Source organism: Pseudomonas sp. SJZ079 (assembly GCF_007993865.1).
Classification (GTDB): Bacteria; Pseudomonadota; Gammaproteobacteria; order Pseudomonadales; family Pseudomonadaceae; genus Aquipseudomonas.
Window position 1 is genome coordinate 1 of record NZ_VIUH01000002.1, and the last position, 115343, is coordinate 115343.

88 protein-coding genes, 1 tRNA gene and 1 pseudogene (1 of these 90 running past the window's edge) are annotated in these 115343 nt (G+C 63.5%); 45 read left to right on the forward strand and 45 right to left on the reverse strand.

Annotated elements, in window-relative coordinates:
* Positions 1 to 327: 327 nt before the first annotated feature.
* From FBY03_RS02250 to pbpC, 4 genes are all read right to left on the reverse strand, one after another.
* The gene (locus FBY03_RS02250; protein ID WP_147170577.1) at positions 328 to 618 is read right to left on the reverse strand and encodes a hypothetical protein; all 291 of its coding nucleotides are present in this window, start codon (positions 616 to 618) and stop codon (positions 328 to 330) included.
* On the reverse strand, positions 611 to 12883 hold the full coding sequence (locus FBY03_RS02255) for a hemagglutinin repeat-containing protein (RefSeq protein WP_147170578.1): 12273 nt from the start codon (positions 12881 to 12883) through the stop codon (positions 611 to 613). Before FBY03_RS02255 ends, FBY03_RS02250 begins: the two co-directional genes overlap by 8 nt.
* Before the next feature lie 51 nt (positions 12884 to 12934).
* Positions 12935 to 14626: a ShlB/FhaC/HecB family hemolysin secretion/activation protein gene (locus tag FBY03_RS02260; RefSeq protein WP_147170579.1), complete on the reverse strand. Its 1692-nt coding sequence runs from the start codon at positions 14624 to 14626 to the stop codon at positions 12935 to 12937.
* Between the two features lie 93 nt (positions 14627 to 14719).
* The gene (gene pbpC / locus FBY03_RS02265; protein ID WP_256677834.1) at positions 14720 to 17020 is read right to left on the reverse strand and encodes a peptidoglycan glycosyltransferase PbpC; all 2301 of its coding nucleotides are present in this window, start codon (positions 17018 to 17020) and stop codon (positions 14720 to 14722) included.
* Between the two features lie 249 nt (positions 17021 to 17269).
* Here pbpC and FBY03_RS02270 point away from each other — a divergent pair, with 249 nt between their 5' ends.
* A complete protein-coding gene (locus tag FBY03_RS02270) occupies positions 17270 to 17563 on the forward strand; it encodes a hypothetical protein (protein ID WP_147170580.1) in 294 nt (97 codons plus the stop codon).
* A 216-nt stretch (positions 17564 to 17779) separates the two neighbouring features.
* On the opposite strand, the gene FBY03_RS02275 is transcribed toward FBY03_RS02270, so the two are convergent.
* The gene (locus FBY03_RS02275) at positions 17780 to 22684 is read right to left on the reverse strand and encodes an alpha-2-macroglobulin (protein ID WP_147170581.1); all 4905 of its coding nucleotides are present in this window, start codon (positions 22682 to 22684) and stop codon (positions 17780 to 17782) included.
* 148 nt (positions 22685 to 22832) lie between these two features.
* A complete protein-coding gene (locus FBY03_RS02280) occupies positions 22833 to 23297 on the reverse strand; it encodes an aminoacyl-tRNA deacylase (RefSeq protein WP_147170582.1) in 465 nt (154 codons plus the stop codon).
* Between the two features lie 183 nt (positions 23298 to 23480).
* Here FBY03_RS02280 and FBY03_RS02285 point away from each other — a divergent pair, with 183 nt between their 5' ends.
* Both FBY03_RS02285 and FBY03_RS02290 read left to right on the forward strand, forming a co-directional pair.
* Positions 23481 to 24854, forward strand: coding sequence for an MATE family efflux transporter (locus tag FBY03_RS02285; RefSeq protein WP_147170583.1), 1374 nt, complete (start codon positions 23481 to 23483; stop codon positions 24852 to 24854).
* A gap of 74 nt (positions 24855 to 24928) precedes the next feature.
* Complete coding sequence (locus tag FBY03_RS02290) at positions 24929 to 25384, forward strand: DUF2214 family protein (protein WP_147170584.1); 456 nt, start codon at positions 24929 to 24931, stop codon at positions 25382 to 25384.
* A gap of 272 nt (positions 25385 to 25656) precedes the next feature.
* Here the strand turns inward: FBY03_RS02290 and speA are convergent, their stop codons facing one another.
* From speA to FBY03_RS02310, 4 genes are all read right to left on the reverse strand, one after another.
* Positions 25657 to 27567, reverse strand: coding sequence for an arginine decarboxylase (gene speA, locus FBY03_RS02295; protein ID WP_147170585.1), 1911 nt, complete (start codon positions 27565 to 27567; stop codon positions 25657 to 25659).
* Positions 27568 to 27755: 188 nt separating this feature from the next.
* On the reverse strand, positions 27756 to 28127 hold the full coding sequence (locus FBY03_RS02300; RefSeq protein WP_147170586.1) for a translation initiation factor Sui1: 372 nt from the start codon (positions 28125 to 28127) through the stop codon (positions 27756 to 27758).
* Positions 28128 to 28429: 302 nt separating this feature from the next.
* Complete coding sequence (locus tag FBY03_RS02305; protein ID WP_147170587.1) at positions 28430 to 28957, reverse strand: NUDIX hydrolase; 528 nt, start codon at positions 28955 to 28957, stop codon at positions 28430 to 28432.
* Positions 28958 to 28960: 3 nt separating this feature from the next.
* Positions 28961 to 30028 carry a DUF2333 family protein gene (locus FBY03_RS02310; protein WP_147170923.1) on the reverse strand — a complete coding sequence of 356 codons (1068 nt, stop codon included), beginning with the start codon at positions 30026 to 30028 and terminating at the stop codon, positions 28961 to 28963.
* A 271-nt stretch (positions 30029 to 30299) separates the two neighbouring features.
* Between FBY03_RS02310 and FBY03_RS02315 the strand changes: the two genes are divergently transcribed.
* The 13 genes from FBY03_RS02315 to FBY03_RS02375 all read left to right on the forward strand — a co-directional run bounded on the left by FBY03_RS02315 (position 30300) and on the right by FBY03_RS02375 (position 48524).
* The gene (locus FBY03_RS02315) at positions 30300 to 31916 is read left to right on the forward strand and encodes a PleD family two-component system response regulator (RefSeq protein ID WP_147170588.1); all 1617 of its coding nucleotides are present in this window, start codon (positions 30300 to 30302) and stop codon (positions 31914 to 31916) included.
* Positions 31917 to 32973: 1057 nt separating this feature from the next.
* The gene (locus tag FBY03_RS23450) at positions 32974 to 34017 is read left to right on the forward strand and encodes a methyl-accepting chemotaxis protein (RefSeq protein ID WP_371920747.1); all 1044 of its coding nucleotides are present in this window, start codon (positions 32974 to 32976) and stop codon (positions 34015 to 34017) included.
* A 134-nt stretch (positions 34018 to 34151) separates the two neighbouring features.
* Positions 34152 to 35930, forward strand: coding sequence for a protein-disulfide reductase DsbD (locus tag FBY03_RS02325; RefSeq protein WP_147170590.1), 1779 nt, complete (start codon positions 34152 to 34154; stop codon positions 35928 to 35930).
* 174 nt (positions 35931 to 36104) lie between these two features.
* Positions 36105 to 36554, forward strand: a complete 450-nt coding sequence (aroQ, locus tag FBY03_RS02330; protein WP_147170591.1) for a type II 3-dehydroquinate dehydratase — start codon at positions 36105 to 36107, stop codon at positions 36552 to 36554.
* A gap of 22 nt (positions 36555 to 36576) precedes the next feature.
* Positions 36577 to 37035 (forward strand): acetyl-CoA carboxylase biotin carboxyl carrier protein, encoded by a 459-nt coding sequence (accB, locus tag FBY03_RS02335; protein WP_147170592.1) that lies wholly within the window; start codon positions 36577 to 36579, stop codon positions 37033 to 37035.
* Positions 37036 to 37052: 17 nt separating this feature from the next.
* Complete coding sequence (gene accC / locus FBY03_RS02340; protein ID WP_147170593.1) at positions 37053 to 38402, forward strand: acetyl-CoA carboxylase biotin carboxylase subunit; 1350 nt, start codon at positions 37053 to 37055, stop codon at positions 38400 to 38402.
* A 261-nt stretch (positions 38403 to 38663) separates the two neighbouring features.
* A complete protein-coding gene (gene prmA / locus FBY03_RS02345) occupies positions 38664 to 39542 on the forward strand; it encodes a 50S ribosomal protein L11 methyltransferase (protein ID WP_147170594.1) in 879 nt (292 codons plus the stop codon).
* 68 nt (positions 39543 to 39610) lie between these two features.
* The gene (locus FBY03_RS02350) at positions 39611 to 40972 is read left to right on the forward strand and encodes a DUF3426 domain-containing protein (protein ID WP_147170595.1); all 1362 of its coding nucleotides are present in this window, start codon (positions 39611 to 39613) and stop codon (positions 40970 to 40972) included.
* 180 nt (positions 40973 to 41152) lie between these two features.
* Complete coding sequence (gene dusB, locus FBY03_RS02355; protein ID WP_147170596.1) at positions 41153 to 42151, forward strand: tRNA dihydrouridine synthase DusB; 999 nt, start codon at positions 41153 to 41155, stop codon at positions 42149 to 42151.
* Positions 42148 to 42468 carry a DNA-binding transcriptional regulator Fis gene (gene fis, locus FBY03_RS02360; RefSeq protein ID WP_025164355.1) on the forward strand — a complete coding sequence of 107 codons (321 nt, stop codon included), beginning with the start codon at positions 42148 to 42150 and terminating at the stop codon, positions 42466 to 42468. The genes dusB and fis overlap by 4 nt, the downstream gene beginning before the upstream one ends.
* A 77-nt stretch (positions 42469 to 42545) precedes the next feature.
* Positions 42546 to 44153, forward strand: coding sequence for a bifunctional phosphoribosylaminoimidazolecarboxamide formyltransferase/IMP cyclohydrolase (gene purH / locus FBY03_RS02365; RefSeq protein ID WP_147170597.1), 1608 nt, complete (start codon positions 42546 to 42548; stop codon positions 44151 to 44153).
* Positions 44154 to 44352: 199 nt separating this feature from the next.
* Positions 44353 to 45642, forward strand: a complete 1290-nt coding sequence (gene purD, locus FBY03_RS02370) for a phosphoribosylamine--glycine ligase (RefSeq protein WP_147170598.1) — start codon at positions 44353 to 44355, stop codon at positions 45640 to 45642.
* A gap of 101 nt (positions 45643 to 45743) precedes the next feature.
* The gene (locus FBY03_RS02375) at positions 45744 to 48524 is read left to right on the forward strand and encodes a hybrid sensor histidine kinase/response regulator (protein WP_147170599.1); all 2781 of its coding nucleotides are present in this window, start codon (positions 45744 to 45746) and stop codon (positions 48522 to 48524) included.
* A 48-nt stretch (positions 48525 to 48572) separates the two neighbouring features.
* On the opposite strand, the gene FBY03_RS02380 is transcribed toward FBY03_RS02375, so the two are convergent.
* On the reverse strand, positions 48573 to 49649 hold the full coding sequence (locus tag FBY03_RS02380) for an exo-alpha-sialidase (RefSeq protein ID WP_147170600.1): 1077 nt from the start codon (positions 49647 to 49649) through the stop codon (positions 48573 to 48575).
* A 17-nt stretch (positions 49650 to 49666) separates the two neighbouring features.
* Positions 49667 to 49936: a MoaD/ThiS family protein gene (locus FBY03_RS02385; RefSeq protein ID WP_147170601.1), complete on the reverse strand. Its 270-nt coding sequence runs from the start codon at positions 49934 to 49936 to the stop codon at positions 49667 to 49669.
* A gap of 242 nt (positions 49937 to 50178) precedes the next feature.
* Here FBY03_RS02385 and FBY03_RS02390 point away from each other — a divergent pair, with 242 nt between their 5' ends.
* The 13 genes from FBY03_RS02390 (at position 50179) to FBY03_RS02450 (ending at position 62316) form a co-directional block, all read left to right on the forward strand.
* Positions 50179 to 50775 (forward strand): MarC family protein, encoded by a 597-nt coding sequence (locus FBY03_RS02390; protein ID WP_147170602.1) that lies wholly within the window; start codon positions 50179 to 50181, stop codon positions 50773 to 50775.
* A gap of 358 nt (positions 50776 to 51133) precedes the next feature.
* Positions 51134 to 52402, forward strand: a complete 1269-nt coding sequence (gene urtA / locus FBY03_RS02395; RefSeq protein WP_147170603.1) for an urea ABC transporter substrate-binding protein — start codon at positions 51134 to 51136, stop codon at positions 52400 to 52402.
* 146 nt (positions 52403 to 52548) lie between these two features.
* Complete coding sequence (gene urtB, locus FBY03_RS02400) at positions 52549 to 54120, forward strand: urea ABC transporter permease subunit UrtB (protein WP_147170604.1); 1572 nt, start codon at positions 52549 to 52551, stop codon at positions 54118 to 54120.
* On the forward strand, positions 54120 to 55223 hold the full coding sequence (gene urtC, locus FBY03_RS02405; RefSeq protein WP_178090536.1) for an urea ABC transporter permease subunit UrtC: 1104 nt from the start codon (positions 54120 to 54122) through the stop codon (positions 55221 to 55223). The genes urtB and urtC overlap by 1 nt, the downstream gene beginning before the upstream one ends.
* Entirely contained in the window at positions 55220 to 56071 is an 852-nt protein-coding gene (gene urtD / locus FBY03_RS02410) for an urea ABC transporter ATP-binding protein UrtD (RefSeq protein ID WP_147170605.1), read from the forward strand. Before urtC ends, urtD begins: the two co-directional genes overlap by 4 nt.
* 137 nt (positions 56072 to 56208) lie before the next feature.
* Positions 56209 to 56907, forward strand: coding sequence for an urea ABC transporter ATP-binding subunit UrtE (urtE, locus tag FBY03_RS02415; protein ID WP_147170606.1), 699 nt, complete (start codon positions 56209 to 56211; stop codon positions 56905 to 56907).
* Between the two features lie 206 nt (positions 56908 to 57113).
* On the forward strand, positions 57114 to 57959 hold the full coding sequence (locus tag FBY03_RS02420) for an urease accessory protein UreD (protein ID WP_147170607.1): 846 nt from the start codon (positions 57114 to 57116) through the stop codon (positions 57957 to 57959).
* Positions 57959 to 58261 carry an urease subunit gamma gene (gene ureA / locus FBY03_RS02425; protein WP_147170608.1) on the forward strand — a complete coding sequence of 101 codons (303 nt, stop codon included), beginning with the start codon at positions 57959 to 57961 and terminating at the stop codon, positions 58259 to 58261. Before FBY03_RS02420 ends, ureA begins: the two co-directional genes overlap by 1 nt.
* Positions 58262 to 58263: 2 nt before the next feature.
* Positions 58264 to 58779, forward strand: coding sequence for an N-acetyltransferase family protein (locus FBY03_RS02430; RefSeq protein WP_371920737.1), 516 nt, complete (start codon positions 58264 to 58266; stop codon positions 58777 to 58779).
* Positions 58780 to 58795: 16 nt separating this feature from the next.
* Positions 58796 to 59332, forward strand: a complete 537-nt coding sequence (locus FBY03_RS02435) for a GNAT family N-acetyltransferase (protein WP_147170610.1) — start codon at positions 58796 to 58798, stop codon at positions 59330 to 59332.
* Positions 59329 to 59634 (forward strand): urease subunit beta, encoded by a 306-nt coding sequence (locus FBY03_RS02440; protein WP_147170611.1) that lies wholly within the window; start codon positions 59329 to 59331, stop codon positions 59632 to 59634. Before FBY03_RS02435 ends, FBY03_RS02440 begins: the two co-directional genes overlap by 4 nt.
* A gap of 124 nt (positions 59635 to 59758) precedes the next feature.
* Entirely contained in the window at positions 59759 to 61459 is a 1701-nt protein-coding gene (ureC, locus tag FBY03_RS02445; protein WP_147170612.1) for an urease subunit alpha, read from the forward strand.
* A gap of 230 nt (positions 61460 to 61689) precedes the next feature.
* Complete coding sequence (locus FBY03_RS02450; RefSeq protein WP_147170613.1) at positions 61690 to 62316, forward strand: hypothetical protein; 627 nt, start codon at positions 61690 to 61692, stop codon at positions 62314 to 62316.
* Between the two features lie 14 nt (positions 62317 to 62330).
* Here the strand turns inward: FBY03_RS02450 and FBY03_RS02455 are convergent, their stop codons facing one another.
* From FBY03_RS02455 to FBY03_RS02465, 3 genes are all read right to left on the reverse strand, one after another.
* Positions 62331 to 62597 (reverse strand): DksA/TraR family C4-type zinc finger protein, encoded by a 267-nt coding sequence (locus tag FBY03_RS02455; RefSeq protein ID WP_147170925.1) that lies wholly within the window; start codon positions 62595 to 62597, stop codon positions 62331 to 62333.
* 139 nt (positions 62598 to 62736) lie between these two features.
* Positions 62737 to 63600, reverse strand: a complete 864-nt coding sequence (locus FBY03_RS02460) for an oxaloacetate decarboxylase (RefSeq protein ID WP_147170614.1) — start codon at positions 63598 to 63600, stop codon at positions 62737 to 62739.
* 200 nt (positions 63601 to 63800) lie between these two features.
* Positions 63801 to 64748: a substrate-binding domain-containing protein gene (locus FBY03_RS02465; RefSeq protein WP_147170615.1), complete on the reverse strand. Its 948-nt coding sequence runs from the start codon at positions 64746 to 64748 to the stop codon at positions 63801 to 63803.
* A gap of 250 nt (positions 64749 to 64998) precedes the next feature.
* On the opposite strand from FBY03_RS02465, the gene FBY03_RS02470 reads away from it, so the two are divergent.
* The 3 genes from FBY03_RS02470 (at position 64999) to FBY03_RS02480 (ending at position 67550) form a co-directional block, all read left to right on the forward strand.
* Positions 64999 to 65715: a VC0807 family protein gene (locus FBY03_RS02470; protein ID WP_178090537.1), complete on the forward strand. Its 717-nt coding sequence runs from the start codon at positions 64999 to 65001 to the stop codon at positions 65713 to 65715.
* A 33-nt stretch (positions 65716 to 65748) separates the two neighbouring features.
* Positions 65749 to 66186: a YqaA family protein gene (locus FBY03_RS02475; RefSeq protein WP_147170617.1), complete on the forward strand. Its 438-nt coding sequence runs from the start codon at positions 65749 to 65751 to the stop codon at positions 66184 to 66186.
* Between the two features lie 98 nt (positions 66187 to 66284).
* Complete coding sequence (locus tag FBY03_RS02480; protein ID WP_147170618.1) at positions 66285 to 67550, forward strand: Hsp70 family protein; 1266 nt, start codon at positions 66285 to 66287, stop codon at positions 67548 to 67550.
* Between the two features lie 112 nt (positions 67551 to 67662).
* Here the strand turns inward: FBY03_RS02480 and FBY03_RS02485 are convergent, their stop codons facing one another.
* A complete protein-coding gene (locus FBY03_RS02485) occupies positions 67663 to 69966 on the reverse strand; it encodes a YgiQ family radical SAM protein (RefSeq protein ID WP_147170619.1) in 2304 nt (767 codons plus the stop codon).
* A 263-nt stretch (positions 69967 to 70229) separates the two neighbouring features.
* On the opposite strand from FBY03_RS02485, the gene FBY03_RS02490 reads away from it, so the two are divergent.
* Positions 70230 to 72113, forward strand: a complete 1884-nt coding sequence (locus FBY03_RS02490) for a diguanylate cyclase (RefSeq protein ID WP_256677838.1) — start codon at positions 70230 to 70232, stop codon at positions 72111 to 72113.
* Here FBY03_RS02490 and alr read toward each other — a convergent pair.
* Positions 72098 to 73177: an alanine racemase gene (gene alr / locus FBY03_RS02495; RefSeq protein ID WP_147170621.1), complete on the reverse strand. Its 1080-nt coding sequence runs from the start codon at positions 73175 to 73177 to the stop codon at positions 72098 to 72100. The genes FBY03_RS02490 and alr overlap by 16 nt on opposite strands.
* 278 nt (positions 73178 to 73455) lie before the next feature.
* On the opposite strand from alr, the gene FBY03_RS02500 reads away from it, so the two are divergent.
* On the forward strand, positions 73456 to 73821 hold the full coding sequence (locus FBY03_RS02500; RefSeq protein WP_147170622.1) for a VOC family protein: 366 nt from the start codon (positions 73456 to 73458) through the stop codon (positions 73819 to 73821).
* A gap of 58 nt (positions 73822 to 73879) precedes the next feature.
* Positions 73880 to 74581 carry a YafY family protein gene (locus FBY03_RS02505; RefSeq protein WP_147170623.1) on the forward strand — a complete coding sequence of 234 codons (702 nt, stop codon included), beginning with the start codon at positions 73880 to 73882 and terminating at the stop codon, positions 74579 to 74581.
* 39 nt (positions 74582 to 74620) lie between these two features.
* Here the strand turns inward: FBY03_RS02505 and dnaB are convergent, their stop codons facing one another.
* From dnaB to rnr, 7 genes are all read right to left on the reverse strand, one after another.
* Complete coding sequence (dnaB, locus tag FBY03_RS02510) at positions 74621 to 76015, reverse strand: replicative DNA helicase (RefSeq protein ID WP_147170624.1); 1395 nt, start codon at positions 76013 to 76015, stop codon at positions 74621 to 74623.
* Between the two features lie 114 nt (positions 76016 to 76129).
* Complete coding sequence (gene rplI / locus FBY03_RS02515; protein WP_147170625.1) at positions 76130 to 76576, reverse strand: 50S ribosomal protein L9; 447 nt, start codon at positions 76574 to 76576, stop codon at positions 76130 to 76132.
* A gap of 21 nt (positions 76577 to 76597) precedes the next feature.
* Positions 76598 to 77491 carry a hypothetical protein gene (locus FBY03_RS02520; protein WP_147170626.1) on the reverse strand — a complete coding sequence of 298 codons (894 nt, stop codon included), beginning with the start codon at positions 77489 to 77491 and terminating at the stop codon, positions 76598 to 76600.
* A 36-nt stretch (positions 77492 to 77527) separates the two neighbouring features.
* Positions 77528 to 77758, reverse strand: a complete 231-nt coding sequence (gene rpsR, locus FBY03_RS02525) for a 30S ribosomal protein S18 (RefSeq protein ID WP_025164323.1) — start codon at positions 77756 to 77758, stop codon at positions 77528 to 77530.
* Positions 77759 to 77786: 28 nt separating this feature from the next.
* The gene (gene rpsF / locus FBY03_RS02530) at positions 77787 to 78212 is read right to left on the reverse strand and encodes a 30S ribosomal protein S6 (RefSeq protein ID WP_147170627.1); all 426 of its coding nucleotides are present in this window, start codon (positions 78210 to 78212) and stop codon (positions 77787 to 77789) included.
* Between the two features lie 251 nt (positions 78213 to 78463).
* Positions 78464 to 79216 (reverse strand): 23S rRNA (guanosine(2251)-2'-O)-methyltransferase RlmB, encoded by a 753-nt coding sequence (rlmB, locus tag FBY03_RS02535; protein WP_147170628.1) that lies wholly within the window; start codon positions 79214 to 79216, stop codon positions 78464 to 78466.
* Positions 79213 to 81783, reverse strand: coding sequence for a ribonuclease R (rnr, locus tag FBY03_RS02540; protein ID WP_147170629.1), 2571 nt, complete (start codon positions 81781 to 81783; stop codon positions 79213 to 79215). The genes rlmB and rnr overlap by 4 nt, the downstream gene beginning before the upstream one ends.
* Before the next feature lie 206 nt (positions 81784 to 81989).
* Between rnr and FBY03_RS02545 the strand changes: the two genes are divergently transcribed.
* Positions 81990 to 82076: transfer RNA gene (locus tag FBY03_RS02545), tRNA-Leu, on the forward strand.
* 138 nt (positions 82077 to 82214) lie between these two features.
* Here the strand turns inward: FBY03_RS02545 and FBY03_RS23455 are convergent.
* From FBY03_RS23455 to FBY03_RS02610, 14 genes and pseudogenes are all read right to left on the reverse strand, one after another.
* On the reverse strand, positions 82215 to 83099 hold the full coding sequence (locus FBY03_RS23455; RefSeq protein ID WP_371920748.1) for a methyl-accepting chemotaxis protein: 885 nt from the start codon (positions 83097 to 83099) through the stop codon (positions 82215 to 82217).
* Positions 83073 to 83534: pseudogene (locus tag FBY03_RS23460) on the reverse strand (HAMP domain-containing protein); the annotation flags it as partial. The pseudogene FBY03_RS23460 and the gene FBY03_RS23455, both read right to left, overlap by 27 nt.
* A 759-nt stretch (positions 83535 to 84293) precedes the next feature.
* Complete coding sequence (locus FBY03_RS02555) at positions 84294 to 85589, reverse strand: adenylosuccinate synthase (protein ID WP_147170631.1); 1296 nt, start codon at positions 85587 to 85589, stop codon at positions 84294 to 84296.
* A gap of 54 nt (positions 85590 to 85643) precedes the next feature.
* Positions 85644 to 86831 (reverse strand): ATP phosphoribosyltransferase regulatory subunit, encoded by a 1188-nt coding sequence (locus tag FBY03_RS02560; protein WP_147170632.1) that lies wholly within the window; start codon positions 86829 to 86831, stop codon positions 85644 to 85646.
* Between the two features lie 37 nt (positions 86832 to 86868).
* Complete coding sequence (locus FBY03_RS02565; RefSeq protein WP_147170633.1) at positions 86869 to 87054, reverse strand: DUF2065 family protein; 186 nt, start codon at positions 87052 to 87054, stop codon at positions 86869 to 86871.
* A 106-nt stretch (positions 87055 to 87160) separates the two neighbouring features.
* Positions 87161 to 88030 (reverse strand): protease modulator HflC, encoded by an 870-nt coding sequence (gene hflC, locus FBY03_RS02570; protein ID WP_147170634.1) that lies wholly within the window; start codon positions 88028 to 88030, stop codon positions 87161 to 87163.
* Positions 88030 to 89184 (reverse strand): FtsH protease activity modulator HflK, encoded by a 1155-nt coding sequence (gene hflK / locus FBY03_RS02575; protein ID WP_147170635.1) that lies wholly within the window; start codon positions 89182 to 89184, stop codon positions 88030 to 88032. Before hflK ends, hflC begins: the two co-directional genes overlap by 1 nt.
* A 97-nt stretch (positions 89185 to 89281) precedes the next feature.
* Entirely contained in the window at positions 89282 to 90583 is a 1302-nt protein-coding gene (gene hflX, locus FBY03_RS02580) for a ribosome rescue GTPase HflX (RefSeq protein WP_147170636.1), read from the reverse strand.
* A 14-nt stretch (positions 90584 to 90597) separates the two neighbouring features.
* Positions 90598 to 90855, reverse strand: coding sequence for an RNA chaperone Hfq (gene hfq / locus FBY03_RS02585; RefSeq protein ID WP_025164312.1), 258 nt, complete (start codon positions 90853 to 90855; stop codon positions 90598 to 90600).
* Positions 90856 to 90956: 101 nt separating this feature from the next.
* Complete coding sequence (gene miaA / locus FBY03_RS02590) at positions 90957 to 91931, reverse strand: tRNA (adenosine(37)-N6)-dimethylallyltransferase MiaA (RefSeq protein ID WP_147170637.1); 975 nt, start codon at positions 91929 to 91931, stop codon at positions 90957 to 90959.
* Positions 91932 to 91978: 47 nt separating this feature from the next.
* Positions 91979 to 93862, reverse strand: a complete 1884-nt coding sequence (mutL, locus tag FBY03_RS02595) for a DNA mismatch repair endonuclease MutL (RefSeq protein WP_147170638.1) — start codon at positions 93860 to 93862, stop codon at positions 91979 to 91981.
* Positions 93859 to 95289 (reverse strand): N-acetylmuramoyl-L-alanine amidase, encoded by a 1431-nt coding sequence (locus tag FBY03_RS02600; protein WP_371920738.1) that lies wholly within the window; start codon positions 95287 to 95289, stop codon positions 93859 to 93861. The genes mutL and FBY03_RS02600 overlap by 4 nt, the downstream gene beginning before the upstream one ends.
* Before the next feature lie 8 nt (positions 95290 to 95297).
* Positions 95298 to 95765: a tRNA (adenosine(37)-N6)-threonylcarbamoyltransferase complex ATPase subunit type 1 TsaE gene (gene tsaE / locus FBY03_RS02605; protein WP_147170640.1), complete on the reverse strand. Its 468-nt coding sequence runs from the start codon at positions 95763 to 95765 to the stop codon at positions 95298 to 95300.
* On the reverse strand, positions 95753 to 97252 hold the full coding sequence (locus tag FBY03_RS02610) for an NAD(P)H-hydrate dehydratase (RefSeq protein WP_147170641.1): 1500 nt from the start codon (positions 97250 to 97252) through the stop codon (positions 95753 to 95755). Before FBY03_RS02610 ends, tsaE begins: the two co-directional genes overlap by 13 nt.
* A gap of 59 nt (positions 97253 to 97311) precedes the next feature.
* Here FBY03_RS02610 and queG point away from each other — a divergent pair, with 59 nt between their 5' ends.
* Positions 97312 to 98394, forward strand: coding sequence for a tRNA epoxyqueuosine(34) reductase QueG (queG, locus tag FBY03_RS02615; RefSeq protein WP_178090538.1), 1083 nt, complete (start codon positions 97312 to 97314; stop codon positions 98392 to 98394).
* Positions 98395 to 98406: 12 nt separating this feature from the next.
* Here the strand turns inward: queG and orn are convergent, their stop codons facing one another.
* Positions 98407 to 98949 carry an oligoribonuclease gene (gene orn, locus FBY03_RS02620; RefSeq protein WP_147170643.1) on the reverse strand — a complete coding sequence of 181 codons (543 nt, stop codon included), beginning with the start codon at positions 98947 to 98949 and terminating at the stop codon, positions 98407 to 98409.
* A gap of 62 nt (positions 98950 to 99011) precedes the next feature.
* On the reverse strand, positions 99012 to 99788 hold the full coding sequence (locus tag FBY03_RS02625; RefSeq protein WP_178090539.1) for a class I SAM-dependent methyltransferase: 777 nt from the start codon (positions 99786 to 99788) through the stop codon (positions 99012 to 99014).
* Between the two features lie 159 nt (positions 99789 to 99947).
* Between FBY03_RS02625 and rsgA the strand changes: the two genes are divergently transcribed.
* A complete protein-coding gene (gene rsgA / locus FBY03_RS02630; protein WP_025164304.1) occupies positions 99948 to 100979 on the forward strand; it encodes a small ribosomal subunit biogenesis GTPase RsgA in 1032 nt (343 codons plus the stop codon).
* 69 nt (positions 100980 to 101048) lie between these two features.
* On the opposite strand, the gene motB is transcribed toward rsgA, so the two are convergent.
* A complete protein-coding gene (gene motB, locus FBY03_RS02635; RefSeq protein WP_147170645.1) occupies positions 101049 to 102074 on the reverse strand; it encodes a flagellar motor protein MotB in 1026 nt (341 codons plus the stop codon).
* A 5-nt stretch (positions 102075 to 102079) separates the two neighbouring features.
* Positions 102080 to 102931: a flagellar motor stator protein MotA gene (gene motA, locus FBY03_RS02640; RefSeq protein ID WP_147170646.1), complete on the reverse strand. Its 852-nt coding sequence runs from the start codon at positions 102929 to 102931 to the stop codon at positions 102080 to 102082.
* Between the two features lie 118 nt (positions 102932 to 103049).
* On the opposite strand from motA, the gene FBY03_RS02645 reads away from it, so the two are divergent.
* The 5 genes from FBY03_RS02645 (at position 103050) to FBY03_RS02665 (ending at position 110538) form a co-directional block, all read left to right on the forward strand.
* Positions 103050 to 104567, forward strand: coding sequence for an HDOD domain-containing protein (locus tag FBY03_RS02645; protein WP_147170647.1), 1518 nt, complete (start codon positions 103050 to 103052; stop codon positions 104565 to 104567).
* A 46-nt stretch (positions 104568 to 104613) separates the two neighbouring features.
* Positions 104614 to 105429 (forward strand): rhodanese-like domain-containing protein, encoded by an 816-nt coding sequence (locus FBY03_RS02650; RefSeq protein WP_147170648.1) that lies wholly within the window; start codon positions 104614 to 104616, stop codon positions 105427 to 105429.
* A 51-nt stretch (positions 105430 to 105480) separates the two neighbouring features.
* The gene (asd, locus tag FBY03_RS02655) at positions 105481 to 106344 is read left to right on the forward strand and encodes an archaetidylserine decarboxylase (protein WP_147170649.1); all 864 of its coding nucleotides are present in this window, start codon (positions 105481 to 105483) and stop codon (positions 106342 to 106344) included.
* 254 nt (positions 106345 to 106598) lie between these two features.
* Positions 106599 to 108404 (forward strand): molecular chaperone, encoded by a 1806-nt coding sequence (locus FBY03_RS02660; RefSeq protein ID WP_147170650.1) that lies wholly within the window; start codon positions 106599 to 106601, stop codon positions 108402 to 108404.
* Between the two features lie 64 nt (positions 108405 to 108468).
* Positions 108469 to 110538: an EAL domain-containing protein gene (locus FBY03_RS02665; protein WP_147170651.1), complete on the forward strand. Its 2070-nt coding sequence runs from the start codon at positions 108469 to 108471 to the stop codon at positions 110536 to 110538.
* Between the two features lie 129 nt (positions 110539 to 110667).
* Here FBY03_RS02665 and serB read toward each other — a convergent pair whose 3' ends face one another.
* Positions 110668 to 111882, reverse strand: coding sequence for a phosphoserine phosphatase SerB (gene serB, locus FBY03_RS02670; protein ID WP_147170652.1), 1215 nt, complete (start codon positions 111880 to 111882; stop codon positions 110668 to 110670).
* A 275-nt stretch (positions 111883 to 112157) separates the two neighbouring features.
* On the opposite strand from serB, the gene FBY03_RS02675 reads away from it, so the two are divergent.
* Both FBY03_RS02675 and FBY03_RS02680 read left to right on the forward strand, forming a co-directional pair.
* Positions 112158 to 113717 carry an AhpA/YtjB family protein gene (locus FBY03_RS02675; RefSeq protein WP_147170653.1) on the forward strand — a complete coding sequence of 520 codons (1560 nt, stop codon included), beginning with the start codon at positions 112158 to 112160 and terminating at the stop codon, positions 113715 to 113717.
* The gene (locus tag FBY03_RS02680) at positions 113714 to 114274 is read left to right on the forward strand and encodes a metal-dependent hydrolase (RefSeq protein ID WP_147170654.1); all 561 of its coding nucleotides are present in this window, start codon (positions 113714 to 113716) and stop codon (positions 114272 to 114274) included. Before FBY03_RS02675 ends, FBY03_RS02680 begins: the two co-directional genes overlap by 4 nt.
* A gap of 64 nt (positions 114275 to 114338) precedes the next feature.
* Here FBY03_RS02680 and FBY03_RS02685 read toward each other — a convergent pair whose 3' ends face one another.
* Positions 114339 to 115043: a membrane integrity-associated transporter subunit PqiC gene (locus tag FBY03_RS02685; RefSeq protein ID WP_147170655.1), complete on the reverse strand. Its 705-nt coding sequence runs from the start codon at positions 115041 to 115043 to the stop codon at positions 114339 to 114341.
* A gap of 147 nt (positions 115044 to 115190) precedes the next feature.
* On the reverse strand, positions 115191 to 115343 hold the final stretch of the coding sequence (gene parC, locus FBY03_RS02690) for a DNA topoisomerase IV subunit A (RefSeq protein ID WP_147170656.1). It continues 2106 nt past the right edge of the window; only the last 153 of its 2259 coding nucleotides appear in the window; the start codon falls outside the window, past its right edge — the gene reads right to left on this strand; it ends in the stop codon at positions 115191 to 115193.

Here is a 115343-nt window from a genome sequence, read left to right on the forward strand (position 1 = left end):
TTTCTCTGGGGCGGGTTACCGCCAGGGCGGTACTGGAAGCATTACCACCGCTTGATCCATATGGGTGACTGGCGCGACTCGGTCGTAGCCACAAATGAGAAAACGGGTTCGATCGGTTCAACTGATCAGGTTTAGCAACGGGAACACCCTGCTGTTAAAAAAGCAGGGCGGGTAGGCTTTGGATCTTGACGTAGGACCGGCTAATGGGTGTCCCCTTTTTCCTTCCATCCTGGGCATAAATAATCCTCCATCCTTAGAACCTACAAGCCTAGCTCAGCTTGGAAAAATAAATCTGTCCCCTTTTTTCTCTGCCCCCTTTTTTCTCTTTTAACTTTCATAAGCTGGCTTTCCATATTTGGCCAAACTATAAAACTCAAAATACTCTTCCTCCACATCAGGAAGATAGTCCCTAGTCATTTTCTCGAAATGCGGAATATCATCAACTGGTGAAATTGAGTCACTAGCTAGAACTTGCTCAATAATTTCTCCTAGCTCACCACTCAAAAACTCAGCGGCCATCGGATCTTTTGAATTACAAAGAGCTAATTTCAGTTTTTCAGCACTATTTTTTAACAGCCTAACTTGCTCTTGCGTGAACATTTTCTCAGACTTATTCATTTCCGTACACCCTAAGAACATCTACCTTTTCAGGGACGCTCCAGTTTTTTAGATTGGGAACAATAGTTTGGCTTGCGCCACCTTTAGCGGTGTAACCGCCCTCTTGAATCTCAGCAACTTTACTTTCAAATACAACAGGCCTTGTGCCTGGCCTTGGCTTAATGGCGTACACATCGTAGCTGCCTACAAAATTCTTATAGGGCAACCCTGCCTCTTGTGCCAACTTTTCCGGGTTATTTTTGAAATACTCAACTTCCGACTTCGTAAAGTAGTACGAAGAACGGCCTGGCACATTATTTGCCGACACAAACTTATAGAGGGCTTCACCTTGATCAATATCACGCTTTATAGGAACAGTTGAGCCCGACTTAATATTTCCGTCAGCTAAATTTTTTGCTAAATCATCAGATAAGTCTGCAGCTTTATATTCACTGTATAAATCAGCTCTAACCGATTGAACTGAAGGCAAATCTGGATTAACTCCTTTGGTATTAAAGGGTGAACTTGATGAAATTAATGGTGTATTTAAACCTGCCTCAGCATCGGCAGCGCCCGCATGCGTCCCAGAGTTTGCCGTACTGGTTGTGCTGGCATTATTCACTGGACCAGTTGCTTTTGCACCATCTCCTGCAGCCGCCTTACCAACACCTCCAACCCGATTCAGCGCTACAAAATTCAACGCAAACTCAGTTGCCCACTGCGCATCAACCTTAGCAGCCGCCTCCGGATTACCCTGCAGTTGATACAGAAACGCCTGGGCATCCGCTTCGGTCTTCGCTTGGTTAAAGGCTTTAAGCAATTCATCCGGTTTGGAAATACTTTGCAGCGTGCCGTTAACCAGTAGCGAACTAGTGCCCGTAAAGTCACCCACTAAGCTCTTGCCAACACCGTAAAGATTGCTTGCCGTTTTGTCTACCGCTGCACCTGTACCTTGGGCCGCACCCCACAGCCCTGGCAACACACCGCTACCTGAGTAGTAATTCAGATACTTCCGGTAAAAGTCATTCTGCGCCCATCCTTCAGGGGTATAGCTCACTAAAGAATCTGCATTCACCAGCGGGTCATAGAAATCCGTATGGTTGAGCTGGTAGTTCTGCAAAAGTCGTAGAGTTTCAGCAGCCGTATAAGGCCTACTCAAATCAATAAGCATTGGCACGTCGCCTTCTGCGGCGGCGACGTCATAGCGGTTTCCAAGCGGAGCCAGGGCGATCCCTAAATGGACCAAGGTCGACGAATCGAATATTTCGCGCCCGGCAATGGTTTGCTGCCAGTCAGCATCCGTGTAATAGGCAAAGACGGCCGCTAAACGACGAGTCGCTTCCTCCTCACTGATGCCTTTCTCTTTAGCCAGCACCTTGGCTTGTTTCTCGATGAGCATCCGCTCATCCGGATGCAACTGCCGGTTATACAACTCCACCCCGGCAGCACTGTTGCCTGCCGCAACTTGCCCGGTCAGACCACCACCAGACCCCGCCGCAACGCCCATTCCGGTCGCGATCAAGGTGGCGACGGCCTTGCTGTCCGCCTCGTTTAGCCCGCTATCTTTCAGCGCGTCACCAATCGCTGGCATCAAAGCGGCGGATGCACCAGCACCCAGTGCACTGCTCGCTACACTGCCACCGGCCAAGCCCTGAATGGCGCCGGCGGTGGCGTGCAACAAGACGCGTGCAATCCCGCCCTCATCCCAGGCGGCCTTGCTCGTTTCATCCGTTGCTTCGCTATGCTTCTTGTCCGCGTAGTCGCCGATTTGGTTGAAGGTATCGGCGGCCGTGGTGTTGGCCACAATACCCTCCGAGGTGCCACCGCCCGTGCCCCCCAGGCCGGCGGCCAGTAGACCGGTGGCGATATCGGCGAACAAGCGCTTGTCGCCGCCAACGTCCCACTTCTTGGCGTCCTCGATGGCAGCGTTTGCCGCGGCGACATCCTCTAGCGACCCCGTTTTGTCCGCCTGGGTGAACTTCTCCTGCGCGGCCTTCTGCTTGGCCTGTGAGATGGTCGAAACCACGCTCTGGCCCAGCGCCACCGTGCTCTGGATCAGGTCCATGCGCTCTTGCATGGCTTTTTCGTCCGGGCGGTCGAGTAGCTGGTTGGCACCGGTGGTATTGCGGCTCAGACCATCCAGGTCCTGTGCGCCGGCGGCGCTGCGCACCTCGATAGAGCCTGGGCTGATGGCACTGCGTGTAGTGCTGCGGTCCGAGTCTTCCAGCGCCAGCGGCAAACCGCCACCCAGCGAGGAAAGCGCTTTAATATCTCCATCTTCGCCGCCCTTGGTGGTACCGCCGGAGCTATAAGACACGCTCAGGCTAGCGGACTGGCTCTCGATCTCGCTGCGATTGCGGATATCGCTGTGTTCCAGGCGCTCGGTGCTCAGGCGATTCTTATCCGCCGCTGCCTCGCTGGCGATCACCGCCCCGTGCAGGCGGGTGGTATCGGCAACGCTGATGTCATAGCCACCCTGTCCGGCATAGATACCGCTCTGTTCGGTCACCGCCTGGTAGAGGGTGCTGGTGTTACCCGCGGCCAAACTCCCACTGGCCGTGACGGTGGCGCCGTAGCAAAACGGCGGTACGCAGATGCTGCCGCCGAACCCGGCGCTCTTCTGCTCATTGTTACTCTTGGCTTCATCCTGGCGCGAGACGATATTCAGGTCACCGCCGATGGCGGCTTGCACGTTGTCGGCACGGATCTGCGCGCCGGCCAGGGTAGTGTCCTGGCCACTGACCAGTAGCAGCGTGCCGGTATCCAACGTGCTGTTGACCTGAGTCAGTTCATGACCTTTGCCGGTACCAATGGCCGCCTTCGCCCCCAGGTCGAGGGTGAAGCCATTCTGCTGACCGATATTGAAGCTGGCGCCGATGCTGGTGCGGTTGGTCTTGTCATTGTTATCCCACTCGCTGCGGTTTTGTGCGCTCTCAAGAATGACGTCGCGCTTGGCCAGCAATTGGGTTTCCGCGGCCTTGAGGCCGCTGCCGATGACGTGGATATCGCCTTGCGTCGAAGCTTCGGCACCAGAGGCCACGATGCTGAGCGAGCCACCACTGCTGAGGTTCGACTGCTTGACCTGTTCGCTGCTGTACTCACTGCTACTTTTACTTCGCGTGTGGGCCAGTTCAGTGCCAATCTTGATCAGCGAGCCGCTGCTGTTAGCGGGTTTGCCGTCGGCAATATTCGCCGCGGCGCTGCTCCCTTGCTGCACGGCCGAATAGGCTGACAGAAGTGCCTGGGCTCCCTTGACCGCCTTGAGGCGGTCATCATCGGCTTCGCTTGCAGCCTTCGCACTGTCGTAGATGCTCTGCACCGTATCGACGACTGTACCGCCCACCACTCGTCCAACCGCTAAGCTGTTTGAACCACTCTTGCTGCTCTGTTTGGCCGTTTCAATACCGGCGGCAATGGTGACGTCCGACGCGGTCAGGGTCATGTCCTGAGTGCTGACAAGATCGCTGGCGATAACGCCAATCTTGCGTCCGGCGGTCAGCGTCACGCTGCCTTCGCTCGAGCCGAGCGTACTGCCGGTCAAGGTGACTTCTGCGGCCTTGCTGTTGCCCTTCTGCTTGCTGATCGACAGATGCTGGTTGCCGGTAATGTCGTCTAGCCCGAGATTGTTGGCCGTCGCAATGCCGCTCAGATCACGGCTCTTGGCCTTGTATTTCTCGTCTCGAGTAAAGGTGTTGGCGGCAGCGTCAACCGTAAGATCGCGACCGGCGAGAATATTCAGGTCTTGAGTACTGACCACTCCAGAGGCTGTTATCTGTACATCGCGGCCGGCCTGTACGTTGACGTTGTCGCCAGAGATCAAGCTGCCGACCGCCTGAGTCTGCGACTCTGTGACCTCGCGCTTTGCCTTGCCGGACTTCAGCCCGCCCCAGCTGCTTTTGCTAGAGCTGCTGGCGTGCATGGTCGCTGTGCTATCGAGCACATGCCCGATCCGAATGTCATTGGCCGCCAGCAAGCTGACATCGCCGGTGCTCGACTCGACTGCGCTGCCCTTGACATTCAGGTCATGCCCGGCGACCAGCACAGCACTGCCGGCGACAATACTCGAACCCACTGCACTAATGACTTCGCTTTCATCCAGCGTGCTTTTTTTACTGCTACTGCCAAACGAACCGCTCTTTTTCTTCATTTTTGAATAGAAGCTGTAGTCACGATTCGACTCTGCTAATAGATTCAAATCGTTGCCGGCATAGAGGTAGGCTTCGTCGCCGGCTTCCAAGCGACTGGCGCTCACGGTGAGGCCTTTGCCCGAAACGATGGCCAGGTTCCCGCCCGCCTCAATCTCGGCTGCTTGCTGGCGTACCTGGGCATTCTCTTGGTGAATCTTCTTTTTGCTTCTGCTGTAGCGGTACTCGCTGCTGCTTTCGTTGGCCGCCGCCGCGATCACCACATCACGCCCGGCAGCCAGGGCAATATCCCCACCCGCCTTGACCCTGCTGGCGATTACCGCCAGGTCCTGGCCGGCCTCGACACTGAGATCACCGCCAACCTGCACGCTACTGGCGTGCTGAGTACCGCTGGAGTTGCTCCAGAAGTGGCGCTTGTCCTTGCGCATCCGGCCTTGCTCTTCGGTCGCAGAGGCGATGACCACATCGCGCCCGGCGGTCAGTTGACCAAGCCCGCCAGCCGAGAGCACACCGCCAATGTTCTGGATATCGCGCCCGGCCGACAGGCTCAGGCCGTTGCTCGCCTCGATCCGCGCGGCGCTGTCGACCACGCTGCTGAGCTGACTGAAGTCCCGGCCGCTGCGGCGCTCTTGAGTGATGCTGCGCTCGTTGAGGATATCGCCGGTCAGGGCGATGGCACGGACATCCCGACCGCTGATGATGCCACCCTGGGCATTGCGGATACTGTCCGTGGCGAGCAGGGACAACCGCTCATTCGCCTGCATCAGCCCACTGTTGCTGATGTTATTGGCGGTGATATTGAGGTTATTGCTGGCGCGCAGGGTGCCGGTATTGATCAGCTCGCCGCCGGAGATCAGCGCTACATCGCGGCCCTGGATCAGCGCGCCACTGGGCGCCAACCGGCCCTCGGCCTGGGCCAGGTAGAGCACCGGCACCAGCACCTGCTCGCCGGCCACCTCGTACTCTTCCATCCAGACGATATCGTGGGTCAACGCCGCGACCTGCTCGGCGCTCAGAGAAACACCCACAGACAGATTCAGCGCCTGCTTGCTGGCGATGGCGTTGTCCATCAGGTAGCGGAACATCGCCTCGTCGCTGTTCATACCGGCGAGGAAACGCTGGCCGGTGCGGGCGACGATGGCCGCGCGGATCAGGCGTTGCTCGTAGAGGCCATCGCCCAGACGCTTCTGGGTGTTGTCCGGGGTGTAGCCAAGTTTGCCGAGCAGGTAGTCGGAGCCGAGGAACTGCTTGAGGCTGGTCAGCTCGGGGTTGGTTTCGATCAGATATCGATGCGGTTTGCTCGACGCATTGACGCCGGGCAGGCCCGCAACGGTTTGCACGGCCTGCCCGGCAACGGCTGTATGTGTCGCACCGGGCGTTGATCCGTTCTGGGTCGTAATGCTGAAGGCACTGCCTTGGCTGCCAGCGTAACCCTGGGTCCGTTCACTGTCGCCAACGCTCACGCCGCGCGCGACCTGGATGTTGCCGCCCGCTGCGCCTTGAACGCTGCTCGCAGCACTATCGACGGCGCTCTGCCCACTTAGGCGGAACAGGCCGTTGTCGCCTTGCGGTAGGCTAAAGCCGGGCAGGGTCAGGGGGTTGACCTGTTGCTGTTGCAGATCTGGGGGTAGCTGCGGATTAAGCTGGACCACAAGGGTGGTGCCGGTGCCTTGGGCGGCTGTATCAGCGACTCGATTAGCTCCGCCACTTTGCAGGTGATCCTCACGGACCACGCTGTTTTCCAGGGTCTGCGCCGCCTGGATCGAGACATTGCCGCCAGCCTGGATGATCGCCGCCGCGCCGATACCCGTATTGGTCTGGGTCTCGATATCGCTGACCAGAGTGAAGCTGTAGAGCGCGCCCGGTACCTCTTTGGGCAAGGGGAGGGCGTTGTAGGGGTTGATATAGTTGGCGCGAAAGCGCTCGTCGGTGCCGTCGGTGACACGCCCGGTATTGAATCGCCGTACGCGCTCGGCATTACCCAAGGCTGCACCGGTGTTTGCCAGGGTAGTGGCGCTGATCACTATATCGCCAGCGGCGGCCAGGCTACTGTAGCGATTGACGATGCTGCCGCCCTGAATAGCGAGGTCGCCGCCGCTGTATATTTGCGCGGCCGCGGAGTCCTCTTCCACCGTGGTGTCGAAACGTTCAGTGGCTACGTAATCGACGTTGTGATGGTCCCCGCCACAGTCATAGCAGACCACATGGATAAAGCCGTAGGTTAGCGTTTGGCCCGTTGAGAAAAGCTCTTTACGGTTGCTGAACACCGCCGCGCGAAGGCTCATGTCACCCAGCGACTCGATGCTGCCAGAACGGTTCTCCAACAAATCCAGCTGATTGCCGGCGTCATCCTTGGCGATGCTCAATTCGCCCAAGCTATAAATATCGGCCTTGAGGTTGGTGAGGCTGCTGCTACGCAACGCCATGTCCGCGCCACTAAAGATCAGGCCGTTTTCATTCAACAAGGTCGGCGCGTACAGGCTTAGTTTTTCTGCACTGCCCAGGGTGGCGTAGTTATTCAAGGTGCCGGCGCGCGCCGTCAAATCGCCGGCCGAGGTCAGTTTGCCGCGATTGCTCAGCAGGCCGTCGGCACTGACCGTGGTCAGCCCACCGCCGACGATGCGCGCGCTGCTGGCGAGGTCGATGCTGGCGGCGCTGAGGCTCAGAGCGCCGAGGCTGCTGAGCTGACCAGTACCGCTGTAGGCACCGCTGAGGTTCAAGCTGAAGTCACCGTCGCTGGCCAGCAGGCCGTCATTGACCCAGCTAGTGCCAGTGCCGATGAACGATTGGCTGGCCAACAGTTGGCCGCTGGCGGTCTGGGTGAAGCTGCCGATGCTCAGCACCAACTGGCCGGCTTGCAGCACGCTGCTGTTCACCCAACTGGCGGCGCTGATGTTAAGCAGACCGTTGCTGATCAGGCTGCCGCCGGCCTGGGTGACGTTGGCCGCCGAGAGACCGAAGCCGCCGCTACCCAGGTGCTGAATACGCCCGTCGCTGTTGTGCAAACTGCTGACGTCCAGTTGCAGGTCGGCGTTGGCGGTTTCAATCACGCCGTCTTGGTTGTTCAGCAGACTGCTGCTGCCGAGGTGCGTGGTGCCGGTCTGGCCCAAGGCGCGCAGGCTGCCATGTTGGTTGTCGATGCTGGCGGCGCTCAGTTGCAAATCGCTGGCGCTTTCCACAAGGCCGTACTGGTTGTTCAGGGTGCCGGAGAGGCTGAAGTCGATCGCGGCGGCAGCCACCTTGCCGCCCAGGTCTTGCGCGGCGCCCTGGTTGTTGAAGTCGCTGGCGATGACCTTGAGCAGCTGGTGCGCATAGAGGCCACCGCCCTGGTTATTGAAGGTGGCGCCGGTAGCAGTGATACGAGTATCGCCGGCCAGGGCTGAGAGATGGCCGGCGCGGTTGTCGACGCCGGTGGCGGTGATCTCCAGCGCCTGCGCCTGGGTGGTGCCGGCGTCGTTGTCGAACAGCCCGCTGCTGACCAGCTTCAGCCAGCCGGTGAGGCTATTGAGCACACCGCCACTGTTGTCTACTGCGCTGGTTTTTTGCAGGTCGAGGTTGCCGGCCTGGCTCTCGATGCGCCCGCCCTGGTTGTCCAGTTTGCCGTCCAGGCTCAGCGTCAGGTCTTGCTGGCTGCTCAGCACGCCGCCGTGGTTGTTCAGGCTCTGTGCCTGGATGGCGAGGCTGCCCTGTTCGCTGAGGATCAGGCCGTCGCCGCTGTTGTTCAGCGCACCGCCCGTCAGCACCATGTCGAGAGCGTTGCGCGCGGCCAGGGTGCCGCCGCCCGCGTTGTTCAGGCTACTGCCGGTGATGCGCAGTAGATCCTGGCTGATCAGGCTGCCGCCCTGGTTGTCGATCGCTGCGGCCTGGAGCAGCAGCGGGCCGGCGCTGGCCACCTGACCCTGGTTGGCGTTGCTCAGTTTGTCGATCAGGCTCAGGGTCAATGCTGCCGCGCTGGACAACTGCCCGCCGCGGTTGTCCAGGCTGGCGGCGGTCAACAGCGCCGCCTGCTGGCTGCTGATTTGCCCGGCCTGGTTGTCCACCGCGCCGGCCGTTGCCGTCAACCTACCCTGGCTGTCGATCAAGCCGCCGGCGTGGTTATCCAGCGTGCCCGTGAGGGTCAGGTTGAGGTCGCTGGCGCTGGAGACAATGCCCTTGGCGCTGTTGTCCAGGCTACCGGCGATCACCTCGAGTGCGCCCTGGCTGACCAGCGCGCCTTCGTCGCTGTTGTTCAGCGCGCGCGTGGCGCCGCTCAGTTCGATCTTGAGCGCACCGTCGCGGCTGGACAGGGTGCCCTTGGCACGGTTGTCCAGGTTGCCGGCGTTCACCGTCAGGCCCTGCCAGCCGGAGACCAGCCCGCCGCCGGCGTTGCGCAGCGTGCCGCTGCCCAGGTCGAGGCTGAGGCTGCCGGCGCTGATCAAGCGACCCTGGTCGCCGTTGTCGATCGCGTCGGCGTTGAGGCTGTAGCTCTGGTTGCTGGAGACTTCGCCCGCGTCGCGGTTATCCAGCTTGCCCAGGTTGAGCACGGTTAGCGGACCCGTGGCGGATATCAGCCCGCCACGGTTATCCAGGTCGCCGTTAAGCAGGTTCAGGCTGACCCCGGCTTCGCCGATCAGCCGCCCCTGTTGCTGAATCAGCTTGGCCACCGTCAGGCTCAGCGCCTGCTTGGCCGAGACTTCGCCGCCCAGTGCGGCGAGATCGCGGCTGGAGTCGAGGCTGTCGGCACTCAGGCTGAGGCCGGCCGCACTGGTGATCAGCCCAGCGTCACGGTTATCGACGGCGGCCGCGATCAGGCTCAGCTGCTGCTGACTGCTGAGCACCCCGCCGCGGTTATCCAGGTCGGCGCTGGTCGCATTCAGGTTGGCCTGGCTGGCCAGCGTGCCGCCTTGGTTATCCACTGCGCCGCTAGCCAGCGTCAGGGCGCCGCCGCTGGCCAGCAGGCCTTGGGCGGAATTGTCCAGCGAGGCGCTGTCGACAGTCAGCACCTGGCCCGCGGAGATCAGGCCCTGGTCGTGGTTGTCCAGCATGCCGGTCAGCGTGACCTCGAGATCACCCTGGCTGGCCAGCACGCCGGCGCCGGAGTTGTCCAGGCTGGCGGCGGTGACGCTGAGCGGGCCGACGGCGGACAACACACCCTTGAGGTTGTTCAGCAGCGCCTGGGTGATCTGCAGTTGCAGTGCCTGGCCACTGATGATGCGGCCGGCGCTGTTGTCCAGCTCGCTGGCCTTCAGCACAAAGCCCTGGGCGCTGGAGATTTCACCGCCAGCGCCGTTGTCGACCCTGCCCAGGTTGTGCAGCAGCAGGGCGCCGGGCGTGGCGATCAGGCCCTGATCGCGGTTGTTCAGTACGCCGCTGTTAAGGTCGAGGGTCAACGCGGTTTCGCTGACCAGCTCACCGCCGCTGTGCTGGTCGAGGCCGCTGGCGCTGACGTGCACGCTGCCTTTACCGGCAATACGGCCCTGATCGTGGTTATTCAGCTGACCCGTTACCAAGGTCAGGCCGGCGTCGCCGGTGATCAGGCCTTTTTGCTGGTTGTCGAGCTGGCCGGTGACGATGGACAACGCCTGCTTGGCGCTGATGACGCCGCTTGCGCGGTTGTCCACGCTGCTGTTACCGATGCTCAACTGGCCATCGCTGATCAACTTGCCGCCGCGGTTGTTCAGGCTGCCCCGGTTCAGGTCGAGCAGGCCGGCGCTGGAGAGTAGGCCGTCGGCGCTGTTGTCGAGGCTGGCGGCGCCAACCGTCAGGCTGCCGCCACTGATCAGCGCGCCCTCGCCCTGGTTGGCCAGAGCCCCGGTCAATTCCACGCTCAAGGTTTGCTGGCTGCTCAGCGTGCCGCCGCCACTGTTATCCAGGCTGTCGCCGATCAACACCAGGCTGTCGCGCCCGGCGAGCAGGCCTTTGGCGTTGTTGAGCAGGCGCTGCACGGTCAGTTCCAGCCCCTGAGCGCCGATGATGCTGCCGGCGCCGCTGTTGTCCAGCAACGCAGCGGGCTGCCCGGCAGTCGCCTGCAGGCGGACGCTGGCCTGGCCCTGGGTGGAGATTTCCCCGGCAGCGTTGTGCAGGCTGTTGCTGGCCTGGATATCCAGGCCCTGGGTCGCGGCGATCAGGCCGCCCTGGCGGTTGTCGATACGCTCGGCGACAAGGGTCAGTTTGCCCTGGCTGAGCAGTTCGCCGGCCTGGGTCGAGGCATCGCCCTGCTGCTCCAGGCTGCCGACTGTGACCTTGAGGTCGCCCTTGGCGGCCACTTGCCCGCGGTCGCCGTTCAACAGCTCGGCGGCGCCAACCTTGAGGGTGCCGTCGGCGACCAGGGTGCCCTGGCCACGGTTATCCAACGCCTGATTCAGCTCGACGCTGACGTCCGCCTTGCCGCTAACCAGACCGCCGTTGCGGTTGTCCAGGCTTTCGCTGGCGAGGCTCAAGCGCTGGTCGGCGACGATGATGCCGCCCTGGTTGTTCAGCGCGGCTTGGGTAACCCTCAGGCTGCCCTGGCTGGACAACACGCCGGCCTGGCTGTTATCCAGCGCCTGTGCCTGCACGCTCAGCGCGCCCTGGCTGAAGAGGACGCCTTCGCCATGGTTGTCCAGCGTCTTCGTCACCGTGGCGGTCAGGTCGCCCTGGCTGCTGAGGGTACCTTTGCCGCTGTTGTTCAGGCTGCTGGCGGTCACCTCCAGCTGGCTACCGGCGGCGATCAGGCCGCCGCGGTTATCCAGGCTGTCGGCGCCGACGCTGACCTTGGTTTGGCTGGAGATTTCCCCGCCCTGATTGTTCAGGCCGGCTCCAGCGGTGACGCTCAAGGCCTTGTCGCTGGCGAGCAAGCCGCCAGCGTTTTCCAGCTCATCGACGCCGATGTTCAGCGAGCCCTCGGACAGCACGCGGCCATTGCCGTTGCTCAGCGTGGCCGCCTCGATCGTGGTCTGGCTCTTGCCACGCAGGGTGCCACCCTGATTATCCAGCGCCTGAGAGGTGTCGACGCTGAGTGCACGGCTGGCGAGCACGCTGCCGCTATTGCGCAGGCTCTGGCCGCTGAGCGCGACATCGCCGATCAGGTTGCGGCTGTTGTCGGCGTTCACCCCGGCTTCGATCAGGCCCTGGTTGTCGAGCTGACCACCCTGCAGTTCGATGCGCTGGCGTGCGGCCAGGCTCTGGCCCTTGGCCAGGCTGAGCGCACCCTGGGTCTGTACCGCGACGCTGGCACCGGCATACGCCTTGCCATTCAGCGCCAGGCTGGCGGCCTTGAGCTGCAGGTTCTGGCTGGCGGTCGCCTGCGCCAGGCTCAGCTGGCCCTTGGCATCGATGTGGATATCCCCGGCGCTGGCGGCCATGTCGCCGGCCAGTTTCACGCCCACGCCCTGCTCGGTGCCGATCAGGCGGATAGCCCCGGCGTACATACCGCCGAGGGCGGAGCTGTCGATGGCCAGCAGGGGCTTTTCGCTGTCGTCGGCGGCCTTGGCGGTGACGGCGAGGTCGTCGGCCTTGACCTGGTTACGGCCGGCGATGACGTTGAGCTGGTTGGCATAGATCTCGGCGTTGATCTTGGCGCTGCGGGTGATCAGGTCGAACTGGTCGACGTTGCTGGCGTTGAGGCCCTGGCCCTGGATGGAGATCTGCCCAGCGTCGACGTCGAAACGCTCCAGCCGGCCGTTCTCCAGCAGCGGCTTACCCGTGCTCAAGGTGACCCGTGGCGTGTTGATAAAGCCGCAACCGTCGCAGGTGATCCCGTGCGGGTTGGCGACCACTACATGGGCGCCCTGCCCGGCCACTTCGGTATAGCCCTTGAGTTGGCTGGGATTGGCGCCATTGACTTCATTGAGGATCAGGTTGGCCGCCTGGCCCTTGAAGTTGGGGTTACCGAGGATCAGCCCACCGAGCTGAGTGGCTTGGGTCTGCGCGGTGGCGTTGTTGAGGATCAGCCCCTGCTGGCCGACGTTGTAGTCGCTGAAGCTGTTGTGCGACAGGCCGCTGCCATTCGGCGTGGCAATGTTGACGATGGGCACGCCATTGCCGGCCTGGTCCAGGCTGGTGTTGCCGCCCGCAGCCGCATTGACCGTCACCTGCGCGGCGGTGCTGATGATCGGATTGAGAAACAGAATACCGATCAGCACTGTGGCAACGTTTTGGAAAAGCGGGCTACGAACGTCCATGTTTTACAACTCCAACCAGCACGGCATTAAGCAGAAAAGAATCAGAAAGAATCAGAAGAACAGATCGACGCGGAAATACAGCGGATGCTCTTGTCGCTCGATGGCATCGGGCCGTTCGAGTGATTGCGCGAGGGTCAGCGAAGCGGCCAGGTGTTGGCCACGCGCGCTCAGCTCAAGCGCATTGCCGCTGAGGCGGCCACGCAGTTCGCGGTTGTGGCGGCCGCCGTGGATCGCCCCGACGTCGTAGGCCAGCGCCACGCCGTACTCTTGAACCCAGGGTTGCAGCGGCGCCCAACTGACCGCACGGCGCCAGCGCAGCTGGTTGCGCCAGTACCCGCCAGAGTCGCCGGACAGGGACTGCTCCTTGAACCCGCGTACCGAAGAGAGCCCGCCGATGCTGATGCGTTGCGGGCTGAACAGCACATCCTCGCTTTTCTGGCCGCTGAGCAAGCTGTCGAAACTCAGGGACTCGCCCCATAGTTGGAAGGGCTGCAGGTAGCTCAGGGTCAGGCTGTACTTGTTGTAGTGGGCGACCGGCTCGCCGCCGTGCGGATCACCACTGCGCTGCGCGTCGAAGGCGCCAATGCCCTGCTGCCAGCCGATATCCGCGTTGACGAAGGCGCTGCCGATGCGTCGGCCGTGGTTGAAGCCCAGTTGCGCCTCGGACAAGCGCTGGCTGGAGACGTCGATCAGATCACCGAGGATAAAGTTGCGTGTGCGCAGGTGGCTGACGCCGAAATTGACCGCGGTTTTGCTCAGGCTGTCGCGGTGCAGCACGCGTTCGGCGCGCAGGGCGTGGGTCTTGCTGTCGCCGTCCAGGTCGAAGGCGAAGCCATTGGCCTCGTTGAGGGTGCGGTAGTAACTCTGGCTGTAGCTGTAGGTGAAGCTCCACCAACCGTAGGGCAGGCTGTAGTTGAAGCTCTGGTTGTGCGAGTGGCGAAAGCTGTCGCTGACCGCATCACGCCCGGCACGCAGGTTCAGCTGATCGGCCAGACCCAAGGGGCTGTCCCAGTCCAGGCCCAGCCCCCACTGCTGCTCGCCGGTGCTGGCCTGGCCATCGTTGTGCCGCGCCAGGCTGACCCGCCAGGGCTTGCTGCGCTGGCCCTGCAGTTGCACGCGGCTACCGCCGACCTGCTCGCCGGGAATCAATTCCAGCTGAGCCTGGCGCGAAGGCAGACGGTTGAGCTGCTCGACCAGCTGCTCCAGCTCGCGCAGGTTGAGCACGCTGCCCGCCTGCCCCGGAAAACTCATGGCCAGCTCGCGCTCGCTGGCCAGTGCGGAACTGTCCAAGCCTTCGAGTTGGCCCTCGACCACGATGACGTCCAGTTCGCCATCGGCCAGATCCTGCTGCGGCAGATAGGCGCGGGTGGTCACATAACCACGAGCGATGTAGTGATTGGTGATGACTTTGAGCAGTTGGTTGAGTTGCCCGACACCCAGGCACTGGCCGGCGAACGGCTGAAAAATGGCGGTTTGGTCCGCTTCGCTGAGCAACGAGGCGCCCGTCAGGCTCAGCGTCTGAATCTCGAAACAGCGCTCCTCCGCTTCCACGGCTTCAACGGGTAACTGCGCGGCCTCAGCCGGCAGTTGTTGCAGTTCCTCCAGGCGCCGCTGCTGCTCCTGCAGCAGGCGCTCCTGGCGTTCGCGAATCAGATCACGATCACCCGCTGTTTGCTCGCTGGCGACAACCGGCGCAAGAAAAAACAGCAGCCATACGGCCAAATAACTACCACGAGGCGCCATGCCTTCAGTCCTTTGAGTAGCGAAAATCCGGCGCGCATTAAAACATATGGCACCTAGCCATCAGTCGTTGTTTGGGTGACCAGTTTCACAGTTCTAGTCATTTACGCTGAACTCCAGGCGTGCGGTCTGGTCGCTTTCGTCCAGCACGCTGAGCTGGTACCGGCCGCTACGCGGGAAGGCATGGGTGAACTCGATTCCGTTGGCGGTTTCGCCGACGGGCTGGCCATCGATGAACCACCAGCGCCGGCCGCTACCGCCCAGGGCCGAGAGGCGCAAGCGCAGTGGCTCGGCGCTGCCGGCCGGGCGACGCAGGCGGTCGCCTTCGCGGATGCCGACAATCGACAAGGGCGCAACCACTGGCGCGCGCTGCGGTGGGCAGGCGGCGTCGACGGCCGGCAGGCGCGCGCGGCGGTGCTCGCGACGGGGCAACCAGGGCTCCAAGGGGGCCGGCCACAACGCCACGCGGTGCGCTTCGGCGCCTGGGCAGCCGCCATCGACGCGCAAGCCTTGATCGTTGAGCCAGACGGTTTCCTGCAAGCCCAGCCCCAGCGGCTGATCCAACGCCTGCAAGGTCGGCGGCGTGGTGCCGTCCAGGGTCCAGGCGAAACGCTGGCGACGACAGTTATCGTCGTGCTTGGCCAACGGCTGACCCAGTGGCCAACAGATCGCCGCCACGCCGACCTCGGCCGGCTGCGGGTCGGCCGGCACAGCCAGGCCGCGCTGGCTGTCGCGGTTGCTCAGCAGGTCATGTACTTGCAGCAGCAGCGGCGCGGCCGAGGCCAGGCCGAACTGGCCAGACACCGGGGTGCCGTCGGGCCGGCCTATCCACACGCCGAGCACATGGCGCGGCGCCACACCGATGGCCCAGGCGTCGCGAAAGCCGTAGCTGGTGCCGGTCTTCCAGGCCAGGCTAGGGCGCTGCACCAGTTGCGCGCGCGGGTCGCGATCCGGCCGTGCCTGACCGCTGAGGATGCGCCGGACTATCCAGGCGGCGCCGGGCGACAGCAGGCGCCGTTCATGGAGTGGGTCCTGCGGCTGGAAGCGCAGGCGCGCGGCCTTGCCGCCACGGGCGAAGGCGCTGTAGCCGCCGACCAGCTCTTCCAGGCGACTGCCGGCGCCACCGAGGATCAGCGCCAGGTTAGGCTCGGCCAGCGGCGGCAGGGCCAGGGGCACGCCGGCCGCGCGCAGCTCACCGGCGAAACGCTTGGGTCCGTAGGCCTCCAGCAACTGCACCGCCGGCAGATTGAGCGAGCTGGCCAAGGCCTGACTGGCCGACACCGCGCCACTGAACCCGGCGGCGAAGTTGCCCGGGCGGTAATCGCCGTAACGCCGTGGCACGTCCTGCAACAGCGACTCGGAATGGATCAAGCCGGCATCCAGGGCCATGCCGTAGAGAAAGGGTTTGAGGGTCGAGCCGGGCGAACGCAAGGCGTTGACCATGTCGACGTGGCCGAAGCGCCGAGCATCGCCGAGGTCCACCGAGCCGAGGTAGGCGCGCACCGCCATGCTCGGTTGCTCGACCACCAGAATCGCCGCCGAGGTGCGCTCCGGCAGCCGCGCGCGCCAGCCCAGCAGCAGTTCCTCCAGGCGCCTTTGCAGGGCGGAATCCAGGGTGGTGCGGATCAGCGGCGGACTGCCGGCCGTATTCAGCCGTCTTGCCAGCAGGGGCGCCAGGCGTGGTTCTTGCCGCGGGGCGAGGATTACCGCCTCCTCCAGGGCATCCTTGACCCGCGACTGCGGCCACACCTCGAAACGGGCCAGGCGCCTGAGCACCTTGTCGCGCGCCGCCTGGGCCTGTTCGGGGTGGCGGTCCGGGCGCAAGCGACTGGGTGCCTGCGGCAGTACCGCGAGCAGGGCGGCTTCGGCGCGGGTCAGGCTGGCAGGCGACTTGCCCAGGTAGCTCCAGCTGGCCGCCGCCACGCCCTGCAGGGTGCCGCCGAAGGGCGCGCGATTGAGATAGAGGCTGAGTATCTCGTCCTTGGACAGGTGCCACTCCAGCTGCAGGGTGCGCCACAGCTGCTTGAACTTGCCGGGCAGGCTGCGCGCATGGGGGTCGAGCAAGCGCGCCACCTGCATCGACAGGGTGCTGCCACCAGAGACCACACGCCCGCCCGCGAGGTTCTGCCAAGTGGCGCGGGCCAGGGCCAGGGGATTGATTCCGGGGTGGCGGTAGAACCAGCGATCCTCGTAGGTCAGCAGCGCCTCCAGGTAATGGGGCGAGACCTCGGCCGGCGTCACCGGATAACGCCACACGCCGTCACGGTCGGCGAATCGCCACAGCGGCGTGCCATCCTCGGCCAGCACCACGCGGGCCAGGTCGTCTTCGGGCAGGGGCAAGGGGAACAGCCGGTCGGCCAGCCACAGCGTCGCCAACAGCAGTAGCGCAAGGCCCAACCAGCTCCTGCCCCGAGGGAATCGCAGACTCACACGCACTACCCACAACCTCCAATGATTAATCGCCTTACTCAACGCCTTCCCTACTCGCTTAGCAACTTGGCGTCCGCGCCGACCACCCGATACGCCTGCGCGCGTGAAGAAGGAGTGGCACACTAGCCTCCATTCACAGCACCGTCATAGCGGTGCGACCCAGCACAGCCACCATCCGCCACGTCGCTCCGGCGTTTGGCGCACAGGGACTATTAGATGCAAGTAGAAAGCTTCTTTGAATGGCTCGGCCAGGCCTTCGGCGAACTGATCCGTTTTATCGTCGAGGGCATGAGCGGGTTTCTCAGCCTGTTCGGCAATGCCATCGGCAGCTTTATCGATGGCATGTCCAAGGCGCTCGGCATTGCGCCTTCATTGCTCAGTGTCGCCGTGCTGGTGCTTGGCCTGCTGTTGCTCTATGCCGCCATTCGCGCCTTTCTACGTCGTTCGATCATCGGCGGCATCATCTGGCTATTTCTCGGCCTGTGGCTACTCAGTGGGCTGATTCGCTGAGCAGCGACAGGACGAACTACCCCAGAACCCGCTCTGGTAGCCCGATTTGAGCTCCACGCGTAGGAGCCAGCTTGCTGGCGATCCGCCCCCCGTCGCCAGGCATCGCCAGCAAGCTGGCTCCTACATCCTGGGTTCAGGCTTGGGCCTGCTGCTTACCATTGCCGATCCAGAGTGCCAAATAAACATCTGGCCCGGATGCAATCCGAGAATATCCAATCAACGTTCCTTGACCACCAAGCGCCCCGGCGTTTCGCCCAGCGCCTGCCAATTCGGCCGGTACATGGATTCCACCTGCGGCGGCGGCACCCGGTAACTGCCTGGGGTCACGGCGCGCGCCAGGTAGAGCAGGTGGGTGCTGCCGTAGGCGCCGAGGTCCAGCGCCGCGACGTAACGGTCGGCGCGGAACTCCTGGTGTTTGAGGTTGGCGTTAGCCATCGACTTCTGCCACTCCTGCACCGCCGTGCCGGCATCGGCCAGGCTGGCGGCGCTCTGCGCCAGGTTCTGGTTTTCCAGTTCCAGACCGGCCGGTAACAGGTCGACCAGCAGCGCATCCGGCACCCGCTGTTTGGCCGCCAGGGTCAGGTGCACCAGCACCAGTTCGCCGCTGCGCAGCGCGCCAAGGTCCAGCGGACGACCGTCCATGCCCAGGTACTCGCGCTGGATGCTGAGGTTCTCGCCGCCGGCAGCCGGCGCCTTGAGCGGGTAGCCGGACAGCGTCAGCTGCTGATACAGCGGTTCTTCGCCCGAGTTGCGGATGCTCAGCGGCTCGGCCAGTTGTCCGGCGGCCAGCCTGATACCCGTCTGCCCGTTGCTCAGCGCGAAGGCGAAGGCGCCGCTGTTCAGCTCGGCGCGCCAGGCCGGCTCGGGTTTGCTCAGCAGGTTGCGCCCGGCCAGGTACAGCGCGTTGCGCTCCTGGGTCGACAGCCATTGCTGACTGGCCACTTCGTCGGCCAGGGCGAACAGGCGCTGCTCGCGACTGCTGGCGGCCAGGTCGTGCTCCTCCAGCAGCGCCAGGATCAGCGCCTGATCGCGCAGCGGGCTGCCGTAATCGGCCAACCAGCCCTCGTTGCTACGACTGCGCGCCAGGCCGGCGGCCAGGGCCTGATCGGCGCGCGGCTGATCGCCCATCTTCTGCAAGGCAATGGCCAGCTGCACCAGCGGCAGCCCGGACTGCGCATCGGCGCGGCGCTCGAACAGGCTGCGCAAGGCACCGAGCGGCGCCTGCTGGCTGCGCGCCAGCACGTAGCCGGCGTAGGCCTGCACGGCGAAGCGGCTGTGGTTGGCGTTCTGGCTGTAGTTGAGTTCTATCAGCTGGCGCTCCTGCACATAGCGCAGCAGCCGCTCGCTGGCCTTTTTCAACGCCTCGGCCGGCACGCCGAAGCCCTGTTCGCGGGCGCGCAGGAGGAAGTCGGTGACATAGGCGCTCAGCCAGTACTCCTCCTCGCCATCGGCGCCCCACAGGCCGAAGCTGCCGTTGTGGCGCTGCATGCTCAGCAGGCGTTCGATGCCCAGGTCGATGGCGCGCTTGCGCTGCTCGTCCGGTTCGGCCTCCAGGCCCAGGCGCTTGAGGGTGGCCGCATCGGCATACAGCGACGGATACAGGCCACTGGTGGTCTGTTCCAGGCAGCCATAGGGGTAGGCCTTGAGCGCACGAATCTGCTCGCCGAGGTTGAGCGGCGGACGGCTGGAGATGGCCAGGCGCGCTTCCAGCCCGGCCGGTTCGAAGGCCTCCAGGGTGCCGGCCGGCAGGCTCCAGGGCTGGTCCTTGAGCACCGTGCGGAAGTGTTGCAGCTGCGCCGGATAGGCCGGACGAATGCCCAGGCTCCACTCGCGACGCAGCGGCGGCAGTTGCTCGTCGGGCAGCGACAAGCCTTGCACCACGACCTCGATCCGGCCCTGGCCATACCCGCCGAGGGCGCGCACCGGGATGCGCACGCTGCGGCGTTCGCCATCAGCCAGGCTGATCGTCGACTGCGCCGAGTCGGGCTCACTCAGCCTCAGCTGGCCGTCGACGCCGAGCTGCACCTCGAGCCGCTGAGCCTGGCCGGACAGGTTATGCAGGTCCAGCGCCAGGCTGGTTTCATCGCCACCGGCGAGGAAGCGCGGCATCGACAGCTCGGCGATCAGCGGCGCGGCCACCAGACTCTTGGCCTCGGCCATGCCGTAGCGCTGATCCGTCCAGGCCTGGGCCATCAGCCGCAGCTCGCCGTTGAAGTCGGGAATATCCAGACTGACTTCGCCCTCTCCCTGCTCGTTCAACTGCAGCGGCTGGCTCTGCAGGGCGACGATCAGCACGCTGGTATCCGGGCGCTTACCGCCGGCCGCCAGCGCCGCGTCGCCACCGAAGGCCAGCTTGGCCACCCGCCCCTGGCCGGCTTCGATCAACTGGCCATACACATCCAGCTGATCGGCGCCGTAGGCCTTGCGCCCGAACAGCGCCGCAAAGGGATCGGGCGTGGGGTACTCGGTGATATTGAGGATGCCGGCATCCACGGCGGCGACCAGCACCCGCACCTGTTTCGCCGCGCTGCCGTCGGCATTGCGCGCCTGCACCCTGACCTTCAGCGGCTGGTTAGGGCGCATCTGTTGCGGCGCCTGTAAGGTCAGCGCCAACTGGCGTGACGCGCGCTGCAGCGGCAGGTGCAGCAGGCCGACCGCGCGCTTCGGCGTGGCGTTGCTCTTGCGCTCGCCGGGGCGGATCACCAGGGCACTGGCGTACAGGTCGTGTCGCGCCCACGCCTTGTCGATAGGAATGGCGAAGGTCCTGCCCTCGGCCGGCACCTCGATCTCCTGCCACCACAGCGGACCGTCGCTGGATTCGACCAGCAGATAGCCGTTGCCGGCGGCCGGCGGCGTGACCGTGATCTGCGCCGTCTCGCCCTCGTGGTAAGCCGGCTTATCCAGCGCCAGTTTGACCTGATCCGGACGCACCGCGCCGCCGTCGGCATTGTCCTGCCAGCGATAGCCGGCCCAGAACCGCAGGCTGCTGAGCAGGCCGGTCTGGGCGTCGATTACCTCGACCCGGTACGGCCCCCACTCCACCGGGAAACTGATCTTCGCCGTGCCGCCGGCCGCAACCTTGAGGCTTTCCTCGTTGAGGGTCAGGTACTTCTCGTTGTAGTTGTGGCTCCAGCCATCGCTGTCGGAAAAATTCCAGTAGTAGTCGCGACGCTCGCGAATCAGGCGCACGCTGAGCTGCTCGGCGGCCAGCTTGTGGCCGGCGGCATCGGCCACCAGCACCTCGAATTCGGCCAGGCTGTCGGCGTCGACCTGCTCACCGTCGAACAGCCCACGCACACCGGGCAAGCGCTCGGCCGGCCACACCGGCTGAACCAGGCGCCGGGTGATCGGCCGGCCGCCGGACTCCTGCAGGCTGGCCTGGAGGATCAGCTGCAGCGGCGACTTGACCTCGCCCCAGCGGCTGTCGATGTTCAGCGTGGTCTTGCCCTGCTCATCCAGGCTGACCTCGTCCAGTTCGATGTCCTGGCTCAGTTCCTTCTCGGTCACCGAGCCGAATTGATAGCCCGGCAGGCTGGCAACGGCCTCGCGCAGCGGCCGCACATAGAGCTGGCCGCTGAGGCGATTGGCGGCCGCCGGGGCGCCATACAGGTAGCGCCCGCTGACCTCGAAGCGCGCGCTGTCGCCCGGTTTGAACGGGGTATCGCGGCCCTTCAGTTCCAGCGCCAGACGTTCGGGGAGGAAGTCCTCGACGGCGAACTCATACAGCTGCGGCGCGCCGTCGCCGAGGTCGAACAGCAACTGCCAGCGCCCGGTCGGCGCCTCCTCGGCCAGGTGCAGCGGGTATTGATAGAGCCCGCTGTCATCCGCCTGCCAGACGAATTTGCGGCTGACCTGCTCGTCCGGCCGGCGCACCTCGACATTCACCGGCTGTGGCTTGACCGCGCGTCCATCGGCGTCACGCAGCAGGGCATTGAGCAACACGGTTTCGCCGGGGCGATAGAGATTCCGCGGGCCGAACACGAAGAATTGCAGCGGGTGCGCCTTGGGCCCGGCGATGTCGAACTCGGCCAGGTCCAGGGCCGGCCCGCCGAGACGCAACAGGCTGGTCTGCTCGCCCTGGCGCGCCAGCAGCAGCTCGGCCTTGGCCGGCAAGGGCAGCTCGGCATGCCCGGCGCCATCGGTCTTGCCTTCGGCCAGCACCTGGCCCTTGCCGTCCAACAGTTCCAGCTGGATCGCGGCCAAGGCCTGGCCACCGGCCAACGCCTGGGTGAATACATCCAGACGCTGACGATAGCGGTGCGCGGACAGGCCGATGTCGCTCAGGCTGAACAGCGTGGCCGGTTGCGAGTAGCTGTAACTGCCCGCCGCGCGCATCACCGCCAGGTACACTCCCGGCTGTTTGAATGGTTCCAGCCCGGCAATCGGCAGCAGCAGGGTTTCCCGGGTGTTGCGCGCGGGGTTGAGCTCGAAACGTCCGCCATACACCAGCTCGGCCATCGGCAGCAGTTGCTGCGCCTCCCAGGTGTCGAGGTTGCTGCTGCGCCCCCACTGGCCGAGAAAGCTCGGCAGCGCCTGCGGCTTGATGCGGAAGAACTCGACGTTGACCCGATCGACGTTCAGCGCGATCACCGGCAGGCCTTCGGCCAGGCGGGTCGGCAGCAGCGAACCACGGCTGGCGAAGCCGACGCTGGCTTGCAGGTCGCGAGTCTGCAGGCGGCTGACGTGTTCGGCGGCCAGCGCCTTGCCGTTCACCGCGCGCAGCCCGGCATCCACGGTCAGCACCAGCTTGCGTCGCGGCGGCAGATGGCGCAGGCGCAACTCCATCAGGTTGTCGGCCAGTTCCCAGGCGCCGTCGAGCTTGCCGCTCTTGCTGTCGACCAGGTGCAGCCGCTCGGCGAAGTTCTGCTCCGGATCGAGCGGCACGGAGACACTCACGGACAGCGCACTGGCGCCTTCCAGCTGCACCTCGGAGACATCCACCACGCTCAACTCACGGCCGGCATAGCGCTCGGCCAGGGCGGCGCGCTCGACGGCCGGTTTGAGGGGCGCCGGGCCCGCGCTGGCGACGGGTTGGGCGGGGGTAGTTGACTCGGGCGTGGAAGAATCACAGGCGCTGAGCAGACTCAGAGCGAGTGCCAGAAACAGTCCTTTGATCGGCATTGCAGGCTCCAGAAGGGAGGGCACAGAGGCCAGACACTATAGCCGAGCGCCCCTGGAGCGACGAGGCCGACAGGGTAAAAGCAGCGAACGCCGCTCAGCCCGATTCTCCCCGCCAATCGGGCGAAGCCAGCGCGTTCCAGGCCTCAGTTCAATGGCAGAGTTCGCAGACCCTGGCGTTGGGTGCCAGCTTGAAGAACTCGTCGATCGGCAGATGCACCAGGCTTTCGTGATCACCCGCTTCCAGGTAGATGTCCCGCTGCCGAACCAGCAGCGGATCGATCAGCATGTCGATGCCGTAGATCTCGCCCAAAGCCGGCACCGCGCCGCGTTCGCAGTCCTTGAACAGGCCGGCCAGGCTCTGCTCGCCGCTCAGTTGCCAGCGCCGCGGCCCCTTGTGCACCTTGCTCAGGTCCAACTGGCGGTTGGCCGGCAACACGGCCATCAGGTAATGCCCACGCCTATCATCGAGGATCACCGACTTGGCCATACGCGCGGCGGGAATACCGGCCTTGCGCGCCGACTCCAGGCTGGTCGCCGAGAGCGGGTGCTCGATCAGTTCAAACTGGCACTGTGCCCGTTGCAGGCTGCGTTCCAAGGTTTGCGCCACATGCATGACCCACCTCCTCGACCGCACGTGCGCGGCCATTGCCGATCCCCCTGAATATGAGTCTAGTGGCCCGGCGGCCACGCAGCTAAGAACCCCTTGCGGCTGTCGTTCGCCTACATAGTCGAAATCGCGCTAAAGGCCCAACCCCGGCACGTGCGCGCTTATAATCGGCGCTTTCCTGGAGCCCCCATGTCCGCATTGTTCGATGCCTGGCAACACAGCCCCACCCACAGGCGGGTTTGGGCGCTGGCCGCGCCGATGATCCTGTCGAATATCTCGGTGCCGCTGGTGGCGCTGGTCGACAGCGCGGTGGTCGGCCACCTGCCTCATGCGTACCAGCTCGCGGCGGTGGCGGTCGGTGCCAGCCTGTACACCCTGCTGACCTGGGCCATGGGTTTCCTGCGCATGGGCACCACCGGCTTCGCCGCCCAGGCCGCCGGCCGCGACGATGGCGGCGCCCTGCGTCAGGTGCTGCTGCAAGGCCTGTTGCTCGGCGGCGGCCTGGCCCTGCTGCTGATCCTGGTCGCGCTGCCCTTCGGCAACCTGGCGCTGAGCCTGATGCAACCCTCGGCGGCGCTCGATCAGCTGGCCCGCGGCTATTTCCAGATTCGCCTGTTCGGCCTGCCGGCGGCGCTGGCCAGTTATGCCCTGATCGGCTGGCTGCTCGGCACCCAGAACGCCCGCGGGCCGCTGGCGATACTGCTGACCACCAACCTGCTCAACGTGGCTCTCGACCTGCTGTTCGTCCTCGGTTTGCACTGGGGCGTGGCCGGCGCGGCCTGGGCCTCGGTGATCGCCGAATGGAGCGGCGCCCTGCTCGGCCTGTGGTGGGCGCGACGCGCCTTGCGCCGCTATGCCGGCCAGGTCGATTGGCCGGCACTGCGCCGCTGGCTGAGCTGGCGACCGCTGCTGGCAGTGAACCGCGACATCTTTATCCGTACCCTGGCGCTGCAGGCGGTGTTCTTCCTGATCACCGTGCAGGGCACCCGCCTGGGCGATGCCACTGTGGCGGCCAATGCGTTACTGCTCAACGGCCTGCTGCTCACCGCCCACGCCCTGGACGGCCTCGCCCATGCGGTGGAGGCGCTGTGTGGGCACGCCCTCGGCGCCCGCGATCGCGACGCATTGCGCCGCAGCCTGGTAGTCGCCGGCGGCTGGTCGCTGCTCGCCAGTCTGGGCTTCGCCCTGTTCTTCCTGGTCGCTGGGCAGGGCTTTATCCAGCTGCAGACCGATATCGCCACGGTGCGCGAGACCGCGTACGAGTACCTGCCCTACCTGGCGCTGCTGCCACTGGTGGCGGTCTGGAGTTACTTGCTCGACGGCCTGTTTATCGGCGCCACCCGGGCCCGCGAGATGCGCGACGCCATGCTCCTGGCCGTGGCCCTGAGCCTGCCACTGGCCTGGCTGCTACAGGGCCTCGGCAATCACGGCCTATGGCTGGCCTTCCTCTGTTTCATGGGCCTGCGCAGCCTCTGTTTGGCCGCCTATGCTCATTACCTGAGTCGTCACGACCTGTGGTTCGGTCCCGGCGACCGGCAACAGGCGGCCCGGGCTCGGCCCTGAAAGACCCGGCAGCCGCTGGAGTAGCCAGCCCGCGGACCGATAAACACTCAAGCACAGACCCAAAAGGAGTCCTTATGGCCGCAGCCATCGCCGCGTACCTGCATTACCTGTCGATCTTCTTGCTATTCGCCCTGCTGACCCTCGAGCACCGGCTGTTCAAGCTACCGCTGGACCTGGAGCGGGCACGCAGCCTGATCCGCATCGACGGCGCCTACGGCCTGAGCGCCGGCCTGGTGCTGGCCACCGGTGCCGCCCGGGTGTTCTGGTACGCCAAGGGTCTGGACTACTACCTGCACAACAGCCTGTTCCACGCCAAGCTCGGCCTGTTCATCCTGGTCGCCCTGCTGTCGAGCCTGCCGACCCTGATCTTCCTCGGCTGGCGCACTCGCCTGAAAGCCGGGCAAGTGCCGCAGGTCAGCGCGCGCCAGGGCAAGCTGGTGCTCATGACCATCCGCCTGGAGCTGCTGTTGCTATTGATCATTCCGCTGCTGGCGGCGCTGATGGCCCGGGGCTTTGGAGTGATGGGCTAAACCTCCTCCGACGCAGCCCGGATGCAATCCGGGAACACCGGACCACCCGCCTCTCGCGGATTGCACCTGAGCCTGTATGTTCGCCTGGCACTGCATGACGACTGACGACGGATCGCCAGCAAGCCGGCGCCTACACATGAGCTCAATCGGGGCGTAGCCCGGCTGCAGTTCGGGCAAACGGCGAACCCAGCCCCGGATTCCATCCGGGCGACGAGCCTGCTGCAGAAACGAAAACGCCCGGTTACAACCGGGCGTCTGTGTAGCAGCAGAAGTCAGGACAGATAGGAGGAACGGGTCAGGCCCAGACGCAGGGCGTCGAGGAACTGGGTGCGTTCGCGGGCACTGATCTTGGCGCTGGCGACCTTGTCGCGGTAGTGGTTCATCAACTCCTCCGGCGACAGGTGCACGTAGCGCAACATGTCCTCGATGGTGTCGTGGGTCTCGATACCGGCGTGGTACACGCTGCCGTCCTGGTTCTGGTAGATGTTCACCGAATCGGTGTCACCGAACAGGTTGTGCATGTCACCGAGGATTTCCTGATAGGCACCGACCAGGAAGATTCCCAGCAGATAGTCTTCGCCCTCGCGCACCTCATGCACCGGCAGGCTGGTTTCGATGCTCTGCTCGTCGACGTACTGACGGATCTTGCCGTCGGAGTCGCAGGTCAGGTCTTGCAGCACCGCGCGGCGCATCGGCTCCTCGTCCAGGCGGTTGAGCGGCAGGATCGGCAGCACCTGACCGATGGCCCAGGTATCCGGCAGGCTCTGGAATACCGAGAAGTTGCAGATGTACTTGTCGGCCAGCTTGTCGTTGAGCTCGTCGAGTACCTGGCGGTGCGAGCGCTGACGTGCCTTCAACGAGTTGTACAGGCGCCGGCACACGGCGAAGTAACACTGCTCGCCGAGGGCCTTCTCGGTCAGGCTGATCTTGCCCTCGGCATACTGGCTGGCGATGTCGCTCATGTAGTGGGTGGCGCGCCAGTAGGTCTCGGTGACCATCTCGATGTCGGTCGGCCCGAGCAGATCGACCAGGTACTGCACGGTCTCCGGCAGGCTGGCCTTGTCCTCGACCAGCGGCACCTCGTCGTTGTGCTTTTCCACGTCGGTGACCTGTACCACCAGCATGGCGTGATGCGCGGTCAGCGAGCGACCGCTCTCGGAGAAGATGTGCGGATGCGGCAGTTCCTGGGCGTCGCAGAACTCTTTCAACATGCCGACCACCACACCGGCGTAGTCGTCCATGTCGTAGTTGATCGAACTGGCATTGCGCGAGTGGGTGCCGTCGTAGTCCACCCCCAGACCGCCACCGACGTCGATGTGATCGACCGGCAGACCGAGGCCGCGCAGCTCGCCGTAGTAACGGATGGCTTCCTTGAAACCGTGTTGGTAGTCGGCCAGGTTGGCGATCTGCGAGCCCATGTGGAAGTGCAGCAGGCGGATGCCCTGGTCCAGGCCGGCCGCGCGGAAACGCTCGACCACCGACAGCAGTTGCGCCGCCGACAGGCCGAACTTGGACTTCTCGCCGCCGGTATCGGCCCACTTGGAGGACGCCAGCGAGGACAGCCGTACGCGCAGGCCGATCTGCGGGGCGACCTTGAGTTCGGCCGCCTCCTCGATCACCAACTGCACCTCGGATTCCTTCTCGATAACGATGAACACATTGTGCCCGAGCTTCTGCCCCATCAGCGCCAGCTTGATGAACTCGCGATCCTTGTAGCCGTTGCAGACGATGGTGCCGCCCTTCGGCGCCAGCGCCAGCACCGCCATCAATTCCGGCTTGGAGCCGGCTTCCAGGCCGATCGAGACGTTCTGCGTGGCGATGATGTTCTCCACCACCGCCTCCTGCTGGTTGACCTTGATCGGGTACAACGCGGTGTACTGGCTCTGGTACTCGAGGCGCGCGATGTTGGCATCGAAGGCGCCAGTCAACTGGCGCACGCGGTCCTGCAGAATGTCGGGAAAACGCACCAGCAACGGCAGACTCAGGCCACTCTGACGCAGCTCATCGATCTGCGCAGTCAGGTCGAAGGGCGTGCTGTCGGGGCCGTTCGGACGCACCTCAACGCGGCCACTGTCATTGATCGCGAAATAACCCGCGCCCCAATGGCGAATGCCATAGACGCTGCGGCTGTCGGCCACTGTCCACTGGCTGCCGTCATCTTTGCGTGTGCGTCGTGCAGACATCGAGGTCTCCCTTGCTTGCGATAAAAAGCCCTGAAGCCAATCGATCAGGGCGAGAGCAGATTAGCAGCCATTGAGTCATTCCTGCGGGCTTTGCGCGCAGGCAGACTCGACGACCGGTATTAATTTTGGCAATGAGCCATGCCCGGCAGCGGACTCGCCAGCTGCCGGAAAGGTTCGGAAAAGTGCAATCAGCCGCCGGACTTCTTGGCCTTGAAGCCACGCTTGAGCAGCTCTTCGAGCAGCAGTTCGACGTGCTCGCCCTGGATCTCGATCACCCCCTCCTTTAACGCACCGCCGCAGCCGCAGCGCTTCTTCAGCGCCGTGGCCAGCTCCTTCAGAGCCTCTTCGGCCAGCGGCACGCCGCTGATGGTGGTCACCGTCTTGCCGCCACGGCCTTTGCTTTCGCGGCGCACACGGGCGATGCCATCCCCAGCGGGGAGCTGCTGTTGTTTGCAGATGCAGGCGTCCACCGGTTGACTGCAGTCCGGGCAATGCCGGCCGCTGTCGGTGGAATACACCAGGCCGCTGAGGGCGGCGAATGACGAGGCTTTCTTGACCACCGGCTTATCCTCGTAGGGGTCAGGAGCGTGCCGAGTGATCGACAGGCTGAAAGCGACTGGCTGAAATAATCAGCCGCGAAGCCCCACTCTGGCAGGGGCAGCGCACCCGAGCTGGGCGGCTCGGGCTTGAAAGGGCGCGCAGTGTAACGGCAAAAACGGCGCATGCTAAGTGCAAAATTGCGCCATTAATCGGCACACAGGCGACGCCGCCCCGGTCCTCGCACCGCACTACCGGCGATTGATGGTCCGCCTGGCACTAGTGGCCTGTACGACTAGGTGGTGAACTCAACGCTGACAGGCCACTACCCCAGATAACGCCGCAGCGCCTCCAACGAATCCGGGCAATAGGGCTTTTCGAAGGCCTCGTCCAGCGCTTGCCGCGGCGACATGAAATGCGCCTCCAGCACCTCTTCGGGCTGCAAGCGCAAGGGCGCGTCGGACACCGCGGAAAACACCGCACACCACAAACGGTTGCCTGCCTGATCGAAGAAGAAGCGCTCATGTTCATACAGCGCGTCGGCCGCTATGCCCAACTCCTCTTTCAGCTCCCGGGCGGCAGACTCGGCGTAACTTTCGCCGAGCTGCACCATGCCGCCGGCCGCCACATCCCAGTAGCCGGGATACAACGCCTTGCTCAGGGTGCGCCGGTGCACGCAAAGCTCGCCGACAGAGTTGAACAGCAGGATAAAGGTGCCGCGACCGATCAAACCACGCTCACGCAACTCGGCGCGCGGTAGGCCGCCGAGCAGACGATCCTGTTCGTCGACCCAGGCGACCAGTTCGGCATCGGAAGCGGCACGGTGCGCCGCCTCGGCATCGGACACAGACATCGCTTAGCCCTGCGAGAGCAGTTGGCGCAGGTCGATGATCGCCGCGTTGGCCCGCGAGATGTAGTTGGCCATCACCAACGAGTGGTTGGCCAGCAGGCCATAACCGCTGCCGTTGAGGATCATCGGGCTCCACAGGGTTTCCTGGGCCGCCTCCAGCTCGCGGATGATCTGCCGTACGCTGATCGCCGCGTTCTTCTTCGCCAGCACGTCGGCGAAATCCACCTCGATGGCGCGCAACAGGTGCGACAACGCCCAGGCCTGACCGCGAGCCTCATAGAACACGTTGTCGATCTGCAGCCACGGCGTCTCGTAACTGCCCTCATTCAACTGCGGCAGGCCATCCTCGTTCAGCGCCGCATCTTTCACCCCATCGCTCAGGCGTACCTGGCCGACACTGGCGGACAAGCGTTGCGACAGCGAACCCAATCGGGTACCGGCATCGCCCAGCCAATTGTTCAAGTTGTCGGCACGGGTGTAGAACTGCGCATTGCGCTGGCTGGGGTCGGCCAGCCGCTTCAGGTAACGATCCAGCAGCTTGATCCCTTCGCGGTATTCCGCTTCGGATGCCGGCAGCGCCCAACTCTTGTTGTCGAAGTTGAAACGCGGCTCAGCCTTGGCCAGGTCGGGGTCTTCGGTGGATTGCGACTGCGAACGGGCAAAGTCCTTGCGCATGGCGCGGGCCAGATCGCGCACCTGGACCAGCACGCCATATTCCCAGCTCGGCATGTTGTCCAACCACAGCCCCGGCGGGGCGAGATCGTTAGACAGATAGCCGCCCGGCTTATCGAGCAAGGTGCTGGCCACCTGCTTCAAGGTTTCCACCGTGGTGTAGCCGTTGACCATCTGCCGATGAGCTTTCTGCGCCGCCGCCTGGGCCCGCTGCTGCACTGGAAACATCTCGGGCTCCTGGCTCCAGTACCAACCGACCACCAGCGTCAGCAACAGGTAGATCACCAGCAAGCCGCCGAGTGCGCGACCCAGCCAGCCGCCCCCCCGCTGACTGCGCACGTTGTCGACCGAGTTATCGGCGCTGTCGCGCACGGGGGTCGCGCGATTCTTCCAATCCAGCATGGCAATGTCCTTCATCTGCGGCATTCGGTTGTTCGACCGCAACCCCATACCAGGGTTGCACAACGGCCTTGCACTATAAGTTAAGCGCAAGCGCAGCGTCGAACGGCAAACTTAGCGCCGGTGCAACCCTGGGCGCGACTTATGGTCTGTGTGTTGGATGGAAGGCCGGCGTCGATGGATCGACGGCGCTGGTTTCGCCTCTCAGCGGTGGTAGCATGAAGCCACTATCCAGGCCGCTCTCCGCCGCCCCACAAAAAGAAGAACCCGGGCCATGACCGAGCACGAAGACCCCAGCAGCAACCGCCTCAAGCAGCACTTTGCCCAGCGCGTCATCCATCAGGCACGCCAGGTGCTGGAAGCCTGGCAGCGCTTGCAGCGTAACCAATGGAATGACCTCGGCATGAGCGAACTGGGCGATGCCGCATCACTGCTGCAACGCTACGCCGAGCGGTTCGAGCAAGCCGAACACTTGCAACTGGCCAAGGCTATCGGCCAGTGCCTGCGTGCGGTGACTGACAACCGCGGGCGTCTCAACAGCGGCCTGATCAGCGAGCTCAATCTGCTGATACAGCGCCTGTCACGCACCGGTCTGCGTCACGGCGATCGCCTCGAGCAGACCGTGTTGCCGCCCCTGCGCAAACCGGTCTACCTGGCCCTGCAACATCTCGATCGCGCCGAACGCCTGGCCCAGCAATTAGAGTTTTTCGGCATGAGCGCCAAGCCGTTCGACAGCGCCAACGCCTTCCGCGCCGCGATGCTCGAACGTCACCCGGCGGCCATTCTCATGGAGGTGGACTTTTCTGGTCCTGGCGCGGGTTTGCAGCTGGCCGAAGCGGTGCAACAAGGTCTGCAACATAAGATTCCCCTGCTGTTCTTCAGCCACGACGACACCGACACCCCGACCCGCCTGGCCGCCGTACGCGCCGGCGGCCAGGAGTTCTTCACCGGCACCCTGGACGCCTCCAGCCTGCTCGAACGCATCGAAGTACTCACTCACGTGGCGCAGTACGACCCCTATAAAGTGCTGATCATCGATGACTCACGGGCCCAGGCCACTCACACCGAACGCGTCTTGAACAGCGCCGGGATCGTCACCCGCACGTTGAACGAGCCGATTCAGGCGATGGCCGAACTGGCCGAGTTCCAGCCCGACCTGATCATCCTCGACATGTACATGCCGGACTGCAGCGGCACCGAACTGGCCAAGGTGATCCGCCACAACGACCGCTACGTCAGCGTGCCGATCATCTACCTGTCCGCCGAGGACGACCTGGACAAACAGCTCGATGCGATGAGCGAAGGCGGCGACGACTTCCTCACCAAGCCGATCAAGCCACGCCACCTGATCGCCACCGTGCGCAACCGCGCCGCGCGAGCGCGCGACCTCATGGCGCGTATGGTGCGTGACAGTCTGACCGGCCTGTACAACCACACCCACACCCTGCAACTGCTTGAAGATGCCCGTTATCGCGCCCAACGCGATGGCCAGCCCCTGAGCTTCGCCATGCTCGACATCGACTTCTTCAAGAAGGTCAACGACAACTATGGCCACCCCATGGGCGACCGGGTGATCAAGAGCCTGGCGCTGTTCCTCAAGCAGCGCCTACGCAAGAGCGACCTGATCGGCCGCTACGGCGGCGAAGAGTTCGCCGTGGTCATGCCCAACACCAATGCCCAGGCCGCCGCTCATGTACTCGACGAGGTGCGTCGACGCTTCGCGGAAATCCGCTATCCGGCGCAGCCCCAGGACCTGTCCTGCACCTTCAGCGCGGGCATCGCCGAGCTGAACAACGACCTGGACGGCAAAAATCTCTCCAAGCAGGCCGACGAGGCGCTGTACGTGGCCAAGCATGGCGGGCGTAATCGGGTCGCGGTGTTTGGCGCCTGAACAGCCCCGAAAAAAGTGTGACGCCACGCACGCCGTCATAATTTCGCAATGAAAACGCAATAACTTCAGAGCCTTGGGAGTCGCACCCGGACATATCGGGCGCGGCCCGACACCGTTTCGTCATCGGTCGAGCCCTATGCGCCTGAAGTCACTTACCAATCTCAACACCCTGCTGCTGGTCACCGTCTGCATCGCCCTGGGCAGCACCCTCTGGTGGTCGCAACGCGCCCTGGAACGCCCCTACCTGCTGATGGAGCGTTACCTGAGCCTGTCCCAGCAGTTCCAGCAGGATGTCGCGGGCAATATCCAGGTTTACCTCGACAGCGGTGACGCCTTGCGCCACAGCCGCGCCCTGCAGGCGCTCGACAACCTGACGCAAGCCATCGACGCACTACCCGCCGAACTGGGCGAACCGTTGCGCGACAGCCTGAGCCAGCTGCGTGCCTTCAGCGCCAGCCAGTTGCTGGCGGCCGGCAAGCTCGCCGGCGATCCGCAGGGCTTACTGATCCAGGCCGAACGGGAAGTGCTCGGCACCCTGGAACAGCTCGCGCACTACGTAGACAGCAGCCCTGACACTGGCGCGAACGGCTATCGCCCGGCGCTATTCGCTGCCGCGCAACACCTGACCCGCCTGGCGCACGCCCGCGCCAAGCTGGTCAGCAGCGGACGCAGCGAGCTGGCTGCCGACGTCGAGCGCGAGCTGGCCGCACTCGATCGGCAGACCCAGACCCTCGATGCCCTGCCCCTGCTGGGCGTGAAAGATGACAGCGGCTCCGCCAGCGCGGGCTTCGCCGCCATGCTCGGCCTGGCCAATGACGATGACGGTGCGCAGGCAGAAGACCGCGGCATCGCACTGAAACGCGAGCTGATCAGTTTGACCCACCGCTACCCGGCGGAATTGACCCGCACCCGCGCCTTGATCGAACAGCGCAGCGAACTGGCCCAGGCCACCCGTACCCAGGTCGACAGCGTGCAGCAGGCCCTGGCCGCGCTGGAGCCGGCCGTGCGGGCCGAGCACGGCCGTATCCAGGGCGAAGTGCGCCTGCTTCAGGGGTTGATGATTGGCCTGATCCTGTTGATCGCCCTGATCATCGACACCCTGCAGCGGCGCCTGACCCGCGTCCTCAATCACCTGGCACCGGCCCTCTCGGCCTGGGCCCAGGGTGATTTCGGCGAAGACATCCGGTTGACCTCACGCACCCGCGAACTGCGCGATATCGAGTCCTCGCTGAATCACCTGCGCGCCTATCTGGTCGACCTGGTCGGCACCATTCGCCTGCATGCCGAGCAGGTCGCGGGTTCCAGCCGCACCCTGGCCGACCTCAGCGGCGGCCTGCATACAGGCGCCGAACGCCAGGTCGGCGATACCGCGCAGATCCGCGACGCCCTCGGCGAACTGCAGGCGACCATCCAACAGGTCGCCGGTGACGCCAGTCAGGCCGCCGATGCCAGCCGCGATGCCGGGCGCGCCGTCGAACAAGGCCAGCACGTTATCGGCCAGAGCCTCAGCGGCCTGCACGCGCTGGTCGATGAAGTACAAGGCAACGCCCAGGCCATCGAGTCCCTGGCGGAGGAAACCGCGACCATCGGCACGGTGCTGACGGTGATCCGCAGCATCGCCGAACAAACCAATTTGCTCGCCCTCAACGCCGCCATCGAAGCCGCTCGCGCCGGCGAGATGGGCCGCGGTTTTGCCGTGGTCGCCGAAGAGGTGCGCTCACTGTCGCAACGCACCAGCGGCGCCACCGCGCAGATTCAGGAGCTGATCGGTCGCCTGCAGCAAGCCGCCCGGCAATCGGTCAGCGCCATGCGCGCCCAGGTCGAACACGCCGAAGCGACGGCGGGCCAGGCCGAGGCCGCCGATGGCGCACTGGACGAAATAGTCGCGGCGATCGGCACCATCGCCAGCATGGCCGAACGCATCGCCGAGGCCACCGCACAACAGAGCGGTGCGGTCGGCGAGATACGCGGCCACAGCGAACGCATCCACCAGCTCGGCGGTGACAACCTGGCGCGGATCGGCGAGGGGCGCAACCAAGGCGAACACTTGTTGCAACTGGGCGGACAGCTGCATCGGGCGGTGCAGGCCTTTCGCGTATAAGCCGGTGGGACTGGTTAGGCACCACGCTGCCGTGACCTCCTTTCGTCGACCGAAAAAACCGCTTACAGCCTGGCCCATGCACTGAAGCACAAGGCTCCGTTATGATGATGGGACTTCTGCCCGATGAGACCCCCATGCGCCGCTTACTCAGCCTGATCCTGCTGCTCATCGCCCTGCCGGCCAGCGCCGGCCTGCTCGACAACCGTCCGGCTGCGGCGCCGCTGGGCGCGGCGCTGAACAACAGCGCGGACTTCCTGCCCGTGCGCGAGGCCTTCAAGCTGAGCCTGATCGACAGCTCGGGCGACTCGATCAAACTGCGCTTCGTCCCTGCCGAGGGCTACTACCTCTACAAGCACCGTTTCAAGTTCGTCAGCGAGCCGGCCGACATCGGCCTGGGCCCTGCCCGACTGCCGACCGGCAAGCAGAAGACCGACGAGTACTTCGGCGACGTCGAGGTGTACTACGGCGTACTGGATGTCGAACTGCCACTGGATAAGCCGGTCACCCGCCCGTTCAACCTCAGCGTCACCTACCAGGGCTGCGCCGACAAAGGCCTGTGCTATCCACCGGAGACCGAGCAACTGACCATCGGCGGAGAGCTGCCTGGCGCAGCGTCCACCCCAGGCCCGGCGAGTCCGGTCAACAGCTGGAACTGGAGCGACCTGGCGCTGTTCTTCCTCGCCGGCCTCGGCCTGACCTTCACCCCCTGCGTGCTGCCGATGCTGCCGATCCTCACCGGAGTGGTGCTGCGCGGTCAGTTTGGCGGGTTGCGCAGCCTGAGCCTGTCACTGGCTTACGTGTTGCCGATGGCCGCCAGCTTTGCCGTACTCGGCGCCTTGATGGGCGTGTTCGGCGCTAGCCTCAATCTGCAGGCGCGCCTGCAGTCGGCCTGGGTGCTGGTGCCCTTCGCGACGCTCTTCGCGCTGTTTGCCCTGGCCATGTTCGGCGTCTACGAATTGCGCCTGCCACGCCTAGTCAGCGAGCCGCTGAATCGCTGGGCCAACAAGACCCATGGCGGCTCCCACAGCAACGCGGCACTGCTCGGCGTACTCTCCAGCCTGCTGGTATCGCCGTGCGTATCGGCGCCCCTGGTCGGCGCCCTGCTCTATATCAGCGCCAGCGGTGATGCCCTGGGCGGCGGCTTGCGACTGCTCGCCCTGGGCCTCGGCATGGGCGCCCCCCTGGTGCTGTTCGCCACCGGGGGCGGCGCCTTGCTGCCGAAGTCCGGCAGCTGGATGGTCGCCGTGCGCAACGCCTTCGGCGTGCTGCTGCTGGCGGTCTCCATCTGGCTGCTCGAACGGGTCCTGCCTGGCCCACTGACCCTGGCGCTGTGGGGCCTGCTCGCCGCCGGCGTGGCGCTGTTTCTCGGCGCCCTGGAATTCGTCACGAAAACCCCGAAGGAGAAACTCGCCCAGCTGACCGGTCTGGTGCTGCTGGTCTATGCCCTGGCGGCCTGGACCGGCGCCCTGCAAGGCCAGGATGATCCGCTGCGCCCACTCGGCCGCATGGCCATGGCCAACACCCCGGCGAGCCAGGTCAACCCCGGCAGCTGGCAGGTGATCAGCAGCCCCGCCGAGCTGGACGCCGCCTTTGCCGCCGCGCAAAGCAGCCACCAACCGCTGCTGCTCGACTGGTACGCCGACTGGTGTATCAGCTGCAAGGTGATCGAGCGCGAAGTTCTCAGCGCAGCGGAGGTCGGCAGTCAGCTGGGCGACTACCGCCTGGTGCGTTTCGATATCACCGAAAGCAATGCGGCTCAGCGCGCCCTACTCGACCGTTATCAACTGTTCGGCCCACCGGCGATCCTGCTGTTCGACGAAAAGGGTGACGAATGGCAGGATTTACGTGTCGTAGGTGAGGTCGATGCCGCGACCTTTGCCGCGCGCCTGCAGCAGGCACGCACACGCTTTTAACCCGTCGCTAACCCACTTACTACGCACACTGCGCGGGCCGCCGAACTATTGGCTTCAGCGTCATACATTTGCCGCAAACTGCGGGCATCGTGTCGGCTACTGTTGATAACTGGACAGCCATAAGGCTTCTCCGGCATAGTCCGGCGCAGCGTGAGAAATCAGGAATAGACGATCATGGCTACCTTACTGGTACTGCACGGCCCCAACCTCAATCTGCTGGGTTCCCGCGAACCGGGCGTCTATGGCGCCATCACCCTGGCTCAGATCAACCAGGATCTGGAGCGCCGCGCCCGCGAAGCCGGCCATCACCTGCTGTACCTGCAAAGCAATGCCGAGTACGAATTGATCGAACGTATTCACGCCGCAAAAGGCGAAGGTGTCGACTTTATTCTGATCAATCCCGCCGCGTTCACGCATACCAGCGTCGCATTACGTGACGCATTGCTGGCGGTGAGCATCCCATTCATCGAAGTGCACCTGTCCAACGTGCACAAGCGTGAACCTTTTCGCCATCACTCCTACTTTTCCGACGTTGCTGTGGGAGTGATCTGCGGCCTTGGCGCCAGCGGTTACCGGCTGGCCCTGGAGGCTGCACTAGAACAACTTGAACTCGAACGACCCTGACCTCACTGGGAGTTGAACACCTATGGATATCCGCAAAGTCAAAAAACTGATCGAACTGCTGGAAGAATCCGGCATCGACGAACTGGAGATTCGCGAAGGCGAAGAGTCGGTACGCATCAGCCGCCACGGCAAGCAACCGACCTATGCCCAGCAACCGATCTACGCTCAGGCACCGGCTCCGGCAGCGCCTGCCGCCGCTCCGGCCGCTGCTGTTGAAGCCGCAGCCCCGGCTGCTGCCAAGCTGAACGGCACCGTGGTGCGCTCGCCGATGGTGGGCACCTTCTACCGCGCCGCCTCCCCGACCTCGGGCAACTTCGTCGAAGTGGGTTCGAGCGTGAAGAAAGGCGACATCCTCTGCATCGTCGAGGCGATGAAGATGATGAACCACATCGAGGCCGAGACCAGCGGCACGATCGAATCCATCCTGGGCGAAAATGGCCAGCCGGTGGAATACGATCAGCCCCTGTTCACAATCGTTTGAACCGCGGAGAGCCAGCGATGTTGGAAAAAGTTCTGATCGCCAACCGCGGCGAGATCGCCTTGCGCGTCTTGCGCGCCTGTAAAGAGCTGGGCATCAAGACCGTTGCGGTGCACTCCACCGCCGACCGCGAACTGATGCATCTGGCCCTGGCCGACGAGTCGGTGTGTATCGGCCCTGCCTCCGGCGCCCTGTCTTACCTGCAGATTCCGGCGATTATCGCCGCCGCCGAAGTCACCGGCGCCACCGCCATCCACCCTGGCTACGGCTTCCTCGCGGAAAACGCCGACTTCGCCGAACAAGTGGAAAACTCCGGCTTTGCCTTCATAGGCCCGAAAGCCGAGACCATCCGCCTGATGGGCGACAAGGTCTCGGCCAAGGATGCCATGAAGCGCGCTGGCGTACCGGTAGTGCCCGGCTCCGACGGTCCGCTGCCGGAAGACGAGGAAACCGCCCTGGCGATTGCCCGCGAGGTCGGTTACCCGGTGATCATCAAGGCTGCTGGCGGCGGCGGTGGTCGCGGCATGCGCGTGGTCTACAAGGAAGAAGACCTGATCAAGTCAGCCAAGCTGACCCGCAGCGAAGCGGGCTCGGTATTCGGCAACCCAATGGTCTACCTGGAGAAGTTCCTCGGCAATCCGCGCCACGTGGAAGTCCAGGTGCTGTCCGACGGCCAGGGCAACGCCATCCACCTGGGCGATCGCGACTGCTCGCTGCAGCGCCGCCACCAGAAGGTCCTGGAAGAAGCCCCGGCCCCGTACATCGATGAGCGGGCGCGCGCCGAAGTGCTGCAGCGCTGTGTCAATGCCTGCATCGAGATCGGCTACCGTGGCGCCGGCACCTTCGAGTTCCTCTACGAGAACGGCGGCTTCTACTTCATCGAGATGAACACTCGGGTCCAGGTCGAGCACCCGGTCTCCGAGATGGTCACCGGCATCGACATCGTCAAGGAGATGCTCAGCATCGCGGCAGGCAACAAGCTGTCGTTCACCCAGGACGACGTGGTCATCCGTGGCCACTCGCTGGAATGCCGGATCAACGCCGAAGACCCCGACAACTTCATGCCCTGCCCGGGCAAGGTCAAGCACTTCCACGCCCCAGGCGGCAATGGCGTGCGGGTCGACTCGCACTTGTACAGCGGCTACACCGTACCGCCGCACTACGACTCGCTGATCGGCAAGGTGATCACTCACGGCGCCACCCGCGAAGAGGCCATGGCGCGCATGCGCAATGCCCTGGACGAGATCGTGGTCGACGGCATCAAGACCAATGTCCCGCTGCACCGCATGCTGACGCGCGACAAGGGTTTCTGCGAAGGCGGCGTGAATATCCACTACCTGGAAAAGAAACTGGGTATGGATAAGCACTAAGCCCATGACCTGCTGCGCGTTGGCGATACGGCGTTAAAAACAAGCTCGGATGCTCATTTACAACAGTAAACTGCGCATCCTCGATTGTTTTTGCCTTGTCTCGCCCTAGCTCAAAGGTCATGACTGAAGCGCCAGACAAGGGCTGCCCATGGGCGGCCCTTGTCGTTTCCGCCAGGCGACTACTGTGGCAGCAGCGCCACCGCTTCAAGTAAGCTGCGCGCCAATTTGCATCATCACGCCACAACGCCCACGAGGTTTCCCATGCCCTGGTTACAAGTCCGTCTCGCCATCACCCCGGATCAGGCGGAAACCTACGAAGACGCACTGCTCGCAGTCGGCGCCGTGTCGGTGACCTTTATGGACGCCGAGGATCAACCGATCTTCGAACCGGACCTGGGCACCACACCACTGTGGTCGCACACTCACCTGCTGGCCTTGTTTGAAGCCGACACTCAGGCCGAGGCTGTGTTCGCCCACCTGCAATTGCTGACCGGCACTGAATTGCCGGAGCACCACGCCGAGGTGATCGCCGATCAGGACTGGGAGCGCAGCTGGATGGACGGCTTCGAGCCGATGCGCTTCGGCCAGCGCCTGTGGATTGTGCCCAGCTGGCACGCCGCGCCGGAGCCGGACGCGGTCAACCTGCTGCTCGATCCGGGCCTGGCCTTCGGCACCGGCACCCACCCGACCACCGCGCTGTGCCTGGAGTGGCTGGATGGCCAAGCGCTGGACAACTGCAGCGTGATCGATTTCGGCTGCGGCTCGGGGATTCTGGCCATCGCCGCCCTGCTGCTCGGCGCCCCCCAGGCCGTCGGTACCGATATCGACCCGCAAGCCCTGGAAGCCTCGCGCGATAACGCCGGTCGTAATGGCATCGACCCGGCACGCTTCCCGGTTTACCTGCCGGCCGACATGCCGCCGGAACAGGCCGACGTAGTGGTCGCCAACATCCTCGCCGGGCCACTGGTGGCCCTGGCGCCGCAGATCACCAGCCTGGTCAAGCCAGGCGGTCGCCTGGCGCTGTCGGGTATCCTCGCCGAACAGGCCGAGGAGGTCCGCACCGCCTACGGCGAAGCCTTCGACCTCGACCCGACCGCGACCAAGGACGGCTGGGTGCGCATCAGCGGCGTGCGCCGCTAACGCTGCACCGCTGCTACTTTCGCAAACACTTGCGTTAGACTAATCGCCTTGCTTGACCGGATCGCCGCATGATCGAAAGCTTCGTCACCCAGTGCCCCCATTGCCGCACCAGCTTTCGGGTCAACCCCGCCCAGCTGGCCGCCGCCCATGGAGCCGTGCGCTGCGGGGCCTGCTTGCACGTGTTCAATGCGGCGCGGCAGCTGCTGGCACAAGGCCACAGCCTGCCCGCAGCAGCCCAGCCCATCCCGCCGCCAGCACCAAGCAGCGAACCAAGCGCCGCGCACGCCAGCGAGCCGCCGATCTCACAGACGCACCACGTGCCAGACAAACACGCCGAGGACACCCTGTGGATCCACGACGACCTGGATCTCGACAGTCTCGATCTGGACGAAGAACTGGCCAAGCTGGAGGAACAGGAGCAGCAGTTGTCGCAACAGTTTCTCGACCTCGACCGCGCCGCCAAACAGACCGAAGCCTTTCCCGCCCCGGCAGACGCGGAACAGCAAGAACCTGACGAGCAATGGGCCGAAGCCCTGCTTCACGACGACCCGCCGACGCCAGCGCCGAGCAACAGCCCCACACCCAGCCCGCCCGCAGCGGAGTTCAGCCCACACCAGGAAACCCCAGCCCCGCTCTCGCCCAACGCACCACTGGCAACGAGCAAACGCTCGCGCCAAGAGCCCGTGCTCAATCTCAGCGACACCCACACGGACGATCACGAACCAGCCGAGCATGAACTGCACTTGAGCGCCGAGCGCGATGCGTTCATCGGCGAACCCGATAGCGAACTGGACACCCCGGCTGCCATGCACACGGTGGCCGAGGCCGACCCGGCCCAGGAGCAACCGCCCGGCAAGGCTGAGCGCCACGAGCCCGGCCTGCGCGACGAGCACCTGTTCGAACTGGATGACGAACCGCTGCAACTGGACTGGCAACGGCCGCGCAAATCCTGGGGCCGCCGGCTCGGCTGGGGCCTGCTCAACCTGCTGGCTGCCATCGCCCTGAGCGGCCAGTACCTGAACTATCACTTCGACGAACTGGCGCGCCAGGATCAATACCGCCCCTGGTTCGAACAACTCTGCCCGACGCTGGGCTGCCTGCTGCCGTCCAAAGTCGACATCGAGCAGATCAAGAGCAGCAACCTGGTGGTGCGCAGCCACCCGGAATTCAGCGGCGCCCTGGTGGTCGATGCGATTCTGTATAACCGCGCGCCGTTCACCCAACCCTTCCCGCTGCTGGAAATGCGCTTTGCCGATATCAATGGCCAATTGCTCGCCAGCCGCCGCTTCAAACCCAGCGAGTACCTCGCTGGCGAGCTGGCCGGACAGGCGGAAATGCCGCCGCAAACGCCGATTCACATATCCCTGGATATCCTCGACCCAGGCACCCACGCGGTGAACTACAGCCTCAGCTTCCACTCCCCGGAATAGCCCGCACACGGCGGCTTGCCTGGCAATCCCCGGACAAGAGAACACTTCGCTATAAACCCTCAGCTGTTCAGATTTTGTTCAAATCAGCCTTTATCCGGTCACCCAGAGCGGGTATCATTCCCAGCCTTTTTGCACTCTCCTAATCGCCTCAACAGCAGGTCTCTTGAGCAGGGAAGCCCTATGTCGGCGCTACGCATCGGCCCCTATACATTGCCCAACTCGCTGATTCTCGCGCCCATGGCCGGAGTCACTGACGGGCCGTTCCGCCAGCTCTGTCGCCGCCTGGGCGCAGGCCTGGTGGTATCGGAAATGGTGACCAGCGACGTGCGCCTGTGGAACACCCGCAAGTCGAGCCTGCGCCTGCCCCACGAGGGCGACCCCGAGCCACGCTCGGTGCAGATAGCCGGCGGCGACCCGCAGATGCTCGCCGAGGCGGCGCGGCGCAATGTCGAATTGGGCGCGCAGATCATCGACATCAACATGGGCTGTCCGGCGAAGAAGGTCTGCAACAAGGCCGCCGGCTCCGCCCTGCTGAAGGACGAGCCATTGGTCCGCGAGATTTTGCAGGCGGTGGTCGCCGCAGTCGATGTGCCGGTGACCCTGAAAATCCGTACCGGTTGGGATAGACAGAACAAGAACGGCATCGAGGTGGCAAAGATCGCCGAACAAGCGGGAATCGTCGCGCTGGCGGTGCATGGCCGCACCCGGGCCGACCTGTACACCGGCGAAGCCGAATACGACAGCATCGCCGCGATCAAGCAGGCGGTGTCGATTCCGGTGTTCGCCAATGGCGACATCGACTCGCCGGAAAAGGCCAAGGCCGTGCTCGCCGCTACCGGCGCCGATGCCCTGTTGATTGGTCGGGCCGCCCAGGGCCGGCCGTGGATTTTTCGGGAAATCGAGCATTACCTGCGTACCGGGGAAAAACTCCCGACACCGAGCCTGACTGAAGTGGAATGCATCCTGCTTGAGCACCTGGCCGCACTGCACGCCTTCTACGGCGACCTGATGGGCGTACGCATCGCCCGCAAGCATGTCGGCTGGTATCTCGCAACCCTGCCGGGCGCCAGGGAGTTCCGCGCCCAGTTCAATCGTCTGGACAGTACGGACGCGCAGTGCGCCAACGTTCGCGAGTTTTTCGGCGAACGGCATAACGATGGAGAAGGGGTGGCCGCATGACGATGTTGACCGAGACTTTAGAGAGTGAAATGGCTCCCGTGAGTGACAACACCAGCTTGAAACAGCACCTCAATGCGCCGAGCGAAGAAGGGCAAACCCTGCGCGGCAGTGTCGAGAAAGCGCTGCATAACTATTTCGCCCATCTTGAGGGCGCAGACGTCACCGATGTGTACAACCTGGTGCTCACCGAAGTGGAAGCGCCGCTGCTGGAGACCGTGATGAATTACGTCAAGGGCAACCAGACCAAGGCCTCCGAACTGCTCGGCCTGAATCGCGGCACCCTGCGCAAGAAACTCAAGCAGTACGACCTGCTCTAACCCGTATTCCCGCAACGAGGGCGGCCTCATCCAGAGCCGCCTTTTTTGTTGACTCCCCTGCTCTGATGGACTCTGAAATGACCGACCAGACCACCCGCCTCCCCGTTCGCCGTGCGCTGATCAGCGTTTCCGACAAGACCGGCATCCTCGAATTTGCCCGCGAGTTGTCCGCCCTCGGCGTGGAGATCCTCTCCACCGGCGGCACTTACAAGCTGCTCAAGGACAACGGCGTGGCCGCGGTCGAAGTCGCCGACTACACCGGCTTCCCGGAAATGATGGACGGTCGGGTGAAGACCCTGCACCCGAAGATCCACGGCGGCATCCTCGGTCGCCGCGCGCTCGACGGCGACGTCATGGCGCAGCACGGCATCCAGCCGATCGATCTGGTCGCGGTCAACCTCTACCCGTTCGAAGCCACGGTGGCCAAGCCTGACTGCGACCTGGCCGACGCCATCGAGAACATCGACATCGGCGGACCGACCATGGTCCGCAGCGCGGCGAAGAACCACAAAGACGTGGCCATAGTGGTCAATACCCACGACTACGCCGCCATCCTCGACGGCCTCAAGGCCGGCGGCCTGACCTACGCCCAGCGCTTCGATCTGGCCCTCAAGGCCTTTGAACACACCGCCGCCTACGACGGCATGATCGCCAACTACCTGGGCACCATCGACCAGGCTGCCGCGACGCTCAGCACCGAAGCCCGCGGCGCCTTCCCGCGCACCTTCAACAGCCAGTTCGTCAAGGCCCAGGAAATGCGCTACGGCGAGAACCCGCACCAGAGCGCGGCCTTCTACGTGGAAGCCAAGAAAGGCGAGGCCAGCATCTCCAGCGCCGTGCAACTGCAAGGCAAGGAGCTGTCGTTCAACAACGTCGCCGACACCGACGCCGCCCTGGAGTGCGTGAAGAGCTTCGTCAAACCGGCCTGCGTCATCGTCAAGCACGCCAACCCCTGTGGCGTGGCCGTGGCCACCGACGCCGAAGGCGGCATCCGCCAGGCTTACGAACTGGCCTACGCCACCGACACCGAGTCGGCGTTCGGCGGCATCATCGCCTTCAACCGTGAACTGGACGGCGAAACCGCTAAAGCGATCGTCGAGCGCCAGTTCGTCGAAGTGATCATCGCCCCGAAAATCAGCGCTGCGGCGCGTGAAGTCGTCGCCGCCAAGGCCAACGTGCGCCTGCTCGAGTGCGGCGAATGGCCGGCCGAACGTACGGCCGGCTGGGACTTCAAGCGGGTCAACGGCGGCCTGCTGGTACAGAGCCGTGACATCGCCATGATCAAGGCCGAAGACCTGAAGATCGTCACCCAGCGCGCGCCGAGCGAGCAGGAAATTCATGACCTGATCTTCGCCTGGAAAGTGGCCAAGTTCGTCAAATCCAACGCCATCGTCTACGCCAAGAACCGCCAGACCGTGGGTGTAGGCGCCGGCCAGATGAGCCGCGTCAACTCGGCGCGGATCGCCGCGATCAAGGCCGAGCACGCGGGCCTGCAGGTAGCCGGTTCGGTCATGGCGTCGGACGCCTTCTTCCCGTTCCGTGACGGCCTGGATAACGCCGCCGCCAATGGCATCACCGCGGTGATTCAGCCAGGTGGCTCGATGCGCGACGCGGAAGTGATCGCCGCGGCCGACGAAGCGGGGATTGCCATGGTGTTCACCGGCATGCGCCACTTTAGGCATTAAAATCGGCCGCACTCGGACAGGCATCTGCGGCGTTGCCCGGCCCTTCCCCCATGCTCATTGCCAAAAGGCAACTCCGCTGGGTAAAGGGCCGGGCGTCCTGCATCTACCAGTCCGATCGCGACCTCGACATTCGTAGGGTGGATAGCGTTTTTCCTATCCACCAAACGGGCCGCAGGCCCGCCTCCTGAAGGAGAACCCCATGAACGTACTGATCATCGGCAGCGGCGGGCGCGAACACGCCCTGGCCTGGAAAGTCGCTCAAGACCCGCGCGTCGAGAAGGTCTTCGTCGCCCCGGGCAATGCCGGCACCGCCATCGAAGCCAAGTGCCAGAACGTCGCCATCGACGTGCTGGCCCTGGAGCAACTGGCCGACTTCGCCGAGCAGAACGTGCAACTGACCATCGTCGGCCCGGAAGCGCCGCTGGTCGCCGGCGTGGTCGACCTGTTCCGTTCGCGTGGCCTGGATTGCTTCGGCCCCACTGCCGGCGCGGCTCAGCTGGAAGGCTCCAAGGCCTTCACCAAGGACTTCCTCGCCCGCCACCAGATTCCCACCGCCGACTACCAGAACTTCACCGAGATCGAGCCGGCGCTGGCCTACCTGCGCGAGAAAGGCGCACCGATCGTGATCAAGGCCGACGGCCTGGCCGCCGGCAAGGGCGTGATAGTTGCCATGACCCTGAGCGAGGCCGAAGACGCGGTGCGCGACATGCTCGCCGGTAACGCCTTCGGCGATGCGGGCTCGCGGGTGGTGATCGAGGAGTTTCTCGATGGCGAAGAAGCCAGCTTTATCGTCATGGTCGACGGCCACAACGTGCTGCCGATGGCGACCAGCCAGGATCACAAGCGCGTCGGCGACGGCGACAGCGGCCCGAATACCGGCGGCATGGGCGCCTACTCGCCGGCACCGGTGGTCACCCCGGAGGTGCACCAGCGGGTGATGGATCAGGTGATCTGGCCGACGGTCAAGGGCATGGCCGCCGAGGGCAATGTCTACACCGGTTTCCTCTATGCCGGGCTGATGATCGACAAGGCCGGTCTGCCGAAAGTCATCGAATTCAATTGTCGTTTCGGCGACCCGGAAACCCAACCGATCATGCTGCGCCTGCAGTCGAGTCTGGTTCTGCTGATCGAGGCTGCCCTAGCCCAGGCGCTGAACAAGATCGAAGCGCAGTGGGACCCACGCCCGAGCCTCGGCGTGGTACTGGCGGCCGGTGGCTACCCGGCCGACTACGCCAAGGGTGATGCGATCCATGGTCTGGACGCCGCCGTCAGCCCGCAGGGCAAGGTGTTCCACGCCGGCACAGCGCTGAAGGACGGCCAGGTGGTCACGGCCGGCGGCCGCGTGCTGTGCGCCACCGCCCTCGGCGAAAGCGTCGGTGCGGCCCAGCAAGAGGCCTACCAGCTAGCCGAAAAGATCGACTGGAACGGCTGTTTCTACCGTAAGGACATCGGCTATCGCGCGATTGCCCGCGAGCGTGGCGAAGATTAAGCGGCAGTAGTCGACAGGCGGTCAGCTGACCGCCTTTGTCATATTCCGCTGTATAAAGGCTTGGCTATAATCGGGCCACTTACTTGCGAAGGGAATTCACCGTGCGCCGGCTCAGGATTGCCAATGGATTGTTTCTCTGCCTTGTACTGGCGGCACTCTTTGGATTGCCTGCGCAGATGGCCCAGGCCGCGGCATGGTCGCAACTCAGCGAAAGCGGCAGCACCCTGCAGCTAGACGACATCCGTTCCCCCCGTTACCAAGCGCAATTCGTTGCCAGCGAACTGACCCAGCTGTACACCCCCGGCGGCGATAGCACACTCTGGCTGCATCACCGTTTACCGCCGCACACACAAGCGCAATTACTGCGGGTGTTCGCGCCTTACCTGACCTACCTCGACCTGTACGTGCTGCAGGGCGATGAACTTCTCGCCCACACGCGCACCGGTAGCGGCCTACCCTTCTCCAGCCGGCCGCTGGCCAGTCGCGATCTGCTCTTGCCGCTGCCGCAAGCCGACGTACCCCTGGATATCTATCTGCGGCTCGCTTCGGAGCACGCCCTGCGCCCGACCATCAGCCTGCAAAGTGCCAACGCCATGGCCGCCGACGATGATCGGCCTCTGCTGTTCGGCCTGCTGCTCGGCGCCCTCGGCATGCTGGCGATCTATAACCTCGTGCGCTTCGCCTACAGCCGTGCCGCCAGCAGCTTGTGGCTGGCGGCGACCCAGACCTGCCAGCTAGTGGCGACGCTCAGCCTGCTGGGCATCAGCTCACCCTGGCTCGGCGATTGGCTGCCGTTGCAGCCGCAGATCGCCAACTTCTCGATGCTGCTGGCCATGTTGTGCGCCCTGGGCTTTACCGCCAGTTTCTTCCACAAGGTCTGTCCCGATACCCCACTGACCCGCCTGCTGGTCGCCGAGTTCGCGCTGATTGGCCTGTTGTGCCTGGTACTGCTGATCGCCACCAACCTGCAGTTCAACCAGATGGTCTACGGGCTTACCGCCGTGACCGGGCTAAGCATTCTGCTGGTGGCGCTGTACCACTGGCACCACGGCTATCGGCCGGCACGCCTGTTCAGTGTGGCGCTGCTGGTGTTTTGCGCGGCCTTTGTCGGCGCCCTGCCGGTACTGTTCGGTTACTGGTCGGTGCCATCCGACTGGATGGCCTATGGCCTGCTGGCAGTGATCGTACTCGGTGGCTTCATCCTCAGCATGGCCGCGAGCGAACGCCAGCGGCACATCGTCCAGGACCAGCACAGCACCAGCAGCGCCCTGGCCGCCAGCTCCGCCGAGCTGAGGGCCAAGGCCGAATTCCTGGCCAAGATCAGCCATGAAATCCGCACGCCGATGAATGGCGTCCTGGGCATGACCGAGTTGCTGCTCGGCACCCCACTGTCGGCCAAGCAGCGCGATTACGTGCAGACCATCCACAGCTCCGGCAACGAGCTGCTGACCCTGATCAACGAGATTCTCGACATCTCCAAGCTGGAGTCCGGGCAAATCGAGCTGGACGATGTGCAGTTCGACCTCAACGCGCTGATCGAAGACTGCCTGGACATCTTCCGGGCCAAGGCAGAACAGCAGAAAGTCGAGCTGATCAGCTTCATGCAACCGCAGGTGCCGCGGGTGATCAGCGGCGATCCGACGCGTTTGCGCCAGACCCTGCTGAGCCTGCTGGACAACGCCTTCAAACAGACCGACGAAGGCGAGATCCTCCTGGTCGCCGCCCTCGACACCAGCGGCGGCGAACCGCGCCTGCGCATTGCCGTGCAGGACAGCGGGCAGCCGCTGCACGCCAGCGAGCGCGATGCCCTGCTCAATACCGAACTGCACAGCAAAGACTTCCTCGCCGCGACCAAGCTCGGCGGTCGTCTCGGCCTGATCATCGCCCGCCAACTGGTGCGCCTGATGGACGGTGAGTTCGGCATCCAGAGTGGCGGCAATCAAGGCTCGACCCTGTGGCTGTCCCTGCCGCTGGACAGCCAGCGCCTGGAGCAGCCCACCGCCGACCTTGACGGCCCGCTGCAAGGCGCACGCCTGCTGGTGGTCGATGACAATGACACCTGCCGCAAGGTGCTGGTGCAGCAATGCGCGGCCTGGGGCCTGAGCGTCAGTGCCGTGCCCTCGGGCAAGGAGGCCCTGGCGCTGCTACGCACCAAGGCGAATCTGCGTGAGTACTTCGATGTGGTCCTGCTCGACCAGGACATGCCCGGCATGACCGGTATGCAGCTGGCCGCGAAGATCAAGGAAGACCCCAACCTCAATCACGACATCCTGCTGATCATGCTGACCGGCATCAGCAACGCGCCGAGCAAGATCATCGCGCGCAACGCCGGGATCAAACGCATCCTCGCCAAACCGGTCGCCGGTTATACCCTGAAAGCCACCCTGGCCGACGAACTGGCGCAAAGCGGCGATGGCACTTCACCGCTGTTCAGCCCGGCCGTGGTCAACGTCCCCCTGAGCGTGCCGAGCGACTTCCGCATCCTGGTCGCCGAAGACAACAGTATCTCGACCAAGGTGATCCGCGGCATGCTCGGCAAGCTCAACCTGAAACCGGACACGGCGAGTAACGGCGAAGAAGCGCTCACGGCGATGAAGGCGCAGCACTACGACCTGGTGCTGATGGACTGCGAGATGCCGGTGCTCGATGGTTTCTCCGCCACCGAGCAGCTGCGCGCGTGGGAAACCGTCGAACGGCGCGAGCGCACCCCGGTGGTGGCCCTGACGGCGCATATCCTCAGCGAGCACAAGGAGCGCGCACGACAGGTGGGCATGGACGGCCACATGGCCAAACCGGTGGAGTTGTCGCAGTTGCGTGAACTGATCGAGTACTGGGTCGCCCAACGAGAAAGCCAGCGTCAGCGCCACGTCATACCGTCCTGATCACCGCCCCCTGCCGCCTAAGGCGTCGTCACGCCTGGCGCAACGCCGCTAGGCAAAACGCAAGGCGTAGATCGGCGGCAGATTGCCGGCCAGCGCCTGCCAGTTGTCGCCCTGGTCATCCGACAGCCACAGATGGCCAGTGGTCGAGCCCATCGCCAGGCCTTGCCCGCTCGTGTCGATCGCCAGTCCGTGCCGATAGACCAGGTCGAAGCAATCGGCCTGCGGCAGCCCCCGGCTCAACGTCTCGAAACTACGCCCCGCGTCGCGGGTGCGGGTCACCACCAACCGCTGGCCCACCGGCACCCGGCATTCATCCTTGACCGCCGGCACGAACCAGGCGGTACCCGGTTCAACGGGGTGCACCGCGACGGCGAAACCAAAGCTCGAAGGTGCGACATCATGGATTTCCCGCCAGTGCGCGGCGCCATCGGTCGAGAGAAAAATCCCGTTATGGTGCTGCACCCACAGGGTATCGGGCTGCGCCGGACAGGCCACCATGCGATGCGGGTCCTGAATCTCCGGCGTCCCCTGCAGCTCAGGCGGCATATAGGCCGCGCGCATGCCCTCGGCCCGGCAAGCCCAGCTCGCGCCGTCATCCTCGCTGCACCAGACGCCACCGCAGGACACCGCGACGCTTAGCCGCTCACTGGCCCGCGGGTCGACGCAGATCGAGTGAATACCCGGCTGCGGGTAGCCACCGCCGAACCACTGCGCCCGCTCAGGACGCTGCCAGAGCGCATCGATCAATGCCCAGGACTCGCCGTGATCGCGCGAGCGGAACAGCGCGCCGGGCAGGGTTCCGGCCCACAGCGTGCCCGGCTGATCCGCGCCGCCGGCTTCCAGCGACCAGATCATCTCCACCGTGGGGCCCTCAGTGCCAGTCTCCACGACGAAGGCCGGGGCCACGACCTCTTGCCAGCTCTGCCCGGCATCGGTCGAGCGCCACAGCTTGGGCCCGAAATGCCCCAGATGCAGGGCGGTATACAGGTAACCGTCACGCCGATCGAGCAAGAGCATGCTCACCGGTTCACCGAGAAAATCCGTACGCTCGATGTGCCAGCCAGCGCCCGTTCGGGCAAAGGTCAGCAAGCCCTTGCGCGTCGCCACATAAAGTACCTCGGACATAGTCATCTCCTGGTTTCTCAGCCGCCGGCCAGCGCCTGCACCACATAGATGTCACTGTTGGCGGTAACCCTGTCGGTCAGGCGTTGGCGGTCGGCTATCTGCTCGGCGTCGACGAAAATCAGCACGTGCGGACGCAGCCGCCCCTGATCATCCAGCAGGTAGCTGCGCAGCCGTGGGTTGACCGCGAAGACCTCCAGCAGCACCGCCTCGACCGTGGTGCCGCTGACCCTGAGCGCTGCCACATCGAGGTGGCGTTGCAGGTTGGGGGTGAAGCTGATGCGCGCCATCGGCCACTCCTGGCTTGCGCCGGGTGTAAACAAGCTTAGCGCAACAGGTATAGACGATCTCGCGTAGCGCACTCGCTTCGCCCGCCCGGCGGTCGCGCCGCTGGTCGCGGTTTTTGCGCCGCCGGCACTGGCGATAGTCCCGGCAATCCCGGATCATGCGGCCCCACACAGAGCAGTCGCGCGGCAGATGCGCGCCCTGCACCTACACTCATCCCACCCCGATCCCGAGACGAGTCCACCCCATGGCGTCCGAGCTGTTCAGTCTGTATTTGAAGTTGTTGGTGCTCTACAGCCCGTTCTTCGTGTTGTCCTGTTTCATCGGCCTGAGCCGCGGCTACACGGTCAAGGAGCGCAAGCGCCTGGCCTGGAAGGTCGCCGCCGGCGTGCTGATCGCCAGCGTGCTGTTGTACCTGTTCGGCAGGCACATCTTCACCCTGTTCGGCATCACCATCGATGCCTTCCGCATCGGCGCCGGCAGCGTGCTGTTCATCTCCGCGCTGGGCATGGCCCAGGGCAAGTCGGCGGTGCAAACCGACAACGTGCAGCAGGACGTGACCATAGTGCCGCTGACCATTCCACTGACAGTCGGCCCCGGCACCATCGGTGCGCTGCTGCTGATGGGCGCCAGCCAGCCGCACTGGAACGACAAGCTGCTGGCGGTGGTCGGCATTGCCCTGGCCAGTCTCACCGTCGGCGTGGTGCTGTACCTGTCCAACCAGTTCGAACGCCTGCTCGGCGATCAGGGTCTGCAGATCGTCAGCCGCCTGATGGGCCTGTTCGTCTGCGCCCTGGCGGCGCAGATCATCTTCACCGGGGTGAAAAACTACCTCGCGCTCTGAAGCGGTGCAAAGCGGGCCTATTGCCAGCCTGCAGCTGCGCATCCGCACCAAAGCCGCGCAAGCGGGCATTGCGCAAGCCCGCCGAAAAACCCAGCGAACCCTTATAGCCCGTGGCTTTGCGCCAATTGGCACGGATGCTGCCACTGGACTGGCGACCTCCAGGAGCCTGTCGGACTTAACGCGGTTCTACTGCGGAAAAACCGGACTTGGTCATTTTTGCTGCTTTCCCTCGTTAAATGGCCGGCTATTCGCCTCGGAAAGCAGCACAACTGCCTCAACCCGACTTCCCCACGCTACTAACGGTTAAGTCCGACTGGCTCCTAGGTCCCACCCAACAGTTGCGCATGGAGCCCTATCGATGAAACGTCGCCCCTTTCTGCAATCCTCACTCGCCGCCAGCGCGCTGATCGTCAGCGGCCTGTTCCCGTTCAGCCTGCAGGCCGCCGAAACCATCAAGGTCGGCGTGCTCCACTCGCTGTCCGGCACCATGGCCATCTCGGAAACTTCGCTGAAAGACATGGCGCTGATGACCATCGACGAGATCAACGCCAAGGGCGGCGTGCTCGGTAAACAGCTGGAGCCGGTGGTGGTCGACCCCGCATCCAACTGGCCGCTGTTCGCCGAGAAAGGCCGCCAGTTGCTGACCCAGGACAAGGTCGCGGTGACCTTTGGCTGCTGGACCAGCGTGTCGCGCAAGTCGGTGCTGCCGGTCTATGAAGAACTCAACGGCCTGCTGTTCTACCCGGTGCAGTACGAGGGTGAGGAGCTCTCGCCGAACGTGTTCTACACCGGCGCGGCGCCCAATCAGCAGGCCATCCCGGCGGTGGAGTACCTGATGAGCGAGGACGGTGGCGCCGCCCAGCGTTACTTCCTGCTCGGCACCGATTACGTCTACCCGCGCACCACCAACAAGATCCTGCGCTCCTTCCTGCACAGCAAGGGCGTGGCCGACCAGGACATCGAAGAGGTCTATACCCCCTTCGGTCACAGCGACTATCAAACCATCGTCGCCGACATCAAGAAGTTCTCCGCCGGCGGCAAGACTGCGGTGATCTCCACGGTCAATGGCGACTCCAACGTGCCGTTCTACAAGGAACTGGCCAACCAGGGTATCGACGCCACCGACGTGCCGGTGGTCGCCTTCTCGGTCGGCGAGGAAGAATTGCGCGGCATCGACACCAAACCCCTGGTCGGCCAGCTCGCCGCGTGGAACTACTTCCAGTCGGTGGAAAGCCCGGTCAACAGCGCGTTCGTCGACAAGTGGAAGGCCTATGCCAAGGCCAAGGGCTTGCCGGGCGCCGATAAGGCCGTGACCAACGACCCGATGGAGGCCACCTACGTCGGCATCAACATGTGGGCCCAGGCGGTCGAGAAGGCCGGCAGCACCGAGGTCGACAAGGTCCGCGAGGCCATGGCCGGGCAAACCTTTGCCGCGCCGAGCGGCTTCACCCTGACCATGGATGCGACCAATCACCACCTGCACAAGCCGGTGATGATCGGCGAAGTCCAGGAAGACGGTCAGTTCGACGTGGTCTGGGCCACCGACAGCCCGCTCCGCGCCCAGCCGTGGAGCCCGTACATCGAGGGCAACGAGCAGAAGCCGGACTACGCGGTGAAGAGCAACTGATCTGACCGGGCTCGCCCCTGACGCAATCCTGTAGGAGCCAGCTTGCTGGCGATCATCTCGACTCGGCCATGCGGATCGAGCGCGATCGCGAGCAAGCTCGCTCCTACGGCGTCCCGCACCACGATCGGGATACTTAGGACCTACCTATGCCCACTGCCCTGTACCGCTTTCTCCTGTTTCTGGCGTTGGCGCTGCCGCTCACCGGCCAGGCCGGCGACGCCAGCGATTTCGCCGCCGCCAGCTCCAGCCAGCAAGCCAAGCTGCTGCAGCGCTGGGCCGCCGCGCCTGAAGCCGCACGCCTGGCGCTGCTCGAAGCCTTGCACCAGGGCCGGGTGGTCGTCGACCGCAACAAGGCACCCTTCATCGAGAGCGCCGGGGCTTATCAGGCCGTCGAAGGCGACGCCGAGCCCAGCGACAGCCCGCGCAAGCTGCGCCTGAACAACCGCCTGCGCGGCCTGATCGCCACGGCCCTGGCCAGCCACCAGCTGCTCGCCGATGATCCGGCCCTGCGCTTGACGGCTGCGCAACTGCTGCAGAAAAAAGCCAAGCCGGCCCAGCTGGCCCTGCTCAATGCGCGCGTCGCCGACGAGCAGGATGAGGCGGTGCGCGAGGCGCTGAGCTTGGCCCTGGCCAACCTGCAACTGGTCGACAAGGACCCGGCGGTGCGTCTGGCGGCAGTGCGCCTGCTCGGCGAGACCGGCCAGCCGCTGGCCCACACCCGCCTGGAAACCCTGCTCGCGCCCGGTGTGGAACCCGATGCCGGGGTGCGCACCGCCGCCGAAACCAGCCTGGCCCAGGTCAAACGCCGCCTGTTGCTCGGCGAACTGCTCGGCCAGGCCTTCAGCGGCATGAGCCTGGGCTCGATCCTGTTGCTCGCCGCCCTCGGTCTGGCCATCACCTTCGGCCTGCTCGGGGTGATCAACATGGCCCACGGCGAGATGCTGATGCTCGGCGCCTATGCCACCTACCTGGTGCAGCTCGGCCTGCAGCGCCTGGCCCCGGACTACCTGGCGCTGTACCCATTGCTGGCGCTGCCGGTGGCCTTCTTCGTCACCGCCGCCATCGGCATGGCCCTGGAACGCACGGTGATCCGCCACCTGTATGGCCGGCCGCTGGAAACCCTGCTGGCCACCTGGGGCATCAGCCTGATGCTGATCCAGCTGGTGCGCATGCTGTTCGGTGCGCAGAACGTCGAGGTGGCCAACCCCTACTGGCTGTCCGGCGGCATTCAGGTACTGCCTAACCTGGTGCTGCCTTACAACCGCATCGTGATCATCGGCTTCGCCCTGTTCGTGGTGGCCTTGACCTGGCTGCTGCTGAACAAGACCCGCCTCGGCCTGAATGTCCGCGCGGTCACCCAGAACCGCAACATGGCCGCCTGCTGCGGGGTGCCGACCGGGCGGGTGGACATGCTCGCCTTCGGTCTCGGCTCGGGCATCGCCGGCCTCGGCGGCGTGGCCCTGTCGCAGATCGGCAACGTCGGCCCGGATCTGGGCCAGAGCTACATCATCGACTCCTTCCTGGTGGTGGTGCTCGGTGGCGTCGGTCAGTTGGCCGGCAGCGTGATGGCGGCCTTCGGCTTAGGGATAGCCAACAAGATCCTCGAACCGCAGATCGGCGCCGTGCTGGGCAAGATCCTCATCCTCGCGCTGATCATTCTGTTCATTCAGAAACGCCCGCAAGGTCTATTCGCACTGAAAGGACGGGTGACCGACTGATGACCATGCCACTTAATCCCACGCCTCTGAACAAGAGCCTGCTGGCCCGCGCCAGCTCCCGGCTCGGCCCGCAACTATCGCTCGGCCTCGGCCTGATCGCGCTCGCCGTGCTGCTCGCCCTGCCGCTGCTGCACCTGCTGCCGGCAGACAACAGCTGGCAGGTGTCAGCCTATACCCTGACCCTGGTCGGCAAGATTCTCTGCTACGCCATAGTCGCCCTGGCCCTGGACCTGGTCTGGGGTTACGCCGGCCTGCTGTCGCTCGGCCACGGCCTGTTCTTCGCCCTCGGCGGCTACGCCATGGGCATGCACCTGATGCGCCAGAGCGCCGGCGAGGGCCTGCCGACCTTCATGCAGTTCCTCTCCTGGAGCGAACTGCCCTGGTACTGGAGCGGTACCCAGAGCTTCCTCTGGACCCTGTGCCTGGTGGTGCTGGCGCCCGGCTTGCTGGCCCTGGTGTTCGGCTTCTTCGCCTTCCGTTCGCGGATCAAGGGCGTGTACTTCTCGATCATGACCCAGGCGCTGACCTTCGCCGCCATGCTGCTGTTCTTTCGCAACGAAACCGGCTTCGGCGGCAACAACGGTTTCACCGACTTCAAGCGCATCCTCGGCTTCGACATCACCGCCCAGGGCACCCGCGCCGTGCTGTTCCTCGCCACCGTCGCGCTACTACTCGGCAGCCTGTACCTGGGCTGGAAACTGGCGCGCAGCAAGTTCGGCCGCGTACTCACGGCGCTCAGGGACGCGGAGAACCGCCTGATGTTCTGCGGCTACGATCCGCGCGGCTACAAGCTGTTTATCTGGGTCTTGAGCGCGGTGCTCTGTGGCCTGGCCGGCGCACTCTATGTACCGCAGGTGGGCATCATCAACCCCAGCGAGATGTCGCCGACCAACTCCATCGAAGCCGCCATCTGGGTCGCCCTCGGCGGACGCGGCAGCCTGATCGGCCCGCTGCTCGGAGCCGGCCTGGTCAACGGCATGAAGAGCTGGTTCACCGTGGCCTTCCCGGAGTACTGGCTGTTCGCCCTGGGTTTGCTGTTCATCCTGGTCACCCTGTTGCTGCCGCAAGGGGTGATCGGCCTGTTGAAGAGGAGGTCGCAATGAGAAGCACGCCCACCCCCGAGCTGATGCTCGAGCCGATCTTCGACCCGATCGGCAGCGCCCGCGACGCCATTGGCGCCGGCCAGGTCGCCGGCCAGGGCCTCAACGTGCGCCACGGCACCATCCTGACCCTGGAGGACATCAACGTCAGCTTCGATGGCTTCAAGGCGCTGAACAACCTCAGCCTGTACATCGGCGTCGGCGAACTGCGCTGCATCATCGGTCCCAATGGTGCCGGCAAGACCACCCTGATGGACGTGATCACCGGCAAGACCCGCCCCGACAGCGGCGTCGCCTACTTCGGCGAAACCCTCGACCTGACGCAGCTGAGCGAAGTCGAGATCGCCCAGTCAGGCATCGGCCGCAAGTTCCAGAAGCCCACGGTGTTCGAGGCGCTGACGGTGTTCGAGAACCTCGAACTGGCGCAGAAGACCAACAAGTCGGTGTGGGCCAGCCTGCGCGCCACACTGAGCGGCGCGCAGAAGGAACGCATCGACGAGGTGCTGCACACCATCAAGCTGGAGGCCGCGCGCAATCGTCAGGCCGGCCTGCTCTCGCATGGCCAGAAGCAGTTTCTGGAGATCGGCATGCTGCTGATGCAGGACCCGCAACTGCTGCTGCTCGACGAGCCGGTGGCGGGCATGACCGACGCCGAAACCGAGTTCACCGCCGAGCTGTTCAAGTCGCTGGCACGCCGGCACTCGCTGATGGTGGTGGAACACGACATGGGCTTCGTCGGCAGCATCGCCGACCACGTCACGGTCTTGCACCAGGGCAGCGTGCTGGCCGAAGGCGCGCTGGAACAGGTGCAGACCAACGAGCGGGTGATCGAAGTCTACCTGGGCCGCTGATTACGCTGATGGTTGCCACGCTCCGGCGTGGCAACCCCTACCGGGACGCTCTGCGTCCCAGCGACGCAGAGCGCCGCCAGATGCATGCCCACGCAGAGCGTGGAATCGATCAGGGCCCGCCCTACAAGGACAGAACCATGCTGCAAGTTGAACAGCTCCACCAGTACTACGGCGGCAGCCATATCCTCCGCGGCCTGTCGTTCGAGGCCAAGGTCGGCGAAGTCACGTGCCTGCTCGGGCGCAACGGGGTGGGTAAAACCACCCTGCTGAAATGCCTAATGGGCCTGCTTCCGGCCAAGCAGGGCGCGATTAAATGGCAAGGCCAGAGCATCACTCAGCACAAGCCACACCAGCGCGTGCACAGCGGCATCGCCTACGTGCCGCAAGGGCGGGAGATTTTCCCGCGGCTGACGGTGGAGGAAAACCTGTTGATGGGGCTCTCGCGCTTCAGCGCCCAACAGGCCAAGCAGGTGCCGGCGTTTATCTACGAGCTGTTCCCGGTGCTGCAGGAAATGCAACAGCGGCGTGGCGGCGACCTGTCCGGCGGCCAGCAACAACAGCTGGCCATCGGCCGCGCCCTGGCCAGCAACCCGCAGCTGTTGATCCTCGACGAGCCCACCGAAGGCATCCAGCCCTCGGTGATCAAGGAGATCGGCGCGGTGATCAAGACACTCGCGGCACGCGGCGACATGGCCATCCTGCTGGTCGAACAGTTCTACGACTTCGCCGCTGAGCTGGCCGACCAGTACCTGGTGATGTCGCGCGGCGAGATCATCCAGCAGGGCCGTGGTGACCGCATGCAGGCCGATGGAGTGCGCGGGCTGGTGGCCATCTAAGTGCTGAGAATGGGCTCACCCGCACCAGCAGCAGGCAAATCAAGCCACGCGCACGCCACCTCGCACCAAAACCGAGCAAGTCATAAGACACCCACACCCGCCGCATACGGCAGCAACCCTCAGCCGCCGCGAACGCGCGCACTGTCCTGGCGCACAAGGCACGGCAATTGCTCTGTCCCAGCCATGACGCTGATTTAAGGACGCCCATGAACGCACCCGCCGCCCTGTTCACCCCCAGCTGGCATGCCGAGCTAGAGCTCGCCTATGCCCGCAGCGGTGACAGCACGCGCCCGGTGCTGCGCCGCCACCAGGGCCCGTTGCGGGTGCAAAAGCACCTCTACGCGGAAGGCCCCGAAGTCTGCCAGCACATCATCGTGCACCCGCCGGGCGGCATCGCCGGCGGCGACCGCCTGGAGATCAGCGCGACTGTCGGCGAACACGCCTGGGCGCAACTGACCAACCCCGGCGCCGCCAAGTGGTACCGCGCCGCAGGCCCGGCCTATCAGCAACTGAAGCTGCGCGTCGAAGCCGGCGCCACCCTGGAGTGGCTGCCGCAGGAGACCATCGTCTACTGCGGCGCCCAGGCCGAGTTGCACACCGAGATCCAGCTGCTCGGCGATGCGCGCCTGTGCTACTGGGACATGGTCGCCCTCGGCCGCCCGGCCAGTGGCGAACGCTTCGACCAGGGCCACTTCCAGGCGCAGCTGGATATCCGCCGCGACGGCCAGCTGCTCTGGCACGAACGCCAGCGGATAACCGGAGACGATGGTCTGCTCGACTCGCCGATCGGCCTGAATGGCCAGCCGGTGTTCGCCACCCTGCTGCTCAGCGGCGAAATCGACGCCGAGTTGCTGCAACGCTGCCGCGAACTGCCTGCTGCTGTGCAAGCTCGGGTACGCGGCGACCTGAGCCAACTGCCCGGCCTGCTGGTGGCCCGCTGCCTGGCCGCCGAAGCCCTGCATGCGCGCGCCTGGTTGATCGACCTGTGGCGCCTGCTGCGCCCCGCCCTGCTCGGGCGCGCTGCGCTGCCCCCACGAATCTGGAGTACCTGATGGACCTCACCCCCCGCGAGAAAGACAAACTGCTGATCTTCACCGCCGGCCTGGTCGCCGAGCGCCGCCTCGCCCGCGGGGTCAAGCTCAACTACCCGGAAGCCATGGCCTATATCTCCGCAGCCCTGCTCGAAGGCGCGCGCGACGGCCAGACGGTGGCGGCATTGATGCACTACGGCACGACATTGCTGAGCCGCGAGCAGGTGATGGACGGCATCCCGGAGATGATCCCGGAGATTCAGGTCGAGGCCACCTTTCCCGACGGCACCAAACTGGTCACCGTCCATCAGCCGATTGCCTGAACATGACTATTCAAGACGCGACCCAAGCCGACCTGCCCGGCATCCTGAGCATTTACAACGATGCGGTGCAGCACAGCACGGCGATCTGGAACGAGACCCTGGTTGACCTGGCCAATCGCCGCGCCTGGCTGGCCGAACGCGTGGCCCAAGGCTTCCCGGTACTGGTCGCGCGTGACGCCGACGAGGTACTCGGCTACGCCACCTTCGGCGCCTGGCGCCCACACGATGGCTACCGCTACAGCGTCGAACATTCGCTCTATGTACGCACCGACCAGCGCGGCCAGGGCCTTGGCGCGCAGTTGCTGACGGCGTTGATCGAACGCGCCAAAGCCTGCGACAAGCACGTGATGGTCGCCGCCATCGAGAGCGGCAACGCCGCGTCGATCCACCTGCACCGGCGTCTCGGTTTCGTCAGCAGCGGACAGATGCCCCAGGTCGGCTGCAAGTTCGGCCGCTGGCTCGACCTGACCCTGATGCAATTGACCCTCAATCCGGGCGCGCAGCCGCCAATCGCCTGAACGGAGTGACACCAGCATGAACACTGCCCAACTGCGTCGCGTCACCGCCGAAAGCTTCGCCCATTACCGCCCCGGCTTGATCGAACTGCTGCTCGATGCCGTGGCCCAGGGCTGGTCGTTGGGGTTCAAGGCCGATCTGGATGCCGCGCAAGCGCGGAGCTATTTCGACGAGGTGCTCAGCGACGTTGAGCAGGGCAACCTGTTGCTCTGGGTGGTGGTCAGGGACGAACAGGTGCAGGCCAGCGTGCAACTGGCGCTGTGCCAGAACGCCGATGGCCCCCATCGCGCGCAAGTGCAGAAATTGCTGGTGCAGCAACAGGCGCAACGCCACGGCCTCGGCCAGCAGCTGATGACCGCCCTGGAGCAAGGGGCGCGCCAACACCAGCGCGGCCTGCTGTATCTCGATATCCAGGCCGGCGCCCCGGCGGAGGCGTTCTACCGTGCGCAGGGCTACAGCCGGGTGGGCGCGATTCCGGACTATAGCTGCGGCCCGAACGGTGACTACCACCCGACCGCCATCTACTTCAAGAGCCTGCACGGAGCGAGCGCATGATTCCCGGCGAATACCAGATCCAGGACGGCGAGATCGAGCTCAACGCCGGCCGCCGTACCCTGACCCTCAAGGTGGCCAACAGCGGCGACCGACCGATCCAGATCGGCTCGCACTTCCACTTCTTCGAGACTAACGACGCCCTCAGCTTCGACCGCGCCGCCACGCGGGGTATGCGCCTGAACATTGCGGCCGGCACCGCCGTGCGCTTCGAGCCGGGGCAGTCGCGCGAGGTCGAACTGGTCGACCTCGCCGGTCAACGCCGGGTGTTCGGCTTCGCCGGGCGCGTGATGGGCAATCTGTAACGCCGATGGTTCCCATGCTCCGCGTGGGAACCCATGACGGGGCGCTCCGCGTCCCTGCGACGCAGAGCGTCGCCAGCCGCATTCCCACGCAGAGCATGGGAACGATCAAATTCGAGGAGTGCCGATGAAAATTTCCCGCCAGGCCTACGCCGACATGTTCGGCCCCACCGTCGGCGACAGGGTGCGCCTGGCCGACACCGAGCTGTGGATCGAGGTCGAGCAGGACTTCACCCATTACGGCGAAGAAGTGAAGTTCGGCGGCGGCAAGGTGATTCGCGACGGCATGGGCCAGAGTCAACTCTGCGCTAAAGATGTAGTCGATACCCTGATCAGCAACGCGTTGATCCTCGATCACTGGGGCGTGGTCAAGGCCGATGTCGGCCTCAAGGACGGACGTATCGCCGCCATCGGCAAGGCCGGCAACCCGGATATCCAGCCGGACGTGACCATCGCCATCGGCGCCGGCACCGAGGTGATCGCCGGCGAGGGCATGATCCTCACCGCGGGCGGCATCGACAGCCATATCCACTTCATCTGTCCGCAGCAGATCGAAGAGGCCTTGATGAGCGGAGTGACCACCATGATCGGCGGCGGCACCGGCCCGGCCACCGGCACCAACGCCACCACCTGCACCCCCGGCCCCTGGCACATGATGCGCATGCTGCAGGCCGCCGACGCCTTCCCGATGAACCTGGGCTTTACCGGCAAAGGCAACGCCTCGCTACCCGAGCCCTTGATCGAGCAGGTCAAGGCCGGCGCCATCGGCCTCAAGCTGCACGAAGACTGGGGCACCACCCCGGCCGCCATCGACAACTGCCTGAGCGTGGCCGACCAGTATGACGTGCAGGTAGCGATCCACACCGACACCCTCAACGAATCCGGCTTCGTCGAAACCACCCTGGCCGCCTTCAAGGGCCGTACCATCCACACCTACCACACCGAGGGTGCCGGCGGCGGTCATGCGCCGGACATCATCAAGGCCTGCGGCCTGCCTAACGTGTTGCCCAGTTCGACCAACCCGACCCGGCCGTTCACCCGAAACACCATCGACGAACACCTGGACATGCTGATGGTCTGCCACCACCTCGACCCGAGCATCGCCGAGGACGTGGCCTTCGCCGAAAGCCGCATCCGCCGCGAGACCATCGCCGCCGAGGACATCCTGCATGACCTCGGCGCCTTCTCGATGATCAGCTCCGACAGCCAGGCCATGGGCCGCGTTGGCGAGGTGATCACCCGCACCTGGCAGACCGCCGACAAGATGAAGCAACAGCGCGGCCCACTGCCGCAAGACGCTGCCGGCAACGACAACTTCCGCGCCAAACGCTACATCGCCAAGTACACCATCAACCCGGCGATCACCCATGGCATCAGCCATGAAGTGGGCTCGATCGAGGTGGGTAAATGGGCCGATCTGGTGCTCTGGCGCCCGGCTTTCTTCGGCGTCAAGCCGAGCCTGATTCTGAAAGGCGGATCGATTGCCGCCAGCCTGATGGGCGACGCCAACGCCTCGATCCCCACGCCGCAACCGGTGCATTACCGGCCGATGTTCGCCAGTTTCGGCGGTTCGCTACACGCCAGCAGCCTGACCTTCATCAGCCAGGCGGCCCTGGATGCCGGTATTCCCGAACAACTGGGGCTGAAGAAGCACATTGGCGTGGTCAAAGGCTGCCGCGCGGTGCAGAAAAGCGACCTGATCCACAACGACTACCTGCCCAACATCGAGGTCGACGCGCAGAACTATCAGGTCAAGGCCGATGGCCAACTGCTCTGGTGTGAGCCGGCCGAGGTGCTGCCGCTGGCGCAGCGCTATTTTCTGTTCTAGACGTCGAATAGAGTGCGTTCGCTCTAATGGGCGAACGACCTATGACGGGCGGCCCAGCGCTCGTCCGGTCGCGGCGCGACCTACCCTTCGCGTACTGAGAAGCCAGGCCAAATGCCAACCCCACCCTGGCGCCTCGCGAAACAACCCACGCTTTTTGCGCGCGGCACTACTGGACCACGCAGAAAGCTCATAAAATTATCGCCCCACTGCGCCATCACGGATGAGCCCGCATGCACCGCTCGAGAACTGGATTTCTGATCGTCGCCGCACTCCTGCTGTGCGGATGCGCCACGCCAAACATCGGCAGCAATTATCGCCTAGACGAAACGAGCGGTCGGGGCCTTGTCATCGGCTCGGTCACCTACCAGGGCAGGTTGTCCGAATACAAAATGTTCTACCGCCCGATGCCCACCGGGAAGGCTGCTTTTTTCAAAGCTGGGCAAGGCCAAGTACCGCCATTCCCGCACAACGACTTCGCCACTGCAGGCGCCACAGGAGAGCTGTTCAGCGCAGAGTTACCCGCTGGACGCTACGAGTTCTTCGGCTGGGGAATCCACAGCGGTGGAGCGGGGACACAGTCCACAGAACCGTTCAGCATCGAATTCGTCGTCACGCCCGGGCGCCCCATCTATCTGGGAAATTTCCATTTCGCGCAGGAGCGAAGCCTGGGGCTCACCGTCACCGGGGCCACGGTCTATCATCGCCTGCAAACGGAACGGGACCTCGCGCGCTTCAAAAACAGCTACCCACAGCTGGCAGAGCATCAGATCGAGGTACTCACGCCCCCATTCCCGGCTGATCATTCCGTCGGGAATGGTTACCAAACAGAGCTTTATCTGCTTCCCGTACACTACTGAGCAGGAACCTCGGATCAGCGCAACTGGCTATCCTTACTCCCGCGCCGGTTGTAGCCACCACCCGCCTTCTGCTGCTTGTCCAACGCGGACTGACAGGCCACACACAGGCGCACGCCTTTGATCGCCTCACGACGCGCCTGCGGGATCGGCGCATCGCACTCTTCGCAGTGCGTCAGGCTCTCGCCGCGTGGCAGCTGGCTACGGGCGCGGGCGATGGCGTCCTCGATGCTGCTGTCGATCTGCTCTTGCACCGCACCGTCACTTGCCCAACCACCGGCCATGTCGACCTCCACCTCTACCAGCTGAATAGCCATAGATATGGGCCGTCGACGATTTTTTTGCAAGCTGGACGCCGGTTGGTAGCGAGGAACTGCTCGCGCCACCCACTGATCACGCCGCGCTCAGCAGCACGTCGAGTGCTTACTCCTTCACGTCCATGAACGCCTCGGCCCAGACCAGATAGTCCTCGGGCTGAGTGTATTTGTGCGCCAATTCGGACGCGCTGAGGTCGTTGGCCACGGCCTGGCGCTGTTCGCGCAGGCAGTCGTAAGTGGCCTTGATCGCGGCGAAGTAGGCCGCATGCCCGTTGACCACGATGCGCACGCCAAGGCTGGCCAGGCGCTCGTTGTCGCGCAGCTTGGGGTTGCCATAGGTGACCAGCATCAGCGGGATACTCAGGCCTGCGGCGATCTGCTGCAGGTGCTCGAAGTCTTCGACACCGACGATGCAGATGCCATCGGCACCGGCCGCCTGATAGGCCTGGGTACGACGGATCACTTCGTCCACCGGCAGCACGCCGGCATGGGTACGCGCAATGATTGCCAGCGCCGAATCGACACGGGCTTCCAGTGCCGCGCGAATCTTGCCGACGCCCTCCTCCACGGAAATCAGGTCGGTGGATTTGCGCCCGAACTGAGCCGGTAGCAGGGTGTCCTCAATGGTTAATGCGGAGATGCCGGCACGCTCCAACTCGACCACGGTGCGCATCACGTTGAGCGCATTGCCATAGCCATGATCAGCATCGGCGATGACCGGCAGGCGGCTGACCCGACCGATGCGGGTGGCCTGCTCGACGAACTCGCTGAGGCTGATCAGGGCGAAATCCGGGGCAGCCAGCACCTGCAGGGAGGCCACCGAACCGCCGAGGATGCCCACCTCGAAACCGAGGTCGCCGGCAATCCGCGCGGACATGGGGTCGAATACCGAGGCGGTGTGATAGCAGGCGTCGGATGCCAATAGGGCGCGAAACGCACGCCGCAACTGGTGATGTGAGGTTCTTTGCATAGGGGCTTCCAGGGCTTGCGGCGCAAGCCGAACAGGGATCGTCGACTAGTTAGCTAGCTTAGCAAATTCCTCTATCCCCCTGAACCCGTCAGCTACGCAAGCTAAGCCGCTCGTCGACTTGCGTCATTCATCGCCGTAGCGCTTTCAGCCAGGGCCAAGCGTCGCCAGTGGCTCGCCGCGCCTCCCGACTGTTTCAGCGTTTACAGATTCTCCGGCATCGTCAATAACGCCTTGACCTCTGGGCTATCGAGACGTTCTCGAGTGACCAACATGGCATCCAACTCAATCTGCTGCCGCGCGGCTGTCACCCGCGGTTCGCGCATCGCACGCTCGGCCAGGCGCACCCCCTGATAGCCCATGGCATAGGGCTGCTGCACCACCAGTGCGTCTATCTGCCCGGCCCTGAGCGCATCCAGCAGTACCTGGCCGCTATCGAACCCCACATGCAACAGCTGATCAGTCGCCTGCAGACGCAGCAGCGCGGCATGGGTTTCGCGGGTGGTAGAACCGTTCGGGGTAAACAGTGCATCGAGTTGCGGCAACTGCTCGCGCAAGATCTTGAATGTCGTTTCGGGGTTACCGCCCAGAGGCTGGTCGAACACTATGGTCAGCCCCGCCGCCCGCACGGCCTGAATAAACCCTCGCCGGCGCTCGCTGGTCGAGGCAATCGCCGGACTCATCTGAATCACCCCGACCCGTCCCTTGCCACGCAGCACCTGCCCGAGATGCTGCCCGGCCAGCTGACCCGCGCGATAGTTGTTGGTGGCGATCAGCGCCCGCACCTCGGTACTGCCGACATCCCGATCGATATAAATGGTCGGAATACCACGGGCCTTGAGCGCCCGCACTTTGGCATTGATCTCGGCGCCACTCGGCGCAATCACCAGCGCTTTGCAGCCACGCGCGACCACCTTGTCGATCAGTTGCGCCTGCACCACGACGTTGCCTTCACGGATCGGACCCCGAAAATAGACCTCTATGTCCACATCCAGGCCCGCCTGCAGGGCGCCGTTCTTGACCTGTGACCAGAACAGCTGCGCACTGGCCGGCACTACGCCGATGCATTCCTTCGCCCAGGCCTGGCCAACCAGCAGGCTGCACAACGCAAGCACCCGCCAGGACCATCGAACAGCCTTGAGAAACCGCATAGAGCACTCCTGCGATCAGACGATCGCCGCACCGCGTGATAGCACTTTATCATCGTCGAGTTAGCGCCAAACCCTCCATTCGAACGATCGCCGCAACCGCCGAACCTTCGAGCCATTGCGCCAATCCGCGAAGTCTAAAGGCTGCTAACCGTCGGGGCGTACAACTTTGTCACAGTCCAGGCGACAGTTGGACTGGCGGCCGAGGCTCAAGCAGGCGATCATCAGGCTTCCTTTCTGCGCTATGAATGACATGACCGAGATCACCCAGAACACCCCGGCCAGCCACAAGCCCCGCCCAATGGTCGATTTACTGATCAGTATCCTGATTCCGTCGCTGATTCTGATGAAGCTCAGCGGCGAGGCGAACCTCGGCGCAGACGGCGCCCTGCTGCTGGCCCTGTCCTTCCCGCTCGGCTGGGGCGCTTTCGAGCTGATCAAGTACCGCAAATTCAACTTCATCGCCTTGCTCGGCCTGGTCAGCGTGCTGCTCACCGGCGGTATCGGTCTGCTGCATTTGGACACCCGCTGGCTGGCGATCAAGGAGGCGGCGATTCCCGGACTGATCGGCATCGCCGTGCTGGTGTCGACACGCACCCGCCACCCGCTGATCCGCACCCTGCTGTTCAACAAGTCGGTGCTCAACGTCGACAAGATCCATCAGCGCCTGGAGCAAGGTGGCCACACCGAGCTGTTCGAGGCACGCCTGCTGACGGCCACCTACTGGTTGAGCGGGACCTTCTTCTTCTCCTCGGCGATGAACTACGTGCTGGCCAAGTGGATCGTCATCAGCCCGGCCGGCAGCGAAGCGTTCAACGCCGAACTTGGGCGCATGAACCTGCTCAGCTACCCGATGATCGCAATTCCCTCGATGCTGATGCTGATGGCGATCTTCTACTACCTGTGGCGCACCATCCATGGTCTGACCGGCCTCAAGCTGGAAGAGATCATGGCCAACGCCGAGCACTAACGGCGGGTGCACCACTGACGCGGTTGCCCCTGCGTGCTGACGCTCTCCGCCTACCTGGGACTGTTCCTCTCGGCATTCGGCGCCGCAACGCTGCTGCCCTTGCAGTCGGAGACGGTGCTGGTCGCGCTGCTGCTGAGCGACCGCTACCCGCTGTGGGCACTGCTCACCGTCGCCAGCGCCGGCAACGTGCTCGGCGCCCTGCTCAACTGGCTGCTCGGCCGCTCCCTCGAACACTTTCGCCACAGGCGCTGGTTCCCGGTCAGCCCACGCAAGCTGGAACAGGCGCAGGGCTGGTACGGGCGCTACGGGCATTGGTCACTGCTGCTCAGCTGGCTGCCGATAGTCGGCGATCCGCTGACCCTGGTGGCCGGTGTGATGCGCGAGCCCTGCTGGCGTTTTCTGCTGATCGTCAGTCTGGCCAAGACCGGGCGTTACGCGGTACTGGCCGCAATCACCCTTAGTCTTAACTGAGCTGCGCGGTCATCCGTCGCGGCGGCAGGCAATCGAGGCAGCATTCCCCCGCCGGCTCGCATAGAATGCGCGGCCGTTTTTCTGGAACCGTGCGCAGCATGCCTTTCTCCACTCCCGCCCGCGCCTGCGGCATCGACTTCGGCACCTCCAACTCCACCGTCGGCTGGCAGCGCCCGGGCGTAGACTCCCTGATCGCCCTGGAAGACGGCAAGATCACCCTGCCCTCGGTGCTGTTCTTCAACTTCGAAGAGCGTCGCCCGGTGTATGGCCGGCTGGCCCTGCACGAATACCTGGAAGGCTACGAAGGCCGTCTGATGCGCTCGCTCAAAAGCCTGCTGGGCTCCAAGCTGCTGAAGAGCGAGACCACGGTGCTGGGCAGCGCCATGCCGTTCAAGGATCTGCTCGGCCTGTTTATCGGCCAGCTCAAGCAGCGTGCCGAAGCCGTGGCCGAGCGTCCGTTCGAGGAAGTGGTGCTGGGCCGTCCGGTATTTTTCGTCGACGACGATCCGGCCGCCGACCTGGAGGCGCAAAACACCCTGGTCGCGGTGGCGCATAAACTCGGCTTCAAGGACGTATCCTTCCAGTACGAACCGATTGCCGCCGCCTTCGATTATGAGAGCGGCATCGACCGCGAGGAGCTGGTGCTGATCGTCGACATCGGCGGCGGCACCTCGGACTTCTCCCTGGTGCGCCTGGCGCCCGAGCGCCGCGCAATCGCCGACCGGCATGACGACATCCTCGCCACCGGCGGTGTGCATATCGGCGGTACCGACTTCGACAAGCAACTCAGCCTGCAAGGAGTGATGCCTCTGTTCGGCTACGGCAGCCGAATGAAGAGCGACGCGCCGATGCCGACCAGCACGCACCTCAACCTGGCCACCTGGCACACCATCAACGCGGTGTATGCGCAGAAGTCGCAGTTGGCACTGCAGAGCATGCGTTACGACATCCTCGACCCGACCGGCATCGACCGCCTGTTCAAACTGATCGAGCAACGTGCCGGACACTGGCTGGCGATGCAAATTGAAGACAGCAAGATCGCCCTGACCGAGACCGGCGAACGGCCGATCGCGCTAGAACGCATCGAGGCGGGCCTGGTCGCCGAACTGACCCGCGAGCTGTTCGAGAACGCCATCGAGCCACTGCTGCAGCGCATTCGCGCCAGCGTCGGGCAACTGCTGGGCAATGCCGGCGTGACTGTCGAGCAGGTCGATACGGTGTTCTTCACCGGCGGCTCCAGCAGCATTCCGGCATTGCGCCAGAGCGTGGCGGCGATGCTGCCGAACGCCCGGCACGTGGAAGGCAACAACTTCGGCAGCATCGGCAGCGGCCTGGCCATCGAGGCGCAGAAGCGCTACGGCTAAAGCACCTAGCCCGGATGCAATCCGGGGCTTTCACTGCCCCCGGATTGCATCCGGGCTACGCAACCGTGGGAGCGCTTTCGCGGCCAAGGCCGCTGCCACAGGGAACCTGCGGTTAGCGCGGCACGGCCGGACGCTTAGCTGGCTTCTTGCCTTTACCTTTGCTGGCATCGAAGCGCTCTTTCGCCGCTTGCTGATTCTTGGCAAAGGCTGCGGCCTTAGCTTCCTCGCGCTTGTCCCAAGGATTGCCGCCATCGCTGCCACGCGGCGGCAGACCGCTGTGCTGGGTGAGGATCTTGGTGGTCTTTTCCTTGGCCACTTTATGGCTGCCGGCCGGCGTGGAGTTTTTGCGTCGCGCACTCTGGTAGCTGTCGGTGGCCGGTTGATGCAACGGGATCAGCTGATTCTTGCCCGGACCGATCAAGTCGGCACGACCCATGCGAGTCAGTGCTTCACGCAGCATCGGCCAGCCTTTCGGGTCGTGATAACGCAGGAAGGCTTTGTGCAGGCGCCGCTGCGCCTCGCTCTTGACGATCTGCACGCCATCGCTCTTGTAGGTCACCTTGCGCAGCGGGTTCTTGCCCGAGTGGTACATGGCGGTGGCAGTGGCCATCGGCGAGGGGTAGAAGGCCTGCACCTGGTCGGCGCGGAAGCCGTTGCCCTTGAGCCACAGGGCCAGGTTCATCATGTCTTCGTCGGTGGTGCCCGGGTGCGCGGCAATGAAGTACGGAATCAGGTACTGCTCTTTGCCGGCTTCCTTGGAGTACTTCTCGAACATCCGCTTGAACTTGTCATAGCTGCCAATGCCCGGCTTCATCATCTGGTTGAGCGGACCTTCCTCGGTGTGCTCCGGGGCGATCTTCAGGTAACCACCGACGTGGTGGGTGACCAGCTCCTTGACGTACTCCGGCGACTCGACGGCGAGGTCGTAGCGCAGACCGGAGGCGATCAGAATTTTCTTCACTCCCGGCAAGGCGCGGGCGCTGCGATACAGCTGGATCAAGGAGGAATGGTCGGTATTGAGGTTCGGGCAGATGCCGGGGAACACGCAGGATGGCTTGCGGCACGCGGACTCGATTTCCGGGCTCTTGCAGGCGATGCGGTACATGTTCGCGGTCGGCCCGCCCAGGTCGGAAATCACCCCGGTAAAGCCCGGCACCTTGTCGCGGATCTCCTCGATCTCACGAATGATCGACTCTTCCGAGCGGTTCTGGATGATCCGCCCTTCGTGCTCGGTGATCGAGCAGAAGGTACAGCCGCCGAAGCAGCCGCGCATGATGTTCACCGAGAAACGGATCATCTCGTAGGCCGGGATCTTCGCCTTGCCATACGCCGGGTGCGGCACCCGCGCATAGGGCATGCCGAACACATAGTCCATTTCTTCGGTGGTCATCGGAATGGGTGGCGGGTTGAACCAGACGTCCACCTCGCCGTGCTTCTGCACCAGCGCACGGGCGTTGCCCGGGTTGGTTTCCAGGTGCAGCACGCGGTTGGCGTGGGCATACAGCACCGCGTCACCGCGGACTTTCTCCACCGAGGGCAGGCGAATCACGGTCTTGTCGCGCGTCATCCGCGGGCTGGCCAGGATCTGCACGACCTGGGCCTCGTTGGGGTCTTCGACCGGGCCCTTCTCCTGCTCGATGGCGCAGGCCTGGGTGTCCTGGGTATTGACGTAGGGGTTGATGATCTTGTCGATCTTGCCCGGACGGTCGATCCGCGTGGAGTCGACTTCGTACCAGTCTTTCGGCGTGTCACGGCGAATGAACGCGGTGCCGCGCACGTCGGTGATGTCTTCGATCTTGTGGCCGTAGGACAGGCGCTGGGCGACTTCGACAATCGCCCGTTCGGCGTTGCCGTACAGCAGGATGTCGGCGCAGGCGTCGATCAGGATCGAGTTACGCACCCGGTCCTGCCAGTAGTCGTAGTGAGCGATGCGCCGCAGCGAGGCTTCGATGCCGCCGAGGACGATCGGCACATGCTTGTAGGCTTCCTTGCAGCGCTGGCTGTAGACCAGGCTGGCGCGATCCGGGCGGCTGCCGGCCAGGCCACCGGGGGTGTAGGCGTCGTCGGAACGGACCTTCTTGTCGGCGGTGTAGCGGTTGATCATCGAGTCCATGTTGCCGGCCGCGACGCCGAAGAACAGGTTCGGCTCGCCGAGCTTCATGAAGTCGTCTTTCGACTGCCAGTTCGGCTGGGCGATGATGCCCACGCGAAAGCCCTGGGACTCCAGCAAGCGGCCGATGATGGCCATACCGAAGGACGGATGGTCGACGTAGGCATCGCCGGTGACGATGATGATGTCGCAGCTGTCCCAGCCCAACTGGTCCATCTCTTCCCGACTCATCGGCAGGAAAGGCGCCGGCCCGAAACACTCGGCCCAGTATTTTGGATAGTCAAATAACGGCTTGGCTGCTTGCATGACGAGGACCGAGGTTTCTAGTGTTTAAACGGGGGCGGAATATAGCACAAAAATTAACCAAATCCGACCATACCGCTAGGTTTTACGGGGCCGAGCGACTGGCGTTTGGGCTCAGACACTTGTGATCACAGTAGCCATCTATGGCTATACTCCGCCCCACAACAACAGCATCGACCAAACGGAAGCAGGGACAAGGAGTACGCGCGGTGCAGCGGTTTGTCGCCTCAATAGTGTTACTGCTGAGCCTGGCATGTACGGCCGGCTTGGCCAGGGCCGCCCCGATAACCCTGACCCCAGACAGCAGTGGTCTGTCCTTGAATGGGCAGATCGAGTTGCTGGAGGATGTGGGCGGCCAACTGCATATTGCCGACATGGCCGACCCGGCCGTGCAAAGCCGCTTTCAGCCGGCCAATGGCCGCGCCACTGTCGGCCAGAGCCGCAACCCCTGGTGGATCAAGGTCAGCCTGCAACGCACGCCCGAGGCCCCCGCACAATGGTGGCTGGAAAACGCCGGCATCACCATTTTCGACTTGCAGCTCTACCTGCCAAACGGCAACGGCGGCTGGATCACCCGCAACACCGGCAATGCCGTGCCTTACAGCGAAGGCCGTGACTATGCCTACCGGCGCATGCTGTTCAAACTACCGGAACTCGGCGACGAGCCGCTGACCCTGTACTTTCGCAGCTACGACCCTGCCGGCAACTCCTTCCCACTCAGCACCTGGCAGCTCGGCGACCTGGAACAGCACGCCAGCAACGAGAACCTCGGTTTCGGCTTGATCTACGGAATCATTCTGGCGCTGCTGCTGTACAACCTGTTCATCCTCATCGCCCTGCGTGACAAAGCCTATTTCTGGTATGTCATGGCCACCGCCTGTGTGCTGGTGTTTATCCTCAGCATGACCGGCCATGGCTTCCAGTACCTGTGGCCGGGCAGTGCCGTACCCTTCTGGCTCGATCGCATCACCCTACCTTCGCTGTGGGGGATTTTCGTCATGCGTTTCACCCAGGAGCTGCTCTATACCAAGCGCGGCTTGATCTGGCCGCATCGCCTGCTGAATGCCGGCTGCGTACTGTACGTCATCGCCATACTGATCAACGCCTTCGGCTACCGCGCCGAAGGCGCCCTGATGATCGCCCTGACACCGATCGTCACGGTACCGACCGCGCTGTTCAGCGCTGGCGTACGCTGTTACCAGGGCTTTATCCCGTCACGCCTCTACCTGCTCGGCTATGGCGCCGTGCTGGGCAGCACGGTGGTGTTGGTGATGCGTGCGGCCGGACTGATCGAGCCGAACAACTTCACCGCCTACCTGTTCCCGCTGTCGGTCGCGGCAGAAACCATCCTGTTCTCCTTTGCCCTGGCCTATCGCATCCAGATTCTCAAGCGGGAAAAAGCCGCAGCCCTGATCCAAGCCGACCGCGAGAAAACCGCACGTCTTACCCAGATCCAGGCCAGCAGCGACGAGCTACAGGATGCCGTGGCCCGGCGCACCGCCGAACTCGCGGCGGCCAATGCGCGCCTGTCACTGCGCGAACGGGAGCTGGAACACGCAGCCTTTCACGACTCCTTGACCGAGCTGCCCAACCGTCGCTACCTGGTCGAGCGCACCGAAGCGGCGCTGGCCAACGCCGAGCGCCACCGCGAAAGCGTGGCGCTGATGCTGATCGACCTCGATCACTTCAAACCGATCAACGACAGGCATGGCCACGACGCCGGCGACCTGATGCTGCAAGCCATCGCCGAGCGCTTGCGTGAGCATGTGCGGGGCGGCGACACCGTGGCCCGTCTGGGCGGCGACGAGTTTGCCGTGCTGATCAGCGGCACCGATGCCGAGCCGCACGCTCAAGAAATTACCGCACGCCTGCTCGCCGCACTGGCGCAACCGGTGATGTATGGTGCCGAACGGCTCAGCGTGACCATCAGCATCGGCGTGGCGCTCTACCCTCAGCACGCCAAGCAGTTCACCGAGCTGTATAAGGCCGCCGACGAAACCCTGTACAAGGTCAAGGCACGCGGTCGCTCAGGCGCCGCACTCTGCGGTGAAGATGGCGAGCTGAGCAACAGCGCGCGCCTGCAGCTGGACGTGATCAAGGTCACCAGCGGGCTCTGTCAGTCCGCCCCAACCGATCAGCCGCTGAAATAGCGCCGCGGCACCCGCGGGGTCACCTTGCTCAGCAACTCGTAGCCAATGGTGCCGGCGGCCTGCGCCACCTCATCCACCGGCAGTTGCGCGCCCCACACCTGCACCGCATCGCCGACCTGAGCCTCAGCCAGGTCGCTGAGATCCACCGCCAGCATGTCCATCGACACCCGTCCGACCAGCGGCACACGCTGCCCGCGTACCAGCAGCGGCGTACCGCTCGGCGCGTGACGCGGGTAACCGTCGGCATAGCCACAGCTCACCGTGCCGATGCGTGACGGCCGCGCCGCAACCCAGCTGGCGCCGTAACCCACAGCCTCGCCAACATTGATCTCGCGGATGGCGATCAACTCTGCCGTGAGGCTCATGACCGGCTTGAGCCCGAGCACCTCGGCACTCAGCTCGCGAAAGGGGCTCGCGCCATAGAGCATGATGCCCGGGCGCAACCAATCCATGTGCGCCGCCGGGATAGTCAGAATCGCCGCCGAGTTGGCTAGTGAGCGCTGGGCAAAATCGAGATTCAGCAGGCTGAGAAAATGTTCGAGCTGTTGTTCGGTCATCTCGCTGCCGCGCTCATCGGCGCAGGCGAAATGGCTGAGCAAGTTGAGCTCGGCAACCTGCGCGGTGCCGCACAGACGCGCATGCCACTCACGCACAGCCGCCTCGCTGAAGCCCAGGCGATGCATGCCGCTGTCCAGCTTCAGCCAGACATTCAAGGGCCGCCCGAGGCGTGCGGCCAACAACTGCTGCGCTTGCGGCGCACTGTGCAGCACCACGTCCAGACCGAGCTGCGCGGCCACCTGGTACTCCTGCGCAGCGAAACAGCCTTCGAGCAATAGAATCCGCGCCTCGTCGTGCAACGCGCGCACCTCGGCCGCTTCCTCCAGGCTGGCCACGGCAAAACCGTCGGCCTCATCGTGCAGCGCCGCCACCACCTCACGAGCACCATGCCCATAGGCATTCGCCTTGACCACAGCAAAGGCCTGTCGGCCGGGCGCGCAGCGTTTGGCAACGGCGTAGTTATGACGGATGGCGGACAGATCGATGCTGGCGACAAGCGGGCGCATGGCTCGGGCTCGTATGTTGGAGGGGCGACCATCTTAAACCTCGCCCCTCAGGCTGCAAACGCCAGGCATCCGCTCGCCACAGCGCCGTGCCAGAGCCTTGGGCGCGACTCATGCCGCGACGCCTGGCAGCGGCCTACCGCACCGCCGTCGGCAGGCGCTGCAGACTGCTGACAGTAAGCTGTCAGCAGCCCTGCCTTAGAGTGGCCTCAGCAGACTGAAGCGCGCCGCCATCTGCTGCCGGTGCCTGCTGCCAAACCCCGTCATCAAGGAGAGAGAAAATGAATGCAATCAACTGGTTCGAACTGTTCGTCAGCGACTTCGAGCGCGCCCGTCGTTTTTATGAGCAGGCCCTGGCGCAGCCGCTGGAGGTGATGGAGGGCATGGGCGGGCGCATGGCGCTGTTTCCCCACGCCCCGGAAAGCGGAGTCGGCGGCTGCCTGAGCGATTCCGCCGAACAACAGAGCGGCATTGGCGGCACCCGGGTCTACCTTAATGTCGAAGGGCAATTGGATGCCGTAGTGAACCGGGTTCCGGCGGCAGGAGGCGTCATCATCCAGGGCAAGATGTCCATCGCCCCTCATGGCTTCATCGCTGTGATAAAAGACAGCGAAGGCAATGAGGTGGGCCTGCACAGCATGTCCTGAACCTGCCACCCCGGGCGTGCCATTGCTCGCCCGACCACCGAGACCGACAAGAGGGAGCATGAGACGCGCTGACCGGCTGTTCCAGATCGTGCAGTTCCTGCGTAGTCGCCGCCTGACCACTGCCCAATGGCTGGCCGAACGCCTACAAGTGTCGGTGCGCACCATCTACCGCGACATCCAGGACCTCTCGCTCTCCGGCGTACCGCTGGAGGGCGAGGCCGGCGTCGGCTATGTACTGCGCCAACCCATGGATCTGCCGCCGCTAATGTTCGAACGCGAGGAGATCGAAGCCCTGCTGACCGGCGCGCGCATGGTCAAGGCCTGGGCCGACCCGCAGCTGCAGCGGGCCGCCGAGTCGGCGCTGGCGAAGATCCACGGAGTCTTGCCGCAAGCCCTGCGCGATGAACTCAACCGCAACCAGATGCTCGCCCCGGAGACCCGCCCGCTGCCCGTGCACTGGCTCGGCGAGCTGCGCCAGGCCATCCGGCAGCGCCATAAGCTGCTGATCAGCTACCGCGACGAAAACGGCGAGAGCAGCCAGCGCCACATCCGTCCCTTGGGTCTTTTTTTCTGGGGACAAGTCTGGACCTTGTGCGGCTGGTGCGAATTGCGCGATGACTTTCGCAACTTCCGCGTCGACCGGGTGCAGACCCTGGACGACAGCGGCGAGACTTTCCAAACCGTAGCCGGCCAACGCCTGGAGGACTACCTCGCGCGCCATGTCTGCGCCGATCAGCTGACCCCGAGCTACAAGTCCTGAGCCGTTCAACCCGCGCGGGCGGGCACCGCGGCCAAGCGCTTACTCGTCGTCGAACTGATAGCTACCCGGCGCCAGGTTCTCGAAGCGCGAGTACTTGCCGAGAAAGGCCAGCCGCGAGGTGCCGATTGGGCCGTTACGCTGCTTGCCGATGATGATCTCGGCGACGCCCTTGAGCTCGGTTTCCGGGTGGTACACCTCGTCCCGGTAAACGAACATGATGATGTCGGCGTCCTGCTCGATGGCCCCCGACTCACGCAAGTCGGAGTTGATCGGGCGCTTGTTGGGGCGCTGCTCCAGAGAGCGGTTGAGCTGTGACAGGGCGATCACCGGGCAGTTGAATTCCTTGGCCAGGGCTTTCAGCGAGCGGGAAATTTCCGAGATCTCATTGACTCGACTTTCGCTGCTGGAACCAGGAATCTGCATCAACTGCAGGTAGTCGACCATGATCATGGCGATCTCACCGTGCTCACGGGCCAGGCGCCGGGTGCGCGCACGCATCTCCGACGGCGAGATGCCCGCGGTATCGTCGATGAACAGCTTGCGGTCGTTGAGCAGGTTGACCGCAGAGGTCAGGCGCGGCCAATCGTCGTCGTCCAGGCGACCGGCACGCACCTTGGTCTGATCGATACGCCCCAGCGAGGCGAGCATCCGCATCACAATGGAGTCGGCCGGCATCTCCAGCGAGTACACCACCACCGCCTTGTCGCTGCGCAGCACGGCGTTTTCCACCAGGTTCATGGCGAAGGTGGTCTTACCCATGGAAGGACGACCGGCGACGATCACCAGGTCCGCCGGCTGCAGACCGCTGGTCTGCGCGTCCAGGTCGGTGAAGCCGGTGGATAGACCGGTAATCGCATCGCCCGAGTTGAACAGGGTATCGATGCGGTCGATGGCCTTGACCAGGATCTCGTTGATACCCACCGGCCCGCCGGTCTTCGGCCGCGCCTCGGCAATCTGGAAGATCAGCCGCTCGGCCTCGTCGAGGATTTCTTCGCCGGTACGCCCTTGCGGTGCATAGGCGCTGTCGGCGATTTCACTGCTGATGCCGATCAATTGGCGCAGGGTGGCGCGCTCGCGAATGATCTGCGCATAGGCCTTGATGTTGGCCACCGACGGGGTGTTCTTGGCCAGCTCGCCGAGATAGGCCAAACCGCCGACCTGGGACAACTGGCCTTCCTTGTCCAACTGCTCGGACAGGGTCACCACGTCGAAGGGATGATTGCGCTCGGCCAGTTTGTAGATGGCGCGAAACACCAGGCGATGGTCATGCCGATAGAAGTCGCCATCGGAAACCTGATCGAGCACACGCTCCCAGGCATTGTTGTCCAACATCAGGCCACCGAGCACGGCCTGCTCGGCCTCTATCGAGTGCGGTGGCACCTTCAGGGCTGAGGTTTCCAGGTCGTATTGCTCGGGAATGCTGATGTCGTTCATAGGGCTCAGGAGAAAATTCTACAGTTGAAAAACAAAGGGCACGGCATCGCTTACGCAATGTCGTGCCCGATGTTAGCGGGCTTGCACTTAAGCGCAAGCCCGTTTGGCGGCTACTTAGGCAGCTACCACAACGACCCTAACGGTCGCTTCAACGTCGGAGTGCAGATGCACCGCTACGTCGTACTCGCCAACCTGACGAATGGTGCCGTTCGGCAGACGCACTTCAGCTTTGGCCACTTCCACGCCAGAGGCGGTCAGGGCGTCAGCAATGTCGTGAGTACCGATAGAGCCAAACAGCTTGCCTTCGTCACCAGCGGTTGCGGTGATGGTCACTTCCAGCTCAGCCAATTGAGCAGCGCGAGTTTCAGCAGATGCTTTCTTCTCGGCAGCCAATTTTTCCAGCTCGGCGCGACGCGCTTCGAACGCAGCAACGTTCGCAGCGGTAGCAGCGGTGGCCTTGCCTTGCGGCAGCAGGAAGTTACGGCCGTAACCAGCCTTAACGTTCACTTTATCGCCCAGGTTGCCCAGATTGGCGATTTTTTCCAGCAGGATCAGTTCCATTTGGTAATAACCTCTTAACTTTTAACCTTCACCGTTCGCGGGGCCAGAGCCTTGCTTGCGCTCGAAGCGACCACGAAAATCAAACAGGCTGTCGACAATGGCCAAAACCACCAGTAACGGATAAGTCAGCTGCATAAACAGCAGCAGCGTGATGTACAACCCCACCAACCAGAACTTGGCCAGTCGCTTTTGTGCCACCAGCCCATGCAACAGGGCGATGCCAGCGAACACCAGTGGCACACTGCACAGCGGAGTCAACATGGCCAACTGCGGTCCCAGATTGGGACCGAGCAGCATGCCGACCAGCAGCAACATCGCCGGTGCCGGCGGCAGCCTCAATGCGCGAAACTCGCGCCCGAAACCACCGGGGTTGTACAACAGCGCCTGCCAATAACGCCCAAGCATCAGGCTGAGCAGGCTGACAATCTGCAACAAAGCCGCTATCAAACCGGTCAGCACCGGTGCAATCAGGCTGTCCAGGCGCGCTCGCTCGTCCACCGACATCTGCTGGTGAACCCCATCGAGCATGTGCGGCAGGAGCTTTTGCAGCTCACCTGCCATTGCCACGATGGGTTCGCGGAACACCGCACCCAAAACCACCCCATACACCAGACCCAACGCCACGCTGCATAACAGCACGCGATTCCAGGACTGGCTGGCGCGTAACAACAACGCCAGCCCCAGCGCACCGAGCAACACCAACAGGGTGCGCGGCTCACCGAAATACCACCAGCCAATCGCCGGCAGCAGGGCCCAGACGAGGATGCCCAGGGCATCACTCGAACCACGCCGCAGGAGCACTAAGCTTCCGGCGGCAGCACTTAACCAGAACAGCAGCGGCAATGCCGCTGAAACAACCACCACAAGAGTGGCCTGCATACGGCCGCGCATAATGAATTCAGCTAAGGCGCGCATGCGATTTATCCCTTACTACTTGTCGAGCATCCGGTCTCAGTGGCCGTGGCTGTCGGTGTAGGGCAGCAGGGCCAGGAAGCGGGCGCGCTTGATAGCGGTAGCCAGCTGACGCTGATAACGAGCCTTGGTACCGGTGATACGGCTAGGAACGATCTTGCCGGTTTCAGATACATAAGCTTTCAAGGTGTTGAGATCTTTGTAATCGATCTCCTTCACGTTTTCAGCGGTGAAACGGCAGAACTTACGACGACGGAAAAAACGTGCCATGAGAGTGGCTCCTCAATAGGTCCGTGGATTACTCGTCAGCGTTATCGCTGGCGTCGCTGTTATCACTGTTATCGCCATCGGCGGAATCAGTGTGCTCAGGACGGTCGCGACGCTCGCGGCGCTCGCTACGATTTTCCTCAGCCTTGAGCATTTCGGACTGCTCGGTAACGGCTTCGTCGCGACGGATGACCAAGTTACGGATCACGGCATCGTTATAACGGAAGTTGTCCTCCAGCTCAGCCAGGGCTTTGCCGGTGCACTCTACGTTGAGCATCACGTAGTGGGCTTTGTGGACGTTATTGATGGCGTAAGCCAGCTGACGACGGCCCCAATCTTCCAGACGGTGGATTTTGCCGCCGTCTTCTTCGATCAGCTTGGTGTAACGCTCAACCATGCCGCCGACTTGCTCGCTCTGGTCCGGATGAACCAGAAAGATGATTTCGTAATGACGCATAAATGCTCCTTACGGGTTGTAGCCTGCCACTTACTGTGGTCAGACAAGGAGTGAATGACACTGTTGGTCTTGCTGGACGGAGGGCACAAAAGCACCTGCCGTCGCGGCAAGGGGCGCCATTCTAGAGAAGCCCCCTACCCCGCGCAAGGTGAACTGGTGATTATTTGAACAGCCCACTAAACATGGGACCAGCTTGCAGACCGCGAAGCCCGGCAGGCGTTTCGCCACGCGCTGAACTGGGACAGCGTGGATCAGGGGCGCACTTTGCTTTGGCGCTGACGCAGAGCCTCGAACAAGCAGACCCCGGTGGCCACCGAGACATTGAGGCTGCTGACGCTGCCGGCCATTGGCAGCTTGACCAGATAATCGCAGTGCTCGCGCGTCAGTCGGCGCATGCCTTTGCCTTCGGCGCCCATGATCAGCACCGTCGGCCCGGTCAGGTCCTGCTGATACAGTTCCAGCTCAGCCTCGCCCGCCGTGCCGACCACCCACAGGCCACGCTGCTGGAGTTTCTCCAGGCTGCGCGCCAGGTTAGTCACCGCCACCAACGGTATGACTTCGGCCGCTCCGCAGGCGACCTTGCGCACGGTGGCATTGAGCGTGGCGGACTTGTCCTTCGGTACGATCACCGCCAGGGCCCCGGCCGCATCGGCGGTACGCAGGCAGGCGCCGAGATTGTGCGGGTCGGTCACGCCGTCCAGCACCAATAACAGCGGTGGCCCTTCGGCACGATCGAGCAGCTCTTCGAGCATCGCCTCGCCCCACACCTGGCTCGGCGTGACATCAGCCACCACGCCTTGGTGCACACCCTCGGTCCAGGCATCCATCTCGCGCCGCTCACATTGACCGACCGACACCCGCGCCTGCGCTGCCAACTCGACCAATGTTTGCACCCGCGGATCATTACGCCCCTCGGCCAGCCATACCTGTTTTACCCGCTTCGGATGGTGACGCAACAGCGCCTCTACGGCATGCAGGCCATAGATTTTTTCCAACTGACTCATGATTTCGCCTTACGTTTACGCGGACCACCCGTGCTGCCGGTAGAGGCTGAGCCGGCCTTCGCCGGCCCCTTGCGGTGCTTGCTCGGCTTGGCGTCTTTACCGGCCGGCTTAGCCGCCTCGCCCTTGCCGCCACGCCCCTTACCCTTGGACTCGGCGAGCAGCGCCTGCTTGACCTCGCGACTCTTCCTCACATCGACATTACCGTAGTGAGGATCACCCTTGGCCGCCGTGGCCTTGCCTGCACGCGCACGACCAGTCTTGGCCGCCGACTCGGCACCCCGGCCTTTGCGGCCGATCGGTGCATCGATCACGCTCTGCGCCATCTCGAAATCGATCTTGCGCTCATCCAGGTCGACGCGCATGACCTTCACTTCGACACTGTCGCCCAACCGGAAACTACGGCCACTGCGTTCGCCCGCGAGGCGGTGATGCACAGGATCGAAGTGATAGTAATCGCCCGGCAGCGCGGTGACGTGGACCAAGCCTTCGACGTAGATGTCCTTCAACTCGACGAACAGACCGAAACCGGTAACGGCAGTGATCACCCCTTGGAAGGTTTCACCGACACGATCCTTCATGAACTCGCACTTCAGCCAGTTCACCACGTCGCGAGTCGCCTCATCGGCGCGTCGCTCGGACATCGAACACTGCTCGCCGAGCTGCTCCAGCGCCGGCTCATCGTAAGGATAAATGCGTGCCTTCGGCATGATCGCGGCACCGGCGCGCTGAACATGCGGGGTGTCACGCTTGGAGCGGATCACACTGCGAATCGCCCGATGGATCAGCAAGTCCGGGTAACGCCGAATCGGCGAGGTGAAGTGGGCATAGGCTTCGTAGTTCAGACCGAAGTGGCCTTGATTGTCGGCGCTGTACACCGCCTGGCTGAGCGAGCGCAGCATTACCGTCTGAATCAGGTGGTAATCCGGACGCTCGCGAATAGTTTCCAGCAGGGCCTGGTAGTCCTTGGGCGATGGACCTTCTTTGGCTTTTCCGCGGTGCAGCGACAAACCCAATTCGGCGAGAAACGCCTTGAGCTTCTCCAGACGCTCGGGCGGCGGACCGTCGTGCACGCGATACAGCGCCGGGATCTCATGCTTCTGCATGAACGCCGCGGTGGCCACGTTGGCCGCCAGCATGCACTCCTCGATCAACTTGTGCGCATCGTTACGCTGAGTCGGTCGGATCTCGGCGATCTTGCGATCGGCACCGAAGATGATCCGCGTTTCCTGGGTTTCGAAATCGATGGCACCGCGCTCATGTCGCGCAGACAGCAGCACCTGATACAGCGAATAGAGCTGCTTGAGATGCGGCAACACCTCGCTGTACTCGCCGCGCAGCGCCTTGCCTTCAGTGCTCTTCGGCTGCTCGAGCATGGCGCTGACCTTGTTGTAGGTCAGTCGTGCATGGGAATGGATCACCGCCTCATAGAACTGGTAGTCGGTCATCTTGCCGGTCTTCGAGATGGTCATCTCACAGACCATGGCCAGCCTATCCACCTGCGGATTGAGCGAGCACAAGCCGTTGGACAACTCCTCCGGCAACATCGGAATGACCCGCTCGGGGAAATACACCGAGTTACCACGCACCTGCGCCTCGTCGTCCAGGGCCGAGCCGATTTTCACGTAATGCGATACATCGGCGATGGCCACGTAGAGCTTCCAGCCGCCGGAAAACAGCCGCCAGTTGCCGCCGCTTTTCTCGCAATACACCGCATCGTCGAAGTCGCGAGCATCTTCACCATCGATGGTGACGAAGGGCAGGTGGCGCAAGTCGACGCGCTTCTCCTTGTCCTTTTCCTCGACTTCCGGCTTGAGCTTGTGTGCCTCCTTGACCACCGCCTCGGGCCACACATGCGGCAGGTCATAGCTACGCAGCGCCACGTCGATCTCCATGCCCGGCGCCATGTAGTTGCCGACCACTTCGAGCACATCGCCCTGCGGCTGGAAGCGCGGAGTCGGCCAGTGGGTGATTTTCACCTCGACGAACTGCCCCTGCTTGGCTCCGTTGTTGCGGCCAGGCGTCACCAGCACTTCCTGCTGGATCTTCGGGTTGTCGGCAACCACGAAGCCAATTCCGCTCTCCTCGTAATAGCGCCCGACGATGCTCTCATGACCACGGGAGATCACTTCGACAATCGCCCCCTCACGACGACCGCGCCGATCGAGGCCGGAAACGCGCGCCAAAGCCCGATCACTATCGAACACCAGACGCATCTGCGCCGGACTGAGGAACAGGTCATCACTGCCATCGTCCGGGATCAGAAAGCCAAAACCATCGCGATGACCGCTGACGCGCCCGAGAATCAGATCGAGCTTGTCCACCGGGGCATAAGTGCCGCGCCGGGTGTAAATCAACTGACCGTCGCGCTCCATAGCGCGCAGACGGCGGCGCAGGGCTTCGATCTGTTCCTCACTGATCAAACCGAGCTCTTCGACCAACTGCTCGCGATTCGCGGCGGAACCGCGCTCGGCGAGGTGCTGCAAAATCAGCTCGCGACTCGGGATGGGGTTTTCATATTTTTCCGCTTCACGAGCGGCCTCGGGATCGAGGGATTGCCAATCGGCCATTAGAGAAAGTTCACCTTTTCTATATAAAGTCGGTTTTTCATGTGCCTATTGAAGCGCGAAACCACTGCTTGGGTCAGCCCGGCACACGGAATAAAATTTTTTAACCACAGGGGTTTACAAGTAAAAAGTCGATCCGTATTATGCGCGCCACAACGACGGCAAACGTTGTTGTAGTTGATAGCAAACGAACATAATTTGCAATCGACGCCCAGGTGGTGAAATTGGTAGACACGCCAGCTTCAGGTGCTGGTGACCTTACGGTCGTGGAAGTTCGAGTCTTCTCCTGGGCACCAATTCAAAAAACCGAGCCAAGCGCTCGGTTTTTTATTGCCTGCGAATCGGGCTTTTATCACAGCGACACGCCACAGAGCGCTAACTAACACAGCGGGCTCAACGCAGACGTTGCCGCCGAGCCCGCACGCACTCAACAGCTAAACGCGAAACTGACCCAGACTGGCCTTTAACTGAGCAGCCAGCCCATCCAACTCCCGGCCGCTACTCGCAGTCGCCGCCACCGCCTCGGCCGCGCGCTGAGCCTCGGCATGAATCACCTCGACCCGTCCACGCACCGCTCCCGCGCCCTCAGCCTGATGGGCCGCCGCCAGAGTCGCGGTATTGATAGCCCCATGCACTTCCTCCACCGCAGCCTGAACAGACTGCTGCACCAAATCGCTTTCACGCAACGCCGCCAATCCCTGATTGGCCTGCTGCGCGGCCTGACCTATGGCGGCAACCGCCTCCCGCGCACCCTTCTGCAATGCCTCGATATGCGCCTGAATATCCCCAGTCGACTGCTGGGTCTTGCTGGCCAGCGCACGCACCTCGTCGGCCACCACGGCAAAACCGCGGCCACTCTCGCCCGCCCGCGCCGCCTCGATGGCTGCGTTGAGCGCCAACAGGTTGGTTTGTTCGGCGATGCCATGAATCACCGTCAGCACCACCTCGATCTGCTCACTTTGCCGCGCCAGCCGCTCAATCACCGCAGTGCCGGTTTCGACGCGCAGCACCAACTCCTCGATTGACCCCCCCACCCGCAGCGCAATGGCCGCATTGTCTTGAGCTGCCTGACGGATAGCCGCCACCCGCTGCAAGGCCTCCTGCATGGCCTGGCTTTCCGCCTGTGCCTCGTCCGCCATCCGCGCCAAGTCCTGCAGACTGCCAGCCACTTCGTCGCGCTGGCGCCCGGCCGCAGCTTCAGCCGCCGCGCTGCGCGAAGCCAGATGAGCAATTTCATGTCCCGTGCGCACTGCCACCTCGCCTGCCTCACGCACGATAGGATGCAGCTTGGCCACGAAACGATTGACTGCCGCCGCCATGTCGCCAATTTCATCCCGGCTATCCAATTCAACCCGACGCGTCAAATCACCCTCGCCAGCCGCCCAGTCATTCAACACCGCAATCAGCGTATGCAGCTTGTTGACCACCCGCCGCCCCAACACCAGCGCCAATACCAGCAAGATACCCAAGCCGACCAGCGCCAAGCCCAGGCTGATACTCCAACGCAAGTCCGCGGCTGCGCGCTCCACCACCGCCCGGCTGCTTTGCTCCATACCGCCGGCCGCTTCGCGCGCCGCATTCAACCGCGCCGCCAAGGCCGCACTGCTGTCCGCCGCCGCCCCACTCAAACTCTCGGAGACCAACTGACCACTGCCATCGATCAACGCCGCAAAACGCTGATCCAGCGCAGCCAACTCCTCATCCACCGCGACCGTCGACACACCCAGCAGCACCCTACCGATTTCCTCGCCCATCGGACTGATCGGCGCCTCAGCGAGATAGACACCGGCGTCCGTGGAAGCCGCCTGAAGCACCTTGGCCAGCGCACCGCGCCCCTCACCCTTGGCCTGCAGCGCCTTAACGCGCGCATCCTGGCGATTCAGGTGCCGCGTCAGACGCTTGCCCTTGGCATCGAAATACACGGCAAACAACACCGCCGGATTGCGATGAGCCACCCGCACCAACTCGGTCAACGCCGGCGCATCGTTATCCCAAACCGCCTTGGGCGCGACGGCCGCGAGCAGCTGCGCCAGATCGTCCGCCGAGCTCTTGAGATTAGCCTCCAGCACCCCACGCAACTGCGCCTGCTCCTCCGACAGGCGCGCCGAAAGGCCTTCCGCCAGCTGCGCCTGGGTCTGCACGGAAAGACCTTCAAGACTTCCCTGCACCTCCCGCCCGGCCGAACCCAACTCTTCTACCAGGCGCTGGGTATCGGCTCGCAACCCGGCGCTCAAGTCAGCCACCAAGGTCGCGACCGTCCCACGCGTCAATGCCACAGCAACAAGCACCTGAGCCAGCAATGCGACACCCAGCGCCAAAAAAACCGGACGCAGCAAACGGCTGCGCAACAAAGAAAGAATGGCAGACACAGCGAATACTCCTAACGACCGTATGAGCTATAACGGCGGACTCAAGAATTTATTAAGCCCCACCCCACAACGAATGGCGTGCCGCTGCCAGAAAACGACAAAGGGTCGCTCATGGCGACCCTTTGTCATACATCCCGCTATCGATCAGGCAAACGGGTGACGCAATACGATGGTTTCCTCGCGATCCGGGCCCGTGGAGACGATATCGATGGGCGCGCCCACCAGCTCTTCCACACGCTTGATATAGGCACGCGCAGCAGCCGGCAACTCGTCCAGGCTCTTGGCACCCAGCGTCGATTCGCTCCAACCCGGCACCTCTTCATACACCGGCTGCAACCCCAGGTAGCTGTCGGCATCGGTCGGCGCATCGACCAACACATCGCCGTTCTGGTCCTTGTATCCGACACAGATGCGGATGGTTTCAAGACCATCGAGCACATCGAGCTTGGTCAGGCACAGACCGGAGATGCTGTTGATCTCGATGGCACGACGCAGGATCACAGCATCGAACCAGCCGCAACGACGGGCGCGGCCGGTAGTCGCGCCGAATTCATGGCCACGCTTGGCGAGAAACGCACCGGTCTCATCGAACAGCTCGGTAGGGAATGGACCCGAGCCGACGCGCGTGGTGTAGGCCTTGGTGATACCGAGAATGTAATCCAGGTACAGCGGACCAAAACCCGAACCCGTGGCGATACCGCCAGCAGTGGTATTGGAGCTGGTAACGTACGGATAGGTGCCGTGGTCGATGTCCAGCAGCGAGCCCTGGGCCCCCTCGAACATGATGTCTTTTTCGGCACGGCGCAGGTCATGCAGCACGGCGGTGACATCGGCCATCATCGGCTTGAGCAGCTCGGCGTACTCCATGCATTCATCCAGAGTTTTCTGGAAGTCGATCACCGGGTCCTTGTAATAGTTCTGCAGCACGAAGTTGTGGTAATCCAGCAACTCACCGAGCTTGGCGGCAAAACGCTCGCGGTGGAACAGATCACCGATACGCAGCCCGCGACGGGCAACCTTGTCCTCATACGCCGGGCCAATACCACGCCCAGTGGTGCCGATCTTCGCGTCGCCACGGGCTTTCTCGCGGGCCTGATCGAGGGCGACGTGGTAAGACAGGATCAGCGGGCAAGAGGGACTGATGCGCAGGCGCTCGCGCACCGGCACACCTTTTTCTTCCAGCTTGATGATCTCGCGCATCAGCGCATCGGGCGCGACTACCACGCCATTACCGATCAGGCACTGGACGTTTTCGCGCAGGATGCCCGAGGGAATCAGGTGCAGAACGGTTTTTTCGCCGTTGATCACCAGGGTGTGACCGGCATTGTGACCGCCCTGATAACGCACAACGGCTGCAGCCTGTTCGGTCAGCAGGTCGACGATCTTACCCTTGCCCTCATCGCCCCACTGGGTGCCCAGGACTACGACATTCTTACCCATAACACTTGTCCTCTTCGCGCAAGCTTGATGCCGGCCGCAGCCGACGGAAACAATTCAGGACGCCAGCGGCGCCACCTGCCAACGACCATCGCTCAACAGCAACTGGCGATCACAGCCCGCCTCATGCGCATCGGCCAACGCCTGTCCTGGCAACGCCTGGACAACCCGCGAGCCTTCGCCGCGCAGCCGCTGCACCGCCTGCCACAGATAGACATCATGATTGTCCGGCGCCCAGATGCCAGCCGACGGCTCAACCAACTGCATCCGCCCCAGACTGACCAGGGTTTTCAGATCGGTAGAAAAACCCGTCGCTGGACGTGCGCGGCCGAAATCGGCACCGATGTCATCATAACGACCGCCCTGGGCAATCGACTGACCGACACTCGGCACGAACGCCGCGAATACCACACCCGTGTGATAGTGATAGCCGCGTAACTCGCCCAGATCAAAGTACAGCGGCAACTCGGGGTAACGCAGACTCAATGCATCGGCAATCGCCAGCAATTCATCCAGCGCGGCATGCACGTCATCTGGCGCCTCGACCAGACAGGCCTGCGCTAGATCCAGCACTTCACGGCCACCACAGAGTTCGGCCAAGGCGCGCAGCATCTTGCTCAACGACGCTGGCAGCGACTCGGTCAGCGCCGCGATCTCATCCATGGCCTTGCGCTGCAGCGCATCGAACAACTGCTGCTCGACCTCATCGGACAAACCGGCCTCACGCGCCAGGCCACGGTAGATACCCACATGCCCGAGATCCATATGCACGTCCGGCACTATCGCCAGCTCGAGCATATCCACCAGCAGACTGATGACCTCGACATCGCTGGCCGGGCTGGCATCACCATACAGTTCGGCGCCCAGCTGAATAGGGCTGCGCGAGGTGGTCAGCGCGCGCGGCTGAGCGTGCAGTACGCTCCCGGCATAGCACAACCGGCTCGGCCCTTCGCGGCGCAAGGTATGCGCATCGATACGTGCCACCTGCGGTGTGATGTCCGCGCGAAAGCCCATTTGCCGGCCGGACAGCGGATCGGTCACCTTGAAGGTGCGCAGATCCAAATCCCGCCCCGCACCAGTCAGCAGCGATTCCAGGTATTCGATGTGCGGCGTCACCACGAACTCATAGCCCCAGCGCTGGAATAGATCCAGCATCTGGCGGCGCGCCACTTCGATGCGCGCCGCTTCCGGCGGCAGTACTTCTTCGATGCCATCTGGCAGTAGCCAGCGGTCTACCGTTGCCATTTAGCCATTCCCCTCTTGATCCGGGCGGCACAAGCCATCAGTGAAGCAGATAAAGGAGGGCTGTACCCAGCAGCATGCTGGCCAGCCCCATCAGACGTAGCTGTCGATCCGACAGCCGTACCAGCTGTTCGATCACCCCGCGCCAACGGCGCGGGTAGAGAAAGGGCAGGATGCCTTCCAGCACCAGCAGCAAACAAATCGCAATGCTCAGTTCCTGCCACATGATTCCCACAGACGCAAAAAAGCCGGGATTTTCCCGGCTGCCGCATCATACCACGTTTTCTGCGCCGGTCACCCCGGCGGACGGCTAGCGTCCGCCGGGACTCGGCTCAAGGTTTGGACTTTTCCAGATAGCGGAAGAAGTCACTATTGGGGTCGAGTACCAGCACATCGCTCTTGTCCGCGAAGCTTTCGCGATAAGCCCTCAGGCTGCGATAGAAGGAGTAAAACTCCTGATCCTGGCCATAAGCCCCGGCGTAAATCGCCGCGGCTCGAGCATCGCCCTCACCACGCAGCTCTTCGGCCTGGCGATACGCCTCGGCCAACAGCACGCGCCGCTGACGATCCGCATCGGCGCGAATCCCCTCGGCCAGCTCCCTACCCTTGGCCCGATGCTCACGCGCCTCGCGCTCGCGCTCAGAACCCATACGGTCGAAGACGCTGCGATTGACTTCTTTCGGTAGATCGATGCCCTTGACCCGCACATCCATCACCTCGATACCCAACTCCTGCTGGGCAGCACGGTTCAGCGAAGCCGTCACGTCCGCCATCAAGGCATCGCGTTCACCGGACACCGACTCATGCAAGGTGCGCTTACCGAACTGGTCACGCAGTGAAGCTTCCAGCCGGCGCGCCAAGCGCTCGTCGGCAATCTGCTTGATCCCAGAGGTCGCGGTGTAATAGCTCTCGGCATCCTTGACCCGCCATTTGGCGAACGCGTCGACCATCAACGCCTTCTTCTCCAAGGTCAGGAAGCGTGAACTGGACGCATCGAGCGTCAGCAGACGCCCGTCGAACTTGCGCACCTGGTTCACGTACGGAATTTTTACATGCAGACCCGGCTGCACGTCCGGCTCGACGATACGACCGAACTGCAACAATACCGCGCGCTCGGTTTGCGCCACGATATAAAAGCTGTTCCAGGCGACCAGCGCCAGTACCACGCCAACTATCAGGGCGATCAGCGATTTATTGCTCATCAGCGGCTCTCCCTAGAACGCAGCCCAGGCTGCCGTGAATCACTGCTCACCCGTGCCCCCAGATCGCTGGCACCAGCACCAGTAACTGCACCGGAGCCAGTACTGCTGCGGCCGTCGATCATTTTGTCCAGCGGCAGATAGAGCAAATTGTTCTGCCCTTTCTCGCCAGTCACCAACACCTTGCTGGTATTGCTCATCAGCTCCTGCATGGTGTCCAGATACAGGCGCTCACGCGTCACTTCCGGCGCCTTGCGGTACTCGGTCACCAGCGCGGTGAAACGATCCGCCTCACCCTGGGCACGCGAAACCACTTCATCGCGATAACCGCTGGCATCCTCGAGCAAGCGCTGAGCCTGACCGCGCGCCTCAGGCACCACACCGTTGGCGTAGGTTTCAGCCTGATTCCTCTCACGCTGCTCGTCTTCACGGGCACGAATCACGTCATCGAAGGCCTCTTGCACTTCGCGCGGCGCAGCCGCACTTTGCAAGTTCACCTGAGTCACGGCGATGCCGGTGCGGTAGGTATCGAGGAAGCGCTGCAAGCGCTCTTTGACTTCACTGGCCATCAACTCACGACCCTCGGTCAATACCTGATCCATCTCGGTGGAACCCACCACATGGCGCACGGCACTGTCGGTCGCATGCTGCAAACTCATCTCTGGCTGGTCAACGTTAAGCACGAAATCCTGCAAGTTGCTGATTTTGTACTGCACGGTCAGCGGCACTTCGATGATGTTCTCGTCCTCGGTGAGCATCTGCCCTTGCTTGCTGTAGGCGCGCTCGCGGGTGACGTTCTCCTGGAATTTACGATCGATCGGCGGGAAGTAGATATTCAGACCCGGGCCGACGGTTTCGTAGTACTTACCGAAACGCAGCACCACGGCCTGCTCCTGCTCATCGACCACATAGATCGCGCTATACAGCCATATGGCGGCCAGCAAGCCCAGGCCAACGAATAGCAAGCCGAAACCACCACCCTTACCGGCGCCATCGTCATTGCCACGTTTCTTACTGCCACCGAACAGCCCATTCAGGCTTTCCTGCAGCTTGCGGAAGGCCTCGTCGAGATCCGGTGGCCCCTTGCGATCGCCGCCACGGCGCCCACCCCAAGGATCCTGATTGTTCGAGTTGCCACCCGGCTCATTCCAAGCCATAGCGCTCTCCATACTGATAAAGCAAAGACGCACCCACGGTGCGCCCGCTAATGCTACCGAATGCCCACCGTCAGCGGCAAAACCACTGCAGTAGGCTTTATTGCAAAGTGTGTTGCTCGATAAATTCCAGCGGCTGCAGCCCTTCTCGACTGACCAGCCGATTCAACTCCACGCGCGGCAAGCGCACCGCTAACAGACTACTGCCATCTTCGGCATGCCCCTCACTCTGCACCACTCCCAGCTCGAAGAACTGAGCACGCAAGCGCGCCAAGCGCTGCGGCAAGTGTAACGTGCCGACGAACAAGTCATGCCCCAACAATTCGGCAATCGCCTGCTCCAGCAATGGCAACCCCCGCCCATCACGCGCTGACAGCCACACTCGTTGCGGTGCACCCTCGGCATTTCGCTGAATTTGCGGCTCAACGCCTTCGAGCAAATCCAGCTTGTTATACACCTCGAGTATCGGCAGCCGCTCGGCACCGATCTCAACCAGCACCGCCATGACCTGCTCGATCTGCGCCATACGCTCAGGCTCATGGGCATCGATCACATGCAGCAGCAGGTCCGAGTTGCTCGATTCTTCAAGCGTCGCGCGAAAAGCCTCGACCAATTTGTGTGGCAAGTGGCGAATAAAGCCCACCGTATCGGCCAATACTACCGGCCCCAGATCATCCAGCTCCAACCGACGCAGGGTCGGGTCTAGCGTGGCGAACAGTTGGTCGGCAGCATAGACCTCTGACTGGGTCAGGGCATTGAACAGGGTTGATTTACCCGCGTTGGTATAGCCGACCAGAGAGACCGACGGGATATCCGCGCGCTTGCGCCCGCGGCGCGCCTGCTCACGCTGACTGCGCACCTTTTCCAGTTTTTGCTTGATCTGACGGATGCGTACGCGCAGCAGACGACGGTCGGTTTCCAGCTGGGTTTCACCTGGACCGCGCAGACCGATACCCCCTTTCTGCCGCTCCAGGTGGGTCCAGCCGCGCACCAGCCGAGTGCTCATATGATCCAGCTGAGCCAACTCGACCTGCAACTTACCTTCATGGGTACGCGCGCGCTGGGCGAAGATATCGAGAATCAGACCGGTGCGATCCAGCACCCGACACTCAAACACGCGCTCGAGGTTACGTTCCTGACTGGGCGTGAGGACGTGATTGAAGATGACCAGATCGGCTTCGAGAAGCTTGACCTGGTCGCGCAACTCTTCGACTTTACCACTGCCAATCAGGTATTTCGCGGTCAGCCGATTGCTCGGCACACTGAGGAAGGCCACCGCATCGGCGCCAGCCGAGAGGGCCAGCTCCTGAAACTCTTGCGGGTCTTCGCGCGCCTCGGAGTCTTGGCCGTCCAGATGAACCAGAATGGCCCGCTCCCCACCTTCATGACGCTCGAAGAACAATGCAGCCTCCTAAATCAGGCGTTACCAGGTTCGGCTTCAGCTTGCTCGCTCTCGGCACTCGGCAGGCGCACCGGACGGCTCGGCACCACAGTGGAAATAGCGTGTTTGTAAACCATTTGGCTGACAGTGTTCTTCAGCAGAATCACGAACTGGTCGAAGGACTCGATCTGGCCCTGTAGCTTGATGCCGTTGACCAGGTAGATGGAAACCGGGACGCGTTCCTTACGCAGGGTATTGAGGTAAGGGTCTTGTAGCGAATGCCCTTTTGACATGTGCCGCACTCCTTTAAGGATCAAAAATAAATAGTTTTAGTAAACCAACAAACGGCTTTAAGTCGTCTTACCCCCAAGGATAGACGGCCAACGGCAAGGTCTCAGGTCAATATGGAGACCGACGCCAAGTATTTCAAGGCGCGCGGCAGATTGTCACAGGCCAGGCTATCCAACCAATACAAGTCGGCCCAACTGCGCAACCAGGTGAACTGTCGCTTGGCCAGCTGGCGCGTGGCAATGATCCCACGTTCCTGCATCTGCGCCGCGCTCAGGTTGCCCTCTAAATAATCCCAGACCTGGCGATAACCCACCGCCCGTATAGACGGTAGCCCCGCGTGCAAGTCACTTCTTTGACGCAGCCGTTCGACCTCGTCGACAAAGCCCTGTTCCAGCATCAACTGAAATCGTTGTGCAATTCGCGCGTGCAGCACCTGGCGCTGCGCCGGGGCGATGGCCAAGTGCGCGACAGTATAGGGCAGTCGAGCTGTGCCAGGGCTGGTACCGCCAGGCGCCTGCATGGCCTGGCGCTGCCGGTGAGCGGTCATGGTCACGCCACTGAGCCGATACACTTCGAGGGCGCGGGTCAGGCGCTGCGGGTCATTGGGATGAATGCGCGCCGCCGACTCAGGATCGATCGCCTGCAACTCGCGATGCAGGGCGTCCCAGCCCTCAACCAGGGCACGCGCCTCCAGCTCTGTGCGCACCTGCGGATCGGCGCTCGGCATATCGGCCAGGCCATCGAGCAATGTCTTGTAATACAACATAGTACCGCCGACCAGCAGCGGAATGCGTCCGCGGGCGGTGATTTCCGCCATCGCCGCCAGCGCGTCGACCCGGAACTCGGCGGCCGAATAGCTTTCAGACGGGTCGCGAATATCGATCAGGCGATGGGGAAACTCCGTCAGCACCGCTTTATCGGGCTTGGCCGTGCCGATATCCATGCCGCGATAGACCAACGCCGAGTCGACGCTGATCAGCTCGCACGGCAGCACTCGCGCCAGCTCCAAGGCCAAGTCGGTCTTGCCGGCTGCGGTAGGGCCCATCAGGAAAATCGCCGGAGGCAAGCGGTCAGCCATGCTCGAGGACTCGTTGAACCGCGCTGATGCGGGCCCGCCCCAATCCCTTAACGGCCACGCAGGAACAGCTTATCGAGGTCGTCCATGCCCATCTGCGTCCAGGTCGGACGGCCATGGTTGCACTGGCCACTGCGCTCGGTGCTCTCCATATCCCGCAACAAGGCATTCATCTCCGGCAGCGCCAAGCGTCGATTGGCACGTATTGCGCCATGACAGGCCATGGTGCCGAGCAACTCATTGAGATGCGCCTGAATGCGGTCACTGGTGCCGTACTCGAGCAAATCGGCCAGCACGTCGCGCACCAACTGAGTCGCTTCGGCCTGTTTGAGCAAGGCTGGAATTTGCCGAATCGCCAAGCTTTCCGGACCCAGTCGCTGCAACTCGAAACCGAGCTTCTGAAACCAGACCGCATGCTCTTCGGCGCAGTCCGCCTCGCGCTGACTGACCGCAACGGATTCGGGCACCAACAGCGGCTGCCCACGCAACCCCTCGCTGGCCATGGCGACTTTCAGCCGCTCATAGGTGATCCGCTCATGGGCCGCATGCATGTCGACCACGACCAAGCCCTGAACATTCTCGGCCAGGATGTACACCCCTTTCAGCTGGGCAATGGCATAGCCCAGTGGCGGCACATCGCCCTGCGCCTCAGGCAAACTCGCCGGCGCCGCCCCAGGCAAGGAGGTCAGCGGCGAGAAATACTCGCGGTACGTCCCCTGGGCCTCGGCTGTCGGCAATGCGGCACCTGGTCGGGGCGCCTGATAGCCGGCACCCGCCGAGCGCCAGACCGACTCGCCAGGCGTGCGCTCCAGCACGCTGGCCGCCAGACCGATTTCACCCTGCGGGCCGAACTCCCCGGCAGCAGGGCCAGTCGCGCGAACCATCTCGGTTGCCGCCGCAGGAACCGCCAACTGGTCTTCCGGACGTACATCACCCAGCGCTCGGTGCAAGGTGCCATAGAGAAAATCGTGCACCATCCGCCCGTCGCGAAAACGCACTTCATGCTTGGTCGGGTGCACATTGACGTCGACCACCGACGGATCGATGTCGAGAAACAACACGAAGGTCGGGTGCCGGCCATTGAACAGCACATCGCGATAGGCCTGACGTACCGCATGGGCGACCAGCTTGTCGCGCACCATGCGTCCATTCACGTAGAAATACTGCAGGTCCGCCTGACTGCGCGAGAAGGTCGGCAGGCCGACCCAGCCCCATAAGCGCAAGCCATTGCGTTCGATCTCGATCGGCAGCGCCTGCTCCAGGAAGCCGGGGCTACAGACCGCCGCGACGCGCCGCCCGCGACTGATCTCATCGTTCGCTTCGTGCAGCCCCAGCACGGTCTTGCCGTTATGGCGCAGGTGAAAGGCCACATCGAAACGCGCCAAGGCCAGGCGCTTGATGACTTCCTGCAGGTGATCGAATTCGGTTTTTTCGCTCTTGAGAAACTTGCGCCGCGCCGGGGTATTGAAGAACAGGTCACGCACCTCGACCGAGGTGCCAATCGGATGGGCGGCGGGCTGTACCCGTGGCTGCATGTCGCGACCCTCGGTCTCCACCTGCCAGGCCTGCTCGGCATCGGCGGTACGCGAGGTCATGGTCAGCCGGGCCACCGAGCTGATCGATGCCAAGGCTTCGCCGCGAAAACCCAGACTCAGCACCTGCTCGAGGTCTTCCAGTTCACGGATCTTGCTGGTGGCATGGCGCGCCAGGGCCAGTGGCAGATCGTCCGCCGGAATGCCGCTGCCATCGTCACGCACGCGCAGCAGCTTGATACCGCCTTGCTCGACGTCCACCTCGATGCGCCTGGCGCCGGAATCCAGGCTGTTTTCCAGCAACTCCTTGATCACCGAAGCCGGGCGCTCGACCACCTCACCGGCGGCGATCTGGTTGGCCAGCCGCGGACTGAGTAACTGAATGCGCGCACTGTCACTCATGGCTGCACCGCCAAGGTGGTGGCCGGAATCTGCAGGGTCTGACCCACCTTGATCAAGTCGGAGCTCAACGAATTAGCGCTACGCAGGGCGCCCAGGCTGACCTGATAACGCTGGGCGATCAGCGCCAGGCTTTCCCCGGAGCTGACCACATGATCACGCGGCCCCTGGGCGATCTTGCCGTTGTCGCGCATCCACGCCAGGTAGGTGCCTGGCGGCGGATTCTGCTGAAAGAACTGGCGCACCCCCGCCTGAATAGAGCGCGCCAGGACCTGCTGATGGCTGGACGAGGCCAACTTCCGTGCTTCATTAGGGTTGGAAATAAACCCGGTCTCGACCAGGATCGAGGGAATATCCGGCGACTTCAACACCATGAAGCCGGCCTGCTCGACCCTGCGCTTATGCAAGGGAGTGATCCGACCGATATTGCTCAGCACCTTTTGCCCGACATTCAGGCTGGACGATAGCGAAGCGGTCATCGACAGGTCCAGCAACACGCCCGCCAACATGCGGTCCTTGTCATCCAGACTGACATTGCCGGCGCCACCGATCAGGTCCGACTGGTTTTCCGTATCGGCCAGCCAGCGTGCGGTTTCCGAGGTCGCGCCACGATCCGACAAGGCATACACCGAGGCGCCAAAGGCCGCGGCGCGCGGCGCCGCATCGGCGTGAATCGAGACGAACAGGTCGGCGCCCTTCTTGCGGGCAATCTCGGTGCGCTTGCGCAACGGAATGAAGTAGTCGCCGGTACGCACCAGCTCGCCCCGAAAACCCTTCTCGGCGCTGATCTGGCGCTGCAACTCCTTGGCCAAGGCCAGGGTCACATGCTTCTCATACTGCCCCTTGACCGGGGACAATGCGCCCGGGTCCTCGCCACCGTGACCCGCATCGATGGCGATGACGATATCGCGCTTGCTACTGGGCACCGGGGTCAACTTAGGCGGAGCCTGGGTCGGGGTAACCGGCGCCACTGGCGCGCTGGCAGTGGTGGTCGCCGGCAAGCTGGGGGCCATGCCCGCCTCCTGATCGAACAGGTCGACCACCAGACGATGGCCATACTGCTGATTGGGCGCCAGGGTAAAACTTTTTGGCGTCACCGGCGCCGACAGGTCGATTACCACCCGCAGGTCGTCTGCCGTACGTTGCGCCGAGCGCACGGCGGTAATCGGCGTATTACTCAAGACCAGCTGATCGAGTTGTGTGGCGAGCTTGCCCCCCTGGACATCGATCACGATGCGATCCGGCGCACTGAGGGTGAAGACGCTGTGCTGGACCGGCCCGGACAGGTCGAACACCAGCCGTGTGTTATCCGGCGCGCGCCACAACCGCACGCTGCGCACATCCGAAGCGGCGACAACCTCGGCAGCGAACGCCGCCAATACCACTCCAACCGCGATGAAACGCGCGCTTATGCGCATAGCCAACCCCATTATTTAACTCATGCCCCGATGGCCAAAGCGGCACACCAGGTCTCGCCACACACAGTCTGCCCGCGTACACGCAGCAAGCGTCCGGCCGCTTGCGCTGTAATGGTAATGTCCAGGTCCGCCTTTGGCAAAAAACCGGCACCGCGCTGCGGCCACTCGACCAAGCACAGCGCATCGCCTTCGAAGTAGTCGCGAATACCCAGGTACTCCAACTCTTCCGGGTCGACCAGCCGATACAGATCAAAGTGAAAGGCCCGAACACTGCCAATCTCGTAAGGTTCGACCAGGGTGAAGGTCGGGCTCTTTACCGCGCCGACGTGCCCCAAGCCGCGAATAATCCCGCGTGACAGGGTGGTTTTGCCGGCACCCAGGTCGCCATGCAGGTAGATGACGCCACGCCCGTCACTCACCTGGGCGATACGCGCGCCCAGCACCAGCATCGCCGCTTCATCGGCGGCATACAGTTCTACTTCAGACAAACCGACTGCTCCTGCAATAACTGACGAATGGCGGCGCACAAATCACTGGCCGCCAACCCACACCCTTGTTCAGCCAACCGCTCACCGGCACTCGCATGCAGCCAAACGCCCAGACTCGCGGCGGCAAATGCCGGCAACCCCTGAGCCAGCAGCGCGCCAATCAAGCCGGCCAGGACATCGCCCAAGCCCGCTCCCGCCATCACCGGGTGGCCTCGATCGCACACCAGCAACTGCCCCGCGGGGTCGGCGATCAAGCTGCCCGCGCCCTTCAGCACGCACACCGTCTGATAACGCCGAGCGAGTGCGCGCGCCGCACTCGGCCGATCGGCCTGCACCTCGGCCGTAGTCATCCCCAGCAAGCGCGCCGCCTCGCCCGGGTGCGGGGTGATCACACCATTGCCCGGCATCCCGACCGCACCCGTCGCCAGCACATTCAGGGCATCGGCGTCCCACACCTGCGGCGCCGCGCTAATCGCCGCGACGGACAACAGACTACGCGCCCACGCACCCTGCCCCAGGCCAGGGCCGACCACCCAGACCGTCGCCGACTGCCCAAGCGCCAGCAGCTGGTTGGCTGAGGCCAGGCCAACGCTCATCACCTCGGGGATACGCGCTTGCGCGGCGGCCAGGTGCTCGGCCCGGGTCGCCAGCGACACCATGCCGGCACCGCTGCGCAACGCGCCCTGCGCCGCGAGCAAGGCAGCCCCCGCCAAGCCCCGTTCACCGCCGACCACCAGCACATGGCCTAGCTGGCCCTTATGCACGCTACGCGAGCGGCTCGGCAGGCGCGGTAGATTGCCACCCGCCAGGCGCTGCGCCACGTAGGTCTGCTGTGCGACCAGCTGCGGATCGGCCTGCAGATCATCAAATTGCAACTCGCCGACCCAGTCCGCCGCCACGCCGGTGAATAAGCCCAGTTTCAAACCGATCAGCGTTACCGTCAGCTGAGCGCGCACTGCGACGCCAAGGACCTGACCGCTGTCGGCGCACAAGCCCGACGGCACATCCACCGCCAGTACCGGCTGCCCGCTGGCATTGAGCAGACGAATGACCTGGGCATAAGGTTCGCGCACCACGCCACGCAAACCGGTGCCGAGCAGGGCATCGACCACCACGCCCTCGAGCGCCGTACATTCGCTCCATGCTTGCATCGCCACCCCGGCAGCCAGCGCTTCGTCGCGGGCCAATGCGGCATCGCCCTGCAACTGCTCGGCGTCACCCACCGCCAGCAGCTTTACCCGCCAACCGGCGCGCAGCGCCAACGCCGCGACCAGGTAGCCATCGCCGGCGTTGTTGCCACGCCCAGCCAGCACAGTAACAGCTCCAGCCTCAGGCCAGCGGCGGCGCAGCGCGCGCCAGATGGCATGGGCGGCGCGGCGCATCAGCTCGAAGCCGGGCGTACCGGCGGCGATCAGTCGGGCGTCGAGTTCGCGCACCTGAGCGGCGCTATACAGGGCAAGGGGAAGATTGTCAGGAGAATGCGGCATGCGTGGGCTCCGATGTCTGGCAGAATTATACCCACCTCCGCTCCGGTTGCCCGCTCAACATGTCCCCCAGCACGCTCGACCACACCGCTCTCGCCACCCTCGCCCAGTCGATCAAGGACTGGGGCCGCGAGCTGGGCTTCCAGCAGGTCGGCATCGCCGGGCTGGACCTCGCCGAGCACGAGGCGCACCTGCAGCGCTGGCTGGCCGCCGGCTATCAGGGTGAGATGGACTACATGGCCGCCCACGGCAGCAAGCGCTCGCACCCGGAGCAACTGGTGCCGGGCACGCTGCGCGTGGTCTCGCTACGGATGGATTACCTGCCCGGCGATACGCACATGGCGCAACGCCTGAGCGAGCCGGAGAAAGCCTATGTGTCGCGCTACGCCCTCGGCCGCGACTACCACAAATTGATCCGCAAGCGCCTGCAGCAACTGGCCGAGCGCATTCAGCAGCACATAGGCCCGTTCGGCTTCCGCGCCTTCGTCGACAGCGCCCCGGTGCTGGAAAAGGCCATCGCCGAACAGGCTGGGCTCGGCTGGATCGGCAAGAATACCCTGGTGCTCAATCGCCAGGCTGGCAGCTACTTCTTTCTCGGCGAGCTGTTCGTCGACATTCCCCTGCCTGTCGATGCGCCGCACGCCAGTGAGCACTGCGGACGCTGCACCGCCTGCCTGGACATCTGCCCGACCGCCGCCTTCGTCGGCCCTTATCTACTGGATGCGCGGCGCTGCATCTCCTACCTGACCATCGAGCTGAAAGGCTCGATCCCCGAGGAGCTGCGTGCACCGATCGGCAACCGGGTGTTCGGCTGCGACGACTGCCAGCTGGTCTGCCCGTGGAATCGTTTCGCCCGCCCCACCGAGCAAGGCGACTTTCAGCCGCGTCACCAGCTGGATAACGCCGAGCTGGCCGAGCTGTTTCGCTGGAGCGAGGAAGAGTTTCTCAGCCGCACCGAGGGCTCGCCGCTGCGCCGCGCTGGCTATGAACGCTGGCTGCGCAACCTGGCGGTCGGCCTGGGCAATGCACCCTCGAGCATTCCGGTGCTCGAGGCGCTCAAGGCGCGTCGCGAGCACCCCTCGGCCTTGGTGCGCGAGCACGTCGAATGGGCGCTCGCGCGCCACGCCGAGCGGGGCCGTGCCTAGCCCGCGGCACGCTCAGACCTTGAGAAAGTGTTCGCGGTAGTAGACCAGCTCGGCGATCGACTCGCGGATATCGTCCAGCGCCAGGTGCGTGCCCTTCTTCTGGAAGCCCTCCTTGAGCTTGGGCGCCCAGCGCTCGGTGAGGATCTTCAGGGTCGAGACGTCCAGGTTGCGATAGTGGAAATAGGCTTCCAGGCTCGGCATGTAGCGATACAGGAAGCGTCGATCCTGACCGATGCTATTGCCGCAGATCGGCGACTTGCCTTTGGGCACCCACTGCTCGAGAAAGGCCAGGGTCTGCGCCTCGGCTTCGGCCACACCGACCTTGCTATCGCGCACCCGCTGGGTCAGGCCACTCTCGCCGTGGGTGCGGGTGCACCACTCATCCATGCCGGCCAGCAGCGCATCGCTCTGGTGTACCGCGATCACCGGGCCTTCGGCCAACACATTGAGGTCACTGTCGGTGACTATGGTGGCCATTTCGATGATGACGTCTTTATCTGGATCCAGACCGGTCATTTCCAGGTCGATCCAGATCAAGTTCAGTGGGTTTTGCATGATGCGCTCCTCGGCTAGAACGGGCAGTTTAGCGAATAAATCATTCGCCGATGCGCCTGTCGTTAGCCCGGCATGCGCCAGAGCAACAGCCGCGACTGGCGCCAGTCGTGCAGCTCGATCTGCTGATCTGCCGGCACACCCGGCACCGCGAAGCTGTTGCTGATCAACCAGCTACCGCCCGCCATCTGCCCCCGCGCCTTGTCCCACAACGCGGCCATGGGCGCTGGCGAGAGGAAGCAATAGACCACGGCGAACGCCGACAGGTCGGTGCGCCAGAGGCTTTGGTAGCGAATCCGGCAATTGCTCTGCGGCACACTGCGCAGCCAGGCGATGGCGAACGTCAGAGGCGCCGTTTCCACCCCGACAAACTGTGCCTGCGGAAACTGGCGGGCCAGCCACAACAGAGTACCGGCCGGGCCGCAGCCGAGATCGATAAAGCTGAAGTCCGGCGCCTGGCGGGTGAGTAGGCCGGCCAACTGCCGACGGCATTTCGCCCCGCTCAGGTACAGCGGCACCCGCTCACCGAAGCTGTTCCAGTTGAGCAACAGCAGCAGCACGAAGCCCGCGAGGAACACCCAGGGCGGCAGCGGCGCCCCGCTCAAGGCAAGCAACGCCGGGACGAACGCCAGATTCAGCCACCACCACCAGCGCGACAAACCGAAGCAGCGGCCGAGACAGGCTGCCAGCAGCCCTTGCGCCATGCCAGCCAGCAGCCAGCTGGGACGCCAGACCGCGAACTGCGCCGCCAGATAGACCAGCGCGCCGATCAGCGCCGTCGCGCCCAACTGGGCCAACAACGCCAGCAACGCCGGGTAGCGCCCGAGCACTTGCCGCACCATCCTTGCTGCCCCATCCATTAACTCGCGCTCCCGAAGCTGCCTGCATTGCCGCGCAGTTTAACCGCTCGCCGCCCCACCACCGCAGCGCATGCGAGTCGTCATGGCGCGCATGCTAGACTCGCCGCCAGTTCTCATTGCTATTCAACCCTCGGAACCCCCATGGCCAAACGCCAACTCAACCGCCGGCAAAACTGGCGCATCGAAAAAATTCAGGGCGAACGAGCCGCCCGCGCGGCCAAGCGCGAATCGCAAGCCGTGCAAATCCTCGAGGGCGGCGACCTCGGCCCGGAACAGCTCGGCCTGGTGATCGCCCACTTCGGCGTGCAGGTCGAGGTCGAAGCCCTGGATGGCGAGCTGGCCGGCCAGGTATTTCGCTGCCACCTGCGCGCCAACCTGCCGGCCATGGTCACCGGTGACCGCGTGGTGTGGCGCGCCGGCAATCAGGGCATTGGCGTGATTGTCGCGCAACTGCCGCGTAATACCGAACTGTGCCGCCCGGACACACGCGGCCAACTGAAACCGGTGGCGGCCAACGTCGACCTGATCGTGATAGTCTTCGCCCCCCTGCCGGAACCTCACGCCAACCTGATCGACCGTTACCTGGTGGCCGCCGAGCATGCCGGCATCCGCCCGCTGCTGTTGCTGAACAAGGCCGACCTGATCGATGAGCAGAACGCCGTCGCGCTGAACGCCTTGCTCGGCGTGTATCGCCAGCTGGGCTACCCCCTGCTGGAGGTGTCCGCCCACCAGGGTGACGGCATGCAACAGCTGATGCAGCAACTCGACGGTCACGTCAGCGTGTTCGTCGGCCAGTCCGGGGTCGGCAAATCGTCACTGGTCAACAGCCTGCTGCCCGATGTGGATACCCGCGTCGGGCCCTTGTCGGAACTGACCGGCAAGGGCACGCACACCACCACCACCGCGCGGCTGTTTCACTTTCCCGGTGGCGGCGAACTGATCGACTCCCCCGGCATTCGTGAATTCGGCCTGGTGCATGTCAGCCGCGAAGATGTCGAGGCGGGCTTTATCGAGTTCCAGGACCTGCTCGGCCACTGCCGCTTCCGCGATTGCAAGCATGATCGCGAGCCCGGCTGCGCGCTGCTCAAGGCGTTGGAGGACGGTCGTATCCAAGCACAACGCATGGCCAGCTACCGGCATATCCTCGCCAGCCTGCCCGAGGCCGACTACTAGGCATCACGCGAACAGCAACTGAAACGACAAGGCCGCGACTGATCGCGGCCTTGTGCTTTCGCAGGTGGATTACTCGCTCGGCTGATCGAACTGCAGCACGCCATCCTCGAAGATATTCAAACGCTCACGCAGTTCATCCGGTTGCACCGGTGCGCCACTGGCTGGGTCGCTCGGCAAAGCCGACTCTGGTGCAGCGTCACTCGACGCACCGGGCGGCGCCTCAACAACACCGCCCTGCTCGCCCTCGATCGCGCGCTGGGCCTTCTTGGTCAGCACCGTGATGTCGATACGTCGATTAACCGGATTGAGCGGATTTTCACGGTCGAACAGCGCCGACGAGGCATAGCCGACGACCCGCGCCACCTGTTCCTCGTCATAGCCCCCGGCAACCAACACGCGCCGCGCGGCGTTAGCCCGATCGGCGGAGAGCTCCCAGTTCCCAAAGTCACCACGACCGGCAAAGGGCTTGGCGTCGGTATGACCGCTGATGCTGATCTTGTTCGGCACCGCCCTGATGGTGTCGCTCAAGGCCAGCAGGATGTCCTCGAAGTAAGGCTGCAAGTGCGCGCTGCCACTGTCGAACATCGGTCGATTCTCGGCATCGACGATCTGGATACGCAAACCGTCCTGGGTGATGTCGAACAGAATCTGATCCTTGAAACGCTGCAGCTGAGGATTCTCCTCAACCTTGGTCTGCAACTCCTGAAGTAACAATTCGAGGCGCTCGCGTTCCAGCTGTTCGGCGATGCGCTCCGCCTGCTGCGGGTCGGCCTCGAGCTGATCGATGTCAGGCTGGCCGCTGTCCGGCTGCGCCTCAACGTCCGGATTGAGCGTGCGGTCTGGCGCCGGCGACGGCGAGCCGCCAAGGTCGATCACGTAGGGACTGGCACTTTCGGAGAAGCCGATCGGGTCTTTGAAGTAGCCGGAGATCAGTTTCTTCTGCTCTGGCGTGGCCGCAGACATCAGCCAGAGCACCAGAAAGAACGCCATCATCGCCGTGGCAAAGTCGGCGAAGGCAATTTTCCAGGCCCCACCGTGGTGGCCTGCGGCAACCTTCTTGACCCGCTTGACGATAATCGGCTGATTGTTCTCCATGCTGTTTAGTTACCGCGCATGGCTTGCTCGAGTTCGCTAAAACTCGGTCGGTGCGCCGGGTACAAGACTTTGCGTCCGAATTCGGCGGCCAACGACGGCGGCATGCCGGACGCCGACGCGACCAGCGCCGCCTTGATCGCCTCGAAGACGTTCAACTCTTCCTTGGCGTCGTGCTCCAGACTGGTGGCCAGCGGGCCGAAGAAGCCATAGGCAGCGAGAATCCCGAGAAAGGTGCCGACCAGCGCGGCGCCGACATGCTGGCCCAGTTCAGCCTGCGCCACCTCGCCGAGCAAGGCCATGGTCACCACGATGCCCAATACCGCCGCGACGATACCAAAGCCCGGCAGGCCATCGGCGATGCGCGCCATGGCGTGGGCCGGGTGATCCAGGTCTTCCTTGATACTGGCGATTTCCATATCGAACAGGCCTTCCAGCTCGTGCGGGGCCATGTTGCCGGAGGACATGATGCGTAGGTAGTCGCAGATGAACGCCGTCATCTGGCCATCCTTGAGGATCGTCGGGTACTTGCTGAAGATCGGACTGGCGCCGGGGTCCTCGACATCGGCCTCGATGGCCATCATGCCCTCTCGGCGACTCTTATTGAGAATCTCATAGAGCAGGCGCAACACGTCGAGGTAGAAACCGTGGGTGAAGCGCGCACCAAACATCTTCAAGGACTTCTTGAAGACGTGCATGAAAGCGCTGCCTGGATTGGCCTGGAGAAAAGCGCCCAAGGCCGCGCCGCCGATGATCAGCACCTCAAAGGGCTGAATCAGCGCAGCGATCTGGCCGTGAGACAACACATACCCGCCAAGGACGCTGGCGAATACCACAATAATGCCGATGATTTTTGCCATAAAAGGAAACTTGCTAGAGCCAGTAGTAAGGGTTTTGTAAAACAACCCTTCTATTTATCGGAAGTTATGCGCGAGACTATAGCCAGTTAAGGTTAAAAGCTAGTTTGGCTCAACCCGCATGCCTAAGCATTCCCCACTCCCGCGCAGTCTCGATGCCTGGCTCAATCAGCTGGGCAATCAGCTATTGCCGGTGCCCGCTGAGAACCTCCTGCTGGTGCGCCGCGCCGTGAGCGACAGCCGTCGTTCGTTACGCGATATTACCGAACTGATGCAAAGCAGCCCCGCTCTGGCACTTAGTGTATTGCGCGAGGCCAATCGCAAGAGCAACGGACTCAATCAATCCTCTGTAAGTTTGGAGAGTGCGCTCGGTCGACTGGGCTTGCAGCGCATCGAAGAGTTGCTTAACCGTCAGCCCAGCATGCCGGCCAGCGAAATACCCCAGGCGCTGCGACAAATTCAGCTGATCAGCCAACATGCCGCGCAACAAGCCAACGGCCTGTTCGCCGGGCGCCTGGCCCGGCTCTGGCAGGAAATTCACTGGGGTAGCCTACTGTTTCTCGCGCCCATCTGGGCGCTGCTGACGGCCCATCCCGAGCTGTTCGAGCTGTGGGAGCAGCGCGTCCTGGTAAAGGGCGAACCGGCGACCAAGGTCGAACACGACGTACTCGGTGTGCCCCTGCTTAAACTCTGCCTGGCCCTGGCCGAACACTGGCGCCTGCCCGAGTGGATCATCCAGGGCTATCGCCTGCTGCTGAATGACCGCCACCTGCTGGCCCAGGCGTTACACATTGCCCGCCGGCATCCGCAACCGCTGCACCAGCAGCAGTTTCTCGACGCCGACAACAGCCTGCGCCGCTGGCTGACCCAGCCGGCCAACAGCATTCTGCTGGCCAACCTCCTGGCCCTGTCTGCCCACAATGTCTGGAGCACACCGCACAGCCTGCGCTGGCAACGCCTGACCGGGCTGTACCTGCAACTGCCGCTAGACGCCCTACAGCAGCAGGTTCATCAATTCGCCGCACAAAGCGCCCGACAGCACCCTGATCGCGACCTCTGGCATCCTGCCGAGGCCCTGCTCTGGCCCTGGGATGCCCGACATCTGCAGGCCCCCTCCACGCCGCCAGCGAAAGCCCCGCAGGTCAGCGAGTGGCGCCAGCACTGCATGCAACTGCTGGCTCAGCCGAGCGTTTTTAATAATGTCGCCGCGCTGACGGCCTGCGCCAGCCAGGCACTGCAGGCGTGCGGCATGCAGCGGGTATTGCTGCTCCTGGCCGATCGCACCCACAGTCGCCTGCTAGCCCAGCAGCAGATTGGCCTCGATCAATCGGCTGCTGGGCTGAAACTCGACCCGCAACACAGCCAGGTATTGCGGCGGTTACTCAGCGAACCCGGGCAGTTGCGCCTGACCCCAGGCAACATTGCCCAATTCTCCGCCCTGCTCCCCGGCGCGCTGAAAGCGCTGTTCCCCAGCGAGCATCTGCTGATTCGCTCACTGGCCAGCCACGGCCGAGTGATGATGATCGCGCTCGCCGACCAGACAGGCGCACCGATCAACGAAACCAGCCTGCACGCCTTTGGCAAAACGGTGCAATGCATTGAGCGCGCCCTGAGCAGCTTTGCCAAACGCGGACATTGAGCTTTCCGCTACAATTCGTCCCTTTCCTTTAATGAAGAGGCCCAGCATGACTGCCTTCGCTGCGTTGCCATTGGTGATCGAGCCGGCCGACCTGGCCAGCCGCCTGAATGCCCCCGAACTGATCCTGATCGACCTGACCAGCACCGCGCGCTATGCCGCAGGGCACATCCCCGGGGCACGCTTCGTCGATCCCAAGCGCACCCAACTGGGTCAGCCACCGGCCCCCGGCCTGCTGCCGCCGCCCACACAATTGGAGCAGTTATTCGCCGAACTGGGGCACAACCCGAACGCCGTCTATGTGGTCTACGACGATGAAGGTGGCGGCTGGGCCGGACGCTTCATCTGGCTGCTGGATGTCATCGGTCATGCTGGCTATCACTACCTCAATGGCGGCCTGCACGCCTGGCTGGCTGAAGACCGTCCGCTCAGCACCGAACAACCCGCAGCGCGCAGCGGTAGCCTGAGGCTGACGCTGAGCGATGCCCCGACAGCCACTCGCGAATACCTGCAGAGTCGCCTGGGCGCGAGCGACCTGGCCATCTGGGACGCCCGCTCGCCCGCGGAATACCGGGGCGAAAAAGCCTTGGCGGCGAAAGCCGGGCATATCCCAGGCGCAGTGAACTTCGAGTGGACCGCCGGCATGGATCAGGCCCGCGCCTTGCGCATTCGTCAGGACATGCCCACCCTGCTCGACAGCCTCGGCATCAGCCCGGACAAAGAAGTCATCACCCACTGCCAAACCCATCACCGCTCCGGCTTCACCTACCTGGTGGCCAAAGCACTCGGCTACCCACGCGTCAAAGCCTACGCCGGCTCCTGGGGCGAGTGGGGCAACCACCCGGACACCCCGATCGAACGCTAATCCGCCACCCGTTTGCTTCTCAGCAAGTCCCCTGGCTCTTAAGGAACCACCATGAAACAACGTCTATTCATCCTCAGCCAGTACCTGCTGCCACACCACCTGCTATCGCGCCTGATCGGCTGCGCGGCCGAGTGCCGCGTCGGCTGGATCAAGAACTGCCTGATCACCTGGTTCGCCAAGCACTATCAAGTCAACATGAGCGAGGCGCAGATCGATGAGCCGACCCGTTTCGAGCACTTCAACGCCTTCTTCACCCGCGCCCTGAAAGACGGCGTACGCCCACTGGACCCCGCCCCCGACGCGATTCTCTGCCCGGCCGACGGCGCCGTCAGCCAACTGGGTCAGATCGAGCATGGCCGGGTGTTTCAGGCCAAAGGGCAAAGCTTCAGCGCGGTCGAATTGCTCGGCGGTGACAGCGAGCGCGCCAGCCCGTTCATGGGGGGCGAGTTCGCGACCATTTACCTGTCGCCGAAGGACTATCACCGCGTGCATATGCCGCTGACCGGCACACTCAAAGAGATGATTTATGTACCGGGACGACTGTTCTCGGTCAATCAGACCACCGCCGAGAACGTGCCGGAACTATTCGCCCGTAACGAGCGCGTGGTCTGCCTGTTCGACACCGAGCGCGGCCCGATGGCTGTGGTGCTGGTTGGCGCCATGATCGTCGCCTCGATCGAAACCGTGTGGGCCGGACTGGTCACGCCGCCCAAACGAGCCCTGAAAACCTTCCGTTATGATGAAGCCGCGCGAGCACCGATCAGCCTGGAAAAAGGCGCCGAGCTCGGCCGCTTCAAGCTCGGTTCAACCGCCATCGTGCTATTCGGCCCGAACCAGGTGCGCTGGGCCGAAGAACTCGCAGCCAACAGCAGCGTACAGATGGGCCAGCGCCTCGGCAGTAGCCTGAGCCATTAACACACAGCCGTAGCGGAGTGTAGGCCCGCCCCTCGCGACCTCAGCTGCCCCCTTGCCGGCACTCGCCTCACGCCAGCCGGCGGCTGAACGTTCAAGGGGAGCCGAGGGTCCAACGCGGCAGGGTTAGCAGCTCGTCACAGTGTGTGACGGCTAGTCAGGCCCGCAGCTGCGGGCCCGTCAAGATGCTGCTAGAGTTCGCTGCATTACTATTAGAACGACTCGCCGTCCTGCTGGCGTTGGAGTATCCAAGTTAGATGGATAAACAGAGTCCTCACCTGCAGCTCCGGGTGCCAACCCCCAACAAGCAGAGCCTGTCGTTCTGCGAGGCCAGCCCGCGCGACCTCAAGCGCTGGATTGCAGGGATACCAAAAGCCAATATCGGAGAATCGGCCCGCCAGCTCTACCAGGCACTGATAGAGCTGAACCAGCTGCTGACTCCGTCGGACAATCGCTTGCAGCTGCTGGAACTGCTGCGCCCCGAGGTGTATTTCGTCTGCCAGCACCTGGAACGCCATTTCCTCAACCAGGCCATCGTCCTCGACGACCGACCGCGCAAAGTCGCCAACCTGTGCCAGGCACTTCAACACCACCTGGCGGTCGGCTACAAACTGATCGTTGCCCGCGTGGTGACGCAGCCCAAACGCGAACGCAACCAGTTGCTGGCCATTGCCTTGCAACGCGCCACCCACAGCCTGGGCGGCACACTGGTGCGCGCCAGCCAGCTGTACTGCCCCGTACCGGAAGGCCTGTGGCTGGAGCTGCATCAGCTCTACCAAATCGCCCGCACGCACGAATTGCACACCCTGCTAATCCGCGACCCACTGGCCCACCACGCTCAGGGCTTGAGTGTCGAGCAAAGCTATCTGGTAGCGCTGCTACTCGGCTGTGCCCGCTGCAACCAGATGCGCCAGAATGGTATTGCCCGCCTGGCTCAGGCTCTGGAACCCTGGAGCAAACTGGTCAAACTGCAAGCCGCCAACTTGCCCTCCAGCCTATTCGCGGTGGCCCAGCAACTGGATGCCCCGCCGCGCTATACCTCGTTGTTCGAGCCCAACGAACTGCGCAATGCCCTCGGCATTGATCCGCAACCGCTGGTTGACGCTATCAAGGAGCATTTGCTGCTGCCTGCCGAAGACGCCGCGCGCTCGCGCCTGCTGGTACCCGAAGGCTTCAGCCTGGATATGCTGCAACACCTGGGCGCCGCCTGGGGGGACATTTCCGAACGCACCTTCCAACGCACCCAAGGCCAGGGCACGCTGACGCTGTGCATCGGCATGAGTGCCCTGCATTTCTTCCTAGCCAATCGGCGCTCGTTCAACGAAGCGCTGAAACGCCCAGCGGCGACCGGTGCCGCCGTCTTCAAGCCCGACACCGGCGCTACGGATGTGTGGTCGAACGCCTTCGACGCACAGAAAACCAATGACTGGGAAAATGGCCTGCCCTTCGAAGAAATCGAGTACAGCAAGCCCACAGCCACCCAAGCCCCGGCCGACACCAGCGCTCGCGAAGACTACCCAACTTATGCACTGCCCATCGTCAACCACAGCCCTGGGGGCTACTGCCTGTCCTGGCCGAAAGAGGTGCCGAGTCAACTGCAAGCAGGCGAACTGCTGGGCATTCAGGACACCCCGGAGCAAGGCTGGAGCGTCGCAGTGGTCCGCTGGATTCGCCAGGTACGCGGCGGCGGCACGCAGATAGGCATCGAACTGATAGCCCCCCACGCACAAGCCTGCGGCTTGCAACTGGTCCGCAAAGCCGAGCACAACAGCCAATACCTGCGTGCCCTGCTGCTGCCGGAGATCAGCGCACTGTCCAGGCCGGCCAGCCTGATCACCCCACGCCTGCCCTTCCAGGAAGGCAACAAGGTGATGATCAACCTCAACGGCACCGAGCGCCGCGCGGTACTCAGTCGCCGCCAGACCAGCACGGGCAGCTTCAATCAGTTCGATTACCGCAGTTTCGAGCAGACGCCCAGCGACCACGGGAAGCCCGTCACAGCCCCGGAAAGCCACAGCCCAGCGGGGGAGGAAGACTTTGACTCACTCTGGAAGTCGCTGTAGATTGCCGGCTCACTACCTTTTGTCGCCTTTTAACGCCCGTCTGGCGCAGATCTAACTCCCCATCATGGCCATAGAAAAAAAAACCATTCGGCTACTGATCCTCGAAGACTCGCAGAACGAGGCCGAGCGCCTCGTCAGCCTGTTCCGTAATGCCGGCCAGGCGACCCGCGTACACCGTCTGACGTCCAGCGATGACCTGGCCGAAGCGCTGCAGAAAAGCTGGGATCTGCTGATCAGCTCGCCGAGCAGCGAGCACCTCGCGCCCAGCGAAGCCATCAGCGCCATTCGTCGCCAGGCCAAAGACATCCCGGTCATCCAGCTGCTCGCCGACAACGACTCCGACAGCATCACCGAAGCCTTGGCGCTGGGTGCTCAGGACGCCCTGCCGCAAGGCGAGGATGAGCGCCTGATACTGGTCGCCAAACGCGAACTGGCTAACCTGGAAGAACGCCGCGCCCGTCGCGCCGCCGAAGTGGCACTGCGCGAAGCGGAGAAACGCTGTCAGCTGCTGCTCGACAGCTCGGTCGATGCCATCACCTACGTGCATGACGGCATGCACATCTACGCCAACCGCGCCTACCTCGAACTGTTCGACTACCAAGACGCCGACGAGCTCGAAGGTATGCCGATGATCGACTTGATCGCCGGCGCCGACCAAGCCAACTTCAAGAGTTTCCTGAAGAACTACCAGAGCGCCGAGGGCAATGCCGAACTGGCCTGTACCGGGGTTCAGGCCAACGGCCAGACCTTCCAGGCACGCATGAGTTTTTCGCCAGCCGCCTACGACGGCGAACCCTGCATCCAAGTGGTAATCCGCGCGGAAAGCGACAACGCCGAGCTGGAAGAGAAACTGCGCGAAATCAGCAGCCAGGACCTGGTCACCGGCCTGTACAACCGCAACTACTTCCTCGAACTGATGGATACCGCCGCAGAGCGCGCGGTTACCGCCGGGCAGCCGGCCAGCCTGGCCTATATCCGCGTCGACCACTACGCCCGCCTGCTCGCCGAGGTTGGCCTGGCCGGCATCGACCTGCTGCTGACCGACCTGGCCAACCTGCTGCGCGCGCATTTCCCCGGCGACGCGCAACTGGCCCGCTTCGGCGACGATGTCTTCAGCGTGCTGCAGCCTGGGCAAACCCCGGAGCAAGCCGAAGCGAGCCTGGCCGCCCTGCTGAAAAAAGTCGACAGCCATCTGTTCGACATCAATGGCCGCACGGCACAGACCACCTTGTCGATCGGCGTCGCCGGCCTCAACGAGAAGACCGCGAAAGCCCAGGAAGTGGTCAACCGAGCGCAGCGTAGCGCCGACGAACTCAGCGAAGGCAATGCGCTGAAACTGTTCAGCCCGGCCGAAGAACTGGCAGCCGCCGCCAATCGCGGCAACATAGTCGCCATGGTGCAACAGGCACTCGAGCACAACAGCTTCCGCCTGCTGTTCCAGCCGATCATCAGCTTGCGCGGCGACAGCTATGAACATTACGAAGTGCTGTTGCGCCTGCTCAACTCGCAAGGCCAGGAAGTGCCACCGCAGGATTTCCTCAACGCCGCCAAAGAAGCCGGACTGGGCGAGAAGATCGACCGCTGGGTGATCCTCAACTCGATCAAGCTACTGGCCGATCATCGCAGCAAGGGTCACAACACCCGACTGTTCGTCCACCTCTCCAGCGCCAGCCTGCAAGATCAAACCCTGCTGCCTTGGCTCAGCGTGGCCTTGAAAGCCGCACGCCTACCCTCGGACTCGCTGGGCTTCCAGTTCAGCGAACAGGATGCCCTGGCCTACCTGAAGCAGGCCAAGCTGTTGACTCAGGGTTTGGATGAGCTGCACTGCAAGGTGGCACTCACCCAGTTCGGTTGCGCGCTCAACCCCTTCAACACCCTGAAGCACCTGAAGATCGACTTCGTCAAGCTCGACCCCTCGTTCTCCCAGGACCTGTCCCAAGCGGACAATCAGGAAGCCTTGAAAACCCTGCTGTCCAGCCTGCACGCCCAGGCCAAACTGACCATAGTGCCGTACGTCGAGAGCGCCAGCGTGCTGGCCACCCTCTGGCAAGCCGGGGTCAATTACATCCAGGGCCACTACCTGCAGGGCCCCAGTCAGACGATGGATTACGACTTCTCCACCGGAGACGAATAACTGGCCGGCGCCCTCGCGCTAAACAACGGGCTGGCGCCACGCGCATGGACGCACCCGATCAAAGCCAACCCGCAGTGTAGTCGCCGAGATTAGGTAGAGATGCCTAAGCCCGGCCGATGCGATGCCGGGTTACTCCAAGCTGTCGCGATCACGGAAGCCGAGCAGGTAGAGGATGCCATCGAGTCCCAGGGTGGAGATGGCCTGTTTCGCCGACTGTTTGACCAGTGGTTTGGCCCGGAACGCCACCCCCAACCCGGCAATGGCCAGCATCGGCAAGTCATTGGCGCCATCGCCGACGGCAATGGTTTGCTCCAGACGTAGCCCTTCTTTTTGTGCCAACTCGCGCAGTAAGTCGGCCTTGCGCTGCGCGTCGACTATCGGCTCGACCGCCACACCGGTGACCAGCCCGTCGACAATCTGCAGCTCGTTGGCAAACACGTAGTCGATACCCAGGCTGGCTTGCAGCTGCTTGGCAAAATACGTGAAGCCACCCGACAGGATCGCCGTCTTATAGCCCAGTCGCCGCAGCTCGCTGAACAGGGTTTGCGCCCCTTCGGTTAACCGCAGCGAGGCACCGATCTCGGCCAACACCGTTTCCGGCAAGCCCTTGAGCAGGGCCAGGCGTTCTCTGAAGCTGGCCGCAAAATCCAACTCGCCACGCATCGCGCGCTCGGTGATGGCCGAAACCTGTTCGCCCACCCCGGCGGCCTTGGCCAGCTCGTCGATCACTTCGGCCTCGATCAGGGTCGAGTCCATGTCGAACACCGCCAAGCGCCGGTTGCGTCGAAACAACGAATCGCGCTGAAAGGCGATATCGACGTTCAACTCCTGAGCCACACTGAGAAACTCGGCGCGCAACGCCGCTGGGTCGGCCGGCTCGCCGCGCACGGAGAACTCGATACAGCCCTTGCCCTGTTCGGCCGGCATATCCAGCGGCATACGCCCGGAAAGGCGATCGATATGATCGATGTTCAACTCATATTTCGCGGTAATCGCGCTGACTCGCTGTAATTGCTCGGCGGTCACCTTGCGGGTCAGCAGGGTGACGATATGCCGCGCCTTGCCCTGCCCGCTGACCCATTGCTGGTAATCCGCCTCGGCAACCGGGGTGAAGCGCACCTGCTGGTCGAGCTTGTAGGCGGTGAACAGCACCTCTTTGAGCACAGAGGATGCCCGCTCGGTATCCGGGATCTCGACCAGAATGCCGAACGAAAGAGTGTCGTGGATGACGGCTTGGCCAATATCGAGGATGCTCACCCCGCCCTGGGCCAATACCCCCATGATGGCGGCGGTCAGGCCCGGACGGTCTTCGCCGGTGATGTTGATCAGGACAATTTCGCGCAATGCGCACCCTCCAAGAGTCGATTGATGGTGAGCGGCCTGTCTCGGCTTAGCCAGCATGTGCAACACGCTCGACACGTCGCCGCCGAGCCGCAGAGGCAACGCCGCACAGCTGCAGAGCCCGCAGTTTTTTTCGGCAGCCAGCCAAACCCAGCAGAGCCCGGTAAAAAGATGCACATTCTACCCATTTTCGCCGCCAAACGAGCATGCGCAACGCTTTGCCCTGTGCAGGGTGATCGCTATACTGCGCGGCAACTCCTCGACATGAGCCGAGCTCTGTGAACCGGCCCGCCCCCGTTAAGCCTGACAATTTCTTCCTCCTGCTGTTTCAAGCCCTGCGGCAGCGCCGCGTGCCGCTGGCGTTGCGCATCGCCAGCCACAGCCTGTTGCTGGTGGCCTTGGCTCTGGTGATCTACGCCTGGGTGATTGGCATGCAGTTCAAGCAAGCCATGCAGCAGCAGGCCGAAGCCCTCGGCACCAGCCTGATAACCCAGACCGCCACCTCGGCCACCGAACTGCTGGTGTCCAACGACATCCTCAGCCTGAACGTGCTGCTGAATAACCTGGTGAAAAACCCGCTGGTGGCCCATGCGGCGATCTACAGCGTGGACAACCGCATACTTGCCGAAGCCGGCTCGCGCCCAAGCCAGAGCATGCTCGGCGAAACCGAGGGGCTGTACTCGACCCCGATCACCTTCCAGGAGGTCATCGCCGGTCAGTTACGGATCAGCCTGGACATGCGCCAGTTCCAGCAGCCGATGACCATCAGCCTGCAAAGCATGGGTATTCTCAGCCTGATTTTGCTGGCACTCGCGCTGAACCTGAGCCTGCGCCTGGGCCGACATATCTCCACCCCCTTGCTGCAACTGCGCGTCTGGCTACGCGACCCCGACGACCCCGCCCCTGGCGCCGGGCGCAACGACGAAATCGGCGACCTGGCGCGCCAACTGCAAGCGCGCCTGGTGCCGGAAAAGCCCGAGCCGGAGAGCGAGCCCGAGGCAGAGGAGTTCCACGACGAGCAGGACTATGGCGACGATGACCCGGACTACCTGGAAGATCAGGACGATGATGAGCCGGACTTCAGAGTCCGCGACCTGCGCGACGAACGCTTCGACGACCTGAGCGATGAGTCCGAGCAAGACGGCCCAGCGCGTCGACCTCAGATGCCGATCAGCGCCGAGCAGGACGACGATCCATTCGCCGACCTGCGCGACGACACCGCTGCAGCCGTACCAGCCACCTCGCCCGCGCCAAGCGCTCCCCGGTACAGCGCCGTCTTGGCCATCCAGCTCGGCGCCCAGGAGCAACTGCGCCGCCTGCCACGCGCCCGCCTGCTGGACTTGCTGCAACGCTACCGCGACTGCCTGAACCAAGCCGCAGCGCTTTATCAGGGTGAACTGCACACCTTGAGTGACGGCAGCAGCCTGATGCTGTTCCATAGCCAGGACAGCGGCGAGGATTACCTGACCCACGCCATTTGCTGCGGCGAACTGATGCGCGCACTCGGCCACGCCCTGCAAATCGAGGTCGCCGACATCGGCATCACCCTCCAGCTGCAACTGGGCCTGACTCAGGGCGAAGCACTGCTCAACTTGAGCCAGGGCGACCTGCTGCTCAGCGAAACCGCCCAAGACGCCCTGGCCTTGTCGCAGCACAGCCGCAACCTGCTGCTGCTCGACCGACGTGTCGGCGAGGACCCCCTGGTGCGTCAGCGCAGCCGGATTCGCGCCATTGCCAGCCCGGAAGGCGCCTGCTGTGTGGAGCGCCTGCTGGAACCTTACCCATCGCTACTGGAACGCCAGCTGGCGCGCATGCACGAGAGCCGCGCACCGTCTTGACCACGCTGATCAGCCATCCACTGCCGGTCCTGGCCCTGGGGCTAGCGCTCGGCAGTCGACTGATCCCACCCCGCTTGCTGCTGGCCGGTATGCTTGCTGCCTGCCTACCCGATCTCGACGTCCTGGCCTTCAAGTGCGGCATCGCCTACGGCGACGCTTTCGGCCACCGCGGCTTCAGTCATTCACTGCTATTTGCCGGTATGAGCGGAGTACTCGCAGCACTTGGCGGCTACGTGTTCGGCTGCAGCCCGCTTAAATCCGCCCTGTGGATCAGCCTGGCGACCGCCTCCCACAGCCTGCTGGACGCCCTGACCAATGGCGGCCTGGGTGTCGCCTGGCTGTGGCCATGGAGCCCTCAGCGCTTCTTCATGCCCTGGCGACCGATCGAGGTCTCACCCTTCATCGATGGATTCTTCAGCGCCCGCGGCGTGCAGGTGCTGCTGTCGGAGGCGCGCTGGGTGTGGCTGCCTTGCCTGATCCTGGCAGTCACAGGCTGGGGACTGCGTTGCACCCTAGCTCGGCGCCCAGGAAAAAGCCCGCGCCAGGCGGGCTTCTAGACAACAATTGGTAATAGTAGCTTCGCTCTCAGCAGAACTCGCTCTATAGAAGGGAGCGCCTCGATCAGAAGCGAAAAACCTCGGCATCGATTCTGATCGGCTCGGCCACCGGAATCTTCGGCCCTTCCGGCTTAGGAGCCGGCGCAACAGGGGCTTTTTTGCGGGGTTCCACGGCAACCGCCGGAGCGGCGTTACCCTGCTCCTCCACCGCCACCGCCAGTTCCTCGACCAGCTGCTGCATCACCAGACTCTGCGCCCGCACCTGATCGGTGATGGTCCCCTGGTGTGCCTCTTCTTTGCGCACCAGACGGCCGTCGAGCAACTGCCCGTCCTTGCCCAGCAGGCGCCATTGCGCCTCAAGCACTGCGGGTAACTGGGGCCCAGAGTCCAAGCGGGTGATGGACAGCTGCACCTGTATCTGCGGGACGAAGCCTGGGCTGGAAGGAGCCAGCAGCAGCCGCTGACTGTTCAGCCGCGAAGCCAGCTGGCGCAGCAATTGCCGATCGATGTCCGCGGCCAGGCTACCGGCCCAGCGCGCCTCGGTGGTGGTCGTCAATCGGCCATCTTCCTGACGTTGGAGCAGGGCTTCGCGTTGCAGGTAGTCGGCCACTGTCACCGGCCCCAACAGCACCGCCACCCCATCTTTATCGGCTGGCACCGCCGAGTTGCCACTGTCCAGCTGATACAGCGGTACCGGCTGGTACTGTGCACAACCGACCAGGCCAAGCAAGCCGGCCAACAATATCAAGGGAAGACGCACTGCAGTCATTACTCTCATCCAGCCGACATAAACTGCCGGCAGTAAACCTGGGTTAGCGGACGCACTCAGCCGCACTGACGCATCCCGCGGCCGCATATCATCCGTCAAACCGCCTTAGGACTCCAGCCTTGTACGCGCCAAGGCACACTCCAAGAGTCATGCCAGCGGCTCGACCCACAGACTGTCAACTCGCTGAAAGCCGCGCGGTAGCTTGTTGCCACGCCGGCCGCGCTCGCCTTTGTAATGCTCAAGATCATCGGCCTTGAGCGACAAAGTGCGCTTACCCGCCTGCAGCACCAGGGTCGCGCC

Bases quoted from the DNA above. Each gene is read 5' to 3' on its own strand.
- FBY03_RS02685 (WP_147170655.1), bottom strand. From the start codon at position 115,043: ATGACTGCAGTGCGTCTTCCCTTGATATTGTTGGCCGGCTTGCTTGGC.
- FBY03_RS02560 (WP_147170632.1), bottom strand. From the start codon at position 86,831: ATGGCAACGGTAGACCGCTGGCTACTGCCAGATGGCATCGAAGAAGTA.
- FBY03_RS02305 (WP_147170587.1), bottom strand. From the start codon at position 28,957: ATGTCTGTGTCCGATGCCGAGGCGGCGCACCGTGCCGCTTCCGATGCC.
- ureA (WP_147170608.1), top strand. From the start codon at position 57,959: ATGGACCTCACCCCCCGCGAGAAAGACAAACTGCTGATCTTCACCGCC.
- FBY03_RS02310 (WP_147170923.1), bottom strand. From the start codon at position 30,028: ATGCTGGATTGGAAGAATCGCGCGACCCCCGTGCGCGACAGCGCCGAT.
- FBY03_RS02440 (WP_147170611.1), top strand. From the start codon at position 59,329: ATGATTCCCGGCGAATACCAGATCCAGGACGGCGAGATCGAGCTCAAC.
- FBY03_RS02455 (WP_147170925.1), bottom strand. From the start codon at position 62,597: ATGGCCGGTGGTTGGGCAAGTGACGGTGCGGTGCAAGAGCAGATCGAC.
- rpsR (WP_025164323.1), bottom strand. From the start codon at position 77,758: ATGGCACGTTTTTTCCGTCGTCGTAAGTTCTGCCGTTTCACCGCTGAA.
- FBY03_RS02645 (WP_147170647.1), top strand. From the start codon at position 103,050: ATGCCTAAGCATTCCCCACTCCCGCGCAGTCTCGATGCCTGGCTCAAT.
- aroQ (WP_147170591.1), top strand. From the start codon at position 36,105: ATGGCTACCTTACTGGTACTGCACGGCCCCAACCTCAATCTGCTGGGT.
- purD (WP_147170598.1), top strand. From the start codon at position 44,353: ATGAACGTACTGATCATCGGCAGCGGCGGGCGCGAACACGCCCTGGCC.
- FBY03_RS02290 (WP_147170584.1), top strand. From the start codon at position 24,929: ATGGCCGCAGCCATCGCCGCGTACCTGCATTACCTGTCGATCTTCTTG.
- hfq (WP_025164312.1), bottom strand. From the start codon at position 90,855: ATGTCAAAAGGGCATTCGCTACAAGACCCTTACCTCAATACCCTGCGT.
- FBY03_RS02380 (WP_147170600.1), bottom strand. From the start codon at position 49,649: ATGTCCGAGGTACTTTATGTGGCGACGCGCAAGGGCTTGCTGACCTTT.
- purH (WP_147170597.1), top strand. From the start codon at position 42,546: ATGACCGACCAGACCACCCGCCTCCCCGTTCGCCGTGCGCTGATCAGC.
- miaA (WP_147170637.1), bottom strand. From the start codon at position 91,931: ATGGCTGACCGCTTGCCTCCGGCGATTTTCCTGATGGGCCCTACCGCA.
- FBY03_RS02610 (WP_147170641.1), bottom strand. From the start codon at position 97,252: ATGCCGCATTCTCCTGACAATCTTCCCCTTGCCCTGTATAGCGCCGCT.
- FBY03_RS02315 (WP_147170588.1), top strand. From the start codon at position 30,300: ATGACCGAGCACGAAGACCCCAGCAGCAACCGCCTCAAGCAGCACTTT.
- hflC (WP_147170634.1), bottom strand. From the start codon at position 88,030: ATGAGCAATAAATCGCTGATCGCCCTGATAGTTGGCGTGGTACTGGCG.
- FBY03_RS02660 (WP_147170650.1), top strand. From the start codon at position 106,599: ATGGATAAACAGAGTCCTCACCTGCAGCTCCGGGTGCCAACCCCCAAC.
- urtD (WP_147170605.1), top strand. From the start codon at position 55,220: ATGAGAAGCACGCCCACCCCCGAGCTGATGCTCGAGCCGATCTTCGAC.
- dusB (WP_147170596.1), top strand. From the start codon at position 41,153: ATGTCGGCGCTACGCATCGGCCCCTATACATTGCCCAACTCGCTGATT.
- FBY03_RS02250 (WP_147170577.1), bottom strand. From the start codon at position 618: ATGAATAAGTCTGAGAAAATGTTCACGCAAGAGCAAGTTAGGCTGTTA.
- FBY03_RS02435 (WP_147170610.1), top strand. From the start codon at position 58,796: ATGAACACTGCCCAACTGCGTCGCGTCACCGCCGAAAGCTTCGCCCAT.
- prmA (WP_147170594.1), top strand. From the start codon at position 38,664: ATGCCCTGGTTACAAGTCCGTCTCGCCATCACCCCGGATCAGGCGGAA.
- FBY03_RS02565 (WP_147170633.1), bottom strand. From the start codon at position 87,054: ATGTGGCAGGAACTGAGCATTGCGATTTGTTTGCTGCTGGTGCTGGAA.
- FBY03_RS02665 (WP_147170651.1), top strand. From the start codon at position 108,469: ATGGCCATAGAAAAAAAAACCATTCGGCTACTGATCCTCGAAGACTCG.
- urtA (WP_147170603.1), top strand. From the start codon at position 51,134: ATGAAACGTCGCCCCTTTCTGCAATCCTCACTCGCCGCCAGCGCGCTG.
- mutL (WP_147170638.1), bottom strand. From the start codon at position 93,862: ATGAGTGACAGTGCGCGCATTCAGTTACTCAGTCCGCGGCTGGCCAAC.
- speA (WP_147170585.1), bottom strand. From the start codon at position 27,567: ATGTCTGCACGACGCACACGCAAAGATGACGGCAGCCAGTGGACAGTG.
- FBY03_RS02285 (WP_147170583.1), top strand. From the start codon at position 23,481: ATGTCCGCATTGTTCGATGCCTGGCAACACAGCCCCACCCACAGGCGG.
- FBY03_RS02505 (WP_147170623.1), top strand. From the start codon at position 73,880: ATGAGACGCGCTGACCGGCTGTTCCAGATCGTGCAGTTCCTGCGTAGT.
- FBY03_RS02485 (WP_147170619.1), bottom strand. From the start codon at position 69,966: ATGCAAGCAGCCAAGCCGTTATTTGACTATCCAAAATACTGGGCCGAG.
- rpsF (WP_147170627.1), bottom strand. From the start codon at position 78,212: ATGCGTCATTACGAAATCATCTTTCTGGTTCATCCGGACCAGAGCGAG.
- urtB (WP_147170604.1), top strand. From the start codon at position 52,549: ATGCCCACTGCCCTGTACCGCTTTCTCCTGTTTCTGGCGTTGGCGCTG.
- FBY03_RS02470 (WP_178090537.1), top strand. From the start codon at position 64,999: ATGACCGAGATCACCCAGAACACCCCGGCCAGCCACAAGCCCCGCCCA.
- urtC (WP_178090536.1), top strand. From the start codon at position 54,120: ATGACCATGCCACTTAATCCCACGCCTCTGAACAAGAGCCTGCTGGCC.
- fis (WP_025164355.1), top strand. From the start codon at position 42,148: ATGACGATGTTGACCGAGACTTTAGAGAGTGAAATGGCTCCCGTGAGT.
- FBY03_RS02255 (WP_147170578.1), bottom strand. From the start codon at position 12,883: ATGGACGTTCGTAGCCCGCTTTTCCAAAACGTTGCCACAGTGCTGATC.
- accC (WP_147170593.1), top strand. From the start codon at position 37,053: ATGTTGGAAAAAGTTCTGATCGCCAACCGCGGCGAGATCGCCTTGCGC.
- FBY03_RS02625 (WP_178090539.1), bottom strand. From the start codon at position 99,788: ATGGTGCGGCAAGTGCTCGGGCGCTACCCGGCGTTGCTGGCGTTGTTG.
- accB (WP_147170592.1), top strand. From the start codon at position 36,577: ATGGATATCCGCAAAGTCAAAAAACTGATCGAACTGCTGGAAGAATCC.
- FBY03_RS02500 (WP_147170622.1), top strand. From the start codon at position 73,456: ATGAATGCAATCAACTGGTTCGAACTGTTCGTCAGCGACTTCGAGCGC.
- FBY03_RS02420 (WP_147170607.1), top strand. From the start codon at position 57,114: ATGAACGCACCCGCCGCCCTGTTCACCCCCAGCTGGCATGCCGAGCTA.
- FBY03_RS02460 (WP_147170614.1), bottom strand. From the start codon at position 63,600: ATGCAAAGAACCTCACATCACCAGTTGCGGCGTGCGTTTCGCGCCCTA.
- asd (WP_147170649.1), top strand. From the start codon at position 105,481: ATGAAACAACGTCTATTCATCCTCAGCCAGTACCTGCTGCCACACCAC.
- FBY03_RS02650 (WP_147170648.1), top strand. From the start codon at position 104,614: ATGACTGCCTTCGCTGCGTTGCCATTGGTGATCGAGCCGGCCGACCTG.
- FBY03_RS23450 (WP_371920747.1), top strand. From the start codon at position 32,974: ATGATTGGCCTGATCCTGTTGATCGCCCTGATCATCGACACCCTGCAG.
- rplI (WP_147170625.1), bottom strand. From the start codon at position 76,576: ATGGAACTGATCCTGCTGGAAAAAATCGCCAATCTGGGCAACCTGGGC.
- FBY03_RS02390 (WP_147170602.1), top strand. From the start codon at position 50,179: ATGGCGTCCGAGCTGTTCAGTCTGTATTTGAAGTTGTTGGTGCTCTAC.
- FBY03_RS02350 (WP_147170595.1), top strand. From the start codon at position 39,611: ATGATCGAAAGCTTCGTCACCCAGTGCCCCCATTGCCGCACCAGCTTT.
- queG (WP_178090538.1), top strand. From the start codon at position 97,312: ATGTCCCCCAGCACGCTCGACCACACCGCTCTCGCCACCCTCGCCCAG.
- FBY03_RS02555 (WP_147170631.1), bottom strand. From the start codon at position 85,589: ATGGGTAAGAATGTCGTAGTCCTGGGCACCCAGTGGGGCGATGAGGGC.
- motB (WP_147170645.1), bottom strand. From the start codon at position 102,074: ATGGAGAACAATCAGCCGATTATCGTCAAGCGGGTCAAGAAGGTTGCC.
- FBY03_RS02385 (WP_147170601.1), bottom strand. From the start codon at position 49,936: ATGGCGCGCATCAGCTTCACCCCCAACCTGCAACGCCACCTCGATGTG.
- FBY03_RS02275 (WP_147170581.1), bottom strand. From the start codon at position 22,684: ATGCCGATCAAAGGACTGTTTCTGGCACTCGCTCTGAGTCTGCTCAGC.
- FBY03_RS02260 (WP_147170579.1), bottom strand. From the start codon at position 14,626: ATGGCGCCTCGTGGTAGTTATTTGGCCGTATGGCTGCTGTTTTTTCTT.
- urtE (WP_147170606.1), top strand. From the start codon at position 56,209: ATGCTGCAAGTTGAACAGCTCCACCAGTACTACGGCGGCAGCCATATC.
- FBY03_RS02325 (WP_147170590.1), top strand. From the start codon at position 34,152: ATGCGCCGCTTACTCAGCCTGATCCTGCTGCTCATCGCCCTGCCGGCC.
- alr (WP_147170621.1), bottom strand. From the start codon at position 73,177: ATGCGCCCGCTTGTCGCCAGCATCGATCTGTCCGCCATCCGTCATAAC.
- rsgA (WP_025164304.1), top strand. From the start codon at position 99,948: ATGGCCAAACGCCAACTCAACCGCCGGCAAAACTGGCGCATCGAAAAA.
- FBY03_RS02520 (WP_147170626.1), bottom strand. From the start codon at position 77,491: ATGCGCGCCTTAGCTGAATTCATTATGCGCGGCCGTATGCAGGCCACT.
- FBY03_RS02465 (WP_147170615.1), bottom strand. From the start codon at position 64,748: ATGCGGTTTCTCAAGGCTGTTCGATGGTCCTGGCGGGTGCTTGCGTTG.
- orn (WP_147170643.1), bottom strand. From the start codon at position 98,949: ATGCAAAACCCACTGAACTTGATCTGGATCGACCTGGAAATGACCGGT.
- rlmB (WP_147170628.1), bottom strand. From the start codon at position 79,216: ATGAGTCAGTTGGAAAAAATCTATGGCCTGCATGCCGTAGAGGCGCTG.
- hflK (WP_147170635.1), bottom strand. From the start codon at position 89,184: ATGGCTTGGAATGAGCCGGGTGGCAACTCGAACAATCAGGATCCTTGG.
- FBY03_RS23455 (WP_371920748.1), bottom strand. From the start codon at position 83,099: ATGGCGGCGGCAGTCAATCGTTTCGTGGCCAAGCTGCATCCTATCGTG.
- dnaB (WP_147170624.1), bottom strand. From the start codon at position 76,015: ATGAACGACATCAGCATTCCCGAGCAATACGACCTGGAAACCTCAGCC.
- FBY03_RS02480 (WP_147170618.1), top strand. From the start codon at position 66,285: ATGCCTTTCTCCACTCCCGCCCGCGCCTGCGGCATCGACTTCGGCACC.
- ureC (WP_147170612.1), top strand. From the start codon at position 59,759: ATGAAAATTTCCCGCCAGGCCTACGCCGACATGTTCGGCCCCACCGTC.
- FBY03_RS02280 (WP_147170582.1), bottom strand. From the start codon at position 23,297: ATGCATGTGGCGCAAACCTTGGAACGCAGCCTGCAACGGGCACAGTGC.
- rnr (WP_147170629.1), bottom strand. From the start codon at position 81,783: ATGGCCGATTGGCAATCCCTCGATCCCGAGGCCGCTCGTGAAGCGGAA.
- FBY03_RS02430 (WP_371920737.1), top strand. From the start codon at position 58,264: ATGACTATTCAAGACGCGACCCAAGCCGACCTGCCCGGCATCCTGAGC.
- FBY03_RS02450 (WP_147170613.1), top strand. From the start codon at position 61,690: ATGCACCGCTCGAGAACTGGATTTCTGATCGTCGCCGCACTCCTGCTG.
- FBY03_RS02600 (WP_371920738.1), bottom strand. From the start codon at position 95,289: ATGGGGTTGGCTATGCGCATAAGCGCGCGTTTCATCGCGGTTGGAGTG.
- motA (WP_147170646.1), bottom strand. From the start codon at position 102,931: ATGGCAAAAATCATCGGCATTATTGTGGTATTCGCCAGCGTCCTTGGC.
- FBY03_RS02270 (WP_147170580.1), top strand. From the start codon at position 17,270: ATGCAAGTAGAAAGCTTCTTTGAATGGCTCGGCCAGGCCTTCGGCGAA.